General features: G+C 72.7%; 102 protein-coding genes (2 of these 102 running past the window's edge). 44 read left to right on the top strand and 58 right to left on the bottom strand.

What is annotated here, in order from left to right; genetic code table 11:
- Together ACPPVO_RS09770 and ACPPVO_RS09765 are read left to right on the top strand one after the other, a co-directional pair.
- Positions 1–461, top strand: partial view of an NADP-dependent oxidoreductase gene (locus ACPPVO_RS09770; RefSeq protein ID WP_426510897.1) — the 3' portion only. 553 nt of this gene lie to the left of the window's left edge; the window shows 461 of its 1,014 coding nt (coding positions 554–1,014); the start codon falls outside the window, past its left edge; it ends in the stop codon at positions 459–461.
- Positions 451–975 (top strand): DoxX family protein, encoded by a 525-nt coding sequence (locus ACPPVO_RS09765; protein ID WP_426510896.1) that lies wholly within the window; start codon positions 451–453, stop codon positions 973–975. The genes ACPPVO_RS09770 and ACPPVO_RS09765 overlap by 11 nt, the downstream gene beginning before the upstream one ends.
- Here the strand turns inward: ACPPVO_RS09765 and ACPPVO_RS09760 are convergent.
- Positions 945–2,387 carry a hypothetical protein gene (locus tag ACPPVO_RS09760; RefSeq protein ID WP_426510895.1) on the bottom strand — a complete coding sequence of 481 codons (1,443 nt, stop codon included), beginning with the start codon at positions 2,385–2,387 and terminating at the stop codon, positions 945–947. The genes ACPPVO_RS09765 and ACPPVO_RS09760 overlap by 31 nt on opposite strands.
- Before the next feature lie 72 nt (positions 2,388–2,459).
- Here ACPPVO_RS09760 and ACPPVO_RS09755 point away from each other — a divergent pair, with 72 nt between their 5' ends.
- From ACPPVO_RS09755 to ACPPVO_RS09735, 5 genes are all read left to right on the top strand, one after another.
- On the top strand, positions 2,460–3,020 hold the full coding sequence (locus tag ACPPVO_RS09755; protein WP_426510894.1) for a hypothetical protein: 561 nt from the start codon (positions 2,460–2,462) through the stop codon (positions 3,018–3,020).
- A gap of 124 nt (positions 3,021–3,144) precedes the next feature.
- On the top strand, positions 3,145–4,515 hold the full coding sequence (locus ACPPVO_RS09750) for a cytochrome ubiquinol oxidase subunit I (RefSeq protein WP_426510893.1): 1,371 nt from the start codon (positions 3,145–3,147) through the stop codon (positions 4,513–4,515).
- On the top strand, positions 4,515–5,546 hold the full coding sequence (locus ACPPVO_RS09745) for a cytochrome d ubiquinol oxidase subunit II (RefSeq protein WP_426510892.1): 1,032 nt from the start codon (positions 4,515–4,517) through the stop codon (positions 5,544–5,546). The genes ACPPVO_RS09750 and ACPPVO_RS09745 overlap by 1 nt, the downstream gene beginning before the upstream one ends.
- Before the next feature lie 42 nt (positions 5,547–5,588).
- A complete protein-coding gene (locus tag ACPPVO_RS09740) occupies positions 5,589–6,554 on the top strand; it encodes a hypothetical protein (protein WP_426510891.1) in 966 nt (321 codons plus the stop codon).
- Positions 6,555–6,560: 6 nt separating this feature from the next.
- A complete protein-coding gene (locus ACPPVO_RS09735; protein ID WP_426510890.1) occupies positions 6,561–7,718 on the top strand; it encodes an MFS transporter in 1,158 nt (385 codons plus the stop codon).
- Here the strand turns inward: ACPPVO_RS09735 and hrpA are convergent.
- Positions 7,688–11,545 (bottom strand): ATP-dependent RNA helicase HrpA, encoded by a 3,858-nt coding sequence (gene hrpA, locus ACPPVO_RS09730; protein WP_426510889.1) that lies wholly within the window; start codon positions 11,543–11,545, stop codon positions 7,688–7,690. The genes ACPPVO_RS09735 and hrpA overlap by 31 nt on opposite strands.
- A gap of 126 nt (positions 11,546–11,671) precedes the next feature.
- Here hrpA and ACPPVO_RS09725 point away from each other — a divergent pair, with 126 nt between their 5' ends.
- A complete protein-coding gene (locus ACPPVO_RS09725; protein WP_426510888.1) occupies positions 11,672–12,454 on the top strand; it encodes a pentapeptide repeat-containing protein in 783 nt (260 codons plus the stop codon).
- Positions 12,455–12,478: 24 nt separating this feature from the next.
- Here the strand turns inward: ACPPVO_RS09725 and ACPPVO_RS09720 are convergent, their stop codons facing one another.
- Entirely contained in the window at positions 12,479–12,883 is a 405-nt protein-coding gene (locus tag ACPPVO_RS09720; RefSeq protein WP_426510887.1) for a RidA family protein, read from the bottom strand.
- Between the two features lie 3 nt (positions 12,884–12,886).
- A complete protein-coding gene (locus ACPPVO_RS09715) occupies positions 12,887–13,303 on the bottom strand; it encodes an ester cyclase (RefSeq protein ID WP_426510886.1) in 417 nt (138 codons plus the stop codon).
- 49 nt (positions 13,304–13,352) lie between these two features.
- Here ACPPVO_RS09715 and mug point away from each other — a divergent pair, with 49 nt between their 5' ends.
- Both mug and ACPPVO_RS09705 read left to right on the top strand, forming a co-directional pair.
- A complete protein-coding gene (gene mug / locus ACPPVO_RS09710) occupies positions 13,353–13,934 on the top strand; it encodes a G/U mismatch-specific DNA glycosylase (RefSeq protein ID WP_426510885.1) in 582 nt (193 codons plus the stop codon).
- Positions 13,931–14,464 (top strand): SET domain-containing protein, encoded by a 534-nt coding sequence (locus ACPPVO_RS09705; RefSeq protein WP_426510884.1) that lies wholly within the window; start codon positions 13,931–13,933, stop codon positions 14,462–14,464. The genes mug and ACPPVO_RS09705 overlap by 4 nt, the downstream gene beginning before the upstream one ends.
- Here ACPPVO_RS09705 and ACPPVO_RS09700 read toward each other — a convergent pair.
- Genes ACPPVO_RS09700 through ACPPVO_RS09690 form a run of 3 tightly spaced genes read right to left on the bottom strand, consistent with a single transcriptional unit; the run spans position 14,437 to position 16,428 of the window.
- Positions 14,437–14,754 carry a hypothetical protein gene (locus ACPPVO_RS09700; RefSeq protein WP_426510883.1) on the bottom strand — a complete coding sequence of 106 codons (318 nt, stop codon included), beginning with the start codon at positions 14,752–14,754 and terminating at the stop codon, positions 14,437–14,439. The two genes, ACPPVO_RS09705 and ACPPVO_RS09700, sit on opposite strands and share 28 nt — an antisense overlap.
- Before the next feature lie 10 nt (positions 14,755–14,764).
- Positions 14,765–15,769: an S-adenosylmethionine:tRNA ribosyltransferase-isomerase gene (locus ACPPVO_RS09695; RefSeq protein ID WP_426510882.1), complete on the bottom strand. Its 1,005-nt coding sequence runs from the start codon at positions 15,767–15,769 to the stop codon at positions 14,765–14,767.
- A complete protein-coding gene (locus tag ACPPVO_RS09690) occupies positions 15,766–16,428 on the bottom strand; it encodes an SDR family oxidoreductase (protein WP_426510881.1) in 663 nt (220 codons plus the stop codon). Before ACPPVO_RS09690 ends, ACPPVO_RS09695 begins: the two co-directional genes overlap by 4 nt.
- Before the next feature lie 103 nt (positions 16,429–16,531).
- Between ACPPVO_RS09690 and ACPPVO_RS09685 the strand changes: the two genes are divergently transcribed.
- Positions 16,532–17,656 (top strand): GAF domain-containing protein, encoded by a 1,125-nt coding sequence (locus ACPPVO_RS09685; protein WP_426510880.1) that lies wholly within the window; start codon positions 16,532–16,534, stop codon positions 17,654–17,656.
- Positions 17,649–18,278 (top strand): response regulator, encoded by a 630-nt coding sequence (locus tag ACPPVO_RS09680; RefSeq protein ID WP_426510879.1) that lies wholly within the window; start codon positions 17,649–17,651, stop codon positions 18,276–18,278. The genes ACPPVO_RS09685 and ACPPVO_RS09680 overlap by 8 nt, the downstream gene beginning before the upstream one ends.
- Before the next feature lie 301 nt (positions 18,279–18,579).
- Here ACPPVO_RS09680 and ACPPVO_RS09675 read toward each other — a convergent pair whose 3' ends face one another.
- Positions 18,580–19,881 (bottom strand): aspartate aminotransferase family protein, encoded by a 1,302-nt coding sequence (locus ACPPVO_RS09675; RefSeq protein WP_426510878.1) that lies wholly within the window; start codon positions 19,879–19,881, stop codon positions 18,580–18,582.
- An 88-nt stretch (positions 19,882–19,969) separates the two neighbouring features.
- Between ACPPVO_RS09675 and ACPPVO_RS09670 the strand changes: the two genes are divergently transcribed.
- On the top strand, positions 19,970–20,911 hold the full coding sequence (locus ACPPVO_RS09670; protein WP_426510877.1) for a LysR family transcriptional regulator: 942 nt from the start codon (positions 19,970–19,972) through the stop codon (positions 20,909–20,911).
- Positions 20,912–21,026: 115 nt separating this feature from the next.
- Here the strand turns inward: ACPPVO_RS09670 and ACPPVO_RS09665 are convergent, their stop codons facing one another.
- From ACPPVO_RS09665 to ACPPVO_RS09655, 3 genes are all read right to left on the bottom strand, one after another.
- Complete coding sequence (locus ACPPVO_RS09665; protein ID WP_426510876.1) at positions 21,027–21,839, bottom strand: DUF1028 domain-containing protein; 813 nt, start codon at positions 21,837–21,839, stop codon at positions 21,027–21,029.
- Between the two features lie 939 nt (positions 21,840–22,778).
- Positions 22,779–23,339, bottom strand: a complete 561-nt coding sequence (locus ACPPVO_RS09660) for a hypothetical protein (RefSeq protein ID WP_426510875.1) — start codon at positions 23,337–23,339, stop codon at positions 22,779–22,781.
- The gene (locus tag ACPPVO_RS09655) at positions 23,336–24,061 is read right to left on the bottom strand and encodes a TetR/AcrR family transcriptional regulator (RefSeq protein ID WP_360391860.1); all 726 of its coding nucleotides are present in this window, start codon (positions 24,059–24,061) and stop codon (positions 23,336–23,338) included. Before ACPPVO_RS09655 ends, ACPPVO_RS09660 begins: the two co-directional genes overlap by 4 nt.
- Positions 24,062–24,110: 49 nt before the next feature.
- On the opposite strand from ACPPVO_RS09655, the gene ACPPVO_RS09650 reads away from it, so the two are divergent.
- Genes ACPPVO_RS09650 through ACPPVO_RS09635 form a run of 4 tightly spaced genes read left to right on the top strand, consistent with a single transcriptional unit; the run spans position 24,111 to position 26,731 of the window.
- Positions 24,111–25,556, top strand: a complete 1,446-nt coding sequence (locus ACPPVO_RS09650) for an MFS transporter (protein WP_426510874.1) — start codon at positions 24,111–24,113, stop codon at positions 25,554–25,556.
- Between the two features lie 48 nt (positions 25,557–25,604).
- On the top strand, positions 25,605–26,078 hold the full coding sequence (locus tag ACPPVO_RS09645) for a phage holin family protein (protein ID WP_426510873.1): 474 nt from the start codon (positions 25,605–25,607) through the stop codon (positions 26,076–26,078).
- Positions 26,075–26,464: a DUF3618 domain-containing protein gene (locus ACPPVO_RS09640; RefSeq protein ID WP_426510872.1), complete on the top strand. Its 390-nt coding sequence runs from the start codon at positions 26,075–26,077 to the stop codon at positions 26,462–26,464. The genes ACPPVO_RS09645 and ACPPVO_RS09640 overlap by 4 nt, the downstream gene beginning before the upstream one ends.
- Positions 26,465–26,731 (top strand): DUF4235 domain-containing protein, encoded by a 267-nt coding sequence (locus tag ACPPVO_RS09635; RefSeq protein ID WP_426510871.1) that lies wholly within the window; start codon positions 26,465–26,467, stop codon positions 26,729–26,731. It begins immediately after the preceding gene.
- Positions 26,732–26,802: 71 nt separating this feature from the next.
- Here ACPPVO_RS09635 and xylB read toward each other — a convergent pair whose 3' ends face one another.
- The 3 genes from xylB to ACPPVO_RS09620 all read right to left on the bottom strand — a co-directional run bounded on the left by xylB (position 26,803) and on the right by ACPPVO_RS09620 (position 30,649).
- A complete protein-coding gene (xylB, locus tag ACPPVO_RS09630; RefSeq protein WP_426510870.1) occupies positions 26,803–28,194 on the bottom strand; it encodes a xylulokinase in 1,392 nt (463 codons plus the stop codon).
- Positions 28,191–29,351, bottom strand: coding sequence for a xylose isomerase (gene xylA, locus ACPPVO_RS09625; RefSeq protein WP_426510869.1), 1,161 nt, complete (start codon positions 29,349–29,351; stop codon positions 28,191–28,193). The genes xylB and xylA overlap by 4 nt, the downstream gene beginning before the upstream one ends.
- 92 nt (positions 29,352–29,443) lie before the next feature.
- The gene (locus tag ACPPVO_RS09620; RefSeq protein ID WP_426510868.1) at positions 29,444–30,649 is read right to left on the bottom strand and encodes an ROK family protein; all 1,206 of its coding nucleotides are present in this window, start codon (positions 30,647–30,649) and stop codon (positions 29,444–29,446) included.
- Between the two features lie 99 nt (positions 30,650–30,748).
- Here ACPPVO_RS09620 and ACPPVO_RS09615 point away from each other — a divergent pair, with 99 nt between their 5' ends.
- Both ACPPVO_RS09615 and ACPPVO_RS09610 read left to right on the top strand, forming a co-directional pair.
- Complete coding sequence (locus ACPPVO_RS09615; protein WP_360391883.1) at positions 30,749–31,204, top strand: RrF2 family transcriptional regulator; 456 nt, start codon at positions 30,749–30,751, stop codon at positions 31,202–31,204.
- A gap of 184 nt (positions 31,205–31,388) precedes the next feature.
- Complete coding sequence (locus ACPPVO_RS09610) at positions 31,389–31,616, top strand: hypothetical protein (protein ID WP_426510867.1); 228 nt, start codon at positions 31,389–31,391, stop codon at positions 31,614–31,616.
- A 187-nt stretch (positions 31,617–31,803) separates the two neighbouring features.
- Here ACPPVO_RS09610 and ACPPVO_RS09605 read toward each other — a convergent pair whose 3' ends face one another.
- From ACPPVO_RS09605 to gltB, 11 genes are all read right to left on the bottom strand, one after another.
- Positions 31,804–32,313 (bottom strand): NADPH-dependent FMN reductase, encoded by a 510-nt coding sequence (locus ACPPVO_RS09605; protein WP_426510866.1) that lies wholly within the window; start codon positions 32,311–32,313, stop codon positions 31,804–31,806.
- 123 nt (positions 32,314–32,436) lie between these two features.
- Positions 32,437–32,892, bottom strand: coding sequence for an RrF2 family transcriptional regulator (locus ACPPVO_RS09600; protein ID WP_360391890.1), 456 nt, complete (start codon positions 32,890–32,892; stop codon positions 32,437–32,439).
- Between the two features lie 4 nt (positions 32,893–32,896).
- The gene (locus ACPPVO_RS09595; protein WP_426514591.1) at positions 32,897–33,766 is read right to left on the bottom strand and encodes an acyl-CoA thioesterase; all 870 of its coding nucleotides are present in this window, start codon (positions 33,764–33,766) and stop codon (positions 32,897–32,899) included.
- Positions 33,767–33,813: 47 nt separating this feature from the next.
- Complete coding sequence (gene pyk / locus ACPPVO_RS09590) at positions 33,814–35,235, bottom strand: pyruvate kinase (RefSeq protein ID WP_426510865.1); 1,422 nt, start codon at positions 35,233–35,235, stop codon at positions 33,814–33,816.
- Positions 35,236–35,355: 120 nt separating this feature from the next.
- Entirely contained in the window at positions 35,356–36,483 is a 1,128-nt protein-coding gene (locus tag ACPPVO_RS09585) for a mechanosensitive ion channel family protein (protein WP_426510864.1), read from the bottom strand.
- 78 nt (positions 36,484–36,561) lie between these two features.
- Positions 36,562–37,647, bottom strand: a complete 1,086-nt coding sequence (locus ACPPVO_RS09580) for a S8 family serine peptidase (RefSeq protein ID WP_426510863.1) — start codon at positions 37,645–37,647, stop codon at positions 36,562–36,564.
- Entirely contained in the window at positions 37,644–38,822 is a 1,179-nt protein-coding gene (locus tag ACPPVO_RS09575; protein ID WP_426510862.1) for a hypothetical protein, read from the bottom strand. The genes ACPPVO_RS09580 and ACPPVO_RS09575 overlap by 4 nt, the downstream gene beginning before the upstream one ends.
- Entirely contained in the window at positions 38,822–39,250 is a 429-nt protein-coding gene (locus ACPPVO_RS09570; protein ID WP_426510861.1) for a hypothetical protein, read from the bottom strand. The genes ACPPVO_RS09575 and ACPPVO_RS09570 overlap by 1 nt, the downstream gene beginning before the upstream one ends.
- A 66-nt stretch (positions 39,251–39,316) precedes the next feature.
- Positions 39,317–40,093 carry a neutral zinc metallopeptidase gene (locus ACPPVO_RS09565; RefSeq protein ID WP_426510860.1) on the bottom strand — a complete coding sequence of 259 codons (777 nt, stop codon included), beginning with the start codon at positions 40,091–40,093 and terminating at the stop codon, positions 39,317–39,319.
- A gap of 56 nt (positions 40,094–40,149) precedes the next feature.
- Positions 40,150–41,625, bottom strand: a complete 1,476-nt coding sequence (locus ACPPVO_RS09560) for a glutamate synthase subunit beta (RefSeq protein ID WP_426510859.1) — start codon at positions 41,623–41,625, stop codon at positions 40,150–40,152.
- Positions 41,618–46,159 carry a glutamate synthase large subunit gene (gltB, locus tag ACPPVO_RS09555; RefSeq protein WP_426510858.1) on the bottom strand — a complete coding sequence of 1,514 codons (4,542 nt, stop codon included), beginning with the start codon at positions 46,157–46,159 and terminating at the stop codon, positions 41,618–41,620. Before gltB ends, ACPPVO_RS09560 begins: the two co-directional genes overlap by 8 nt.
- A 433-nt stretch (positions 46,160–46,592) precedes the next feature.
- Between gltB and ACPPVO_RS09550 the strand changes: the two genes are divergently transcribed.
- The 3 genes from ACPPVO_RS09550 to ACPPVO_RS09540 all read left to right on the top strand — a co-directional run bounded on the left by ACPPVO_RS09550 (position 46,593) and on the right by ACPPVO_RS09540 (position 49,546).
- Complete coding sequence (locus ACPPVO_RS09550) at positions 46,593–47,849, top strand: Ig-like domain-containing protein (RefSeq protein ID WP_426510857.1); 1,257 nt, start codon at positions 46,593–46,595, stop codon at positions 47,847–47,849.
- A 98-nt stretch (positions 47,850–47,947) separates the two neighbouring features.
- Positions 47,948–48,697: a CPBP family intramembrane glutamic endopeptidase gene (locus ACPPVO_RS09545; RefSeq protein ID WP_426510856.1), complete on the top strand. Its 750-nt coding sequence runs from the start codon at positions 47,948–47,950 to the stop codon at positions 48,695–48,697.
- A 33-nt stretch (positions 48,698–48,730) separates the two neighbouring features.
- Positions 48,731–49,546, top strand: coding sequence for a hypothetical protein (locus ACPPVO_RS09540; protein WP_426510855.1), 816 nt, complete (start codon positions 48,731–48,733; stop codon positions 49,544–49,546).
- Positions 49,547–49,575: 29 nt separating this feature from the next.
- Here the strand turns inward: ACPPVO_RS09540 and ACPPVO_RS09535 are convergent, their stop codons facing one another.
- Positions 49,576–50,895: a hypothetical protein gene (locus tag ACPPVO_RS09535; protein ID WP_426510854.1), complete on the bottom strand. Its 1,320-nt coding sequence runs from the start codon at positions 50,893–50,895 to the stop codon at positions 49,576–49,578.
- Positions 50,896–51,003: 108 nt separating this feature from the next.
- Between ACPPVO_RS09535 and ACPPVO_RS09530 the strand changes: the two genes are divergently transcribed.
- Positions 51,004–51,342, top strand: a complete 339-nt coding sequence (locus tag ACPPVO_RS09530) for a PadR family transcriptional regulator (RefSeq protein WP_426510853.1) — start codon at positions 51,004–51,006, stop codon at positions 51,340–51,342.
- A gap of 11 nt (positions 51,343–51,353) precedes the next feature.
- On the opposite strand, the gene ACPPVO_RS09525 is transcribed toward ACPPVO_RS09530, so the two are convergent.
- The 7 genes from ACPPVO_RS09525 to ACPPVO_RS09495 all read right to left on the bottom strand — a co-directional run bounded on the left by ACPPVO_RS09525 (position 51,354) and on the right by ACPPVO_RS09495 (position 59,593).
- Positions 51,354–52,049, bottom strand: coding sequence for a permease prefix domain 1-containing protein (locus ACPPVO_RS09525; protein ID WP_426510852.1), 696 nt, complete (start codon positions 52,047–52,049; stop codon positions 51,354–51,356).
- Between the two features lie 164 nt (positions 52,050–52,213).
- A complete protein-coding gene (locus ACPPVO_RS09520) occupies positions 52,214–54,322 on the bottom strand; it encodes an ATP-binding cassette domain-containing protein (protein WP_426510851.1) in 2,109 nt (702 codons plus the stop codon).
- Positions 54,323–54,354: 32 nt separating this feature from the next.
- Entirely contained in the window at positions 54,355–55,947 is a 1,593-nt protein-coding gene (gene cydD, locus ACPPVO_RS09515; protein ID WP_426514590.1) for a thiol reductant ABC exporter subunit CydD, read from the bottom strand.
- Positions 55,948–56,005: 58 nt separating this feature from the next.
- Positions 56,006–56,950 (bottom strand): cytochrome d ubiquinol oxidase subunit II, encoded by a 945-nt coding sequence (locus ACPPVO_RS09510; RefSeq protein WP_426510850.1) that lies wholly within the window; start codon positions 56,948–56,950, stop codon positions 56,006–56,008.
- The gene (locus ACPPVO_RS09505; RefSeq protein ID WP_426510849.1) at positions 56,947–58,212 is read right to left on the bottom strand and encodes a cytochrome ubiquinol oxidase subunit I; all 1,266 of its coding nucleotides are present in this window, start codon (positions 58,210–58,212) and stop codon (positions 56,947–56,949) included. Before ACPPVO_RS09505 ends, ACPPVO_RS09510 begins: the two co-directional genes overlap by 4 nt.
- 89 nt (positions 58,213–58,301) lie before the next feature.
- Entirely contained in the window at positions 58,302–58,823 is a 522-nt protein-coding gene (locus ACPPVO_RS09500) for an ACT domain-containing protein (protein WP_426510848.1), read from the bottom strand.
- Positions 58,823–59,593, bottom strand: coding sequence for an amino acid-binding protein (locus tag ACPPVO_RS09495; RefSeq protein WP_426510847.1), 771 nt, complete (start codon positions 59,591–59,593; stop codon positions 58,823–58,825). Before ACPPVO_RS09495 ends, ACPPVO_RS09500 begins: the two co-directional genes overlap by 1 nt.
- Positions 59,594–59,803: 210 nt before the next feature.
- Here ACPPVO_RS09495 and ACPPVO_RS09490 point away from each other — a divergent pair, with 210 nt between their 5' ends.
- Both ACPPVO_RS09490 and ACPPVO_RS09485 read left to right on the top strand, forming a co-directional pair.
- The gene (locus tag ACPPVO_RS09490) at positions 59,804–60,826 is read left to right on the top strand and encodes a phosphotransferase family protein (RefSeq protein WP_426510846.1); all 1,023 of its coding nucleotides are present in this window, start codon (positions 59,804–59,806) and stop codon (positions 60,824–60,826) included.
- Positions 60,826–62,085 carry an acyl-CoA dehydrogenase family protein gene (locus ACPPVO_RS09485; RefSeq protein WP_426510845.1) on the top strand — a complete coding sequence of 420 codons (1,260 nt, stop codon included), beginning with the start codon at positions 60,826–60,828 and terminating at the stop codon, positions 62,083–62,085. The genes ACPPVO_RS09490 and ACPPVO_RS09485 overlap by 1 nt, the downstream gene beginning before the upstream one ends.
- A 70-nt stretch (positions 62,086–62,155) precedes the next feature.
- Here ACPPVO_RS09485 and ACPPVO_RS09480 read toward each other — a convergent pair whose 3' ends face one another.
- From ACPPVO_RS09480 to ACPPVO_RS09440, 9 genes are all read right to left on the bottom strand, one after another.
- Positions 62,156–62,638, bottom strand: coding sequence for a hypothetical protein (locus ACPPVO_RS09480; RefSeq protein ID WP_426510844.1), 483 nt, complete (start codon positions 62,636–62,638; stop codon positions 62,156–62,158).
- A gap of 58 nt (positions 62,639–62,696) precedes the next feature.
- Entirely contained in the window at positions 62,697–63,764 is a 1,068-nt protein-coding gene (locus ACPPVO_RS09475; protein WP_426514589.1) for a LacI family DNA-binding transcriptional regulator, read from the bottom strand.
- A 78-nt stretch (positions 63,765–63,842) separates the two neighbouring features.
- Positions 63,843–66,272: a GH36-type glycosyl hydrolase domain-containing protein gene (locus ACPPVO_RS09470; RefSeq protein WP_426510843.1), complete on the bottom strand. Its 2,430-nt coding sequence runs from the start codon at positions 66,270–66,272 to the stop codon at positions 63,843–63,845.
- A gap of 22 nt (positions 66,273–66,294) precedes the next feature.
- On the bottom strand, positions 66,295–67,332 hold the full coding sequence (locus ACPPVO_RS09465) for a LacI family DNA-binding transcriptional regulator (RefSeq protein WP_426510842.1): 1,038 nt from the start codon (positions 67,330–67,332) through the stop codon (positions 66,295–66,297).
- Position 67,333: 1 nt separating this feature from the next.
- Entirely contained in the window at positions 67,334–68,737 is a 1,404-nt protein-coding gene (locus tag ACPPVO_RS09460; RefSeq protein ID WP_426510841.1) for a GH1 family beta-glucosidase, read from the bottom strand.
- Positions 68,734–69,648 (bottom strand): carbohydrate ABC transporter permease, encoded by a 915-nt coding sequence (locus tag ACPPVO_RS09455; protein ID WP_426510840.1) that lies wholly within the window; start codon positions 69,646–69,648, stop codon positions 68,734–68,736. Before ACPPVO_RS09455 ends, ACPPVO_RS09460 begins: the two co-directional genes overlap by 4 nt.
- On the bottom strand, positions 69,645–70,622 hold the full coding sequence (locus ACPPVO_RS09450; RefSeq protein ID WP_426510839.1) for a carbohydrate ABC transporter permease: 978 nt from the start codon (positions 70,620–70,622) through the stop codon (positions 69,645–69,647). The genes ACPPVO_RS09455 and ACPPVO_RS09450 overlap by 4 nt, the downstream gene beginning before the upstream one ends.
- Positions 70,623–70,711: 89 nt before the next feature.
- Positions 70,712–72,025, bottom strand: coding sequence for an extracellular solute-binding protein (locus tag ACPPVO_RS09445; RefSeq protein ID WP_426510838.1), 1,314 nt, complete (start codon positions 72,023–72,025; stop codon positions 70,712–70,714).
- Between the two features lie 760 nt (positions 72,026–72,785).
- Positions 72,786–73,331, bottom strand: coding sequence for a plasmid pRiA4b ORF-3 family protein (locus ACPPVO_RS09440; RefSeq protein ID WP_426510837.1), 546 nt, complete (start codon positions 73,329–73,331; stop codon positions 72,786–72,788).
- A 135-nt stretch (positions 73,332–73,466) separates the two neighbouring features.
- Here ACPPVO_RS09440 and ACPPVO_RS09435 point away from each other — a divergent pair, with 135 nt between their 5' ends.
- From ACPPVO_RS09435 to ACPPVO_RS09400, 8 genes are all read left to right on the top strand, one after another.
- On the top strand, positions 73,467–74,177 hold the full coding sequence (locus tag ACPPVO_RS09435; RefSeq protein ID WP_426510836.1) for a pyrimidine reductase family protein: 711 nt from the start codon (positions 73,467–73,469) through the stop codon (positions 74,175–74,177).
- Positions 74,178–74,359: 182 nt separating this feature from the next.
- The gene (locus tag ACPPVO_RS09430; protein WP_426510835.1) at positions 74,360–76,135 is read left to right on the top strand and encodes an ATP-binding protein; all 1,776 of its coding nucleotides are present in this window, start codon (positions 74,360–74,362) and stop codon (positions 76,133–76,135) included.
- Positions 76,136–76,148: 13 nt separating this feature from the next.
- Positions 76,149–77,294, top strand: coding sequence for an exonuclease SbcCD subunit D (locus ACPPVO_RS09425; RefSeq protein WP_426510834.1), 1,146 nt, complete (start codon positions 76,149–76,151; stop codon positions 77,292–77,294).
- Positions 77,291–79,768, top strand: coding sequence for an AAA family ATPase (locus ACPPVO_RS09420; RefSeq protein WP_426510833.1), 2,478 nt, complete (start codon positions 77,291–77,293; stop codon positions 79,766–79,768). Before ACPPVO_RS09425 ends, ACPPVO_RS09420 begins: the two co-directional genes overlap by 4 nt.
- Positions 79,765–80,703, top strand: a complete 939-nt coding sequence (locus ACPPVO_RS09415) for a hypothetical protein (protein WP_426510832.1) — start codon at positions 79,765–79,767, stop codon at positions 80,701–80,703. The genes ACPPVO_RS09420 and ACPPVO_RS09415 overlap by 4 nt, the downstream gene beginning before the upstream one ends.
- Positions 80,700–81,587 carry a DNA-3-methyladenine glycosylase family protein gene (locus ACPPVO_RS09410; protein WP_426510831.1) on the top strand — a complete coding sequence of 296 codons (888 nt, stop codon included), beginning with the start codon at positions 80,700–80,702 and terminating at the stop codon, positions 81,585–81,587. The genes ACPPVO_RS09415 and ACPPVO_RS09410 overlap by 4 nt, the downstream gene beginning before the upstream one ends.
- A 66-nt stretch (positions 81,588–81,653) precedes the next feature.
- Complete coding sequence (locus ACPPVO_RS09405; RefSeq protein ID WP_426514588.1) at positions 81,654–82,739, top strand: ATP-dependent DNA ligase; 1,086 nt, start codon at positions 81,654–81,656, stop codon at positions 82,737–82,739.
- Positions 82,736–84,304, top strand: a complete 1,569-nt coding sequence (locus ACPPVO_RS09400) for an alpha/beta hydrolase (protein ID WP_426510830.1) — start codon at positions 82,736–82,738, stop codon at positions 84,302–84,304. The genes ACPPVO_RS09405 and ACPPVO_RS09400 overlap by 4 nt, the downstream gene beginning before the upstream one ends.
- 1,984 nt (positions 84,305–86,288) lie before the next feature.
- Here ACPPVO_RS09400 and ligD read toward each other — a convergent pair.
- Both ligD and ACPPVO_RS09390 read right to left on the bottom strand, forming a co-directional pair.
- Complete coding sequence (ligD, locus tag ACPPVO_RS09395; RefSeq protein WP_426510829.1) at positions 86,289–87,302, bottom strand: non-homologous end-joining DNA ligase; 1,014 nt, start codon at positions 87,300–87,302, stop codon at positions 86,289–86,291.
- Between the two features lie 296 nt (positions 87,303–87,598).
- Complete coding sequence (locus ACPPVO_RS09390; protein ID WP_426510828.1) at positions 87,599–88,276, bottom strand: hypothetical protein; 678 nt, start codon at positions 88,274–88,276, stop codon at positions 87,599–87,601.
- Positions 88,277–88,786: 510 nt separating this feature from the next.
- Here ACPPVO_RS09390 and msrB point away from each other — a divergent pair.
- Positions 88,787–89,197, top strand: coding sequence for a peptide-methionine (R)-S-oxide reductase MsrB (gene msrB / locus ACPPVO_RS09385; protein WP_426510827.1), 411 nt, complete (start codon positions 88,787–88,789; stop codon positions 89,195–89,197).
- 149 nt (positions 89,198–89,346) lie between these two features.
- On the opposite strand, the gene ACPPVO_RS09380 is transcribed toward msrB, so the two are convergent.
- The 8 genes from ACPPVO_RS09380 to ACPPVO_RS09345 all read right to left on the bottom strand — a co-directional run bounded on the left by ACPPVO_RS09380 (position 89,347) and on the right by ACPPVO_RS09345 (position 95,019).
- Positions 89,347–89,781, bottom strand: a complete 435-nt coding sequence (locus ACPPVO_RS09380) for a GNAT family N-acetyltransferase (protein WP_426510826.1) — start codon at positions 89,779–89,781, stop codon at positions 89,347–89,349.
- Positions 89,778–91,139: an FAD-dependent oxidoreductase gene (locus tag ACPPVO_RS09375; protein ID WP_426510825.1), complete on the bottom strand. Its 1,362-nt coding sequence runs from the start codon at positions 91,137–91,139 to the stop codon at positions 89,778–89,780. Before ACPPVO_RS09375 ends, ACPPVO_RS09380 begins: the two co-directional genes overlap by 4 nt.
- A complete protein-coding gene (locus tag ACPPVO_RS09370) occupies positions 91,136–91,603 on the bottom strand; it encodes a GNAT family N-acetyltransferase (protein WP_426510824.1) in 468 nt (155 codons plus the stop codon). Before ACPPVO_RS09370 ends, ACPPVO_RS09375 begins: the two co-directional genes overlap by 4 nt.
- Positions 91,604–91,608: 5 nt before the next feature.
- The gene (locus ACPPVO_RS09365) at positions 91,609–93,123 is read right to left on the bottom strand and encodes a deoxyguanosinetriphosphate triphosphohydrolase family protein (protein ID WP_426510823.1); all 1,515 of its coding nucleotides are present in this window, start codon (positions 93,121–93,123) and stop codon (positions 91,609–91,611) included.
- Between the two features lie 12 nt (positions 93,124–93,135).
- Complete coding sequence (locus tag ACPPVO_RS09360) at positions 93,136–93,294, bottom strand: hypothetical protein (RefSeq protein WP_426510822.1); 159 nt, start codon at positions 93,292–93,294, stop codon at positions 93,136–93,138.
- The gene (locus ACPPVO_RS09355; protein ID WP_426510821.1) at positions 93,243–93,992 is read right to left on the bottom strand and encodes a methyltransferase domain-containing protein; all 750 of its coding nucleotides are present in this window, start codon (positions 93,990–93,992) and stop codon (positions 93,243–93,245) included. The genes ACPPVO_RS09360 and ACPPVO_RS09355 overlap by 52 nt, the downstream gene beginning before the upstream one ends.
- A gap of 2 nt (positions 93,993–93,994) precedes the next feature.
- Entirely contained in the window at positions 93,995–94,156 is a 162-nt protein-coding gene (locus ACPPVO_RS09350; protein WP_426510820.1) for a hypothetical protein, read from the bottom strand.
- A 116-nt stretch (positions 94,157–94,272) separates the two neighbouring features.
- Positions 94,273–95,019, bottom strand: a complete 747-nt coding sequence (locus tag ACPPVO_RS09345) for a TetR/AcrR family transcriptional regulator C-terminal domain-containing protein (RefSeq protein ID WP_426510819.1) — start codon at positions 95,017–95,019, stop codon at positions 94,273–94,275.
- 35 nt (positions 95,020–95,054) lie between these two features.
- Here ACPPVO_RS09345 and ACPPVO_RS09340 point away from each other — a divergent pair, with 35 nt between their 5' ends.
- Genes ACPPVO_RS09340 through ACPPVO_RS09330 form a run of 3 tightly spaced genes read left to right on the top strand, consistent with a single transcriptional unit; the run spans position 95,055 to position 97,482 of the window.
- Positions 95,055–96,026 carry an ATP-binding cassette domain-containing protein gene (locus tag ACPPVO_RS09340; protein ID WP_426510818.1) on the top strand — a complete coding sequence of 324 codons (972 nt, stop codon included), beginning with the start codon at positions 95,055–95,057 and terminating at the stop codon, positions 96,024–96,026.
- Positions 96,019–96,780: an ABC transporter permease gene (locus ACPPVO_RS09335; protein WP_426510817.1), complete on the top strand. Its 762-nt coding sequence runs from the start codon at positions 96,019–96,021 to the stop codon at positions 96,778–96,780. Before ACPPVO_RS09340 ends, ACPPVO_RS09335 begins: the two co-directional genes overlap by 8 nt.
- A gap of 27 nt (positions 96,781–96,807) precedes the next feature.
- Positions 96,808–97,482, top strand: coding sequence for a hypothetical protein (locus tag ACPPVO_RS09330; protein ID WP_426510816.1), 675 nt, complete (start codon positions 96,808–96,810; stop codon positions 97,480–97,482).
- Here ACPPVO_RS09330 and ACPPVO_RS09325 read toward each other — a convergent pair.
- The 3 genes from ACPPVO_RS09325 to hemG form a co-directional block, all read right to left on the bottom strand.
- Entirely contained in the window at positions 97,472–100,681 is a 3,210-nt protein-coding gene (locus tag ACPPVO_RS09325) for a GH92 family glycosyl hydrolase (RefSeq protein WP_426510815.1), read from the bottom strand. The two genes, ACPPVO_RS09330 and ACPPVO_RS09325, sit on opposite strands and share 11 nt — an antisense overlap.
- Positions 100,682–100,765: 84 nt before the next feature.
- Positions 100,766–101,461: a hydrogen peroxide-dependent heme synthase gene (gene hemQ, locus ACPPVO_RS09320; protein WP_360387771.1), complete on the bottom strand. Its 696-nt coding sequence runs from the start codon at positions 101,459–101,461 to the stop codon at positions 100,766–100,768.
- 4 nt (positions 101,462–101,465) lie between these two features.
- Positions 101,466–102,785, bottom strand: a complete 1,320-nt coding sequence (hemG, locus tag ACPPVO_RS09315; protein ID WP_426510814.1) for a protoporphyrinogen oxidase — start codon at positions 102,783–102,785, stop codon at positions 101,466–101,468.
- A 22-nt stretch (positions 102,786–102,807) separates the two neighbouring features.
- On the opposite strand from hemG, the gene ACPPVO_RS09310 reads away from it, so the two are divergent.
- Together ACPPVO_RS09310 and ACPPVO_RS09305 are read left to right on the top strand one after the other, a co-directional pair.
- Positions 102,808–103,566 (top strand): SDR family NAD(P)-dependent oxidoreductase, encoded by a 759-nt coding sequence (locus ACPPVO_RS09310; protein WP_426510813.1) that lies wholly within the window; start codon positions 102,808–102,810, stop codon positions 103,564–103,566.
- Between the two features lie 117 nt (positions 103,567–103,683).
- Entirely contained in the window at positions 103,684–104,751 is a 1,068-nt protein-coding gene (locus ACPPVO_RS09305; protein WP_426510812.1) for a HEAT repeat domain-containing protein, read from the top strand.
- Here the strand turns inward: ACPPVO_RS09305 and hemE are convergent.
- Positions 104,745–105,761: a uroporphyrinogen decarboxylase gene (hemE, locus tag ACPPVO_RS09300; RefSeq protein WP_426510811.1), complete on the bottom strand. Its 1,017-nt coding sequence runs from the start codon at positions 105,759–105,761 to the stop codon at positions 104,745–104,747. The genes ACPPVO_RS09305 and hemE overlap by 7 nt on opposite strands.
- 69 nt (positions 105,762–105,830) lie before the next feature.
- On the opposite strand from hemE, the gene ACPPVO_RS09295 reads away from it, so the two are divergent.
- A complete protein-coding gene (locus ACPPVO_RS09295; protein WP_360387757.1) occupies positions 105,831–106,382 on the top strand; it encodes a DUF3000 domain-containing protein in 552 nt (183 codons plus the stop codon).
- Positions 106,383–106,423: 41 nt separating this feature from the next.
- Here ACPPVO_RS09295 and ACPPVO_RS09290 read toward each other — a convergent pair whose 3' ends face one another.
- Complete coding sequence (locus ACPPVO_RS09290) at positions 106,424–107,413, bottom strand: hypothetical protein (RefSeq protein ID WP_426510810.1); 990 nt, start codon at positions 107,411–107,413, stop codon at positions 106,424–106,426.
- A gap of 97 nt (positions 107,414–107,510) precedes the next feature.
- A complete protein-coding gene (locus ACPPVO_RS09285) occupies positions 107,511–108,590 on the bottom strand; it encodes a S1C family serine protease (protein WP_426510809.1) in 1,080 nt (359 codons plus the stop codon).
- 276 nt (positions 108,591–108,866) lie between these two features.
- Between ACPPVO_RS09285 and ACPPVO_RS09280 the strand changes: the two genes are divergently transcribed.
- From ACPPVO_RS09280 to ACPPVO_RS09265, 4 genes are all read left to right on the top strand, one after another.
- Positions 108,867–110,135 carry an HRDC domain-containing protein gene (locus tag ACPPVO_RS09280; protein ID WP_426510808.1) on the top strand — a complete coding sequence of 423 codons (1,269 nt, stop codon included), beginning with the start codon at positions 108,867–108,869 and terminating at the stop codon, positions 110,133–110,135.
- Between the two features lie 77 nt (positions 110,136–110,212).
- Positions 110,213–111,406 (top strand): thiolase family protein, encoded by a 1,194-nt coding sequence (locus ACPPVO_RS09275; RefSeq protein WP_360387746.1) that lies wholly within the window; start codon positions 110,213–110,215, stop codon positions 111,404–111,406.
- Positions 111,403–113,493: a 3-hydroxyacyl-CoA dehydrogenase NAD-binding domain-containing protein gene (locus ACPPVO_RS09270; RefSeq protein WP_426510807.1), complete on the top strand. Its 2,091-nt coding sequence runs from the start codon at positions 111,403–111,405 to the stop codon at positions 113,491–113,493. The genes ACPPVO_RS09275 and ACPPVO_RS09270 overlap by 4 nt, the downstream gene beginning before the upstream one ends.
- A 126-nt stretch (positions 113,494–113,619) precedes the next feature.
- Positions 113,620–114,299, top strand: partial view of a peptidoglycan DD-metalloendopeptidase family protein gene (locus ACPPVO_RS09265; protein ID WP_426510806.1) — the 5' portion only. 454 nt of this gene lie beyond the right edge of the window; only the first 680 of its 1,134 coding nucleotides appear in the window; the start codon lies at positions 113,620–113,622; the stop codon falls past the right edge of the window.

The raw sequence follows: 114,299 nt of genomic DNA, 5'->3' as shown, positions 1-114,299 counted from the left end.
TCCGGTACCTCACCGAGGAGCTCGGCTTCGACGCCGCCTTCAACTACCGCGACGGCGACATCCGCGGCCAGCTCAAGCGCCTCGCGCCCGACGGCATCGACGTGTACTTCGACAACGTCGGCGGCGAGCAGCTGGAGGAGGCGCTGTTCCGGATGAACCTGCACGGGCGGGTCGCGGTGTGCGGGGCGATCTCGCAGTACAACACCCCCGACGCCAAGGGCATCCGCAACCTGAGCCTGCTCATCAGCAAGCGCCTGACGCTGCAGGGCTTCCTGGTGCTCGACCACTGGTCGCGCCGCGAGGCCTTCACCCAGGAGATGATCGGCTGGCTGCGCGCGGACAAGGTCAAGGTCGCCGAGACGTTCGTGGACGGCATCGACCACGCCGTGGACGCGTTCCTGGGCATGCTCAAGGGCGACAACCTGGGCAAGATGGTCGTCCGCCTCAACGATGGCGCGTAACGCCGCGCTGTCGCTGGCCGCTCTGCTCGGCGCGGCCGGGGTGACGCATTTCGCGAAGCCCCGGCCGTACGACCGCATCGTCCCGCGCGCGCTGCCCGGGCCGGCGCGGGCGTACACCTACGTGAGCGGCGCGGCCGAGCTCGCCCTCGCGGCCGGGCTCCTGCACCCGCGCACCCGCCGCGCGGCCGGGCTGGCGGCGGCCGGGTTCTTCGTGGCCGTCCTCCCCGCCAACGTGAAGATGGCGATCGACTGGCGGCACGCATCCCCGGCCCGGCGGGCCGTCGCCTGGGGCCGCGTCCCACTCCAAGTTCCCCTGGTGTGGTGGGCGCTCAAGGCCGCTCAGGAGAGCGGCAGCATTCCCCTGGCGGGGCGGGCGCTCGCGGCCGCTCAGGAGAGCGGCAGCATTCCCCTGGTGTGGTGGGCGCTCAAGGCCGCTCACGAGAGCGGCAGCATTCCCCTGGCGGGGCGGGCGCTCGCGGCCGCTCAGGAGAGCGCGGGCCCGATCGGCAGGTGAAGCTGGAAGGCCACCTCCGTGTAGTGGATCGACGGGGGCGGCAGCTGCTGCAGCTGCCGCTCCAGCACCACCAGCAGCTCGCGCGGGGGCGCGATCGGCCGCGCCATGATGCGCACCGCCACCGGGCGGTTCGGGGCCAGGCGGAACTCCACCATCAGCTCCTCGGTGTGGTGGCGCACGCCCGCGAAGAGGCCCTCCACCACGCGCCGGGCCCGGTCGAGGAAGTCGCTGAGCTCGGCCGGGGTGGTCGCCTGCCGCAGCTGCTCCTCGCTGGTGAGCAGCACGATGCGGCCCGGCGGCCGCGGCGCCGCCGGCCCGGCGGCGGTCGCGTCCATCGTGGTCGCCGCCGGTACGCCGTTGAGCAGCGTCGGCGGCATCGCGTTCACCGCGTCCGGGCCGCCCGCGGCCGGCTCCGGGTCCGCCGCACCGTCGACGACCCGGAACGCGAGCGCGCGCACGGCCCCGCCGGGCAGGCCGATCTCGACCGGCCGGCCGGCCTCCACGGCCTGCAGCAGCCGGGCGTGCATGGCGCCGGTCAGCAGTACCGCGAAACCGTCCTCGACCTGACGCGCGGTCGGCGGCCGGGGCCCGTCCGCCGCGCCCCGGATGAGCAGCAGGAAGTTGCAGGCGAGCCGGGTGGCCCGCTCGCCGCCGGGGGCCACGATCGCGGCCGGGCCGGACTGCCCGGGCGCCCACACGTAGGTCTTCGGGGTGCCGGCCAGCCCCGGCAGGTACGCGCACACCTCCGGCGCCTCCCGCATCGCCTCGCGCAGCGCCGGCAGCTCCTCGGCCGCCACCGACAGCTCCAGCCGGTCGCCGTCGTGCACGACGTGCAGGAACGGCAGGTTGTACGCGGGCGCGCGGGACAGCATCGTGGCCGCGCGGAACTCGGCGTCGTCCAGCACCGGCGCGCGCCCGGGCCGGAACCACCACGGGTGCGGGTAGTACCGCTCCTGCGCGCCGAGCAGCGCGAGCACCCGCGCGTGGCCGAAGCGCTGCACCACCGCGGTCTCCCCGCCCAGCAGCGGCAGCGCGACCAGCGGGGGGCGCGCCGGGTCCACAGTGGACGGGAGGGCGGCCGGCGGGTCGGCGTAGACGAAGCCGGTGACCCGCTCGTCGACGTCGACGCCGGGGCGGCCGAAGACGCTCACGTCGCCGGCGTCGACCAGCCGGCCCTCGGCCGCGAAGCGGTGCACGGTGCGGGCCATGGTGAACGGGAACCCGGGCGCGGGCGCGCCGGTGCGCGTGACGGCGAAGACCATCTCGCGCTGGCCGTAGCGCGCGAGGCCGTCGGTCGTGTACAGCAACGCGGGCAGCATGCCGGAAGCCGTGCGGATGCCACCCTCGTCGATGGCGACCGACAGCTCGCCGGGGATGAGGATCTCCCGGCCAACGGGTAACGCGGAGCCCACGGGGCCGATCATGCCATCCGGGAGCAAGGCAACCCCATTTCCAAACCCCGGCGACAGGGTCACGATGAAGCCATGCGCGTAGGTGTGATGCGGATGACATCGGAGCCGCCGCCCGACTATGTCGCCTTCGTCACCCGTCACCTGGAGCCCCTGCGCCGGGACTCCTCCCGGGTCGTCGGCGGCGACGAGGACGCCGACCACCTCTACGTCGACGTCCTCACCGACGTGGCGACCCGCTGGCCGTGGCTGGAGCTGCAGCGCACCCGGCTCGGGCAGGCGGCCGCGGCCGAGCAGTTCCTGGACCGGACCTTCCACCGCCGCTCCGAGCGCTGGTTCAGTGCGGAGGACCACGACCCGGCGCATGACGACGAGCACCAGATCACGGTCACCCCCGAGCGTCCGGAACAACCGCAGACGCGCCGGGTGTACGTCAGCACCGCCGTCCGCCTCGCCCCGATCGTCGTGCCCAAGCGGCGCAGCAGCTTCATCGCGGGCCCGGTGTCGGAGGCGGCGATCGCCTGGTGGCACGCGTACGAGAACATCCGGCGGCGCCGGCTCGTCTACGCCGGGTTCGTCGTGCTGACCCTCCTGCTCGCGCTCGCGCAGTTCAGCGGGACCGCCGGCGAGGCCTAGGAGTAGGCACGGAACATGTAGGCATGCTACTCGTAAAAATCGTAAAAAGTTCCCGAACGTGTTCAACGCCGCTTTCACACGGACCGATGGGCATGGCCACCCCGCGCGGGGATAGAACGGGCTGGTGGAACCGTTGACCGTTCTCGCCGAGGCCGCGACACCCGGGGATTTCGCGGCCGCACGAACCCAGATGGCCCTCAGCCTGGGCTGGCACATCATCATCGCGAGCTTCGGCGTCGCCATGCCCGCGATCACCCTGTTCATGGAGTGGCGCGGGCACCGGACCGGGCTGGTCGAGTACCGGCTGCTGGCCCGGCGCTGGGCCCGCGCCATGGGCGTCCTCTTCGCCGTCGGCGCCGTCTCCGGCACGATCCTGAGCTTCGAGATGGGCCTGCTCTGGCCGGGCCTGATGGGCACCTACGGCCAGGTGATCGGCCTGCCGTTCACGCTGGAGGGCTTCGCGTTCTTCGTCGAGGCCATCTTCCTGGGCATCTACCTGTACGGCTGGGACCGGCTCCCGGCCAAGGTCCACATGTGGTCGGCCGTGCCGATCCTGCTGGCCGGCATCGTGGGCACCTTCTGCGTGGTCAGCGCCAACGCCTGGATGAACCAGCCCAAGGGCTTCGACCTCGTCGACGGCCGGATCACCGGCGTCGACCCGCTCGGCGCGATGTTCAACCGGGCCACCGGCCCGCAGTCGGTGCACATGCTCGTCGCCGCGTTCATGGTCACCGGCTTCTGCATGGCGTCGGTCTACGCGGTCGGCATGCTGCGCGGGCGCACCGACCGCTACCACCGGCTCGGCTTCCTGGTGCCGTTCACCGTGGCCGCGGTCATGGCCCCGGTCCAGGTCGGCGTGGGCGACTGGGCCGCGCACTACGTCGCCGACTACCAGCCGGCGAAGCTGGCCGCGATGGAGGGGCTGTTCCCCACCGAGCGCGGCGCCCCGCTGCACGTCGGCGGGGTCGTGATCGACGGCGAGCTGCGGTACGCCATCGAGATCCCGAACGCGCTGTCGCTGCTGGCCCACTGGGACCCGGACGCGGAGATCACCGGGCTGGACGCGGTACCCGCCGACCAGCGCCCGCCGGTCAACATCGTGCACTGGTCCTTCCAGCTCATGGTCGGCGCCGGCTTCGCGATGCTCGGCGTCGCCGCCCTGTTCGCGTTCGTCTGGCGCTTCCGCCGCGAGTGGTTGACCAACCGCTGGTTCCTGCGTGCGGCCGCGCTGTGCGGCCCGGCCGCCGTGCTCGCCCTCGAGGCCGGCTGGACCACCACCGAGACGGGCCGCCAGCCGTGGGTGGTCTACGGCATCCTGCGCACCCACGACGCCGTGAACACCGCGCCCGGGCTGCGCGTCGGTCTCATCGTGCTGACGATCGTGTACGCGCTGCTGACCGTCGCCACCGTGTACGTCCTGCGCCGCCTGGCGAGGGACCGACCGGCGCCCATCGCGCCGCAGGAGTCCGACGTCGAGACCTTCCCGGTGCCGTGATGCGGGCCGCCGACGCGCTCCTCGGCGTGCTCTTCGCCGCCGTCACCGCCTACGCCCTCTTCGGCGGCGCCGACTTCGGCGCCGGGTTCTGGGACCTCTTCGCCGGCGGCGCCCGCTCCGGCCGCCGCCAGCGCACGCTCATCGAGCACGCGATCGGGCCGGTGTGGGAGGCCAACCACGTCTGGCTCATCTTCGCCGTGGTGCTGCTGTGGACCGGCTTCCCGGCCGTCTTCGCGGGCGTGGCCGCGACGATGTACATCCCGCTCACGTGCGCCGCGCTGGGGATCATCGGCCGCGGCGCCGGGTTCGCGTTCCGCAAGACCAGCGACACGGTCGGCCGGCAGCGCGTCTTCGGCGCGCTGTTCGCGTTCTCCTCGGTCGTCACCCCGTTCTTCTTCGGCGCCGTGGCCGGGGGCATCGCCTCCGGGCGGGTGCCGCCCTGGACGGCCGGGCGCGGCGACCTGCTCACGTCCTGGTGGAACCCGACCTCGGTGGCGACCGGCGCGCTCGCGGTGGCGGTGTGCGCGTACCTGGCCGCAGTCTTCCTCTGCCTCGACGCCCAGCGGCACGACCCGGACCTCGTCCCGGCGATGCGCCGGCGGGCGCTGTGGGCCGGGGCCGGCACCGGGCTGCTGGCGGTCGCCGGGCTGCTCGCCGTGGAGGCCGACGCGGACTGGCTCGCCGACCGGCTGCTGCGCCCGGTGCCGGCCGCCCTGGTCGTGCTCTCGGCCCTGGCCGGGCTGGCCTCGATCGGGCTGCTGGCCGCCGGGCGCTACGTCGCCGTGCGGGTCACCGGCGGCCTCGCCGTGGCCGCCGTGCTGTGGGGCTGGGCGGCGGCGCAGCACCCGTACCTGCTCCCGCCGGCCACGACCGTCGCCGCCACCGCCGCGACGCCCGCCGTGACGCGCGCCACCCTGTGGGCCGTCCTCGGCGGTGTCGCCATCCTGACCCCGTCACTGTGGTGGCTGTTCCGCCTGTTTCAGACGCCTCTGCCCGATTCGTCCGACCGGTCGGCGGACGGCGATCGTTGACGAATCCTGCTAATGTCCGCCGAAGCTATGACTGATTCAAGGATGCGACGCTGGAGCGCGGCGGCCGGGGCCGTCGCGGCCTTCGGCGTCGGCCTGATCGCCTTCGCCGCGACGCCCGCGTGGGCCGCCGACCAGCTCGAGCTCAAGGTCGCCAACGCCAACGTCCAGGGCAAGGTCGGCGACAAGGTCCAGGTCGGCTTCACGATCAAGAACAACACCAAGCAGCCGATCACCGGCCTGACCGTGGTCGTGACGGCACCGGGCAACGCGGTGCTGGAGGCAGGCGACAACCCCGGCTGCGCCGTCGGCGGCGCCGGGCACGCGGCGACGTGCCGCTCCAACGGCACCCTGGCCGCCGGCAAGTCGGCCAACGGCGCGATCGCCCTGACCGTGAAGACCGCCGGGCAGGCGGCCGGCCGCATCGCGGTCGAGGGCGGCAACGCCGACAACTTCCAGCTGCGCGCCGTCGGGCCGACCCCCTCGGCGACCACGAAGTCGGCCAAGCCGACCAAGACCTCGAGCCTGTCGGCGAGCGAGACCCCGGGCCTCACCGAGGAGGGCAGCTTCGCCGTGCCGGAGGCCGGCAACGGCGTCGCCATCGCGACGACCGACGCGGGCACCAACAAGACCAGCGGCAGCGGCGGCGGCATGGGCCTGGGCCTGTGGGTCGGCATCATCGCGATCGTCGGCGCGCTCGGCCTCATCGGCAGCCTCTTCTACTTCCGGCGCAGGGACCGCAGCGAGCCCGACACGGGCATGCACCCGGTCGTCCCCGCGCCCCAGGGCTTCTACGGGGGGCCGGCCCCGACCACCTACGGGTCCCCGCCGCCGCCGGCCTACGGCGCTCCGCCGCCCCAGACCTACGGTCCGCCGGCCGCGCAGACCCAGATGATCAACCCGAACTTCGGCGGCGCCCCCGGCGGACCGACGCAGATCATCCAGCCGGACCCCAATGCGGGCCCCGGCGACGACCGGACCGTCACCTTCCGCCGGCCCGACGACCTCTAGCCCGTCTTGAACCGGGCCGCGCTGGGCACGGCCCTCGTCTTCACGGCCAGCGGCGCGGTCGTCGGCGGCTGGGTCTCGCGCATCCCCGCGGTCGTCGAACGGCTCGGCATCGGCCCGGGCGAGCTCGGCCGGGCCCTGCTCGCCCTCGGCCTCGGTTCGCTCGTCTCCATGCCCGTGACCGGGCACGCCTGCCGCCGCTTCGGCAGCCGCGCCTGGGTGGCCGGCACCGCGGTGGTCGCGGTCGCCGCGCTCGCCGCGGCCGGGCTCGCGGGCGGGCTGTGGACCCTCGCCGGGGCGCTGTTCGTGCTCGGGCTCGCGTACGGCTCCTGGGACGTGGCCATGAACGTGCAGGGCAGCTTCGTGGACCGCACGGCCGGGCGCGAGTGGATGCCGCGGTACCACGCCTGCTGGAGCCTCGGCTCGATCGGCGGGGCGGCCGCCGGCTCGCTCGCGGCCCGGGCCGGCCTCGGCGCCGCCCCGCACCTGGCGATCGCCGCGGTCGTATCGCTCGCGGTGACGTACGCCGGCCTGACCCTGTACCTCGACGAGCGCACCGCCGCCGCCCCGGCCGCCGCCGACGGGCGTGGGCGCGCCCCGATGAGCCGGGCGCTGCTGCTCATCGGGCTGATCACGCTGTGCGCGACGGTGGCCGAGGGGGCCGCGGGCGACTGGCTGGCGCTGTACCTCCACACCGGCCGGGGCCTCTCGCAGGCGTCGGCGGCGCTGGGGTACACCGTGTTCGCCACCGCGATGACCGCCGGCCGGTTCGCGGGCAGCACCGCCGTCGCCCGCCTCGGCCGCTCCGGCGCCGTGCGCCTGGGCGCACTGCTCGGCGTGGCCGGGATCGCCGCCACCGTGCTCGCCCCGGCCGCCGCGCCGGCCTACGCCGGGGCGCTGCTGTGGGGCCTGGGCGTGTGCCTGGTGTTCCCGGCCGCGGTCAGCGCCGCCGGGGAGACCGACCGGCCCGCGGAGGCGATCGCGCTCGTCACCAGCATCGGGTACGGCTCGATCCTGGTCGGCCCGCCGCTCATCGGCGCCCTCGCCGACGTGATCGGGCTCGGGCGGGCGCTGCTGGGCCTGGCCGGGCTGGTCGCGGTCGTCGCGGCCCTGGCCCCGGTGCTGCACCGCCGGGCTCAGGACGGCAGCGCGTCCATGGCCCGGTAGATGCGCACGTCGGAGACGGGGTAGGCGGTGCCGAGGGCCTGGGCGAAGAGCCCGACGCGCAGCTCCTCGATCATCCAGCGGATCTCGCGCAGCTGCGGCGTCATCGTCATCGTGGCCGCCAGCTGGTCGTACTCCCGCTGCACCTCCTGCACCGTGAGCATCCGGTCGCGGTCGCGGCCGGTGTCCGTCGGCACCTTCTCCAGGCGCCGCTCGATGCCGCGCAGATAGCGCTCCAGGTCCGGCAGGCGCTGCCAGCCGGTGTCGGTGACGAAGCCGCGGTACACCAGCCGCCCCAGCTGCGCGCGCATGTCGGTCAGGGCCGGCAGCAGCAGCGGGTTCTTCGTGCGGGCCAGGCGCTGCTCGACGTCGTAGGAGGCGGCGAGGATCTTGCGGACGCGGCCCACGATGTCGAGGGTCAGGTCGACGAGGTCGGCCCGCACCTTGTCGCGCAGCGCGGCGAACCCGGCCTCGTCCCACGCCGGGCCGCCCGCGTCGGTCATGAGCTGGTCGACCGCGCAGGCCGCGCAGTCCTCGAGCAGGTCGACGGCGTTGCGGTGCGGGTTGCGGCTCAGCGCCAGCTTCGCCTCGTTGGACAGCCGGCCCTGCACGAACCGGGCCGGCGGCGGGAGCGTGAGCTGCAGCAGGCGGCGGGTGCCGCGCCACATCTCGTACTGCTGGCGGGCCGGCAGGTCGAAGGCCTGGACCGAGACCGAGGCGCCGTCGTCGACCAGGGCCGGGTACACGGTGAGCGTGTGCCCGGCGACCGTGCGCGACAGGCTGCGCGGCAGGGTGCCGAACTCCCAGGTCGTGGCGCCCTCGCGGGTCACGTCCCCGGCCGCCTCGGCGACCGTCTCCTGCACCCTCGGGGCCAGGCGCTCCCGCAGTACCGTCAGATCCTTGCCCTCGCCGAGGACCTTGCCGGCGTCGTCGACGATCCGGAAGGTCATCTTCAGGTGCTCGGGCACCTTCGGCCAGTCCCACTCCGCCCGCGGCACCGAGACCCCGGTCATCCGCCGCAGCGCCAGCTCCAGCGCGTCGAGGAGGTCGCCGTCGCGGGGCGGCATCTCGGCGAGCGCGTCGCGGGCGGTGTCGGGGGCCGGGACGAAGTTGCGCCGGGTCGCCTTCGGCAGCGACTTGATGAGCGCCGTCACGAGGTCCTCGCGCAGGCCCGGCACCTGCCAGGCGAAGTCGCCGGGGCGGACCGAGCCGAGCAGCGGCAGTCCGATGTGGACCGTCACGCCGTCGGCCTCGGTGCCCGGCTCGAACTGGTACGTCAGCGCGAACCGGCGCCCGTCCTGCTCCCACGCGTCCGGGTACTGGGCCGCCTCGAGGGGTTCCGCGCCGGCGTTGACGAGCATCGCCGGGTCGAACGTGAGCAGGTCCGGGGACTCCCGCCGGGTCCGCTTCCACCAGCTGTCGAAGTGGCGGCCGGAGACCACCTCCTCGGGCAGCCGGCCGTCGTAGAACTCGAACAGCGTCTCGTCGTCGACGAGCAGGTCGCGCCGGCGGGCCCGGGCCTCGAGCTCCTCCACCTCGCCGAGCAGCCGGCGGTTCTCGGCGAAGAAGGCGTGGTGGGTCTCCCAGTCGCCCTCGACCAGCGCGTGGCGGATGAACAGCTCGCGGGACAGCGCCGGGTCGATGCGGCCGTAGTTGACCTTCCGGTTGGTGACGATCGGCACGCCGTACAGCGTCACCCGCTCCACCGCCATCACCGCGGCCTGCTTGCGCTCCCAGTGCGGCTCGCTGTACTGCCGCTTCACGAGGTGCTCGGCCAGCGGCTCGATCCACTCGGGCTCGATGCGGGCCACCACCCGGGCCCACAGCCGCGTGGTCTCCACGAGCTCGGCCGCCATCACCCAGCGCGGCGTCTTGCGGAACAGGGCCGAGCCCGGGTTCACCGCGAAGCGGGCGCCGCGCGCGCCGACGTACTCGTTCTTCTCCGCGTCCTTGAGCCCGATCTGCGACAGCAGGCCGGTCAGCAGGGAGACGTGGATCGGGAACGGCGCCGCGGGCTCCTCGTTCGGCGTCACGTCCATCGTCTTGAGCACCTGGCGCAGCTGGCTGTAGATGTCCTGCCACTCGCGCACGCGCAGGTAGTTGAGGTACTCGGCCCGGCACAGCTTGCGGAACTGGTTGCTGGACAGCTCCTGCTGCTTCTCCTGCAGGTAGTTCCACAGGTTCAGGTAGCCGGTGAAGTCCGAGTCCTTGTCGGCGAAGCGGGCGTGCGACTGCTGGGCCTGGGCCTGCTTGTCGGCCGGGCGCTCGCGCGGGTCCTGGATGGACAGGGCCGCGGTGATCACCATGACCTCGCGCACGCAGCCGTTCTTGTCGGCCTCCAGCACCATCCGGGCGAGCCGCGGGTCGACCGGCAGCTGGGAGAGCCGGCGCCCGAGCGCGGTCAGGGCCTGCTTGTGATCAAGCGCGCCGAGCTCCTCCAGGAGCTGCACCCCGGCGGTGACGTTGCGCCGGTCGGGCGGGTCGATGAACGGGAACGCGCCGAGGTCGCCGAGGCCGAGCGCGATCATCTGCAGGATGACCGACGCCAGGTTGGTGCGCAGGATCTCCGGGTCGGTGAACTCGGGCCGGGCGTTGAAGTCCTCTTCGCTGTACAGGCGGATGCAGATGCCGTCGGAGGTGCGCCCGCAGCGGCCCTTGCGCTGGTTGGCCGAGGCCTGGGAGACGGGCTCGATGGGCAGGCGCTGCACCTTCAGGCGGTGGCTGTACCGCGAGATGCGCGCCGTGCCGGGGTCCACGACGTACTTGATGCCGGGAACGGTGAGCGAGGTCTCGGCCACGTTCGTCGCCAGCACCACCCGGCGCCCGCTGTGCGCCTGGAACACCCGGTGCTGCTCGGCGAAGGAGAGCCGGGCGAACAGCGGCAGGATCTCGGTGCCGGGCAGGTCCAGCTTGGTCAGGGCGTCGGCCGTGTCGCGGATCTCGCGCTCGCCGCTGAGGAAGACGAGCACGTCGCCGGGCCCCTCGTCCTGCAGCTCCATGACGGCCAGGCAGATCGCGTCGAACTGGTCGGCGTCCTCCTCGTCCTCGATCGGCCGGTACCGGACCTCGACGGGGTAGGTGCGCCCCGAGACCTCGACGATCGGGGCGTCCCCGAAATGCCGGGAGAACCGCTCGGGATCGATCGTGGCCGACGTTATGATGATCTTGAGATCGGGGCGGCGGGGCAGGAGCTGTTTGAGGTACCCCAGGATGAAGTCGATGTTCAGGCTGCGCTCGTGGGCCTCGTCGATGATGAGCGTGTCGTACCGCCGCAGCAGCCGGTCCTGCTGGATCTCGGCGAGCAGGATGCCGTCGGTCATGACCTTGACCATGGTCTGCTCCGACGACTGGTCGGTGAAGCGCACCTTGAAGCCGACGGTCGCGCCCAGGTCGGTGTCGAGCTCCTCGGCGATGCGCTCGGCCACGGTCCGGGCCGCGATCCGCCGCGGCTGGGTGTGCCCGATCTGGCCGGTGACCCCGCGGCCGAGCTCGAGGCAGATCTTCGGCAGCTGGGTCGTCTTGCCCGACCCGGTCTCGCCGGCCACGATCACCACCTGGTGGTCGCGGATCGCGGCCAGGATCTCGTCCTTGCGCTGGCTGACCGGCAGCTGCTCCGGGTAGCTGATCGCGGGCAGCGCGGCGCGGCGGGCGGCGACCCGCTGCTCGGCGCGCTCGACGTCCGCCCTGATCGCCTCGGCGATGCCGTGCGCGTTCTTGGAGCGCTTGGCCCCGTCGAGACGGCGGCGCAGCCGATGCTGATCCTGGGGCATGAGCCCGGCGAGGCGAGCGCGCAGCTCGCCCAGGGCGGCCGGCTGGGGCGTTTCAGACATGACGCGCACAAGAATAGGCATGCGCCCGCGCGATTGCCCCGTGATTTTCACCCGCGCCCGGGTTTCCGATCGACACCCGGCGGCCCGCCGTGACGCACTGTCACTCCAGCCACTAACGTCACATCCATGGCCCTGCCCGCGGTCCCCTCCCAGCCGTCACCCTCCGGCGTGCGCCCCACCCCGCGCCACGCGGCCCAGGGCCGCACCTTCTCGGCCGGCACGTTCGCCACCGGCGCGTTCCCGACGGTCTCCGCGGCCCGCCCGGGCCCGGCCCGCCCCCGGCCGCCGCGCGCCCTCACGCTGGGCACGCTGGAGGAGGACGACCTGCGCGACGACGCCGCCTACCAGGCCATCGGCTTCTACGACCTGGCCCTGACCGGCCGCAGCGCGAAGTCGGCCGAGTTCGTGCAGTGCCGCTTCAACCGCGCCGACCTGACCGGCACCGCCCTGTCGGGCGCGATCCTCACCGACTGCCTGCTCGAACGCACCGCACTCGACCACGTGCACGCCGATCACGCCGTCCTGCACCGCGTCACGCTGCGCGACTGCGGCCTGGCCGACCTGCAGTGGCTGGGCGGGACCCTGCGCGACGTGACGGTGCGCGACTGCCGGGCCGAGCGCAGCGTCTTCCGCGACGCCCAGCTGCACTCCGTCTTCTTCACCTCGACCGACCTGACCGGCGCCGACTTCACCGACGCCGACCTGACCGGGGCCACGTTCAGCGGCTGCGACCTGACCGGCGCGACCTTCACGGGCGCGGCCGCGGCGGGCGCCCGCTTCGAGTCGTGCACCCTCGGGGGCGCGGCGGGCATCGAGGGCCTCGAGGGCGCCACGATGACCGGCGTCGACCCGGAGGAGCTGCTGGGCCTCTTCGCCGCGGCCCTGGGGATCACCCTGTCGGATGACTGACTGATTTTTGTCAGCCCGGTTTTGTCAGCCCGGCCAGCCCAGCTCGGACCCGCGGCGCGCGGTCACCTCGATCTCGATGCGCATCCGCGGGTCGGAGAGCCCGCAGACCTGCATGGTGGCCGCCGGCCGCACGTCGCCCATCCACCGCCGCAGCACCGGGAAGCAGAGCTCGAAGTCCGCGGCGTCGGGCAGCAGGTACCGCACCCGCACCACGTCGGCCGGGGAGGCCCCCGCTTCCTTCAGCGCCGCGTCGATGTTGCGCCAGCACTGCTCGGCCTGCTCGACCACGTCGTCCGAGATCGTCATGCGGGCGTAGTCGAACCCGGTCGTGCCGGACACGTGCACCCAGTCGCCGTCCACCACCGCGCGGGAGTACCCGATCTCCCGCTCGAACGTCGACCCACTCGAAATCAACCGCCGCTCGCTCATGCCTCAGACGCTAGAGGGCAGCTTCCCCAGCTGGCGCAGCAGGTCCACGTCGTCGCTCATCACCCAGATGTCGGTGATGAGCCCGTCGCGAACGGTCAGGATGTCGTTGACGCGGATGCGCAGCGGCCGCCCGGTCGCGGCGACCCGCCCGAACGGCGTGTCGTACGGCCCGACGTGCCGCACGTGCATGAAGAACCCGATCACGACCCGGTCCGCGGTCTCGACGCGGTGCACGATCTCGGTCCGCCGGTCGGCGAACGCCGCCTGCAGCGCCCGCGCGCGGGCCACGAGCCCCTCGGCGGACACGGGCACCCCCTTCACCGGCACGGGATCGGCGTAGTACCGCCGAAAATCGGCGACGGCGTCGGCCCGCTCGTCGACGGGCGAGTCCCACAGCGCCAGTACCGCATCCAGATCCATGCCTTTCACTGTGCCGGATCGGGCCCCGCGCCCTGGCATGCTTGTCCGCATGCCGTCGCCCGTGAACCGCCACGCACCCGCCCGCGTGCGCTTCACGCGCGACGAGCTCCTGGCCGCCGCGGACCGCCTGCTGCCCGACGTCATCGCCCCGGGCCTCGACGTCCTGCTGTGCGGCATCAACCCGGGCCTGTGGTCGGCGGCGAGCGGCCACCACTTCGCCCGCCCGGGCAACCGCTTCTGGCCGGCCCTGCACCGGTCCGGCTTCACGCCGCGGCAGCTGCGCCCGGACGAGCAGCACCTCCTGCCGGGCTGGGGCCTGGGCATCACGAACCTGGCCGCCCGCGCGACGGCCCGGGCGGACGAGCTGACCCGCGAGGAGCTGACCGCGGGCGGCGCGCTCCTGCGCGCGAAGGTGGCCGAGTACGCGCCGCGCTGGCTGGCCGTCCTGGGCGTGACCGCGTTCCGGGTCGCCTTCGGCACCCAGGCGGCGAAGGTCGGCCCGCAGGACTCGGACGCCCTGCTACCGACGCGGCTGTGGATCCTGCCGAACCCGAGCGGCCTGAACGCCCACTACCAGCTGCCGGCCCTGGCCGCCGAGTTCGCCCACCTCCGCGAGGCCGCGGGGCGATGACCGCGCTCCCGGAGGCTGACTGCTTCCTGCACCCCGATGCGGTCGCCGGGCCGTCGCCCATCGCGGGCCGGGGGCTCTTCGCCCGCGCGCCGATCGCGGCCGGCACGCTCGTGTCGCGGCTCGGCGGGCGGCTCGTCACGTGGGCGGAGCTGCGGCGGCTCATCGCCACGGCGACCGCGTACGTCGACACCATCACCGTCGGCGACGATGTGCACCTCGTGCTGCCGCCCGGGCGCCCCAACGGGCTCGGCAACCACGCGTGCGACCCCAACCTGTGGTGGGCCGGGCCGTACGCGCTCGTCGCCCGCAGGGACGTGACAGCCGGGGAGGAGCTCACCAACGACTACGCGACAAGCACGGCCGACCCCGGGTTCCGGATGCCGTGCGCGTGCGGCAGCCGCCTCTGCCGTGGCGTGGTCACCGGCGACGACTGGCGCCGTCCGGAGCTGCAGGCGCGCTACGGCGGGCACTGGGTCCCGGCGCTGCTGGCGAGGATCCGGGCTCAGGACAGCTCGGACGGCGGGTCGTAGCGGGCGACGCGCTCGGCCAGCAGGCGGCCGAAGACGCCGCTCGGGCGGCCGCAGTCGGCGCAGACGAAGTTGTCGTCCAGGCGCGGGCCGCCGCAGTGGTCGCAGGGGCCGCGGTCGCGCGGGTCGGCGTAGGAGCGCAGCGCCTCCGCGAGGGCCTTCGCGACCGGCGCGCGCAGGGTGATGACCTGCTCACCGACGCGCACCTCGGCCACCGCCGGGCCCGGGGCGGGGTCGTACACGTCGATGCGCTCGTTGAACTCCCGCAGGGCCCGTGCCACCAGATCGTCCACCCGCACGACCCTACGGCAGGAGGAGGTTCACGTCGCCGAACTCGTGCCACAGGTAGCCCTCGCGCACGGCCGCGTCGTACGCGGCGGCCAGCACCGGCGGCGCGGCCACCGCGGCCAGCAGGTCGAGGTGCGACGCGCGCGGCTCGTGGAAGCCGGTCAGCAGGCCGTCGACGACCGTGACGCCGCGGGACGGGGTGATGACGAGGTCCGTGTACCCCTCGCGCGCCACGACCCGCCCCGACGGCGCGACCGCGCTCTCCAGGGCCCGCACCGCCGTGGTGCCGACGGCGATGATGCGCGCGCCCGCCGCCCGGGCGTCGTTGACCAGGCGGGCCGAGGCGGGCGGGACGGAGTACCACTCCTCGTAGGGTCGCTCGTGCGCCTCCGGCGAGGCGACCCCGGTGTGCAGCAGCAGCGGCGCGAACTGCACGCCCCCGGCGACCAGGCGGGTCACGACCCGCTCGCTGAACGGCCGCGCGGCCGAGGGCATCTCGGCGCTGCCGGGCTCGCGGGCGAACACGGTCTGGTACGCCGACAGCGGCCACCGCCGCCGCACGTACGCGTAGCGGATCGGCTCGCCGTACCGGCGCAGGAACTCGGGGACCGGCACCGGCGTGCGCACGGTCGCGACCCACAGCCGCCCGCGCGTGTACGGCTCCTCCAGCGTGACGCTCGCCCCGCCGGGCAGCCGCAGCTCGCCGGGCGCGCCGGGGTGCGGGCGCCGGTCGGGGCCGCGCACCTCGACGGCCCAGCGTCCGTCGGGCAGTTTGGTGGAGAAGTGCAGGCTCAGCGGTACCCCCGAAACGCGCACGGCCGCCGCCAGCGTCCCGGACGTGTTGACGACCAGCACGTCCCCGGCGCGCAGCAGCCCGGGCAGCTCGGTGAACCGGTGGTGGGCGACGCCGGCCGGCGACGCGACGAGCAGCCGCACCTCGTCACGGGCCAGGCCGCGCGCCTCCGGGGGCTCGCGCGCCTCCAGCTCGGCCGGGAGCGCGAAGTCGAGCACGGCGGTCACAGCTTGACCCGGCCCGACTCGGGCCGCGCCGCGAGCAGCCGCAGGAACGCGGGCGTCACGGACTCCGGCGGCGGCCGGTCGCCGATGTCCTCGCCCGGGAACGCCTCCTGGTGCATCTGCGTGCGCAGGTCGCCGGGGTCGACCCACCACACGCGCAGCTTCGGCTCCTCGGCCGCCAGCACGTGGCTGAGCTGCTCGACGGCGGCCTTGGCCGCGCCGTACCCGCCCCAGCCCGGGTACGCGCCCGTGGCCGCGTCCGAGCTGATGTTCACCACCGCCCCGCCGTGATCGCGCAGCGCGGGCAGGGCGAGCTGGGTGAGGGCGAGCGGCGCGACCAGGTTGACCTCGAGCACGTCGCGCAGGGCGCTGTGCGGGTAGTCGGCCAGCGCCGGCTGCGGGCTCGGCCCGAGGATGCCCGCGTTGTTCACGAGCAGGTCGAGCCGGCCCGTCTCCAGCGCGGTCTCGACGAGCAGCGCCCGGTGCCAGGAGTCGGTGACGTCGCCGGGGATCGCCCTGATGTTCGGGTGGCCGCCCGGCTCCGCCGGTTCTAGGGTCCGCCCGTCGCCGATGACGGTCCAGCCGGCCCCGGCGAGCGCCTCGGCGAGCGCCTTGCCCAGGCCGCGGGAGACCCCGGTGACGATGGCGGTTCTGGTGTCCATGGCTTCGACGCTAGGAAGCGCACGGCCGCGTGCCATCGGGCGGCGGACGGGGGCGCGCCTAGGTCCATGGTCCTAGGACCCTGGCGTCGGTACCTTGGGGAGCGTGGCCGGATGCGATCGGGAAGAGCTGCGCGAGGTGAGCGCCGCGGTGCTGGCCGTCACCGCGCACCTCTCGGTGCGCGAGGTCCTGCAGACGATCGTCTCGGCCGCGCGACGGCTGCTCGACGCCGAGTACGCCGCGCTGGGCATCCCCGACGAGCTCGGTTCGTTCCGGGAGTTCCTGGCCGACGGCCTCAGCGACGAACAGTGGCGGCGCATCGGCCCGATCCCGCGCCAGCACGGCCTGCTGGGCGCGATGCTGCGCGACCCGAGCCCGGTCCGCTCGGCCGACATCCGCACGCACCCGCGCTTCGAGGGCTACCCCGCGGCCCACCCGGAGATGGTCGACTTCCTCGGCATGCCCATTGTGGACGGTGCCGAGATCCTCGGCGAGCTGTTCCTGGCCAACAAGCGCGGCGGCGCGTTCGACGCCGACGACGAGGAGCTGCTGAAGCTGCTCGCCGCGCACGCGGCCATCGCGATCGTCAACGCCCGCCTCTACGAGCGCGGCCGCGAACTGTCCATCGTGGAGGAACGGCAGCGGATCGCCCGCGAGCTGCACGACGCCGTCACCCAGAAGCTGTTCAGCCTCCGGCTCACCGTGGACGCCGCGGCCGCGCTGGTCGAGCGCGACCCGGCCCGCGCCGCCGCCGAGCTCGACGTGGTGCGCCGCCTGGCCGCGGAGGCCACCGCCGAGCTGAAGTCCATCGTGGTCGGCCTGAGCCCGGTCGACCTCGCCGGCGACGGTCTCGCCCCCGCCCTGCGCCGCCAGGCCGAGCTGCTCGACCGCGTCCACGCGGCCGAGGTCTCCTTCACCGCCGACGCGGTGCCGCGGTTGCCGACGGCGCGCGAGGAGGCGGCGTACCGCGTGGCCCAGGAGGCCCTGCACAACGCCCTGCGCCACGCCGCCGCCGCCCACGTGGCCGTGCACCTGCGCCGCGCGGGCCCGGGCGTGGTGCTGACCGTCGCCGACGACGGCCGCGGCTTCGACCCGCGCGGCGACCTGCCCCGCCCGCGGCTGGGCCTGGCCTCGATGCGCGAACGCGCCCGCGCGGCCGGCGGCCGCCTCCTGATCCGCTCCACGCCGGGCGGGGGCACGACGGTGACCATGGAGGTGCCGGGTGCCTGAGACCGTCCGGGTCCTCGTGGTCGACGACCATCCGGTGGTACGCCAGGGGCTGCGCACCTTCCTCGACGTGCAGGACGACATCGAGGTAGTGGGCGAGGCCTTCGACAGCAGGTCGTGCGTGGCGGAGGCGGCCCGCACCGACCCGGACGTGATCCTGCTGGACCTGCGCATGCCGGGCGGCGACGGCGTGTCGGCCCTGCACGAACTGGCCGCGGCCCGCACCCGAGCGCGGGTGCTGGTCATCACGAGCTTCACCGAGCCGTCCGCGGTCCTACCGGCCGTACGCGCGGGCGCGGCCGGCTACGTCTACAAGGACGTGGACCCGCCCGCCCTGGCCGCGGCGATCCGCGCCGTGCACGCCGGCCACGTCCTGCTCCACCCCGACGTGGCCCGCCTGCTGACCGAGGGCGCTCCGCCCCCGGATGCGGCCCACCTGACGGCGAGGGAGCGCGAGGTCCTGGCGGAGGTGGCCCGGGGCCGCTCGAACCGCGAGATCGCGCGCAACCTGGGCCTGGCCGAGAAGACGGTCAAGACGCACGTGAGCGCGATCCTGACCAAGCTGGGCGTACAGGACCGGACGCAGGCGGCCCTGTACGCAGTGCGCAACGAGCTGTTCTCCTAGCTGTATTCCTGGCTCGCTCCGCTCGCGTTGGGGGAGCTTCGCTCCACCCAAACCCCCTCAAAATCCGCGCCACCGCGCTCGAGCGACAAACAGGCGCGCCAGAACCTCAGCCGGGCACCCGATACGCCGTGCGCAACGATCTCTCGGCAAAGCTGCGCTCGATCGCAGACAGGCGCCGAAATCGCTCCTCAGGCCGGCTTTTGCGCGGTGCACAACGACCTCGGGCAGCGGCGGCGACGAAAAGTCGGGCGCTCCGCGCCGCGACTTTTCGGACTTATCGCCCGACGGGGTATCTGCCCGTTCAGCGGCTTTCGCCGAGGGCCTCGTCCAGGATGGCCAGGCCCCGGTCGATCTCCTCGTCGGTGCTCGTCAGCGGCGGCGCGATCCGGAACGTGCCGCCCATTCCCTTGAGCTGCACCACGTTCATGTGCAGGCCCAGCGCCAGGCACCGCCGCGTGACCTCGGCCCCCAGCTTGTCCGCGCCGGTCTTGGCCGCGCGGTCGGTCACGAGCTCGAGACCCTGCAGCAGCCCGCGCCCGCGTACGTCGCCGACCGCGTCGTGCCGGCCCTGCAGCTCGAGCAGGCCCCGCCGCAGCCGCTCCCCCAGTTCGGCCGCGCGCCGGTCGAGGCCGTCGCGCTCGATGATGTCGAGCACCGTGAGCCCGACCGCGGCGGGCAGCGGATCGCTGACGTGCGTGGTGTAGAACAGGAAGCCGCGCTCGTACGCCCTCTGCTCGATCTCCTCCGTGGTCACCACGGCCGCCAGGGGAAGGCCCGCACCGAGCGTCTTCGAGAGCGTGAGGAGGTCGGGCACGACGCCGTCGCGCTCGAACGCGTACCACATCCCGGTTCGCCCGAGGCCGGTCTGGGCCTCGTCGAGAATGAGCAGCATGCCCCGCTCACGGCACTTGGCCTGCAGCGCCGCGAGGTAGCCGGCGGGGGGCTCGATGACCCCGCCGGAGCTCAGGATCGGCTCGACGAGGCAGGCGGCGGGAGCCCCGGACGACTGCGCGTCGAAGAGCGCGAACGCGTGGTCGAGCTGGCGCCGCCAGTCCAGCGTGCCGTCGGGGAGGGTGAAGTCGGGGCGGTACGAGTCCGGCGCCGGGATCGCGAAGTTGCCCGGCGACGGCGGCCCGTAGCCACGGCGCCCGGCGCTGTAGGTGGCCCCGGCCGCCGCCTGGGTCATGCCGTGCCAGGAGCGGGCGAAGGAGACGATCTCGTACCCGCCGGTGACGAGCTTCGCCATGCGCACGGCCGCCTCGTTGGACTCGGCACCGGTCGTGAGCAGCAGTACCTTCGACAGCTCCGGCGCCTCCGCGCGCCGCAGCGACTCGGCCAGCCGGCGCGACAGGTCCACGACGGGCCGGGAGAGCATGCCGCTGAAGAGGTGGTCGAGCTCGCCGATCTGCCGCCGTACCGTCGCCACGATCTCGGGATGCGAGTGCCCCAGGATCGCGCTCATCTGCCCCGACGTGAAGTCGAGGATGCGCCGCCCGTCCTCGGTGAAGACGTGGCTGCCCTCGGCGCGCACGATGATCTCCGGGGTGAAGGCCCCGCCGTACCGCACGACATGCCGCTCGGCATCGCTCCAGAAGTCCGCCATGACCTGACGCTACGGCCCGCGCTATGTTCACTTCCAGCTCACAAATTCGTACAGCGTGTACACCTAAATCGAACGATCGGGGCGGACCTTGCTGGATCCGTGGCGCCTGAAGCTGCTCGGCGACCTGGCCGCGCTCGGCACCGTGCGCGCCGTGGCCCAGGCCGCCCATCTGAGCCCCTCGACCGTCTCCCAGCAGCTCGCGGTGCTGGAGCGGGAGGCCGGCGCCCGCCTGTTCGAGCGGGCCGGCCGCCGCCTGCGGCTCACGGACGCGGGCCAGACCCTGGCCCGGCACGCCCGCACGATCCTCGACCAGATGGAGACCGCGCGCGCCGAGCTCGCCGGCGACGCCTCCGCGCCGGCCGGCCGCGTGACGATCGGCGCGTTCACGAGCGCGGCGAACACGTTCGTCCTGGCCGCCATCCGCCGCCTGCGCGCCGAGACCCCGCGCCTGCGCATCGACATCCGGGAGCTCGACCCGACCGAGAGCGTGCCGGCCCTGCGCCGCGGCGCGTGCGACATCGCCGTGACCGCGGACCTGTTCGACGGCACCGCCCCGGTCGACGACGAGATCCGGCACACCCCGCTGGCGACCGACCCGGTGGTTCTCGTCACCGCTTCGGGCGCGGTCGCGGTCGCCGGCGCCGCCGCGGGCGCGGGACCGGTCGCCGGCGCCGCCGCGGGCGCGGGCGCGGGACCGGTGGATCTGGCCTCGTACGCCGGCGCTCTCTGGTCCGCGGAGCGCCCGGGCACGTGGACGCACGATCTCATCACGCGGGCGTGCCGGCGGGCGGGCTTCGAGCCGGACGTGACGGCGCTCTTCGCCTCGTACGGCCCGCTCCTGGCCCACGTCGAGGCCGGCCTCTCGGTGACGCTCCTGCCCGGGCTGGCCGTGGACCCGCGCTACGACGTGACCGCGCACCCTTTGCTTGAGCCGCTGGAGCGCCGCATCACCGCGGCCGTGCGAGCATCGGCGGCGAACCGCCCGGCGATCGCCACGACCCTGGCCGCCCTGCGCGCGGCGGCCGCGTGACCACGGCCCGGCGGCACGTCGATCGAGCCCACCACCCTGCGCGCGGCCGCCAGGTGACCACGGCCCGGCGGCACGTCGATCGAGGCCGCCACCCTGCGCGCGGTCGCCGGATGGCCTACGGCTTGGCGGCGCGCAGCTGCTCCAGCACCAGCGGGTCGATCGAGCCGGCCACCATGCGCTCCTCGAGGTTCTCGACCCCGGCCCAGGCGTCGAGGGAGTCGTACCCGAGCGCCGCCAGCCGCTCCCCGACCTCGACCGCGAGCGGGCCGTCCAGGGGTAGCAGGGTGGCGGGGTCGGGCTTACCGAAGTACAACTCCCAAAGGTCTATGAGCCCGCCCATCCGCCCGACCGGATCGGGGTCGTCGTCCACGCGGAGGTCGACCTCGGTATCGCTCATGCCCCCGTACCCGGCCCCGCGCCGCACGGTGAACAGCGCCGCACTCTGCCGCCCGCGACTGTCCCCACCGGCGGCGTCCCCGGCGACGAGCGCAGCATAGAGCCGGCGCGGCAGTGACAGCCCCGCCGAGCCGAGCCACGCGCGCTCCATCTCGGCCACGACCTCGGCCCCGGCGAGAATGTTCCCCTGGATCGCGTACCCGTCCCCGGCCACGCCCCCGGCCCACGAGAAGCACTCGTCCCCGGTGTAGGTCGCCCCGTCCCCGTCCGGCCCGACGACCCCGAGCTGCCGGTGCGCCCGCCCGGCGTCGGCGGCGGTGAGCCCGGCGATGACGTCTCCGGCGGCGGTACCGGTCCGCAGCAGCGCCAGCCCCTGCGCCCGGTACGCCAGGTTCGCGAACGCCTGCGTAGCAAGCCCCCCGACCCCGGCCTCGGCGGCGGGCACAGCGGCCCCGACGGCGAGGAACTTGCTGGCCACCGCGACCCCGAGGGACAGCCCGTCTTCGGAGCGCCCAACGATCGAGAACGTCATGCGCACACGGTACGGCAATCCTTCACTCCGGCAATATTGCCGGTTCGGCGGCAACGTTGGATAATGGCCGATTGAAGCTGGCGCTCGAAGATTTCGGCGACATGCACAATGCGCCGGCCGATGCCGGCTGCGGTTAGTTGTTCCGCACCTTGACGAGCCGGCGGGACCGCGCGATCGTGACGCCGGTGCGGGCCGGTTTTGCCATTTAGGGCCGGCCCGGTCGGCGCCGTCCATGCCGCGCCGCGGCCGGGGACCATCGTCATTGTCGGCAACGGCCCGCTCTACGGAGTGCTCATCCGGCAGGACGGGACTTCCGGGCCGCTCAACTCGCGGGACCGGCGGGACCGGACATTCGACCTGCTCAACCGACGAAACGGGGCCGCCCGGCGCAACGGCAGCCGCCCGCTGCTCGTAGTTGGCCTTCGCCTCCGCCGCCCGCCGCGCAAAGCTCGCATACCCAGCCGCCTCACTGCCATATTCCCGCCGAAGCTTCTCCGCATACCGCCGCCGAAGCCCCCAGTAACGACGCTCCTTGCATTCCCGCCGAAACGCATCTTGAGAAGGCGACCAATTCCGTGCCCGAGTCCGATCCCGCATGGAAGCCACTTGCGCCCGACTGAACAACGATATCTGCCCCACCACAAAACAATTATCCCAACCACCCCCGAACAACGCTGCCCCACTTCATATAGCGCACAAATCCGGGACCACCGAATGACGACCCGCACGAACCCGCCGGCAAACCACGGCCAAGAGGAATAACCGCACGCAACAACGAGCAGGGACCACGCTTACACGTTGCGGGAGCGCAAGCTCCCGCCACCATCGGCCGAGCGTCGTTTGGCAGCCCCAAAGTCCTGGTAAGCCGACATAAACCCCGTCAGGCGAAAAATCCGTTATGTCGCTGCGCGCCAGCGCCCGACATAACGGACGCAAACCTCAAGACCCCGAAGGCAACGATCCCGGCGGCTGCGACAAGCACACAAAAGGCCCCCGAACCCCAGCACTGAACCGCTCCGCCGCGCGTAAGGCCGTCTCGACCCGCCGCTGCGGGGCCATCCGCGACTGCGCCGTCGCGAACAGCGCGCCCAGCGCGATCTCGTCCCCCACGCCGACCGCCGCGTACCCGTCCGCCGCCTCGGCCACCTGGTAGTCGTCGTGCACGGTGAAGAGGCGGCCCTTCACGCCGACGAGGAAGGTGCCGCCCTCCTCCCGCTCGCTGTCGCGCCGCGCCCAGCCGCCCGCCTTGAGGCAGTCGCGCACCGCGTCGATGAAGCGGGTGGCCATGAAGCGCTCGATGTCGCCGACCGGCTTCGGGGGCTTGAGGGAGTACCGAATCAGCTGCCCCATGCGGAAAGACGTGGTGAACCCGAAGAGGTAGCCGTTGTTGTGGAACACCTTCGAGTCGGCGCGGACGGTCAGGCTCCAGCCCGACGCGCCCGCCGAGTCGCCGCCGATGTAGACGGTGCCCTGGTGGACCAGGCCGACGATCGCGGTCACCGGTCACCGTCCCCGGCGCCGGCGTAGCGGGCGAGGCCGTCCACCATGAGGTCGATCGCGAACTGGAAGCGCTCGTCGCCGCTGCCCTCGATCATCGTCGGGGCCAGCGCCACGAGGTTGGGGAACTCGTCGGCGGGGAGGGCCGCGAGGTAGTCGCGGACCTGGTGCAGGTACGGCTCCGCCTCGGCCTCGGTGCGCCGGCCCAGCTCGGCGTGGATGGACTGCTCGACGGCGTCGGCGATGATGATCATCGACATCTGGTCCATGGACCAGGCGCAGACGCGGTCCGGGATGCCGGCGCCGCGCAGGAGCGCCAGCAGGGCCTCGGTGTACCGCAGCGAGTTGGGGCCGGTCGGGATGTTCGCCCGCGCGACGCGCACGAGGTCGCGGTGCGAGCAGAAGACGTTGCGGCTGGCGAAGCAGGTGCGCCGCACCTCGGCCGTCCAGTCGGGGGCGTCCGCGCGCGGCAGCGGGATCTCGCCGACCACGCGGTCGAGGAGCTGCTCGAGGAGCTCGTCCTTGTTGGCGAAGTACGCGTACAGCGACGCCGCGCCCGTGCCCAGCTCCTGCGCCACCCGCCGCATGCTCAGCGCGTCGAGCCCGTCCCGGTCGACGAGGCGCAGTGCCGTGCTCAGCACCGCCTCCGCGCTCAGGGGCTGGCGGGCGGCCGGGGGCTTCTTCGGCGCCCGCCACGGTGGGGCGGGAATGGCGGCAGCTGGCACCCGCCAATCCTACTTGACACGAACGGTGTTCGTAAGTAGAACGGTGTTCGTGAGAAACGAACAGCGTTCCAACCCCTGGGTCGTCCTGGCCGTCGTGCTGGCGGCCGAGGTCATGGACCTTCTCGACGCGACGATCATCGCCATCGCCGGGCCGTCCATCCGCGCGGACCTGGGCGGCGGCACCGCCTTCCTGCAGTGGCTCGCGGCCGGGTACACCCTCGCCTTCGCCGTCGGCCTCGTCACCGGCGGCCGCCTCGGCGACATCTTCGGGCGCCGCCCCATGTTCCTGGCCGGCGCGGCCGGATTCACGCTCATGTCGCTGCTCTGCGCGGTCGCGCCCGGGCCGGCCTGGCTTGTCGCGTTCCGGGTGCTGCAGGGCCTCTGCGGCGCCGTGCTCATCCCGCAGGGGCTGGGCCTGATCAAGACCGCGTTCCCGGCCGAGAAGCTCGGCGCCGCGTTCGCCGCGTTCGGCCCGGTCATGGGGCTCTCCGCGGTCTGCGGCCCGATCCTGGCCGGCGTACTCGTCGACGCCGACCTGTTCGGCACCGGCTGGCGCATGATCTTCCTGATCAACCTGCCGGTCGGCCTCGCCGCGCTGGTCGGGGCCGCCCTCGTGCTCCCCCGCACGGGCGAGCGCGACCCGGGCCTGCGCCTGGACCTGCCCGGCACGGCGCTGCTCGGCGGCGCGCTGCTGCTGCTCGTCTTCCCGCTGGTCCAGGGGCGCGAGCTGGGCTGGCCGTGGTGGTGCTGGGCCGCGATGGCCGCCTCCGCGCCCGGCCTGTGGCTGTTCCGCCGCTACGAGCAGGGCCGCGTGCGGGCCGGGCGGAGCCCGCTGGTCGAGCCCTCCCTGCTGGCCAAGCAGCGCTTCAACGCCGGGCTCGTGGTCGGGCTGATCTTCTTCGCCGGGCTCATGGGGCTGTCGCTCATCATCAGCGTGTACCTGCAGATCGGCCTCGGCTTCAGCCCGCTGCGCGCCGGCCTCACCCAGGCCCCCTGGGCGTTCGGCACCGCCCTGGGCGCGGTCGCCGCCCACGGGCTGAGCGCGCGCCTCGGCGGGCGGAAGGTGCTCGTCGGCGGTACCGGCGTCGTCGCGCTCGGCGTCGCCGGGCTCCTCGTCACCCTCGCGGCCACCGGGGGCTCGGCGTCGCCCTGGCCGCTGCTGCCCGCGCTGCTGGTGCTCGGGACCGGGATGGGGGCCTCGATGGCGCCGTACTTCGACATCGTCCTGGCCGCCGTCGACGAGCACGAGGTCGGCTCGGCCTCCGGCACCCTGACCGCCGCCCAGCAGGTCGGCGGCGCGATCGGGGTCGCCGTGCTCGGCACCGCGTTCTTCTCCTGGGGCGGCCGCGGCTTCACCGGCTCGCTCGAGCGCGTGCTGTGGCTCGAGCTCGGGCTGCTCGCTCTGGCCGCCGCGCTGTGCTTCCTGCTGCCCGCAAGGGCACGGGAGGAGCCTGAAGAGGTGGATGAGGCGGCCGTGGCGACCGTTGCGGGTTAACCACCCCGAAGGCTGGGCATCAGGTTGGTACGGGCGAGAGGAGAAGCCATGACGTCCACCCTGGAGAACCGCCCGGCCGTGGCGCCGCGCGTGCAGAACCCGATCACGGGTACGACCACCCACACGGGCGATCGGTCCACGGCCGAGCTCGTGAAGCTCGCCGCCGAGCAGATCTCCACGCTGGTGCGCGACGAGTTGAAGCTGGCCCAGATCGAGCTCACCGCGAAGGGCAAGCGGGCCGGCCGCGGGTTCGGGATGTTCGGCGGGGCCGGGGTCATCGCGATGTACGGCGTCGGCGCCCTGCTGGCCGCGCTCATCATCGGCCTGGCCGCGGTGATGCCGGCCTGGCTGGCCGCGCTGATCGTCGGCGTGGCGCTGTTCATCGTCGCGGGCGTGCTCGCGCTGGTGGGCAAGGGCCAGGTGAAGCGGGCCGCGCCGGCGATGCCGGAGGAGACGGTCGCGGGCGTGAAGGCCGACATCGACACCATCACCAGCTCGGTGAAGCACGGGGGCCACAAATGACGGCGACCGAATCGCACAGTGCCAACGGGCACAGCCAGGCCGCCGACCCGGACGCACTGCGGGCCGAGATCGCCCGTACCCGCGCCGGGCTCGGCGAGACCGTTGAGGCCCTTGCGGCCCGGGCCGACGTGAAGACGCGGGCCCAGGAGGCGGTGCACTCCTCGGTCGAGACCGCGAAGCTGCGCATGCGCGAGGGCGTCGAGCAGATGGCGGTCAACGCCGCCTACGCGCGCCGCGAGCTGCGCACGCACCCGCGCCTGACGGTGCAGAACGGGATGCGCCGGATGCTCGACTCGGCGCGGGAGCGGCCGGCCCCGTGGGTCGTCGGCTCCGCCCTGCTGGTGCTGGCGGCGCTGGTCGGCTTCCGCAACCGGCGGGAGTACTGAATGAACAAGCTGCTGTACAAGCCGTTCAGCATCGCCTTCAGCGTGGCGGGCGGCATCGCGGCGGGGGTCGTGTTCAAGCAGATCTGGAAGCGCCTGTCCGGCGAGGAGGACGCGCCCGAGGCGACCTCGCGGGAGTACGGCTGGAGCGAGGTCCTGGCCGCCGCGGCGCTGCAGGGAGCGATCTTCGCCGTGGTGAAGGCCGCCATCGACCGGGGCGGGGCGGAGGGCGTGCGCCGGCTCACCGGCGACTGGCCCGACGACCACTGAGCGACCGCATCGACGCATACCAGCGCCGGGGATGAAACCCCGGCGCTGGCGCGCGTCCAAAGCCAGCGTGCCTAACGCAGGAGCGCCTGCGCCCGGTCGCGCACATCCGCGTACACCTTCCGGACCCCCTCGGCGGGACCGGCCGACACCTCGGCCGCGGACACCGGCCACGCCGGCGCCTCCGGTGTGCCGCGCAGGGCCCAGGCCGCCTGACGGGCCGCGCCGAGCGCGACGTACTCGGCCGGCTCCGGCACGCTGACCGGCACCCCGAGCAGGCCCGGCGCGATCGCCCGGACCGCCGGCGAGGCCGCGGCGCCGCCGATGAGCAGCACCCGCTCGACCGGCACGCCCAGCGCGCGGACCGCGTCGAGGCCGTCGGCGAGCCCGCACAGCATGCCCTCGTACGCGGCCCGGGCCAGGTTCGCCGGCCCGGCGTTGGCCCGCGTGAGCCCGTTGAGCAGCCCGCGCGCGTCGGGCAGGTTGGGCGTGCGCTCGCCGTCGAGGTACGGCAGCAGCGTCAGCCCGCCCGCCCCCGGCTCGGCCGACAGCGCGAGCTCGTCCAGTGTGGACAGTGCCACGCCGAGCAGGCCCGCCACCGCGGTGAGCACGCGGGCCGCGTTCAGCGTGGCGACGAGCGGCAGGTGCCGCCCGCTCGCGTCGGCGAACCCGGCCACCGTCCCGCTCGGATCGGCGACGGGCGCCGCGCTGACCCCGAACACGGTGCCGGAGGTGCCCAGCGAGACCACGAGGTCGCCCGGGCGCAGGCCCAGGCCGAGCCCGGCGGCCATGTTGTCGCCGGTGCCCGGGGCGAGCAGCGCCCCGCCCGCGGTCTCGCCGACGACCTCGGCCGGCCCGGCGACCCGGGGCAGCCGCAGGTCGCGGCCGAACGCGAGCCGGACCAGGTCCGGGCGGTACTCCCCCGTCGCCGGCGACCAGTACCCGGTCCCGGAGGCGTCGCCGCGGTCCGTCGTCTGCTCCCGGGAGCTCGCGTTCAGCCGATGCGTGATCCAGTCGTGCGGCAGCACCACCGACGCCGCGCGCGCCGCGACGTCGGGCTCGTGCTGGGCGACCCACCGCAGCTTGGTGACGGTGAAGCTGGCCACCGGCACCAGCCCGACGGCCTCGGCCCAGCCGGCCGCCCCGCCGGGCAGCTCGGCGATGAGGTCCGCGGCCGCGCCGGCGGAGCGGGTGTCGTTCCACAGCAGCGCGTCGCGCACCACCTCGCCGGCCTCGTCGAGCAGCACCATGCCGTGCTGCTGCCCGCCGACGCCGATCGCCGCGACCCCGTCCAGCAAACCGCCGGCGGTCGCCTCGCCGAACGCGGCCCACCAGTGCGCGGGCGCGACCTCGGTCCCGTCGGGGTGCCCGGCGCGGCCCTCCCGCACGACCGCGCCGGTGTCCGCGTCGCAGACCAGCACCTTCGTCGACTGGGTGGAGGTGTCCACCCCGGCGACGAGTGTCATGAACGAACTCCGAGGAGGTGCTCCATCGCGAGCTGGTCGAGCACCTCGAACGCGCCACCGCGCGCGGCCAGCTTGTCGACGTCGAACTCCTCGGCGCGCAGCGAGGCGATGGTCTCGCCCTCGGCCAGGGTCGGCTGCGACAGCTCGTCGACGCGCGCCGCCGCCAGGGCCGCGGCCACGTCCGGGTCGGCGCGGAAGGAGCGGACCCGCTCGCGCAGGATCAGGTAGTTGCGCATGCAGGCGCGCGCGGTCTCCCAGACGCCGTCGTAGTCCTCGGTGCGCGGGGGCTTGTAGTCGAAGTGCCGGAAGCCGGTGTACCCGCCGGTCTCCAGCACGTCCACCGTCCAGAACGCGCCGCGCAGGTTGCCCGCCCCGAAGCGCAGGTCCTGGTCGAACCGGGGCCCGTGCTGGCCGTTGAGGTCGATGTGGAACAGCTTGCCGTGCCACAGCGCCTGCGCGATGCCGTGCGCGAAGTTCAGCCCGGCCATCTCCTCGTGGCCCACCTCGGGGTTGAGGCCCACACGGTCGGGCTCGTCGAGGGCCGCGATGAGCGCGAGGGCGTGCCCGATGGTGGGCAGGAGGATGTCGCCACGGGGCTCGTTGGGCTTGGGCTCGAGGGCGAAGCGGATGTCGTACCCCTGCTCGCGCACGTACTGGCAGAGCAGGTTGAGGCCCTCGCGGTACCGGTCCAGCGCCGCCGCAACGTCCTTGGCCCCGCCGGACTCGGCGCCCTCGCGGCCGCCCCAGAGCACGTAGGTCTCGGCGCCCAGCTCGGCGGCGAGGTCGATGTTGCGCAGCACCTTCTTGATGGCGAAGCGCCGCACCGCACGGTCGTTCGACGTGAAGCCGCCGTCCTTGAAGATCGGGTGGCTGAACAGGTTGGTGGTGACCATCTCCACCCGGACGCCGGTCTCGCTCAGCGCGTCCTTGAAGCGCCCGATGAGCTTGTCGCGGGTCGCGTCGTCGCTGCCGAACGGGAACAGGTCGTCGTCGTGGAACGTGACCGCGGCGGCGCCGAGGTCCGAGAGGCGGTGCACGGCCTCCACGGAGTCCAGCGGGGCGCGGGTCGGTCCGCCGAAGACGTCCTGGGCCTGCCAGCCGACGGTCCACAGGCCGAAGCTGAACTTGTCTTCGCGCGTGGGCTGGAAATCAGTCATGAGGTACCTCATCGCGGGGTGTGTTGGCGGGTTGCAGGCCACACGTTACGCCGCGGGCGGAGGTTTGTTCAAGATAAGAACTAACCTCCTTTTCAAGCGCGGAAGACGACCCGGTAGTACGTCTCCGAGTGCTGCAGGGCCAGCAGTACCGCGCCCCTGACCTCCGCGTCCGGGCCCAGCTTGGAGGCCCTGATCTCCACCCCGCGCAGGGCCGGGGCGAGCGTGTGCCGGGCCGCGGCCGCGCGCAGCGGATCGAGCAGCAGGTCGCCGATGGCCGCGAGGCCGCCCCCCACAACGACGAGCGCCGGGTTGTACGCGTTGATGAGCCACGACGCCGCCAGCCCGAGGTGCTCGCCGACCTCCTCGATGACCCCCCGGGCCACCGCGTCGCCGTTGTGCGCGGCCGCGGTCACCTCGCGGGCGTCGAGCCCGTCCAGCCCGGCCCGCTGCGCCGCGCGCACGATCGCCGGCCCCGACGCGAGCGTCTCCAGGCAGCCGATCTTGCCGCAGTTGCAGGGCTCGGCGTTGCCCGGCACCGCGTTGTGCCCGATCTCGCCCGCGGTGCCGCCGACCCCGTGGAAGACCCGGCCGTCGGACAGTATGCCGGCGGAAAGACCGGTCCCGGTGTACAGCAGCGCAAGGTCGCCCACCCGCTCCCCCGCACCCTCCAGGTTCTCGGCCACGGCGGCGGCCTGCCCGGCGTTGTGCACGTAGACGGGGGCGTCGTGCAGCGCGGCCGCGAGCAGGTCGCGCACCGGCACGTCGCGCCAGCCGAGGTTGGGGGCGAGCAGGCACACGCCGGCGTGGAAGTCCGTCAGCCCCGGCAGCACGGCCCCGACCGCGGCGATCTTCGCGCCCTTCAGGCCGGCCCCGGCGATGGCGTCCAGGGCCTCCGCGGCGACCTGCCGCAGGACCTCGGCCGGGGCCGTCCCCAGGCCGGGGGTGGCCAGCTCGCTCCGCACGATCTCCTCGCCGGTGGCGTCGCCGATCGCGATGGTGGTGCGCCGGGCCCCGATGTGTACCCCGACGACGAGCAGCGACCGCGCGTTGAACTCGAGCAGGATCGGTGGCCGCCCGCCACTGACCGCGGTCGAGCCCGGCCCGATCTCGCGCACCAGGCCCTCGGCGATGAGCTCGTCGACGATCGCCGAGACCGTGGGCTTGGCCAGCGTCGTGGAGCGCGCGATGCTGGCCCGGGAGACCGGACCGCCCTCCTTGACCAGGGCGAGCACGAGCGAGCGGTTGACCTCGCGCATGACGTTGTGGTCGGCGCCCCGCCGCGGCTCATCTGATCGCATAATCCGACAACGCTACCCCGGCGATCACGCGGGAACGGGCACCCTACATTGGTACCGGACAACCTATGCCACCAGCCCGGCCGGAAAGGCAGGCTTTCGATGCACATCTCGGCGCGCGGAGATTATGCGGTTCGCGCCTCCCTCGGGCTCGCTTCGGCGTACCCGGCGGTGGTCTCGGCCGCCGGACTGGCCGACGAGCAGGAAATGCCGCGCAAGTTCCTCGAGGCGGTCCTCGGCGACCTGCGGCGCGCGGGCCTGGTCCGCGGCCAGCGTGGCGTCGACGGCGGCTACGTGCTCACCCGCCAGCCCTCGGAGATCATGGTCGGCGACGTGCTGCGCGCGGTCGACGGCCCGCTCGCCGAGGTGCGCGGCGTACGCCCGGAGGAGGCGATGTACTCCGGCACGGCCGAACACCTGCAGCAGCTCTGGGTCGCCGTGCGCGCCGCGGTGCGCAACGTGCTCGACGAGGTGAGCCTGGCCGACGTGGTGCGCGGCCGCATGCCGGCGCACGTGCGCCGCCTGACCACTCCCCCGGCGGCCTGGCAGCCTCGTTAGCTCGCTCCGCTCGCGGCGGTACGCTCCACCCACACCCTCAAGATCCGCACCGGCGCGCCCGGGCGACGAACAGGCCGCACCGACGAGGCCGGCCGCCGGGTCCTGCACGGCCGTCCTGAAACGGCCCCGGTCATTTCGTGGCTTTCCCGGATCTTGCCGCGCCGCGGGTCCTACGCTCGGAATCATGTCGACAAAAACGCACGACCCCTACCTGCAGGCGGCCGAGGGCTTCCTGCACAGCATCCGCGCCGAGCTGGACATGGCCGACGACCTCGAGATGGACCGGACGCTACGGGTCACGCAGACGTACGCGCTGCTGAGCATCGCCCGCTCGCTCAACGAGCTCGCCGAGCGCGGCGCCCCCGAGGAGGCGGGCTCGCTGCTGACCGCCGCGGCGGCCTTGAACAACTGACGCGCGGGGGCGCGCCCTTCGCCGCGACGGCGCCGAACAACTGACGCGCGAGTCGCGACGGCGCTGCACGACTGACGCGCGCGAGTCGCGACGGCGCTGCACGACTGACGCGCGAGTCGCGACGGCGCTGCACGACTGACGCGCGCGAGTCGCGACGGCGCTGCACGACTGACGCGCGGGCGCGCGGTCAGCTCGCCTCGGTCGCGACGGTGCTGAACCCGGCGGCGATGGAGTCGACGTAGGCGGCCGCCGCGGCGCCCGCGTTGGCCAGGTCGCCCTCGATCACGGCCAGGCCCGGCTCGACCGGCACCGCCCCCAGCTCGCCGAGCAGCTCCCGCAGGTTGCGCTGGGCCGCGTCCGCCTGCGGCTGCACCCCGGCGGTGACCACGGTGACGGCCGCGATGTCCTGGAGCCCGCCGGTCGGCAGCTGGTCGAGCAGCACCTTGAGCACGCCCGTGTAACTTCCCTTGTACGTCGGCGTGGCCACCACGAGCACGCTGGCCCTCCGCAGCGCCGCCACCGCGTCGGCGACGGCCCCGTCGCCGGGCTGGAGCAGCCGGACCCCGAGGTCCCCGACGTCGACGGTGCGCGGCGTCGCCAGCCCGAGCCGCGCGGCCAGCGCCCCGCCGACCTCCTCGGCCAGGTGCAGCGTCCGCGAGTGGGGGCGGGGGTTTCCGGAAACCACGACGATCGTCACGCCGCCGATCCTATCTACTATTTTTCCGATAGGAAATAGCGGGTGCGGTAGCACCGCCCCCGGACGCCGGGATTTCTGGCGGGAGCGACGGTCCGCAGCTGACGCGGACCCGAGCAAAAATCATCAGACCCAGGCGCGCGGATCGGCGACGAGGTCCCGGACGCGCTCGGGCAGTTCGCCCGTCACCACGTCCTCGATCGTCACCGTCTCGAGGATCAGCCGCTCGTTGGCGCGCAGCGCGATCCACACGTCCTGCAGGGCCTGCGCCGCGCCGTGGTAGCCGAGCTCCTCCGGGCGCTGGCCGCGCACGTTGGCGAGGGGGCCGTCGATGACCCGGATGATCTCGGCCAGGGAGATCTCGGCGGCCGGGCGGGCCAGCCGGTAGCCACCCTCGGGGCCGCGCTGGGCGACCACGACGCCGCCGCGGCGCAGCTGCAGCAGGATGCTCTCCAGAAACTTCGGTGGGATCTGCTGCGCCGACGCCAGACGGTCGGCCGTCACCAGCTTGGCGTCGGCCGAAGTCGCCGCCAGCTCCGCCACCGCGCGCAGCGCGTAGTCCACTCGGGCCGAAAGCCGCATAACCTCATCCTCCCACGCGGCGCAACAGGCCCTCCTGCACGGCCGTGGCGATGTGCCGGCCGTCCAGGGTGAACATGCGCCCGGTGGCCAGGCCGCGGGCCCCCGACGCGGACGGGCTCACGCAGTCGTAGAGGAACCACTCGTCGGCGCGGAAGGGCCGGTGGAACCACATCGCGTGGTCCAGGCTCGCGCCGACGAAGCCGCCGGGGCCCCACACGGCGCCGTGGGCCGACAGGACCGAGTCGAGCAGCGTCAGGTCCGAGGCGAAGGTGAGCACGCAGGTGTGCAGGACCGGGTCGTCGGGCAGCTTGCCGGCCAGGCGCATCCACACGCGCTGGCGGGGCTCGGCGGGGCGGTCGCCCGCGGGGACCCAGCCGGGCTCGCCCACGTAGCGCACGTCGATGGGGCGGGGCACGACCGCCCAGATGCCGGCGCGCTCCTCGTACTTCGCCAGCCGCTCCGCCATCGTCGGGACCTCGTCCGGCGGCGGGACGTCGGCGGGGGCGGGCTCGGCGTGGTCCAGGCCCTCCTCCGGGTGGTGGAAGGAGGCGGACATGAAGAAGATCACCTTGCCGTGCTGCTCCGCGACCGACCGGCGCACCGAGAAGGAGCGCCCGTCGCGGATGTTTTCCACGGTATACGTGATCGGGGCGCTCGGATCCCCCGGCCGCACGAAGTACCCGTGCAGCGAGTGCACCTGCCGCTCCCGGTCCACGGTGCGCCCGGCGGCGACGAGGGCCTGCCCGGCCACCTGGCCTCCGAATACACGCTGGGGGCCGTCCGGCGGGCTGCTGCCCAGGAACCGGTCGTCCCCCAGTGCCTCGAGATCCAGGAGGCGGACGAGCCCGTCCACCGCGTCCTGCCCGCTCACCAGTTCGGTCACACGGACAATTTACGCATCAACGGGCCCGCCCGGTCCGTTCAGACCTGTGAGAGTGCTCCCAGCTGGTGAACGCGGAGCGTGTTCGTCGAGCCCGGGGTGCCGGGCGGGGAGCCGGCGACGATCACCACGTCGTCGCCGGGCGAGAGCCACGGCAGGCCGACGAGGGCCAGGTCGACCTGCTTGAACATCTCGTCCGTGTGCTCCACGAACGGCACGTCGAAGGTCTGCACGCCCCAGCTGAGGGTGAGCTGGTTACGCACCGTGGGCTCCGGGGTGAAGGCCAGCAGCGGCAGCTCGCAGTGCAGGCGGGCCAGGCGGCGCACGGTGTCGCCGGTCTGGGAGAACGCGACGAGCGCCTTCGCGCCGATGTTGCGGGCGATGTTGGAGGCGGCCGAGGTCAGCGCGCCGCCGCGGGTGCGGGGGTCGTGCTGCAGGCGGGGCACGGTGAGCGCGCCGCCCTCGGTGGTCGCGACGATGCGGGCCATCGTGGAGACCGTCAGGATGGGGTACTTCCCGACGCTGGTCTCGCCCGACAGCATGACGGCGTCGGCTCCGTCGAGGACCGCGTTGGCCACGTCGGATGCCTCCGCGCGGGTCGGCCGCGCGTTCTCGATCATCGAGTCGAGCATCTGGGTCGCGACGATGACCGGCTTGGCCTGCTCGCGGCAGAGCTGCACCGCGCGCTTCTGCACCAGCGGCACCTGCTCCAGGGGCATCTCCACGCCGAGGTCACCGCGGGCGACCATGACGCCGTCGAACGCGTTGACGATGGCCTCGAGCGCGGCGACCGCCTCGGGCTTCTCGACCTTGGCGATGACCGGGCGGCGGATGCCCTCCTCCGCCATGATCTCGTGGACGAGCTTGATGTCGTCCGGCGAGCGCACGAAGGACAGCGCGATCCAGTCCGCGCCGAGGCGCAGCGCGAAGCGCAGGTCCTCGGCGTCCTTCTCCGACAGCGCGGGCACGCTCACGGCCACGTTCGGCAGCGAGACGCCCTTGTTGTTGGAGACCATGCCGCCCTCGGTGACGAGGACGGTGATGTCGTTGCCTTCGACGGCGGTCACCTCGACGGCGACCTTGCCGTCGTCGATGAGCAGCCGGTCGCCGGCCTTGACTTCCTGCGGGAGCTTCTTGTACGTGCACGAGACCCGCTCGGCGGTGCCGACGACCTCGTCACTGGTGATGACGGCCGTGAACCCGGCCGCCCATTCGTGCGGTCCGTCCGCGAAGCGGCCGAGACGGATCTTCGGACCCTGAAGGTCCGCGAGGATGCCCACGGGGCGGCCGGCGCCGGCGGCGGCCTCCCGAACAAGGTTGTACACCGAGGCGTGGTCCTCGTGGCTACCGTGGCTGAAGTTGAGCCGCGCGACGTCCATACCGGCGTCGACAAGGCCACGGAGCCGCTCGGCCGACGAAGTGGCCGGGCCGAGCGTACAGACGATTTTGGCGCGTCGAGTCACACCGTTGAGGCTAGCTCCTCCTTCACGGGGCGTATCCGCTGCCCCGGCCCGGCGCCATCAGTTGAGACGCCGTCCACCCGCGCGTTCCCTGCTCCTGGCCCCCCGTCCACCCTTTCGGGGCTACTGCTCCCGCCCCGTGAACGCCTCCGCGCGGGCCCGCCCGTCGACGCTGTGGCTGAACACACGGGAGTCACCGTCCGTGGTGAGCGTCTGCCCGGTGAGCGTCGCGTGGATCGGCATCGCGGAGGTCATCTCGGTACGGAACCTCGGCAGCGCGGTCGGATGCGTGTCGCGCAGCCAGGTCACGAGGTGCTCGCGCACGAAACAGCGCAGGTCCCACAGCTTGGGCGCGTCGACGGCGCTCACGAGCGCACGCAGCTGCATGGCCGTGCCCGTGGCCTCGACGACCTGCAGTACCGACACCCGCCCGTCCCACAGGTCCGTGGACTCCAGGGCGCGCCGGAGCTCCTCACGCATCTCCGGTACCGGCAGCCACCAGTCGACATCGAACAACACCGCCCCCAGCAGAGCCGAGTCCGTCCGGGTCCAGTTCTCGAAGGGCTTCTCGGTGAAGTACGACGTCGGCAGGATGAGCCGCCGGTCGTCCCACACGTGCACGACCACGTACGACAGCGTGATCTCCTGAACCCGCCCCCATTCGTTCTCGACGATGATGACGTCGCCGAGCCGCACCGCGTCGGAGAACGCGAGCTGCAGCCCCGCGAACAGGTTGCGCAGCACGCTCTGCGCCGCCAGACCGGCGATGATGCCCGCGAACCCGGCACTGGCCAGCACCGACGTGCCGACGAGCCGCGCCTGGGGAAACGTCATGAGCATCACGGCGCCCGCGAGTACCGCCACCACGGCAACCGTCACGCGCCGGATGAGGATCACCTGCGTGTGCACGCGCCGCGCCGTACGGTTGTCGGGCACATCGGTGCGGAACCGCGCCAGCGCCGCGTCCTCGGCCACCACGAGCAGCGACGCGAGGAGCCACGCGGCGGCCCCGATCACGACCAGCTGATCGACGTGCAGAAAAGCGTGCCGCCAAGAGACCTCATTGGCCGTGGCGCGCACCGCGAAGTACACCGCACACAGCACGACGACCCACTGCGTAGGCCGATACGCACGCTGAGCAAGCTCCGTGAGCAACGAGGGCTGCCCCCCGACGCGCAGAATCAGCCTGTGCACAATCTGCACCAACAGCAGCGCGAGCAGCGCAGCGGCGAGCGCAATCCCGAGCGGCATGAGCGTGTCATAGACGGTATCCCGCATTCTGCGCGCCTTACCCGCGAAGGGTGATCGCCACACCAAAGCGAGAGGTGACTAACGCCGCGCCACAGCCCGCCGCCCGATCACGAAGACGCCGATCAACACGACGACAACGCCGACCCCCAGCCCAAACCCCCACTTCACACCCGCACCAGCCGATCGGGCCGGCGCGGACGACACCGCCGCGGAGGGCGGAACCGGCGCAACGTCGGCAGTGAGCGCGGCGACGGGATTCACAATGCCGAACCCGTACTCCTCATCGCGGCCGGGCTTCCCCTTGTCGGTAGCGGTAGCCGTGATGCGATGAACCACTTCGGCCCCCGAGAGACTCGGATACTTGGCCCGAACCAGCGCAACGACCCCGGCAACAATCGCGGTGGCGTCGCTCGTGCCCATCGATACGGTGTAGTCACCGGACAGCCCGGTCGAGATGATTTCGACAGCCGGCGCCGTGACCTGGATCTCCGGGCCCGCCACGGACATGGACGCGTGCTCCCCGTTGCGATCCGTGCCGCCGACGGCGAGGACGCCCGGCAGCTTGGCGGGGAAGGCGACAGTGGTCTGCCGGGGCGTGTTCCCCACGGCGGCGACGACAACGACGTCCGCCTTCAACGCGCGCTCGACGGCCTCTCGCACCTGCCCGTTCTCGCTGGTACCGCCGGCTACGCAGATGACCTTCGCGCCGTTGGCCACCGCCCAGTCGATGCCCTCGGCCAGAAACCCGGGCACGCCGAGCCCGTCATCGCCGCGCAGCGTCTGCAGCGGCAGGATCATCGCCTTCGGCGCGACGCCGAGCACACCACCGCCGTTCGGAAGCCCGCGCCCGGCGATGAGGCCGGCCACCGCCGTCCCGTGGCCGAACGAGTCGCTCCGCCCGTCCGAGGAGTTTCCCTCACCGAAGCCCTTCCCCGGGAGCACGGCCCCGGTGAGTTCCGTGTGCCTGGCATCGACCCCGGTGTCCATCACCGCAACGATCACGCCGTCGCCCTGGCTCAGCCGGTGGGCCTCCGCCAGACCGAGCGCGGCGACGTGCCACTCCCGTTCACGCACGTTGTCCGCGAATGCCGGTCGAGCGGTCGTCACCAGCATCAGCATCGCCGCCGCCGCGCAGACGGCCGCACGACGAACCGAGCCGGTCAACGGTCGATTCCGAGGACGCCCGGACCGGGATCGTGGGGCCGTTCGCGCGGAGCGTCGATCACGGGGCTGACGCCCTCTTCGACCGACCACAGCTCGTCGTCGTTGCCCCGCTTGGTTCGCCGGCGCTCGGCGTACTGCTCGTAGGAACGATCGCGGTAACCGCCCCCGGCCCCGCCGTTCGAGCTTCTCGCCGGCTCGCCCTGCGCGGACGTCGTGGGTCGTCCGGATGTCCGGCTACGCGGTGCCACCGGCGAGTACCCGGATCTCACGCCGCCGCCGACCGCCGGGCCGGCAGAAGTCTGTTCCCGCGGGCTGCCGGCCGGGCGGGTTCCGCCGATCACACCCCCGGGAACCATGCCGGTTGCCTGGGTCGGGCGCGAGCGATCGACCGCAGGGCTGCCACCTCCGATCACACCCGTCGGACGGCCCACCGTGGGAGGTACGGAGGTTCCGGCCGGTGGCACGGATCGGCTCGGCGCTCCCCCGGTCAGCACCAATCCGCCTCCCTCGGTCACCCACCCGGGGCTGTTTCCGACCGCGGCCGGGGAAGGAGACGGCGGATCGAATCGCGGCGCCGGCAAGAGTGCCGAAACGGCGCTCCCGCCTGAGGCCGGGCGACCGGACAACGACGCGTTGCCGCCGGAGCCGCTGTCCAGCGTGACGACCTCCGTCGACTCGCCGAAACGTGCGGCCGCCGGAATATCGGTGCTGATGTTGCCGCCCGCGCCCGTTATCTTGGCGTCGGCCCGCATCAGCACCTCGCGCGCCTGCTGATCGAGATGGGCCTGTTGCGCGCCGGCTATCGGCAGTCCCCGTCCTGGATTGGGCCCGGAGTAGGCCGCCAGCATCGGTTCGAGCTGGCGCCTCGCGTCCCGGATGGCCGCGAACGCCTCGTCGACGCCCACGCCGATGCGGCTGACGGCGGCCGCGGTGGCCGTCATGGTGTCGATCATTCCGTTGAGCTTGTCGACGAACGCCGCCCCGGCCTCGCTTCGATCCGGGGGCCAGCCCTCGACCAGGCGATCACGGTGCGCCCGCAGCAGGTCACGCTGCTGCTCGAGCGCGGTCCGCACCCGATTCAGGGTCCTGACGTGCACGAATCCTGTCTCGGGATCTTCGTCCTTCAGAATCTTCCACAGGTCCGGCAGCGTGTACTTCCGGTAGGTCTCGGCCATCAGATCGGCCTGCCCGTCTTCGGGTCGATGGCGTCGCTTTCGGCCGCCATTACCGCCCGCGCGTCGCCGACGGCGACATTGACCTGATCCACTGCCAGTGAATCGGCCGACTCGTAGGACTCCGCGATCTGATGCGCGGCCTGCGCCATCACCGCTCCGTTGAAGAGCAGGACCTCCATCAGCTCGAACAGCTCCGTGAGCCGGGCGTGATAGGTCGCCGCCGTCTGCTGGACGTCCTTGTTCACCGCCCTGGTCCCGAACACCGGCGTCTCGGAGAAGAGGTGCAAGGTCTGCACCTTCTCCGAGGACAGGTGCACGTCCAGATCGTGCTGGAAGTCCGTCCCGAAGGTGTGTACCGCCCCCGGGTCGACCTCGAAGCCCCGTTGCTCACCCACCGCGCCCTCCCCGCCACGATGCGCATCCAGCACCGTGACGTTAGCCGAGCCGCCCGACCCCCGGCGACCCCGAAGCCGCGATCCCGAAAAACGCGCAAATCAGGGAAAGAACGGCCACGTCGGCGTCGTCGCGCCCGGCAGTGGGTTGGTCCAGCCCGGGAAGGGGTTGCGCGTGCCGGGGAACGGATTCGCGGAAGGGGTCGGGGCGGGAAACGCCGGGGTGGAGGGGGACGACGAAACGGAGCCGGCCGAGGCCGCCGGCATGTCGCACGAGTCCACGCCGTGGTCGTAGCCGCCGAAGAACGAGGACTGGCGCTGCTCCGGCGAGCCGTGCGCCCCCTCCTGGAACCACGGCTCGTCCGGTGGGTCGCCGACCGAGATGAGGGCCGCCTTGAGCTCGTCCACGTCCCCGGGGTCGAGGTTGAGGTCGCCGGTGCGGATGGAGTCGCCGATCATGGCGCCCGCGAAGCAGTCCGCCTGGAGTTCCTGGTAGATCGTGTACTGGTACTGGATGCCCAGGCGCTGCTGGATGCCGTGGCCGTACTCGTGGCCCAGGAGGTAGAAGACGAACGCGTCGCCCATGTCGTTGTACACCTGCTCCGACCAGTTCCGGTCGTAGGCGATGAAGTCGCCGATCGGGCAGTACGCCGCGTTGTGCGCCGGGATCGGCTGTGTGCCGCAGGAGACCTGGCCGTCCACGACGTACGGGATGATCTTCGTGATCGGGTGGAGGCCGACGATCTTCGCGCCCCAGTAGTGCTCGGCCACGCGGATGGCGATGTTGAGGTCGGAGGCGAAGCTGCCGTCGGCGGCGGCCGTGCGGGCCGGGAACCAGCACAGGAAGGCCTGTGCCAGGACGAGTAAGGGGCGCTTCATGGCCGAGGGGGTACCCGGGAGCGGACCCCCGAAGAGGCCCGCTCCCGTTTAGCACCTCAGGCCGATAGGGCCACCGCTGACGGCGCGACCGGCGAGGGCAGCGCGCCGTCGCCGCCGAGGTACGCGTGGATCGACGCGGCGGCCGCGCGGCCCTCCGCGATCGCCCACACGATCAGCGATGCCCCGCGGTGCATGTCGCCCGCGACGAAGACGCCCGGCGCCGGGCTCTGCCACGTCTCGTCGGTGTCGATGCCGCCGCGGCGGTTGCGGGTCAGGCCGAGGCTGGCCAGCAGCGGCCCTTCCTCGGTGCCCTCGAAGCCGATCGCGAGCAGCACGAGGTCCGCGCGGTACTCCCGCTCGGTCCCCTCCACCACGCGCACCTGCCGGCGTCCGTCCACCCGGGTCACCTGTACCTCGGCGATGCGCACCGCGGTCAGGTTGCCCTCGGCGTCGCCCTCGAAGGAGGTCACGGCGACCGCGAAGGCGCGCTCGCCGCCCTCCTCGTGGGCCGGGTAGTTGCGCAGGATCCACGGCCAGGTCGGCCACGGGTCGCGGGACTCGTCGCGCTCCGCCGGCGGGGTCGGGTACTGGTCGAGCTGCAGCACCGAGGCCGCCCCCTGCCGGTGCGCGACGCCCAGGCAGTCGGCCGCGGTGTCGCCGCCGCCGATGATGATGACGTGCTTGCCCTTGGCCGTGATCGCGGGCGCGGGCTGCTTGCCGGCCACGACGCGGTTCGACTCGACGAGGTGCTCCATCGCCAGATGGATGCCGCGCAGCGTCCGGCCGGGCGTTTCGACGACGTCCCGGCCGGTGAGGGCGCCACAGGCCAGCAGCAGCGCGTCGTGCGAGGCCCGGAGCTCCTCCACGGAGACCGTGACGCCCACGTTGACCCCGGTGCGGAACTCCACGCCCTCGGCCCGGAGCTGCTCGAGGCGGCGGTCGATGTGCTCCTTCTCGAGCTTGAAGTCCGGGATGCCGTACCGCAGCAGCCCGCCCAGGGCGTCGTCGCGCTCGTAGACCACGACGTCGTGCCCGGCGCGCGCCAGCTGCTGGGCGGCGGCCAGCCCGGCCGGCCCGGAGCCGACGACGCCGACGCTCTTGCCCGAGCGCTCGGGCGCGGGGCGCGCGGTCACCCGGCCGGCCGCGACGGCGCGGTTGATGATCTCGACCTCGACCTGCTTGATCGTGACCGCCTGGCCGCCGGCGATGGACAGCACGCAGGCCGCCTCGCACGGGGCCGGGCACAGCCGCCCGGTGAACTCCGGGAAGTTGTTCGTCGCGTGCAGGGACTCGATCGCGAAGTCCCAGTCGCCGCTGCGGACCAGGTCGTTCCAGTCCGGGATGCGGTTGCCCAGCGGGCAGCCGTCGTGGCAGAAGGGGATGCCGCAGTCCATGCAGCGGCTGGCCTGCTCCCGGATCAGCTCGTCGCCGGCGGACGGGTACACCTCCCGCCAGTCCTGCAGCCGCACGGGCACCGGCCGGCGGGCCGGCAGCCGTCGCTCGTAGCGCAGGAAACCGTTCGGGTCAGGCACGTGCCACCTCCATGACAGCCGCATCCACATCGCGGCCGGCAGCCTCGGCGGCCCGCATCGCCTCCATCGCACGCTCGTAGTCGCGCGGCATGATCTCGGTGAACTGCGCCACCGCGGTGTCCCAGTCGGCCAGCAGCCGCTCGGCGACCGCGGAGCCGGTCTCGGCGTGGTGCTCGGCGACGTACGCCCGCAGCCGCTCGGGGTCGCTGACCGGCCGCAGGTCGACCAGCTCCGCGTTGACCAGGTCCCGCTCGAGGTTCCACACGTACCCCACGCCGCCGGACATGCCCGCGGCGAAGTTGCGGCCCGTGGTGCCGAGCACGACGACGGTACCGCCGGTCATGTACTCGCACCCGTGGTCGCCCACGCCCTCGACGACCGCGAGGGCGCCGGAGTTGCGCACGGCGAAGCGCTCGCCGGCCCGGCCGCGCATGAAGAGCTTGCCCCCGGTCGCGCCGTACAGCACCGTGTTGCCGCCGATCGTCTGCTCCTCGGCGACGAACGGCGCCCGCTCGTCCGGGCGCACGATCAGCCGGCCGCCGGACAGGCCCTTGCCGACGTAGTCGTTCGCCTCGCCCACCAGGCGCAGCGTGACCCCGCGGGGCACGAAGGCGCCGAAGGACTGTCCGGCCACGCCCCGCAGCGTGATCTGCACGGTGTCGTCGGGCAGGCCGGCCCCGCCGACCCGCCGCACGACCTCGCCGCCGAGCATCGCGCCGACCGAGCGGTGCTCGTTGCGCACCGCGACCTCGAGCCGGATCGTCTCGCCGGCGTCCAGCGCCGGGGACACCGCCGCGATGAGCTGGTTGTCCAGCGCCCGCTCGAGCCGGTGGTCCTGCTTGGTGGTCTGGCGCCGGGCCGCGTCGTCGGCCAGCGGCGGCACGTGCAGCAGCGGGGTCAGGTCGAGCCCGCCGGCCTTCCAGTGGTCGACCGCCGGGCGCACGTCGAGCAGCTCGGTGTGGCCGATCGCCTCGTCGAGGGTGCGGAAGCCGAGCTCGGCGAGGTAACCCCGCACCTCCTCGGCCAGGAACAGGAAGAAGTTCTCGACGAACTCCGGGGTGCCGGTGTACCGCTTGCGCAGCGCCGGGTTCTGCGTGGCGATCCCGACCGGGCAGGTGTCGAGATGGCAGACGCGCATCATGATGCAGCCGGAGACGATGAGCGGCGAGGTCGCGAAGCCGAACTCCTCGGCGCCGAGCAGGGCCGCGACCACCACGTCGCGGCCGGTCTTGAGCTGCCCGTCGACCTGCACGCTGACCCGGTCCCGCAGCCCTGACAGCAGCAGGGTCTGCTGCGTCTCGGCCAGGCCCAGCTCCCACGGCGTGCCGGCGTGCTTGAGGGAGTTCAGCGGCGACGCACCGGTACCACCGTCATGGCCGGAGATCAGGATGACGTCGGCCTTGGTCTTGGCCACGCCCGCCGCGACGGTGCCGACGCCGACCTCGGACACGAGCTTGACGTGCACGCGCGCCGACGGGTTGACGTTCTTGAGGTCGAAGACCAGCTGGGCCAGGTCCTCGATGGAGTAGATGTCGTGGTGCGGCGGCGGCGAGATCAGCCCGACGCCGGGGGTGGCGTGGCGGGTCTTGGCGATCCAGGGCCACACCTTGTTGCCCGGCAGCTGCCCGCCCTCGCCCGGCTTGGCCCCCTGCGCCATCTTGATCTGCAGGTCGTCGGCGTTGACCAGATACTCGGTGGTGACGCCGAAGCGCCCGCTGGCGATCTGCTTGACGGCCGAGCGCCGGCGCGGGTCGTGCAGCCGGTCCGCGTCCTCGCCGCCCTCGCCGGTGTTGGACCGGCCGCCGATCCGGTTCATGGCGATCGCGAGCGTCTCGTGCGCCTCGGCCGAGATGGAGCCGTACGACATGGCGCCCGTGGCGAAGCGCTTGACGATCTCCGCGACCGGCTCCACCTCCTCGATCGGCACCGCCGGGCGCACGCCCGTGCGCAGCTCGAAGAGCCCGCGCAGCGATCCCGCCTGGCCCGCCAGCTCGTCGACCTTCGCGGTGTACCGCTGGAAGACGTCGTACTGCCGCGAACGCGTCGCGTGCTGCAGGAGGAAGACCGTCTCGGGGTTGAACAGGTGCAGCTCGCCCTCGCGGCGCCACTGGTACTCGCCGCCGACCTCGAGCCGCCGGTGCGCCCGCTCGGCCTCGTTGGCCGGGTAGGCCCGGGAGTGCCGGGCGGAGATCTCCGCGTGCACCTCGGCCAGGCCGATGCCGCCGATCTTGCTCGGGGTACCGGTGAAGTAGCGCGCCACGAAGCGCGGGTCGAGCCCGACGGCCTCGAAGACCTGGGCGCCGCAGTACGACGAGACGGTCGAGATGCCCATCTTGGACATGATCTTCAGGACGCCCTTGCCGAGCGCCTTGACGTAGTTGTGGATCGCCTTGTCCGGGTCGACGCCGGGCAGCGCGCCGGTGTTGATGAGGTCCTCGACGCTCTCGAAGGCGAGGTACGGGTTGACCGCGGAGGCGCCGAAGCCGGACAGCAGCGCGACGTGGTGCACCTCGCGGCAGTCGCCGGACTCGACCACCAGCGACACCTGGGTGCGTGTCTGCTCGCGGACCAGGTGCTGGTGCACCGCGGCGGTGAGCAGCAGCGACGGGATCGGGGCCAGGTCGACGGTGGAGTCGCGGTCGGAGAGCACCAGGATGCGCACGCCGTCCTCGATGGCCTCCGAGACGCCGCGCATGATCTCGACCAGCCGGCGCTTGATCCCGGTGGCGCCGTCGCGCACCGGGTAGAGGCCGGACACCCGCACGGCCTTGAAGCCGGGCAGGTCGCCGTCGTCGTCGATGTGCAGGATCCTGGCCAGGTCGTCGTTGTCGATGACCGGGTACGGCAGCGCGATCTGCCGGCACGAGGCCGGCCCCGGCCGCAGCAGGTTGCCCTCGGGGCCGATGGTGGCCGCGACGCTGGTGACGAGCTCCTCGCGGATGGCGTCCAGCGGCGGGTTGGTGACCTGCGCGAAGAGCTGGGTGAAGTAGTCGTACATCAGCCGCGGCCGGGTCGACAGGACCGCGACCGGGGTGTCGGTGCCCATCGAGCCCAGCGGCTCGGCGCCGACCCGGGCCATGGGGCCGATGAGGATCTTGAGCTCCTCCTCGGTGTACCCGAACGTCTGCTGCCGCCGCTGCACGGAGTCGTGCGTGTACACGACGTGCTCGCGCTCCGGCAGCTGGTCGAGGTCCATCAGCCCGGCGTGCAGCCACTCCTCGTACGGCTCGGCCGTGGCCAGCTCGGCCTTGACCTCGTCGTCGGTGCGGATGCGGCCCGCGGCCGTGTCGACCAGCAGCATCTTGCCGGGGGCCGAGCGACCCTTGGCCACCACGGTGGCCGGGTCGATGTCGAGCACGCCGGCCTCGCTGGCCAGCACCACCAGGCCGTCGCTGGTCTGCCACCAGCGGCCCGGGCGCAGGCCGTTACGGTCGAGCACGGCGCCGACGACGGTGCCGTCGGTGAACGCGACCGAGGCGGGGCCGTCCCACGGCTCCATGAGGCACGCGTGGAAGCGGTAGAAGGCCCGGCGCAGCGGGTCCATCCGCGGGTCGTTCTCCCACGCCTCGGGGATCATCATCAGCACCGCGTGGGGCAGGCTCCGCCCGGCCAGGTGCAGCAGTTCGAGGACCTCGTCGAAGTTCGCCGAGTCGGACGCCTCCGGCGTGCAGATCGGGAACAGCCGGCGGATGTTGCCCGGCAGGTTCTCGCTGGCCAGCAGCGCCTCGCGGGCGGCCATCCAGTTGCGGTTGCCGCGGATCGTGTTGATCTCGCCGTTGTGGGCGATGATGCGGTACGGGTGCGACAGCTCCCAGGACGGGAACGTGTTCGTCGAGAAGCGCGAGTGCACGAGGGCGATCGCCGAGGCCACACGCTCGTCGGACAGGTCGGGGAAGAAGGACACGACCTGGTCCGGGGTGAGCATGCCCTTGTACGTGATCGTGCGGGACGACAGCGACGGCAGGTACAGGTGGATGCCGCGCTCCCGGGTCTCCCGCTCGGTCTGCTTGCGCACGCAGTAGACGACCCGGTCCAGGTCGAGGCCGCCGAGCACGGTGCCGGGCGCGCCGAGCTTCTCGGCGCTCACGAACACCTGGCGGATGCGGGGCATGGCGGTCAGCGCGGTGGCGCCGAGGTCGGCCGGGTCGACCGGCACGTCGCGCCAGCCGAGCACCTGGGCGCCCTCGACCAGCGCGTACTTCTCCAGCACCCGCTGGGCGCGCGCGGCCGCCTGGTCGTCGATGGGAAGGAAGGCGAGGCCTGTCGCGTACTGCCCGGCGGGGGGCAGTTCGAACGGCAGGACCTCGCGCAGGAACGCATCCGGGATCTGGATCATGATGCCCGCGCCGTCGCCCGTGTTGGGCTCGGCTCCGCGGGCGCCACGGTGGTCCATCCGGCGCAGCGCGGAGAGTCCCTTGAACACGACGTCGTGGGACCTACGGCCGTGGATATCGGCGACGAAGGCGACCCCGCAGGCGTCGTGCTCGAAGGACGGGTCATACAGACCCTGCTGCTGCGGTCCGGGGAAAACCATCGGGCCTCCTGACGTCATCGAGTGCGAATCGGGACAACGTCGGCCCTGGGGAGCGGTCTTGCCAGTGTACGCGAAGAGCGGGCGCAAGTTGCATGATCGGTACTCGAGTCCGTACCACATGCCGAGCGCGCCCGCCGCGTATGTTGCCAGACAACGTACCGTGCGTGCGGGCCTGAACCTACCGCGTGAGATCGTGACAAATCCCACGGGCGGCCAGGTCGGACCGCCGTTACAAAACTGTCACGCAACCTCGGACAGTCCGGAAGACGTCGAAAGAGCGGATGGCTCTCGTCATCCGTTACTTCCTACGATGATGCACGGCAAGATCGCTCGCCACCACAGGGTTCCCGCAAGTTTGAACCGGTGGCACTAACACGGGATACATCGGTTCGACAACCGGTGCATGCTCTAGCCCAACGAAGGAGGTGTGGACATGGGAGTCTCCGCACGCGCACTGGCCACGATCGCCGCTCTAACCAGCGTTGTCGTTCTCGCTGCGGGCTGCAGCAACGACGACTCGGTCAAGCCGAAATGGACCGGCGCCGACAGCAGTGCCGGCGGCCCCTCGGCTTCCGCGTCCGCCGCCGAGCTGCCCAAGGCGGCCTTCGCCGCCCCCAACGACGGAGCGAACGACGTCTCCACCGCGACCGACCTGTCCCTGCAGGCCGAACCGGGCGCCAACGCCCAGGTGACGCTGACGGACGCGTCGGGGGCCGCGGTGGCGGGCGGGCTCAGCTCCGACGGGAAGGCGTGGGTCCCCGGCACGCAGCTCAAGTACGGCACGCAGTACACCGCGACCGTGACCTCGGCCGGCGACACCGCCGGTAAGAAGGTCTCGTTCACGACCATGGCCAAGCCCGGCAAGACGGTGAACGTCTCGACCGCGGTTTCCGACAACAAGACGTACGGCGTGGGCATGCCCATCGTCGTGCGGTTCGGCTCCAGCGTTCCGCAGGACATGCGGGCGGCGGTGGAGAAGCGGCTGATCGTCACGACCACGCCGCCGCAGGTCGGCACCTGGTACTGGTTCAGCGGCGGCGAGGTCCACTACCGCCCGAAGGAGTACTGGCAGTCCGGCACGAAGATCAACGTCCGGCTCGCCGTCGGCGGCCTCCAGCTGACGAAGAACGGCTGGGGCAGCAAGGACGTCACGAGCACGTTCAACATCGGTGACAAGATCGTCATGACCACCGACGACAAGACCCACCAGATGACGGTGGAGCAGAACGGCACGGTCGTCAAGACGGTCCCGGTCAGCCTCGGCAAGGCCAAGACCCCCAGCTCCAGCGGGAACATGGTGGTCATGGACAAGAACCAGTCCGAGCTGTTCGTCGGCACCGACCCGTCCGACCCGTACCGCGAGACGGTGTACTGGACGCAGCGCATCACCAGTGGCGGCGAGTACATCCACGCCGCGGACTGGTCGGAGGGCGACCAGGGCAAGCGCAACGTCTCGCACGGCTGCACCAACGTCTCGGTGAACAACGCGAAGTACCTGTACAACCTGACCAAGATCGGCGACGTCGTGATCGTGAAGAACACGACCCGCAAGCTCGCCTGGGGCAACGGCTGGACCGACTGGGACAAGTCCTGGGACGAGTTCGTCAAGGGCAGCGCGCTCCCGCCGCCGGCCGACACGACCGCTTCGCCCTCGGCGAACCCCTCGGTCTCGGCCTCGGCGTCCGCTTAAAGGGAACAGCAACAAGGGCAGCTCCAAACTTTTGAAGGGGCCGCCGCCGAGTCCGCGAGGGCTGGCGGCGGCCCCTTCGCTGCCGGATGATGAGCGCCGTGGCCCGCTGGATCGATCCGCACTTCGGACCCGCCGGCGCGGCCGTCCTGGCCCTGCTCGCGGTCTGGTTCGTGGTGCGCATCGCCCGCTCGCCCGGCACCGTGGCCCGCCGCCGGGCCGAGATCGAGTCACGGCCCGACGGCCGGGTCCGTTTCCATCGGCGGTACATCCTGAGCTGGTGGCTGCTGGCCGCGGTGGCCCTGCTCCCGCTCCTGACCGGCCCGGGCGTGCACCCGGACGACTACGGCCTGCGGTGGCCCGGCGCGGGCGGGGCGGCCCTCGCGGCCGGCCTCTTCGCCCTCTTCATCGGCGTCGTCTGGGCCCGCGACCGGTTCCTGCGCCGCCGCCTCCCGGCCGCCCCGCCCCAGGTCGCGTTCCTGCTCCCCCGCACCGGCGTCGAGCGGCTGTGGGGCGTGGGCACCGCGTTCACGGCGGGCATCTGCGAGGAGCTGGTCTTCCGCGGCGCGTTCCTGGCCGGCGCGGTCGGCGGGCTGCACCTGAACCTGTGGGTCGCCACCGCGCTGGTGAGCCTGTTCTTCGGGCTCGGCCACCTCTACCAGGGTGTGGTCGGGGTCGCCGGTACCGCGGTCTTCGGCACGTGCGCGACGGTGCTGTACGTCCTCACCGGCAGCCTGCTCGTGCCGATCCTCGTGCACGCCGCCGTCGACCTCGGCCCCTTCGCGCTGAGCCGCTACAAGCCACCGGCCCCGGCCGACGCACCAACTGTCGGCTCGGCGTCCCCGCGATGATCCGGGGCATCGACGGGCGCTAGCCTCTCGCGCATGGCACTGGTCCGACGCACCGTCGTCCTCGGCTCCTCCAGCAACCGGGTCGTGGCCGCCGCCACGGTCGCACCGCAGAACCTGGCCGTTCCCCCGGCCGCCGCGCCGCCGGCGAACCCGGCCGACCAGGACGTCACCCAGCGCATCCCGGCGCAGCCCACGGCGGGCAGCGCGCCCGGCGAGGTGGCCGGCGCCGCGGTCACGGTCGGCCCCGACACGCCGCCGCCCGCGCCCGGCAACGAGGCCGCGGCCGTGACGACCGAGCCGGCCAGCATCGGCTCCCTGATCGCCGCGTTCCTGCTCGTCGCGGCCGGCGGGGCCGGGTCCTGGGCGCTGTACCACTTCGGCGTCAACGCCGACGAGATCCACCTGCCGGACGCGACAGCCCTGTTCGGCGTGCTGTTCGCGTTCGCCACCGCGGTCGAGCGCGTGCTCGAGCCGTTCGCCCGGTTCATGCCCGGCCAGCACGCCAAGGGCGACCTGGAGAAGGCGGTGGCGAACATGGCGAACAAGTACCACGACGCCACCCTCGACGACCTCATCCAGGTCGCGCACGCCAAGTCCATGGTGGACCGGGGCCGCGCCAACCGGGGCCTGATCTCGTGGGGCATCGCGGTCGCCCTGGCGACCGTCGCCTCCTCGTCCGGCGGCCTGTACCTGCTGCACTCCATCGCCGGCGACGGCTGGCAGGGCATCCCGGTGTGGATCGACGCCATCATCACGGGCGTGGTCGTCGGCAGCGGCACGAAGCCCCTGCACGACGTCATCAGCAAGGTGCAGAAGAACAAGGAGAAGTCCGAGGACGCTGCCGCGTAACCCTGGGGGAGCTCCGCTCCACCCGGCGGCTACAGGATCAGCAGCCCGTCGGTCTGGCCGCGGCCGGCCAGGCCGGCGAGGGCGGACCCGGCTTCGAGGTGCGGCAGGTAGGGCAGGTCCGGTGGCTGGGAGCGCAGGACCTGGGTCGCGTGGTGGGCCGGAACGATGCCGGCCGGGTACGCGCGGACGCAGCGCGGGTCGAGCAGCGAGTGCCGGGTCGCGAACGCGGCCACCGCCTCCCACTCGGCCAGCGGCGCGGTGGTCGGCAGCGTCACGCCGGGCGGCTCCGGCAGCACGTCGACGGCGGTGAACGGCTCGCTGCCGGCCAGCCACCACGAGACCGCGCGGACCGCGGAGCGCAGCGGATGCTCGCACCAGTACGGCACCAGTCCGGCCCGCACCACGTGCCACGGGTCGAACAGCCGCCCGCACTCCACGACGAGGCGGTTGCCCGTGCGGTTCCCGGACCGCAGCCACTCGCGGTACAGGTCGGCGACCGCGCCGCTGAGGACGTCGGGGTGCCGGTAGAGCACCTGACGTACCGGATGCCCGTGCGCGGCCGCGAACCGCCGCAGGTCCTCGACCAGCCCGCGGTCGACGCTGCGCTCGCCGTCGCTGTCCGCGGGCCGCTCCCCGAGCACGGCGGCGTCGCGGCGGTCGTGGTAGTCGTCGGGCAGCAGGCCCGAGGCGCGGCTGCCGAGCTGGAAGGCGTACCCGGCCGGGCCCGCCACGGTCGCCCACCGGCCCACGTCGCGGGTCACGATGATCGGCGCCCCCGGGCGCAGCCGCTCGGCGATCCAGTCGCGGTAGGCGGCGGGGAGCCGCTGCCAGCGCACCACCGAGTACGCGGCCGCCGACGCCGACCACCCCCGCCACACCGGGTCGTAGACCTGCCGCACCGCGACGTCCGGATTCGCGGCGAGGATCGCCCGGGCGCCGAGCTCGCCCGCCTCGGCCGCGGCCGTGTTGTCGGCGGCGGTACTGCCGATGCCCTGCTCCCGCACGGCGACGTCGGGCGTCGCCAGCTCGAAGCCCGCGGGCAGCCACGGCACCCCGAGCGCGGCCGCCAGGTGCAGCGCGGCGCCGTGGGGCGAGCCGATGACGAGCCCGTGGTACTGCCCGGCCGGCAGTTGCCCGGTGAGCCACCGGGCCACGGCTCCGGCGTCGACGACCGCGCCCGCGGCCCGGCCCGCCGCGCTCCCGCTGCTCCAGCGCGGCGCGGCCACCACGGGCCGGGGCACACCCCGCCGGTAGGCCAGGACCCGCCCAGATGCCATCGCCAGCGCGATCCCCAGCCCGGTCGGCCACTGCAGATCGACATCCCGCGCGGTTTCGGCCCGCCGCCTCATGCCGCCGCTCCCCCCAGAAACGTTTTCGTGCACGCGTCCTGCCCAGGGCCCGCGACCCTAAACCCCTGCCATGGCGCGGCGGGACCCCGACCCGTAGACTCACTACACATGAAGGCGGACGCGCTACGCGGGCATCTCGACGCACTCCTGCTCGCGGTGCTCGACGGCGAACCCCGCCACGGGTACGCGATCATCGAGGCCCTCCAGGAGCGCAGCGGCGGCTCGCTGAGCCTGCCGACCGGCACCGTGTACCCGGCCCTGCGCCGCCTCGAGCGCGCCGGCTACGTGGAGAGCGCCTGGTCCACGGTCGGCGGCCGCGAGCGCCGCACCTACCGCCTGACCAACGCCGGCCGCAAGGTGCTGTCCGAGGAGCGCTCGGCCTGGGCAGAGTTCACCTCGACGATCGGCGCGGTCCTCATGCCCCCGCCGGCCCCCTCGGCCTCCTAGGGGCCCTTGTCCTAAGCCGCGGCGCGGGCGTGCACCGCGAACTGCACGCAGCGCACGGAGAGCAGGCCCGCGTAGGCGAACGCGCCGAGGTTGACGGCCATCCCGAAGATCACCGGCGGCCAGGTCGCCGCGGCCGGCCACTGATAGAGACTCAGCCCGAACACGGCCGCGCCGAGCAGCGCGTGCAGGCCGAGGAAGGTCACCGCGGCGACGCCGACGACGCGGGTGTACCGCACCCCGTCGCGCAGATACCGGCTGCCCCACGAGAAGCCGAGCACCACCAGCGCGGCGACCCCGGCGGCCACGAACGACGTGTACTTGAAGTGGTCGACGAGAATCCAGTACAGGTGGGTGGCGTGTTCATCGACGCCCCAGGGGCTGTCCCACCACATGAGCGGGGCCAGGACGTTCACCAGCGGGAGGGCCAGCGCGATCCAGGTCGCGGTGCGGCGCCCCTGCTGAGCGGCGAGCTCGGCCTGGTAGGCCGGGGCGACCGCGCGCAGCGAACCGAACTCGGCGACCGCGCGCCGCTCGGCCTCCAGCTCCGACAGCCCCGAATCGGCATGGGCCGCCGCGGCGTCCTCGAGACTGTGCCGCGCCTCGGTGATCATCTCGGCGCGCGTGCGCCCCGGGCCGCGCAGGACGGAGGCGAGGCCGTCGACGTAGGCGTCGATCGGGCCGGCTGCGGGCTGCGGCACCGTCTCCACGCGCTCCAGAATTGCACAGCGCACCGCCGCAAGGCCAGAAGGCCCGGCCCGGCCGGGACCATCGTCACGCGCTGGCGCGCCCCTCCGCGGCCGTCACCACGTCATCACGCCGTCGCTGGCGTGGGGGCGGCCCGGCGTCGGATCACCACCACCGTGCACTCACGTCACGCGACGACGCGGCCGTCCGCGACCGTCACCACGTCGTCGAAGGCGGCCAGGTCGGCCCGGCGGTGCGTGACCACCACGACCGTGCGCTCCCCGGCCGCGTGCAGCGCCGTGGCGAGCACCGCGTCGGCCGCGGCCGGGTCGAGGCCCTCGGTCGGCTCGTCGAGCAGCAGTACCGGCGGCGGGTCGACCAGGGCCCGGGCCAGCAGCAGCCGCTGCCGCTGCCCACCGGAGAGCCGCCCGCCGTCCTCGCCGACGACGTCGTCGAGGCGGTCGCCGTACTCCCCCAGCCCGGCCGCGACGAGCGCGCCCCGCAGGTGCGAGTCACCGAACCCGGGCCGCCCGAGCGTCAGGTTCTCCCGCACCGTGGCGTGGAACACATGCGCGTCGGCGAACACACCCCCGGCGACCTGCCAGGGCTCGACCCCGTCCGGCCGGCCTTCGACGAACCCGTCGCGCAGCGCCACCGCGCCCGCGATCGCGGACAGCAGCGTCGACTTCCCGGCCCCGCTGGGCCCGACGACGGCGACCCGCCGCCCGGCCGGCAGCGTGAGGTCCACATCGGACAGTGCGTCGCGCGTACCGTTCGGGTAGCGCACCGACACGCCCCGCAGCCGCACCGACACCGGCCCGCGATGCGCCCGCCGCTCGACGACGACCGGCTCGGCGACGCCACCGGCGAACTCCCGCAGCACGCCGCGCACCCCGGCCCGGCCCCCGGCGGCTCCGACCGGCGGCACCACGGCACCGCCGGCCCGCGCTCGCGCGTCGATCCCGCTCACGGCCGCCCCGTCCCGCGACGCGACGGCACCATCAGCGAACTCCCGCACCCCGCCCGCGGGCGCCCCGTCCCACGACGCGACGGCACCGTCAGCGAACTCCCGCACCCCGCCCCCGGGCGCTCCGTCGCGCGGCGCCACGGCACCATCAGCGAACTCCCGCGCGTCGATCCCGCCCGCGGGCGCCCCGTCCCGCGGCACGACGGCACCGTCAGCGAACTCCCGCACCCCGCCCGCGGGCGCCCCGTCCCGCGGCGCGACGGCAGCGCCGGTGAACTCCCGGCGCCCGGTCGCGCCGGACGGCGACACGACGGCGGTGAGCTCGCGCACCCGGCGCAGCGCGCCGCGCACCTCGGTCTGGCGCGCGGCCGCCGCGGCGAGCGGCACGACCACCTCGCCGACGCTCAGCGCGACCAGCGCGAGCACCGGCGTGGCGGACCCGGACACGAGGGCTGCGATGGCCAGGGCGCTTGCCGCCGGTACCGCTGCCGCCGCTCCGGAGACCACGGCCCCGGCCGCCGCGGTGCGGGCCTCCAGCCGGGCCAGGCGCCGGCCCCGCGCGGTCGCGGTGGCGAGGGCGGCCGGCATGGCGCCGAACGCGAGCAGCTCTGCGGAGCCGTGGGCGATGTCCACAGTGGACTCGGTGACGTCGCCGCGCGCGGACGCGAGGGCCGCGCCCGGGCGGGAGAGGGCGGCGCCGAGCAGCGGCAGGAGGAGGCCGCCGACCACGAGGGCGGCGGTGAGCACGAGGGCGGCCGGGGGCGAGGCGGTCAGGAACGCGGCGACGGCGACCGCGCCCACCAGGGCCGCGGTCGCGGCCGGCAGGACGGCCCGCAGCAGCAGGTCCTGCACCGCGTCCACATCGGACACCACGCGGCTGAGCGCGTCGCCGCGCGCGGGCGTGGCGGGCCGGGACGCGAGCGCCGCGAACGCGCGGGCGCGCAGGGCGGCGAGCACGCGGAGTACGACGTCGTGGCCGGCCAGGCGCTCGGCGTACCGGATCCCGCCCTTGAGCAGGGCGAACGCGCGCACCGCGGCGATGGCGACGGCGAGCGCGGCGAGCGGCGGCCGGTCGGCCGCGCGGACGATCATCCAGGTCGCGGTGCCCACGAGCCCGATGTCGGCGGCCTCGGTGAGCACGCCCAGCAGCCCGGCGAAGGCGAGACGCAGCACCACCGCCAGCGGACCGTCGAACGCGCGACGCAGCACCACCGCCAGCGGACCGTCGAACGCGCGACGCAGCACCACCGCCAGCGGGCCACCGAAGGCGCGACGCAGCGCGACCGCCAGCGGGCCACCGGAGGCGCGACGCGGCGCAACCGACGTCACGGGACCGCCATCGGGGCGCGAGCCAAGCTGTGTCACGCGGCCACCACCGGGTGGCGCGCCTCGGTGAGCCGTCCGTCGACCGTCACCGTGCGCGTGGCGATCGACAACAGCGCCGGCCGGTGGGCCACCAGCAGCGCCGTGCGCCCCGCCGCCAGCCGGGCCGCCGAGGCGACCACCGCCGCCTCGCTCGCCGCGTCCAGGCGCGCGGTCGGCTCGTCGAAGAGCAGCAGCGTCGCGTCCCGGCGCAGCCAGGCCCGGGCCATCGCGAGGCGCTGCCGCTGGCCGCTGGACAGGCCGTGCGCGGCCAGGTCGGTGTCGTAGCCGTCGGGCAGCTCCCGCACGAACCCGTCCGCCTCGGCGGCGCGCGCGGACGCGACCACCTCGGCGAGCGTCGCGTGTTCCGAGCCGAGGCGGATGTTGTCGGCGACGGTGCCGGCGAAGAGGTGCGGCCGCTGCGGCATCCAGGCGAGCCGGGCCCGCCAGGCGGCCAGGTCGAGGGTGGCGAGGTCGGCGCCGCCGACGAGCACGCGGCCCGCGGTCGGCGCGGTGAACCCGAGCACGAGCGACAGCAGTGTGGACTTGCCGCCGCCGCTGGGGCCGACGAGGGCGACGCGGTCGCCGGGGTCGACGGTCAGGCTCGCGTCGCGCAGGGCCACGACGTCGCCGTAGCGCACCTCCACGTGCTCCAGGACCAGGGCGGCGTCCGCCGGGGGCAGCCGGGCCTCCGTCCTCGCCGGTGGAGCGTCCTGCAGTACCGCATGAACCTCCGCCGACGCCGCCAGCCCCTCCTGGCTGGCGTGGAACCTGGTGCCCAGTGCGCGCAGCGGCAGGTAGGCCTCGGGCGCGAGCAGCAGCACCGCGAGCGCGGCCCCGAGCGTGAGGCGCCCGTCGAGCAGGCGCAGGCCGACGGGCACGGCGACCAGGGCGACCGAGACGGTCGCGACGAGCTCCAGCACCAGGGCCGACAGGAACGCCAGGCGCAGCGTGCGCATCGTGGCGCGGCGGTAGCCTTCCGCGTTCTCCCGCACCCGCGCGACGTACGCCGCCTCGCGCCCGAACGCGCGCAGCGTCGCCAGGCCCCGCACGGTGTCGAGGAAGTGCCCGCCGAGCCGGCTGAGCTGCTGCCACTGGCGCTGGGTGCGGGCCCCGGTGGACTTGCCCACGAGGATGCCGAAGACCGGGATGAGCGGCAGGGTGAGGGCGACCACGACCGCCGAGGTGAAGTCGGTGAACGCCAGCCAGCCGAGGGTGGCCAGCGGCACGAACGCGGCCAGGAAGACCTGCGGCAGATAGCCGGTGAGGTACCCGTCGAGGCCGTCGACGCCGCGGCCGGCCAGGGTCGCCAGCTCCCCCGCGCGCTGACCGGCGAGCCAGCCGGGCCCGCGCCGGGCGGCCGCGTCGAGCAGCCGCTCGCGCAGGTGGGCCTTGACGTCGGCCGCGGCCCGCCCGGCGATCGCGGTCAGCGCCGCGGCGTGCAGGCCACGCAGGAGTACGGTCGCGGCCCCCACGACGAGCGCGGTGCGGTCGAGCCGCCCGTCGACGGCCGCGGCGAGCAGGGTCGCGAGGCTTACCGCCTGCGCGACCACGAGCACCGCGGCCAGCAGCGCCGAGCCCGCCAGCACCATCGCGTAGCGCCGGACCGGGCCCAGCCGCAGGAGTCTTCTGTCCACGAGTCGCGCCGCCCTACCAGTACCGAGCCGTCCGGCGCCGGAACAGCCACCAGCAGGCGGCCTGAACGGCGACGAGCACCGGGAGCAGCGGGGCCGCGCCGAGTGCGAGCAGCCGCAGCGTGTCAGCGCCGGCGGCCGCGCCGTCGACGGTCACCGTCGCGCCCGGGTCCAGCGTGGACGCTAGCACGGCCGGGAACAGCGCCGACGCGGCCGCGACGGCGGGTAGGGCGCACGCCACAGCGGTGGCCGCGAACACCGCGCCCGGGCGCCGCAGCCGGCCGGCCCCGACCACCGCCGCGACGCAGGCGATAGCGAGCACGGTGCCGGCGACCGGGTTACGGACGCCGGCGGGGGCCTCGATCCACCAGCCGGCGAGGGCCAGGGCCGCGACCGCGCCGGCGACGAGGCCGCGCGGGCGCCGGGCGCCGAGCTTCCAGTGCAGGTACGCGCCCCCGTGCGCCAGCACCAGCAGCACGTTTGCCGCGGCCGTCAGCCAGACCACCGGGTCGGCGAAGGGCGCGAGGCCGTGCACGTGGCCGTCGGCGGTGATCGGCACGCCGTGCAGCAGCACGCCGAACAGCAGCCCCCAGGCGGCGGCGAGGGTCAGCCCGGCCGCGGCGATGAGCGCGTCGAAGCCGCCCCGGCGCCGGCCCCGGCTGCGCAGCTGGACGCCGGCGTTGAGCGCGAGCAGGCCGAGCACGGCCGCGACCACGGCCGGGTAGGCGGCGGTGAACAGCTCGCCCTCCAGCCGCGGGAACGCGGCGATGAGCACCCCGGCGGCGCCGACCGCCCAGACCTCGTTGCCGAGGAACATCGGGCCGATCGCGTTGAGGGCGGCACGGCGCTCGCCGTCGCCGCGCATGGTGGGCAGCAGCATCGCGACGCCCTGGTCGAGCCCGCCGAGGACGAAGTAGGCGGCGAACAGCGCGCCGAGGATGCAGTACCAGAGGGTGCTCATGCGGCCGCCCCCAGCCGCTCGGCCGCGACGGGCTCGGGCTCGGGCTCGAATCCGAACGCGTCGTCGGGTCTGCTCGCCGCGGCCCGGGCCATCAGCCACCAGTCGACGAGGACCAGCGCGAGCACGAGCGCGGTGAAGCCGAACGTCGACCAGCGCAGCGCGCCCGCGCCCATCGGCGACACGGCGTCGGCGGTGCGCAGCAGGCCGTACACGGCCCAGGGCTGCCGCCCCTCCTCCCGCACGAACCAGCCCAGGAGCGCGGTGAGCATCGGCACCGGGATGAGCGCGGTGAGCAGCCAGGACATCGGCCGGGCCCAGCGGCGGCGGATGAGCACGTCGCGGAACGTCAGCACCTGGGCGATGAGCAGCAACAGGAACAGCAGGTTGGCGATCTGGATCATCATGCCGAGGGAGGCGCCGACGTTGTCGCTGACCATGTAGCTGCCGGGGCCGAAGCGCTGCACCATCTCGGCCTGGCGCTCGAGCGCGGTGTGGCCGCCGGCCATCTTCATCGGCTGGTTGTCGCCGATCCAGCCGAACTGGGCGTACCCGAAGCCGATGGTGAGGAAGGTCCCGATGAGCCCGACCCGGATGCCCAGGCGCAGCGAACGGCGGAACAGTTCGAAGTCGTCGGTCTTCGCGCGGCGCAGCCGCCACGCCGAGACGCCGGCCACCAGCACGCCGCCGGCGACCATCGTCGCGGCGACCGCGTGCGCGAGGGCGAACCACAGGGCGCTGTTGGTGAGCAGGGCCCCGAAGTCGGTCAGGCGGGCGGTGCCGTGCTCGTCCAGCGCGTACCCGACCGGATGCTGCAGGAACGCGTTGCTCACCAGCACCCAGAACGCCGAGAGCAGGGCGGTTGCGGCGGTAACCCAGATCAGCGCGAGGTGCAGCCGCTTGCCGAGCCGCCCCCAGCCGAAGATCCACATGCCGAGCAGCGTCGACTCGAGCACGAAGGCGATGAGCGTCTCCAGGGCGAGCGGCGCGCCGAACACGTCGCCGGTCAGCCGGGACAGCCCGCTCCAGTTGAGCCCGATCTCGAACTCCATGACGAGCCCGGTGGCGATGCCGACCGCGTAGTTGATCGCGTACAGCTGGCCCCAGAAGCGGGCCATCCGGCCGTACACCTCCTGGCCCGTGATCGTGTAGCGCGTCTGCATGACGGCGACGAGCACCACGAGCCCGAGCGTGACCATTACGAACGTGAAGTGCAGCGAGGCCGTGAGCCCGAACTGGGTTCTGGCGTACTCGAGCGCGCTCATGCGTCGTCCCCCGACATGTACCCAAGCAACATGTCGGCAGACTACACGTAGACGCGCGCCGGTAGGAGTGGCCCTTTCTCAGCCTCCGCTCAGGCCGCCGTGTGGCGGGTCGCGACGCCGACCAGCTCGACCAGGGCCTGGGCCCGGGCGTACTCGGCGGGCGTGAACACCGGCTCGGCGCGGCGGACGTAGAGCGTGCCGCCGGCCGGGTCGCTCAGCTGCATCCCGGTGGCCGTGAAGCCGCCGGAACCGGAGGACCGCCAGGAGATGTCGCAGTCGCCCAGCAGCGCGGCCAGGGCCTCCTCCAGCCCGGCGCGGCCGTCGAGGACCTTGGTGGCCAGCGCGAGGACCCGCGTCGGCTCGTCGATCAGCCCGCGCACGTCGGCCGGGGCGATCCACGGGTCCCGCCCGCGGCCGCGCTGCACCGCGTCGGCCAGGTCGGCCCGGGTGAGCTCGTCGGGCGCCTCGACCAGGAAGTCGTCCACGGCGCCGGACTCGGTGGTGTGCACCTGCACGGAGAGGATGTTGACCTTGCGAAGGGCCAGGCTTGCCGTCAGTACCGACAAGAAGCCCGGACGGTCGTCGACCGTCGCCCGGATGCGCCAGAGCATCAGGCGGCCCAGGTTTTTGTGCCGGCGGGAGCGGGGGCTCCGGTAACGGAGCGCCCCGCCTCACCCGGTTCCGCCAAACCGGGCCCCGCCAGCTTTTCCCCCAGCACAGATGCGGTTGCACCGACCAGCTGCGCCAGCCGTTCCACCTCAGAACCGTGGAACGGTGGTGCTCCCGCGTCGCCGTCCGCCCCGCCGCGGCCGACAACAAGGACCAGACCACCGCGCTGGAAAGGCGCGACAGCGAGATGAACGCCGTCAGCTGCACTCAACGCACGGGGCCGGAGTGGTGCGATGTCCACCTGTGGGGGGACATCCGGAGCTCGCCAGCTCGCGCTGACCACCGACGAGCCGGACCAGGCCTGAGTGCGCGCGCCGCCGCCCGCCCAGTCCGATCCGACCAGGATCGCCACCGCCCAGTCCGCGCCGAACAGTGCGGGCGTCGCGTCCACGACCGTCGCGAGGCCGTGATCCGGGTTCGCCGCCACCTGTCCGATCAGCGCGACCTCGCGGCCGCTGCTCGGCTCCGACAACTCGGTGCCGCGCCACACACCGTCCACGCGAACGCCTGGGATCGCCGCGAGGCCGGTGAGTACGCGATCGACCGGGGCCGAAGCCGGCCATACCACGGTGAAGTCGTCCACCGCACGGCCGCTGACGCGTTCCAGTACAACGACCGAAACGATGTCCGCGCCGACCACACCCAGCGTCCGGGCAACCTGCCCGAGTGAGCCGGGACGGTCGGGCAGCGCAACCCGCAGCCTGAGCAGCATGTGAGTCGACCTCCCGTTCGTCCTTGGCTTGAGGTGCACGCCGCCTTTGGTGTACGCCTTGCTCTCCGGTACTGCCAACAGGTTGCCGAGATCGAGTTTCCACGCCGTTTCGCCGCGGTGTCGGCGCCGGAACGTTTCCGAGGGCCCCGAGACCGACAAATCGGACCGGGCGGCTTGACAGAGAACGTGTCTCAACCATGGACTGATCGGATGACCACCCCGCCCGGTCTCGACCTGCCCCGCCTGCGGACCTACCTGGAGGCGAAGGCCCCCGGCCTGGTCGGCGCGCCGCTCACCGCCGAGCTCGTGGCCGGCGGCCGGTCCAACCTGACGTACGTCCTCAACGAGGTCTTCGTCCTGCGCCGCCCGCCGCTGGGCCACGTGCTGGCCACCGCGCACGACATGGCCCGCGAGTTCCGGGTCATCTCCGCGCTCGGCCCCACCGCCGTGCCCGTGCCCGAGGCCCTGCTGCTGTGCGAGGACGACTCGGTGCTCGGCGCTCCGTTCTACCTCATGGCCCGGGTCCCCGGGGCCGTGCTGCGCCACCGCGAGCAGACCGACCCGCTCGGCCCGGACAACCGCCGCAAGGTCGCCTTCGCGATGATGGACACCCTGGCCGAGCTGCACCTCGTCGACCCGGCCGAGGTCGGGCTGGCGGAGTTCGGGCGGCCCGAGGGCTTCCTGGAGCGCCAGGTCCGCCGCTGGAGCAAGCAGCTGGAGCACTCCCGCAGCCGCGACCTGCCCGCGGCCGACGCCCTGCGCGAGCGGCTCGCCGCCACCATCCCCGCCAGCCCGCGGCCCGCCATCGTGCACGGCGACTACCGGCTCGACAACCTCATCGTCGACCCCGACACCCTGCACGTCGCCGCGGTCCTGGACTGGGAGATGGCGACGATCGGCGACCCGCAGACGGATCTGGGGCTGCTGCTGGCGTACTGGAACGTGCTGGACCGCATCAAGACCGGCCGGAACCCGATCGCGGACGGCCTCGGCGCCGCGGCCGGGTTCCCCAGCGGCGACGAGCTGCTCGAACGCTACGCGGGGCGCGCCCCGCTCAGCGACGACCTGCACTGGTATGTCGGCCTGGCCTGCTACAAGCTGGCCGTCGTGCTCGAGGGAATCCACTACCGGTACACGCACGGCCAGACCGTCGGGGCCGGCTTCGACGAGATCGGCGATCTGGTTCCGCCCCTGCTCGAAGAGGGCATCGCAGCGATCAACGGAGAGAGCTGATGGACTTCGGATTCGACCAACGCACGGCCGAGCTGCACGAGAAGCTCACGGACTTCATGGACGAGGAGGTGTACCCCGCGGAGCCCGTCCTGGAGCGGCAGATGGCCGAGGCCGCCGACCCGTGGGCCCGCCCGCCCGTCATCGAGGACCTCAAGCGGTCCGCCCGCGAGCGCGACCTGTGGAACCTGTTCCTGCCCGACAATGACTCCGGCGCGAAGCTCGATCCAGGGGTGGGTGGTCGGGGCGGCAGCAGGGCCGGCGCGGGGCTGACGAACCTGCAGTACGCGCCGCTGGCCGAGATCACCGGCCGCAGCCCCAACCTGGCCCCGGAGGCCGTCAACTGCGCCGCCCCCGACACCGGCAACATGGAGGTGCTCGCCCAGTTCGGCTCGCCCGAGCAGCGCGACCGCTGGCTCAAGCCGCTGCTGGAGGGCCAGATCCGCTCCGCCTTCTGCATGACCGAGCCCGACGTCGCCTCGTCCGACGCCACCAACATCGCCACGCGGATCGAGCGCGACGGCGACGGCTACGTGATCAACGGCCGCAAGTGGTGGTCGTCGGGCGCGATGAACCCGAACTGCCACCTCTTCATCGTCATGGGCAAGACCGACCCGGAGGCCGAGCGGCACCGCCAGCAGAGCATGGTGTGTGTACCGCGGGACGCCCCCGGCATCACCGTCAAGCGCGGCATGCACGTCTTCGGGTACACCGACGCCGCCCACGGCGGGCACGCCGAGGTCGTCTTCGACAACGTGCGCGTCCCGGCCGACGCCCTCATCGCCGGCGAGGGCCTGGGCTTCGCGATCGCCCAGGCCCGCCTCGGCCCGGGCCGCATCCACCACTGCATGCGGCTCATCGGCATGGCCGAGCGGGCCCTCGAGCTGCTCTGCGGCCGGGTCAGCCAGCGGGTCGCCTTCGGTCGCCCGCTCGCCGAGCAGGGCGTGATCCAGGAGTGGATCGCCGAGTCGCGGGTCCGCATCGAGCAGGCCCGCCTGCTGGTGCTCAAGACCGCGTGGCTGATGGACACCGTGGGCAACAAGGGCGCCCACACCGAGATCCAGTCGATCAAGATCGCGGTGCCGTCGATGGCCGAGTGGGTCATCGACAAGGCCATCCAGGCCTACGGCGCCGCGGGCGTGAGCCAGGACACCCCACTGGCCGCCCTGTGGTCGAGCGCCCGCACGCTGCGCCTCGCCGACGGCCCCGACGAGGTCCACCGCGCGTCGCTGGCCCGGCGCGAGCTGCGCAAGTACAGCTGAAACAACGGGAAGGCCGGCGCCCCGCACGGCGCCGGCCTTACATTTCCCTGGGATGTCTCGGGGGATCGGATCAGGGCGTCGGGGGTACCACCGGCTGGCCCGGCACGACCGGAACGACCGGCTCGTAGGGGGCCGGGGCTTCCGCCGTGCTCGAAAGCTCGTCGGGGTCGTCCAGGGAGAGCCGGTCGCTCGCGGCCTGGATCGCCTTCGGCGCCGAGGCCGCCACCGCCCAGCCCAGCGCCACGCCGCCCAGCGCCGCCACCGCGATCCAGCCCCACGGGGTGCGCGAACGGCGGCCGGACAGCGCGTCGAGGGCCAGGTTGGCCCGCTTCCACGCCTCGGTCGAGACCGAGTTCACACGATCCGACGCCGTGCTGTACCGGTCCGAGGCCTCGCCGGCCAGGTCGCCGGCCCGGTCCTTGAAGTCGTACGCGCGGTCCTTCACGGTGCCGCCGAACGAGCGTGCGTTGTCAAGGGCCGAGACCAGGTGGTCCCAGGCCTCCTCGGCCACGCTCTCGGCGCGCCGCTTCCGCTTCTTCCACTCACTGCTCATCGAAAATCGCCACCTCCTCCGATGTTCCTGCTGCCCGGAACGCAAGAAGTGCAAACGCTCAGGCGGAGGCGCGGCGGACCAGGTGCGTCTCGACCATCACGGAGGAGGACGCGGCGCCGCCGATCCGCGCGATGAGCAGCCGCGCCATCTCCCGGCCCATCGCCTCGACCGGCTGGTGCACGGTGGTCAGCGGCGGGTCGGTCTGGCGGGCGATCGCCACGTCGTCGAAGCCGACCAGGGCCACGTCGTCGGGGACGCGCTTGCCCATGGTCCGCAGCGCGCGCAGGGCGCCGACCGCCATGAGGTCGGAGGCGGCGAAGACGGCGTCGATCTCCGGGTCGCCGTCGAGCAGCTCGCGGACCGCCCGCTCGCCGCTGGCCTCGGAGAAGTCGCCGTACGCGATGAGCTTCTCCTCCACCGCAATGCCCGCCCGCTCCAGGGCCTCGCGGTAGCCGGTCAGCCGCGACACGCCCACGGCCATGTCCTGCGGGCCGGCGATCGCGGCTACGCGCTTGCGCTGGCGGTCGAGCAGGTGGCCGACGGCGATGCGGGCGCCGCCCTCGTTGTCGGCGTCCACGTAGGAGAGCTGCGACAGCTGGGCGGTGAAGTTGAGCTGCTCGTCGTCGGCGAGCATCTGGGCCGGCCGGCCGCCGAGCACGACCGGCAGGCCCCGGCGCTCCAGCAGCAGCGGCAGCGGGTCGGCGTCGTGCAGGGAGAGCAGCATCACGCCGTCGACGTGCTGGTTGGTCAGGTGGTGCTCGACGCGCTCCCGCTCGGCCGGGGACTGGGCCATCGCCAGCCAGAGCTGCAGCTGGGTGTCGGCCAGGGCCGAGCTGATGCCGCGGACGATGCCGGCGAAGAAGGGCTCGCCGAAGACGCGCTCCTCCGACTCCGACACGACGAGCGCGACGGAGTCCGTGCGCTGGGTGACGAGCGCGCGGGCGGCTCGGTTGGGCACGTACCCCAGCTCGTCGATCGCCTTCTGCACCGCGGCGCGGGCCTCGGGGCTCACCTGGGGCGAGCCGTTGACCACACGCGAGACGGTGCCACGGCCGACACCGGCGCGCGAGGCGACCTCATCGAGCGTGGGCCGGCCGGCGGAGCGCGGGCGGCCCGGGGACGGGATGTTCACGCCTCATTGTGCGCACATGCCGTCACCGGGCCACCCGGCGGCCCGACGTTTCTTCAGCAGGGCCTATTTTTTTCAGAGGATCGTCAAGTTCACCTCAACGACCGAGCCTTCGGGGGCCAGCGGGAGGACGCCGTCGGGGTCGAACGACGCCCCGTCGACGGTCAGCGCGCGGGCGTCGCCGCGCCGCACGGTGATGTTGTACGTCGCCCCGCGGAACCGGCGGACCGCGGTGAACCCGGGCCATTCCCCCGGAATCACCGGCGCCACCCGCAGACCGGTCAGCTCGGGGCGAATGCCGAGAATCCACTGCGTGATGGCCGCGTAGTTGTACGCCGCCGTGCCGGTCAGCCAGGAGTTCTTCGCCTCGCCGTGGGTCGGCGCGTCGCGGCCGGCGATCATCTGCGCGTACACGTACGGCTCGCACCGGTGCACCTCGCTGATCGCCTCCCGGGCCGAGGGCAGGATGCGCTGGTAGTAGTCGAACGCCGCGTCGCCGTTGCCCACGATCGCCTCGGCGATCATGATCCACGGGTTGGTGTGGCAGAAGATGCCGGCGTTCTCCTTGTACCCGGGCGGGTAGGACGAGATCTCGCCGAGCTCCAGCCGGTAGGAGCTGTACGCCGGCTGCTGCAGGACCACGCCGTGCGGGGTGGCCAGCCGCTCCCGCACGCTGGCCAGGGCCGTGACGGCGGTGCCGTCCTCGACGCCGACGCCGCCCATGATGCACATGCCCTGCGGCTCGATGAAGATCTGCCCCTCGTCGTTGGAGGCCGAGCCGATGACGTTGCCGTGGAAGTCGTACGCCCGGCGGAACCAGGCCCCGTCCCAGCCGTGCTCGGCGATCGTGCCGGCCATCTTCTCGGCCGCGTCGAGGTACTCCTGGGCCGGCTTGCCCACGCACTCGGCGATCCCGGCGAGCTCCTTGGCCGCCAGCACGAACTGCCCGGCGATGAACACCGACTCGGCCACCCCGCCGGTGGCGTTCTCGGTGGTCTGGAACGGCTCGCCCGGGGTGTCGGAGAAGCAGTTGAGGTTGAGGCAGTCGTTCCAGTCGGCCCGCCCGATCAGCGGCAGGCCGTGCGGGCCCAGGCGCTCCAGGGTGTACCGCAGGGAGCGCTGCAGGTGCTCGTAGAGCGGGGCCTCGCTCCCCGGCTCGTTGTCGAACGGCACCGGCGCGTCGAGGATCGACAGGTCACCGGACTCCTTGATGTAGGCCGCGACGCCGAGGATGAGCCACAGCGGGTCGTCGTTGAAGCCCGAGCCGATGTCGTTGTTCCCGCGCTTGGTCAGCGGCTGGTACTGGTGGTACGCCCCGCCGCTGGCCAGCTGGGTCGCGGCGATGTCGAGGATCCGCTCGCGGGCCCGCTCCGGGATCATGTGCACGAAGCCGAGCAGGTCCTGGTTGGAGTCGCGGAAGCCCATGCCGCGGCCGATCCCGGACTCGTAGAACGAGGTCGAGCGGCTCATGTTGAAGGTGACCATGTTCTGGTACGCGTTCCAGATGTTGACCATCCGGTTCGTGTCCCCGTCCGGGGTCTCCACCTGCAGGCCGCCGAGCAGCCGGTCCCAGTTCTCGCGCAGCGCGGCGAAGCCGGCGTCGACCGTCTCCTGCTGCAGCCAGCGCTCGATCACCGGGCGGACCATGTGCTTGTTGATGGTCTGCGAGCCGGGCGGGTCGAACTTGGCGTCCTTCGGGTTCTCCCAGTAGCCGAGCACGAAGCCGATCTCCCGGGTCTCCCCCGGCTCCAGCGTGACGCGCACGTGGTGCGAGCCGTGCGGCTGCCAGCCGTGCGCGACGGAGTCCGAGGAGCTGCCCCGCTCGACGGCGATCGGGCGGTCCCAGGACCGGTACGGGCCGAGGAACGCCTCGCGGGCGGTGTCGAAGCCGGTCAGCGGCTCGGAGCAGGCGAAGTACGCGAAGTGGTCGCGGCGCTCGCGGTACTCGGTCTTGTGGTAGATGACCCCGTCGACGACCTCGACCTGGCCGGTGTTGAAGTTGCGCTGGAAGTTCGTCGCGTCGTCCTGGGCGTCCCAGAGGCAGAACTCGACCGAGGAGAACAGCGAGAGCTCGGCGGGGACGTCGCGGTCGTTGGTCAGCCGCGCCCGCCAGACCTCCAGCGTCTCGCCGAGCGGCACGAAGTACGACACCTGGGCCTTGATGCCCCGGTAAGCGGACGAGATCCGGGTGTAGGACATCCCGTGCCGGCACTCGTACTCGTCCAGCTCCGTCTGCGTCGGCTGCCACGTCGGCGACCAGAAGTCGCCGTTCGCCGCGTCGCGCAGGTAGAGGTAGCGGCCGCCGAAGTCGAAGGGGGCGTTGTTGTACCGGTAGCGGGTGAGGCGGCGCAGCCGGGCGTCGCGGTAGAACGAGTAGCCGCCGGCGGTGTTGGAGATGATGCCGAAGTACGCTTCGGTGCCCAGGTAGTTGATCCAGGGCAGCGGGGTGTCGGGCCGGTCGATCACGTACTCGCGACGGTCGTCGTCGAAGTGGCCGTAGCGCACGGGGTGCCTCCTGCGGGTGGTCTTAGGCCGACTCGCGCACCACGAGGTGCGTGTCCAGCACAGTCGAGTGGGCCGGCCCGCCGGCGATGCGGGCCAGCAGGAGCCTGGCCATCTCGCGACCCATGCCCTCCACCGACTGGTGCACGGTGGTGAGCGGCGGCAGGGTCTGCCGGGCCACGGCGGAGTCCTCGAAGCCGACCACGGCGACGTCCGCCGGAACGGCCCGGCCCTGCTCGCGCAGGGCTCGGATGGCCCCGGCGGCCATCAGGTCGGAGGCGGCGAAGACGGCGTCGAGCCCCGGGTTGAGATGCAGCAGGCGGTTCATCGCTTCGGCGCCGCTCGCCTCGCTGAAGTCGCCGTAAGCGACGAGACGGTCGTCGAACGGGTGGGACGCGCCGCGCAGCGCCTCGCGGTAGCCACGCAGCCGGGCCTTGCCGACCCCCATGTCCTGCGGGCCGGCGATCGCCGCGACGCAGCGGCGGCCCAGGTGGAGCAGGTGCTCGACGGCCAGCCGGGCCCCGCCCTCGTTGTCGTTGTCGACGAACGAGACGGTGTGCCCGTTGGCCTGGCCGTCGTTGGTGCCCGTCTCGAGCATGTGCGCGGTGCGCCCGCCCAGGACGGTCGGCAGCCCACGCCCGGCCAGCAGGCCGGGCAGCGGGTCGTCGTCGTGCAGCGACAGCAGCAGGACGCCGTCGACGTGCTGGTCGTTGAGGTGACGCTCGACCAGCACGCGTTCGGCGACCGACTGCGCCATCGCGAGCCACAGCTGCATCTGGGTGTCGGCCAGGTGCGAGCTGACGCCGCGGACTATTCCGGCGAAGAACGGCTCGCCGAAGACCCGCTCCTCGGACTCCGAGACGACGAGCGCCACGGAGTCGGTGCGGCGGGTCACGAGCGCGCGGGCGGCCCGGTTGGGCACGTACCCGAGCGCGTCGATCGCCTTCTGCACCGCCGCCCGCGCCTCCGGGCTCACCTGGGGCGAGCCGTTGATGACGCGGGAAACGGTGCCGCGCCCGACACCGGCCAGGGCAGCGACCTCGTCAAGTGTCGGGCGGTGCACGCTACTCGGCCAGGCCGTTGCGCTTGATGACCTCGCGGTACCGGTGCCCGCTGGTCTTCAGGGTGCGCGCCTGGGTCTCGTAGTCGATGCCCACCAGGCCGAAGCGCTTGGTGTAGCCCCACGACCACTCGAAGTTGTCCAGCAGCGACCAGGCGAAGTACCCCATGAGCGGGGCGCCCTGCTCGATCGCGGCCAGGCCGGCGCGGAAGTGCGCGTCGAAGTAGGCGGCGCGCTCGGTGTCGTCGATGTCCCCGGCGTCGTTGCGGGTGTCGACGTACGCCGCCCCGTTCTCGGTGATGTACAGCGGGACGGCGGGGTACTCCTGGGCGACCCGCACCAGGGTCTCGGTGAGCCCGGGCGCGTCGACCTCCCAGTCCATGTCGGTCACGGGCACGCCGGGCCGCTTGTGGAAGCGCACGTGCTCGCTGCCGGGCCAGGACGTGGAGGCCCGCCAGTAGGGCTCCGCGGGCACGTCCGGGTCGGGCGCGCCCACCACGTGCCGGCTGTAGTAGTTGATGCCGAGCAGGTCCAGCGGCGCGGAGATGACCTCCAGGTCGCCGTCCTGGACGAAGCCGAAGTCGCTGACCCCGGCCAGGTCCTGCCGCACGTCCTCCGGGTAGGCCCCCCGCAGTACCGGATCCAGGAAGATGCGGTTGGCCAGGCCGTCGATGCGCCGCACGGCGTCGTGGTCGCCCGGGGACTCCGGGTCGGCCGGCGAGATCGCGTAGAGGTTCAGCGTGATGCCGAGCTGAGCCTGCGGGTCGTTGGCGCGGATCGCCTGGACCGCCTGGCCGTGGCCGAGCAGCAGGTGGTGCGTCGCGGCCAGCGCGTCCGGGGCGTGCTTGCGGCCCGGGGCGTGCACGCCGGAGGCGTAGCCCAGGAACGCCGAGCACCACGGCTCGTTGAGCGTGGTCCAGTTCCGGACCCGGTCGCCGAGCGCGCCGTGCATCAGCGCGGCGTACTCGGCGAACCGGGCGGCGGTGTCGCGCGCCGGCCAGCCGCCGGCGTCCTCGAGCTCCTGCGGGAGGTCCCAGTGGTACAGGGTGACCCAGGGGGTGATCCCGTGCTCCAGCAGCTCGTCCACGAGCCGCCGGTAGAAGTCGAGGCCTTTCTCGTTGATCGACCCGCGGCCGCCCGGCTGCACGCGGGGCCACGCGATGGAGAACCGATAGGAGCCGAGCCCCAGGTCGGCCATCAGCGCGACATCCTCGCGGTAGCGGTGATAGTGGTCGCACGCCACGTCGCCGGTGTCGCCGCCCTTCGTGCGCCCGGGGGTGTGGCTGAACGTGTCCCAGATCGAGGGCGTGCGGCCGTCTTCGGCCACCGCCCCTTCGATCTGGTACGACGCGGTCGCCGCCCCCCAGAGGAATCCGGGTGGGAACGTCAGCGGGTCGATACTGGTCACGCCTTGACCGAACCTTCCATGATGCCGCCGATGATCTGGCGGCCGAATGCGATGAACACGATGAGCAGCGGCACGATCGCCAGGGCTGTCCCGGTAAAGACTTGCACGTAGTCCGTCTTGTAGTAACCGGTGGCCAGAATGTTCAGCGAGACCTGGACGGTCGGCGTATCACCGTTGAGCACCACGTAGGGCCACAGGAAGTCGTTCCACGTCTCCATGAACGTCAGCAGGCCGAGGACGGCCGCGGCCGGGCGCAGCGCCGGGAGCACGACGCTCCAGTAGGTGCGCCACGTCGAGGCCCCGTCCATCCGCGCCGCCTCGATCAGCTCGTCGCTGATCGCGGACTCCGCGTACTGCCGGATCATGAAAACGCCGAAGCCCTTGACCAGGAAGGGCACGATTACCGCCTGCAGCGTGTTGGTCCAGTCGAACTTCACCATCAGCAGGTACAGCGGAATGATGTTGACCTGCGTCGGGATCATCATCGTCAGGATGATGATGAGCAGCAGCGCGTTCTTGCCGCGGAACTTGAGCTTGGCGAACGCGAAGCCGGCCAGGGTCGAGAAGAACACTACCGACAGCGTGACGCAGCTGGCCACGATGGCCGAGTTGATCAAGCCGTAGACGAAGTTGGCGTCGGTGTTCTCCAGCACCCGCTGGGCGTTGTCGAAGAAGTTCGGGCCCGGGGTGAGCGGCGGCGGGATGTCCGTCACCGCGCTGTTGTCCCGCGAGGCCACGATGAACGACCACACGATCGGGAAGATCGACAGCACGATCGTGAGGATCAGGGCCAGGTACGTCAGCGGGCTGGCCTCCCACAGGGACGCCGAGGCGCTGCGGACGCGGCGGGACCGCTTGGGGGCCGGGGCCGGAGTGGTCCGGCTGGGCCGGGCGGGGGTCATGGTGCTCATTGCGTCTGCCCCCTAACCGAGCGTCGCACCAGCAGGAAGTTGATCAGGGCGAAGACGAGGATGATCATGAAGAGCAGCCAGGAGATCGCGGAGCCCCGGCCCACGTTGAAGTTGTTCGTGAACGTGGTCTCGTAGATGTACATCGCGACCGTCTGGAACTCGTTGAGCGATCCGCCCTGGATCCGGCCGTAGTTGAACAGCAGCGGCTCGGTGAACAGCTGCATGCCGCCGATCGTCGAGATGATCACCGTGAACAGGATCGTCGGCTGGATGAGCGGCACGGTGATCCGCCAGAAGCGTCGGAAGGCCGAGGCCCCGTCGAGGGAGGCCGACTCGTACAGCTCCTTCGGGACGGCCTGCATCGCGGCGAGGTAGATCAGGGCGTTGTACCCCGTCCAGCGCCAGTCGACCATGAAGGCGATCGCCGTCCACGAGGACCAGCGGTGGTTGCGCCACTCGACCGGGTGGAAGCCGACGCTCTGGATCAGCCAGTTCGCCAGGCCGTAGCGGTCGGCGAAGATCAGGCCGAAGACGATGCCGACGGCGGCCACGGAGGTGATGTTCGGGATGAGCACGCCCATGCGGATCGGAGTGCGGGCGCGCATCTTCTTGTTCAGCCAGCTCGCGATCATCAGCGCCAGGATCAGCTGCGGCACGGTGGCGACGATGAACAGGCCGAACGTGTTGCCGATGACCTTCCAGAAGTGCTCGTCAGAGAGCACCTTGGTGTAGTTCTCGAAGCCGACGAAGCCCTGGTCGCCGCCGGTGAGCGTGTTCTTGCGCAGCGACAGGATCGCGGTGTAGACGAGTGGGTACGCGCCGAAGACCGCGAAGAGCAGGAAGAACGGCGCGACGAACAGGTACGGCGAGTACCTGATGTCCAGCTTGCCGAAGCGCGATGAGCGCCGCCGCGGCGGCGTCACCGGGTCCCTCCGCCCGTGGCGAGGCCCGGCGACCTCGACATTGGTGGTCATGGTTGGTGGTCCTTCTTCCGTAGCCGGTCGCTGGCGAGCGGAGGTGGCGAGTTGCCGCCACCTCCGCCCGGTGTCGATCGGGGAACCGATCAGCCTTCGGCCAGCGCCTTGCTGTCCTTGATGGCCTTGTCCCAGCCCGCCTGAGCGCTCAGCTTGCCCTGCTCAGCGGCCTGCATGGCCGGCTCGAAGGCGTTCTCCCAGAGGGCCTGGTGCTTCGGGCCCAGGTAGATCGGCTTGAGCGTCTTCGCGGCGTCGACGTAGATCTTGCCGACCGGCGCGTTGTTGAAGTAGTCGTTCGTCGCGCCCGTGATCTGCGGGTCCGACAGGGCCGACTGCGACGACGGGAGCGGGCCCGCCTCCTTGAAGGCGTCGATGCCGCCCTGCTTGCCGGTCAGGAACTTGATGAGCTCGAACGCGGCCTTCTTGTTCTTGCTCTGCTCCGGGATGGCCAGGTACGAGCCGCCCCAGTTGCCGCCGCCGCCGGGGATGGAGGCGATGTCCCACTTGTTCTTGCCGGCGTCGCCGGCGCGCTCCTTGATGACACCCGTGTACCACGGCGGGCACGGCACGGTGGCGAACGCGGCGTTCTTGAACGCAGCGTCCCAGTCCGCGGCCCAGCGCTGCAGCTTCGCGGTCAGGCCCTTGGAGGCCATGTCGAGACCGAGGTTGTACGCGGTCTTGACCACCGGGTTGGTGTCGCCGATGTACTTGTCGCTCTTGTCGTAGAACCAGGTCTCGCTGTTCTGCATGATGTACGGCTGCATGATCGACGTAGCCGAGTCGATCCACGCCGCGCCGGTGTTCTTCGACTTGAAGGTCTCACCCTGCTTGATGTAGTCCGCCCACGTCGGCCAGAGCTTGCTCACGGCGTCGCGGTCGGTCGGCAGGCCGGCCTTCTGGAACAGGTCGGTGCGGTAGCACATGGCCAGCGGGCCGACGTCGGTGCCGAGACCGACGAGCTTCTTGCCGTCCGCGGTGAAGGCGTTCTTCCACTTGAACGGCAGGTACTCGCTCTCCAGCGACTGCGCGCCGAGGTCGAGCAGGTTGGCGAAGGGCTTGTTGTCCTTCAGGTACTGCAGGAGCATGCCCTCTTCGAGCATGACCACGTCACTCGCGCCGCTGCCCGCGGAGAGCTGCTGGGCCAGCTTCGGCACGAAGTCCTTGGTCTGTCCCTCGTTCTTGACGTCCACCTTGATGTTCGGGTTCGCGGCCTCGAAGTCCTTGACCGCCTGGGTGAACCCGGGCGTGCCGAAGTAGGACAGCGAGATCGTGACCGGGCCGCCGGAGCTGCCGTCGGATCCAGCATCGTCCTTCTTGGCACTGCAGGCGCCGATGCCGAGGGCGAGCCCGACGGTCAGCGCGGCCGCGGCGACGGATCGCATGCGGCGCGAGGTGAAGCTCATCCTGACCCCTCTCTCAGGTCGTGATGGGTGTGGGTGGTGTGTGGGGTGTTGATGCGTACGGCGACGGGCATGCAAAATCCCCGCCGGCGCGGTAAGGCGGACATGCGAGTTGATGTCTCCCACGGCCGCGGGGTGTGTCACCGGCCACAGCCGCGGGAGCGCTCCCATGAGACTGGACCGCGAACGGCAGCGTGTCAATGGGGCAATGGGAGCGTTCCCATTTCGTTACCGCAAGATTTCTAAGGGAGCATTTCGCCGGATTGGCGGCTTTTCTAGGGCCAGAAAAGCTCTACCGTGGGTTACTGGCGCCGGTTAGGGCCCTATGTGAACTGAAAGTTACTTGTTTGGAACCCAGGAGAGCTGGGACCCCCCACCGATCCGCCCAAACTGCCGCGCCGCGAGGGCACCGTCGCGGAGGCGGGGGCGCGGCACGAAGGGGCACGGCACGAAGGCCCCGCGCGGAGGCACGGCGCGGCGGCGCGGACACCCGGCACGAAGCCACGCGGAGGCGCCGGCACTGCACGGCGCGAAAGCACGCGCGGAGGCGCGGAGGCGCGGCACAGGCGCGGAGACGTGACAGCACGCGCGGAGGCGCGGTGCGAAGTCGCGTCCGGAGGGCGATGCGGTGGTGCGGCCGTGAAGGCTTTAAGTCGAACGAGCCCGGCCCCTTCGCCCTGGACGGCGACCCATGTGTGGGAGGGGGTTTGGGTGGAGCGGAGCTCCCCCAATGGGGAGCGACCGAAGGAAGCGCGAAAAACAGCTACGTCATGCGCCGCAGCAGGGTGGTTGCCCGCGCCGGGTCGAAGTCGGCCGGGTCGAACTCGCGGTCCAGCCACGTTCGCATCGCCTCGTGGTCGGCGTGGTTCGGGTCCGCGTACGCGGCCAGGAAGTCGTGGTAGCCGCCCGGTCCCCCGACGTCGTCCGGCGGGCAGGCGCGCTCCCCGCCCGTGCACATCGGGTACCGGATGCCCAGGTCGGCCCGGACCACGTCCTCGACCGCGACGTCGTGCTCCCACCAGTCGCCGAAGTCGTACGTGTACCGCAGCCGCTCTCCTTTGCCCGCCACCTCGTCCAGCCGGTGATCGAGCTCGTCGCGGACCTCGAGCAGACCGTCGGGGTCGGGCACTCCGTACTGCACCCCGTCGACGTCGAACACGTGCAGATGCCGGTCGCCCCAGCCCATCGCCAGCTGGATGACACGGTGCACGCGGTCCAGCGTGAAGCCGCCGGGCACGAGCACGCGCCGCCAGACGGGCGGTTCGACGGCGTCCAGCGCGATACGCAGCTGATAGATCATGCGAGCCATGGTCCAGCCATTGTGGGGTGCGCCCCACCCGCGGCGCAGCCCTACGATCCGATCTCCCACGTCCGAACGAAGCACGCACCTCCCGAACGAAGCACGTCCGAACAGAAGACCGAAGGGCCGCAGTAAAGTCGGCCGGTGCAGCAGCTCTGGCCCGTCCCCGTCGCCGAACCCGACCTGGTCGACCTCTATCGAACCCCGCCGGGGCCCTGGCTGCGGATGAACTTCGTGTCCAGCCTCGACGGCGCCGGGCACGTCGACGGGCGCAGCGCCCCGCTGTCCGGGCCGGCCGACAAGCGCGTCTTCGGCGTCCTGCGCATGCTCTGCGACGCGCTCGTGGTGGGCGCCGGCACCGTCCGCGAGGAGGGGTACCACGCGCTGCGCCTCGACGCCGACCGCCGGGCCTGGCGGCGGGCGAACGGCCTGCGGGAGTACCCCACCCTCGTCATCGTGTCCGGGCGGCTCGATCTGGACCCGGCGCAGGATGCCCTGGCCGCAGCGCCGGTCCGCCCGATCGTGCTCACCCGGGCCGGCAACGACCCCGGGCGGCTGGCCGGCGTGGCCGAGATCATCACCGTGGGTGAGGACGAGGTGGATCTCGCGGCGGGGCTGGCCGCGCTGCGCGGGCGCGGGCTCGACCACGTGCTCAGCGAGGGCGGTCCGCGCCTGTTCGGCTCGCTCACCGCGGCCGGGCTCGTCGACGAGCTGTGCCTGACCGTCTCGCCGCTGCTGGCCGGCCCGGGCGCGGGCCGGATCACCGCGGGCCACCCGGCCGGCACCCCGCAACACCTCACTCTCCGTCACATCCTGCTCGACGACGAGTTGCTGTTCCTCCGGCACGCTCGTTAACCACAGGACCGTCCACAGGCCTGTGGACAAGGCGGTGCAAGCCTGTGGACAAAGGGGAGTTCGTCCGGGTTTGTCCAGATGAATAGGACACTCATCCATCCACCGTGGCGTGGTGCCTTCGCCCTGATGGCCGGCGTGGGGCACGATGCACAGGCGAACACTTGTACTGGGGGTCGAACCGCATGGAGGACGAGTCCGCCGCCGCTTCGAGCGGCCCGGTCGTCGGGCGCGTGCTCGGCACCGCCGACGCCACGCCGCTGACGTTCTGGGTCGCCGTCGAGGACGGCGCCTACCTCCAGCTCGACGACGTCGTGGTGACGCAGCGTGACCTTCCCCAACACGACCCCGTGACCATCGCCGGCGTGGTGACCGCGGTCCGGGCCCGCCACGAGGGCGTCGTCTTCGACTCCGACGTGTTCCTGGTCGCCGACGGCACGCTGCCGGCCACCATCCAGGAGGCCGCCGAGATCACCACGACCCGGGTCGACCCCGAGGTGTACGTCCCCCCGACCCCGGGCGCGCTCGTCCACCGGGCGCAGGGCGACGCGCGGGCCGGGGCGCTCTACTTCGACCGGATGGACCGCACCATCCCGATGGGCTTCGGCCGCGACGGCGCCGCGATGTTCCTCAACGCCGACTTCCTCGACGGCAGCCGCGGCGCCCACGTCTCCATCTCCGGCATCTCCGGCGTGGCCACCAAGACGAGCTTCGCGACCTTCCTGCTGTACTCGGTCTTCCGCTCCGGCGTGCTCGGCGGCGCCGGCGAGACCGCGAACACCCGCGCGCTCATCTTCAACGTCAAGGGCGAGGACCTGCTCTTCCTCGACCACCCCAACAGCCGGCTCAACCAGGCCACCGAGGACGCCTACGCGCGCCTCGGGCTGGTCGCCGGGCCGTTCCCCGACGTGCGGGTCTACGCCCCGCCGCGGGCCGGCGACTCCTCCGGCACCCCGGACGTGAGCAGCCGCCTGTCCGGCGTCGACGCCTTCTACTGGACGCTGACGGAGTTCTGCGCCGACCGGTTGCTGCCGTACGTGTTCGCCGACGCCGATGACGAGCGGCAGCAGTACACCATGGTCGTGCACTCCGTCACCGCGCACCTGGCGCGCGTGGCGCAGCCGGCCGAGGGCGGGGTCGCGGTCGACGGCACGCGCCTGAACTCGTACGCCGACCTCGTCGACTATCTCGTCGACCAGCTCAACGACGACGCGACCCGCGGGCAGTGGGCCGGCAACGCGATCGGCCTCGGCACCGTCAACGCGTTCGCGCGCCGGCTCATCGGCAGCAAGAAGGACCTGTCCCGGCTCATCCGCGGCGACCTCGCCCAGCGCAAGCCGCACCAGATCAACACCGCCGAGTCGGCCCAGGTGACAGTCGTCGACCTGCACAACCTGCCCGACCGGGCGCAGCGCTTCGTCGTCGGCGTCACGCTGCGCACCGAGTTCGAGCGCAAGGAGAAGGCCGGCACGGCCAAGCCACTGCTGTTCGTGGTGCTCGACGAGCTGAACAAGTACGCGCCGCGGGAGGGCACCAGCCCGATCAAGGAGGTGCTGCTCGACATCGCCGAGCGCGGCCGCTCCCTCGGCGTCGTGCTCATCGGCGCGCAGCAGACCGCCAGCGAGGTGGAGCGGCGGATCGTGGCCAACTCGGCGATCCGGGTCGTCGGGCGGCTCGACCCGGCCGAGGCGTCGCGGCCGGAGTACGGCTTCCTCCCGCCCGCCCAGCGCCAGCGCGCCCTGCTGGCCAAGCCCGGCACCATGTTCGTGTCGCAGCCGGAGATCCCGGTGCCGCTGTGCATCGAGTTCCCGTTCCCCTCGTGGGCGACGCGGCCCGCGGAGGCCGGCCCCCCGCCCGCCGCGACGCTGCGCTCGATCGCCCAGGCCGCGGGGGCGGACCCGTTCGCGGTCGTGGCCCGGGTCGGCGCCGGCGGCATCAGCGACGACGAGATTCCTTTCTAGGAAGGGAAAACTTTTGCGGGTACTGCACACCTCCGATTGGCATGTCGGCAAGGTCCTCAAGGGACAGTCGCGATCGGCCGACCACATCGCGGCGATCAACGGGCTCGTCGACGTGGCGAAGGCCGAGCAGCCCGACCTGATCGTCGTGGCCGGCGACCTCTACGACACGGCGAGCCCCACCGCCGAGTCCACGAAGATCGTCACCCGCGGCCTCTCGGCGCTGCGCAAGACCGGCGCCGACGTGGTCGTCATCGGCGGCAACCACGACAACGGCAAGGCGCTCGACGCGCTGCGCCCGTGGGCCGACGCGGCCGGGATCACCATCCGCGGCGCGATCGGCCGGCCCGAGGAGCACCTCATCCCGGGCACGACCCGCGACGGCGAGCAGTGGCGGCTGGTCGCCCTGCCGTTCCTCTCCCAGCGCTACGCGGTGCGGGCCAGCGAGATGTTCGACCTCACCGCGGCCGAGATCACCCAGTCCTACGCGCACTACATCGGCGACCTCATCAACCACCTCGCGAAGGGCTTCGCCGCCGACACGGTGAACCTGCTGACCGCCCACCTGACCGTCATCGGCGCCACGATGGGCGGCGGCGAGCGGGAGGCCCACTCGATCATGGGGTACGCGGTCCCGGCCACCGTCTTCCCCTCCTCCCTGCACTACGCGGCGCTCGGGCACCTGCACCGCGCCCAGTCGGTCGCCGGCCCCTGCCCGATCCGCTACAGCGGCAGCCCGCTGCCGATCGACTTCGGCGAGGAGGAGAACCTCGTCTCCGTCGCCGTCGTCGACGTCACCGCGGGCACCGCGGCGCGGGTGCGGGAGGTGCCCCTCCCCGTCGTGACGCCCCTGCGCACCGTGCGGGGAACCCTCGCTCAGTTGTCCACACTGGACACCGGTGACGCCTGGCTGCGGGTGTACGTCCAGGAGTCGCCCCGCGCCGGCCTGCGCGAGGAGGTGCAGGACCTGCTGCCCAAGGCCCTCGAGGTGCGCATCGACCCGAAGCTGCTGCCGGGTCCGGGCGCCGGGCCGGGCGAGGCGCCGCGCGCGGGCCGCTCCGCGGGCGAGCTCTTCGCCGACTACCTCGACCAGCGCGGGCACGCCGACGAGGCGACCGTGGCCCTGTTCCACCGGCTGCACGACGAGGTGATGCACTCATGAGGCCCGTGCGCCTGGATCTCGACGGCTTCACCGTGTTCCGCGAGCCCACCACCGTCGACTTCACCGACACGGACTTCTTCGCGCTGGTCGGGCCGACCGGCTCGGGCAAGTCGACGGTGCTCGACGCCGTCTGTTTCGCGTTGTACGGCACCGTGCCCCGCTGGGGCGACCGGCGCGCGATCGCCAACGCCCTGGCCCCCTCGGCCGCGGAGGCGCGGGTGCGGCTCATCTTCGAGTCGGCCGGGAAGCGGTACGTCCTCACGCGCGTCGTCCGCCGCGACGCCAAGGGCGCGGTGACCACCAAGCACGCCGGTCTGGAGATGCTCGCCCCCGGGCTCGACCTGGCCAAGCTGGAGTTCGGGCTCGAGCAGGACGACATCGCCGAGGTCCTCGCCGGCACCCCGGGCGAGGTCGACACCGCCGTGCTGACCGTCGTCGGGCTGCCGTACGAGCAGTTCACCAAGTGCGTGGTGCTGCCCCAGGGCGACTTCGCCGCATTCCTGCACGCCAAGCCGGCCGAGCGGCAGAAGATCCTGGTCAACCTGCTGGGGCTGGAGGTGTACGGCAAGATCCGCGAGCGGGCCCAGGCCGAGGCCACCACCGCCGAGGCCCGGCTCAAGGTGCTCGACGACCAGCTGCACGCCCTCGCCGACATCGACGACGCCGCCCTGGCCGCCGCCTCGGCGCGGGTCGAGGCGCTGGGCCGGGTCACCGCCGCCGTGGACGCCATCGTGCCCCGGCTGGCCGACGCCGACCGGCTCGCCGGCCAGGCCGCCACCGCGCTGGCCGCCCTCGACGCGGAGATCGGCCGGCTCGCCGCGGTGACGATACCGCCGGATGCCGCCGGCCTCGCCGCCTCCGCCGCCACCGCGCGCGCCGCGGTCGCCGGGGCGATGGATGCCGCCCGGGCCGCCGAGGAGCGCGAGGAGAAGCTGCGCGGCGAGCTGCAGTCGGCCGGGGACGCGACGGCCCTGCGCCGCCTGCTCGACCACCACGCGGCGCGGGCGCGCCTCGTCGCCGAGTCCGGCTCCGTCCGCGCGACCCTGGCCGGCGCGGAGGCCGAGCACCGCAAGGCCGCCGCGGCGCTGGAGTCCGCCCGGGCGGACGCGCGTTCGGCCCTGGCCGAGCTCGAGGCCGCCCGCGAGGCCTACCAGGCCGCCGTCGCCGCCGACCGCGCGGTCGCCCTGCGCCCGCACCTGCGGGTCGGCGACGCCTGCCCGGTGTGCACCCAGACGGTCCACGAGCTGCCGACCGTCCCGCACGAGCCCGCCGTCGCCGCCGCGGAGGCCGCCGGCAAGCGCGCGCGGAAGCGCAGCGAGGCCGCCGACAAGGCGGTCGAGGAGCGGGACCGCTCGGCGCGCGACCTCGACCGGGCGCTCGCCACCGCGCGGGCCCACGCCCAGCAGCTCGAGCGGCGGCTGGCCGAGCTCGACGCCGAGCTGGAGGGCGCGCCCGCGCCCGAGGCGCTGCAGCGCGACCTCGACGGCATCGCCGCGCTCACCCGCCGCCTGGAGCAGGCCGGCGCCGAGGTCCGCAAGGCCCGCGAGGCCCAGCGCGGCGCCGCCCGGCAGGCCGACACCGCCGAGGAACGGCTGCGCAGCGCCTGGCGCGCCTTCGACGGGGCCCGCGACGGGCTCGCGTCCTTCGGGCCGCCGCCGGCCAACCGCGACGACCTCGCCGACGCCTGGGCGACCCTGCACGGCTGGGCGACCGGCGAGGCGGGCCGCCGCCGGGCCGGGCGCCCGGCGGCCCAGGACGAGGTGAGCGCGGCCCAGCGGGGCGTCGCCGGCATCCGCGACGAGCTCGCCGCGCGGTTCACCGAGGCCGGGCTGCCCGCGCCGGGCGGCGACCCGGCCCGCGACGCCGCGGTCGCGCTGGAGCGCGCGGACGCGGCCCGGCGCCGGATCGAGGAGCGGCGCGCGGACGCCGCGCGGATGCGCGAGCAGCGCGACGAGATGGGCCGCGAGGCGCAGATCGCCAAGGCCCTCGCCCAGCACCTGCGGGCGGACCGGTTCGAACGCTGGCTGCTCGCCGAGGCGCTCGACTCACTCGTCGAGGGGGCGTCGCGCACGCTGCGCGAGCTGTCCTCCGGGCAGTACGACCTCGGGCACGAGAAGGGCGAGTTCTTCGTCGTGGACCACCACGACGCGGGCCTGCGCCGGGCCGTGCGCACGCTGTCCGGCGGGGAGACGTTCCAGGCCTCGCTCGCCCTGGCGCTGGCCCTGTCCGAACAGCTCGCGGGGCTCTCGGCGGCGTCGGCGAGCCTCGAGTCGATCGTGCTCGACGAGGGCTTCGGGACCCTGGACACCGCGACGCTCGACACGGTCGCGGTGACGCTGGAGAACCTGGCGGCGCGCGGCGACCGGATGGTCGGCGTCGTCACCCACGTGGGCGCGCTGGCCGAGCGGATCCCGGTGCGCTTCGAGGTGCGCCGCGACGCGCGCACGGCCCGGATCGAGCGGGTGGGCCTGTGAAGCTGTTCGTCGACGCCTGGGACCCCGGCTACGGCCAGTCGTTCGAGGCCGGCGAGTCGGGCCCGCAGGCGCCGAGCACGGCGCAGGTCGAGCCCGGCGTGGAGCTGCCCGCGGACGCGTGGCGGCCGGTCGACCCGCCGCCCGGGCTGGCGCCGCCGGCCACGGTGCTCATCGTCGACGGGGTGCAGCGCATCGACGCGCGGGTCTGGATCACCGACGACGAGGGCGCCACGCACCCGGGCATCGCCGCCTCCTACGCCGCCGGGGTCGTCCGCTGCGAGCTGGACCGGGGCGCCGCGCAGATCGCCACCGCGCGCATCGAGCGGGGGCTTTTCACGCCCGCCGAGAACGTTCCGGCGGTCGTCGCAGGCAACATCCGGTACCCCTCCCGGCGCATTTCCCGCGGTGAGCCGAAGGACCTCGCGCTGGGCGTGCAGCGGCACATGCGGGCGCTGGAGGTGGGCGTCTCCGGCGAGGAGCGCGCCGACGGCGACCTGCTCATCGTCGACGGGCCGCTGCAGGAGCGGGCGCACCTGCCGCAGGCGCTGGGGTACATCAAGACGCACCGGGTCGAGTACCTGCCGGCCGAACTGACCGCCGTCGTCACCGCGCTGCGGGGCGGGCAGCGCACGCCGGTGTTCCTGCTGGGCACCTCGTGGAACCGGTTCGCGTGGTACCTGCGGCTGCCCGGGCCCGCGGGCGCGCCCTGGTCCGGCATCGTGCGGGCGGAGTGCTCGGCCGATCTGACGTACGCGGACGCCGTGGCCCTGGCGCACCTGTCGGCGGTCACGCTGCCGCGGTTCGCCTCGCAGGCGTACAAGGACCCGCGGGCGCCGCAGAACCTGGTGCCGATCGCCGGGCTGGAGCGTAAGCTGCGCGCCATGCTCGGCGACGCCCGGTTGCTGCACCGCGCCCTCTCGCGGGCCGCGGCGTGAAGGTCCCACCGCGCTACGACCTGGCCGGCACCTTCCGCGGCCTGGCCGTCGTGCAGGGCGACATCACCCTGGCCATCGGCCACCGGGAGTCCTGGTTCGCGACCCGTACCCCCTCCGGTCCCGGGACGATCGCCTATCTGCTCCAGGGCGATGATCTTGTTTTCGAGGCGTTCGGCCCCGGCGCTTCCTGGCTGCTGGAGCGCGCGGACGCGATCGCCGGGCTGCGCGACGACGTCACCGGCTTCGCCGAACTGGCCCGCGCCCACCCGCTCGTGCACCGGCTCAGCCGCGAGCACGCCGGGCTGCGCATGGGCGCGACCGGGCGGGTCTTCCACCACCTGCTGCCGGCGATCCTCGGGCAGAAGGTCAGCGGCAAGGAGGCGCACGACGGCTACGTCCGCATCGTGCGCAAGTTCTCCGAGCCCGCGCCCGGCCCGCGCGCCGGGCTCTACCTGCCCCCGGAGCCCGAGATCCTCGCGGCCACGCCGTACTGGGCGTACCACCCGCTCGGGGTGGAGCAGAAGCGGGCCGACACGCTGCGCCGGGCCGCGGCCCAGGCGGCCGCGCTGGAGCGGTGCGCGGACGCGGCGAGCTGCACGGCGCGGCTGGTGAGCATCGCCGGGATCGGGCCGTGGACGGCGGCCGAGGTGACCCGGGCCGCGTACGGGGACGCCGACGTCGTGTCGGTCGGCGACTACAACATCAAGAACAGCGTGGCGTTCGCGCTGACCGGGGCCGCGCGGGGCACCGACGAGCACATGCTGGAGCTGCTCGCCCCGTTCGCGCCCCACCGCGGCCGGGTGTGCGGCCTCATCGCCCGGGCGGGAATCGGCGCCCCGCGGTTCGGCCATCGGATGCCGATCAGGTCCTTCGCTCGGTTCTGAAACTTGTCGTACCCGTGTGGTTGACTTGGCCTCGTGGAGCTGCCTGTCCTACCGCCAGTCGAGCCGATGCTCGCCAAGAGCATTCCCAGCCTGCCCAGCGCGCCCGGCATGAGCTATGAGCCGAAGTGGGACGGGTTCCGTTGCATCGTGTTCCGCGACGGCGACGAGGTCGAGCTGGCCAGCCGTGGGGGCAAGACCCTGACTCGGTACTTCCCCGAGGTGGTCGAGCAGGTCCGCGACCAGCTGCCGCCCCGCTGCGTGGTCGACGGCGAGATCATCGTCATCCGCCGCGGCTCGGGCGAGCCGAAGCTCGACTTCGAGCTGCTGGGCCAGCGCATCCACCCCGCCGCCTCCCGGGTGAAGCTGCTCGCCGAGCAGACGCCGGCCTCGTTCGTCGCCTTCGACCTGCTCGCGCTGGGTGACGAGGCGCTGGTCGAGCAGGGGTATTCCGTGCGCCGCGCCCGCCTCGCCGAGGCCCTGGGCGACGTCAAGCCCCCGATGCACGTGACCCCGGTGACGACCGACATCGCGGTGGCCCAGGACTGGTTCGAGCGCTTCGAGGGCGCCGGCCTCGACGGCGTCATCGCCAAGCCGGCCGACGGGTTCTACGAGCCGGGCAAGCGCACGATGTTCAAGATCAAACACTCCCGCACGGCGGACGCCGTCGTGGCCGGGTTCCGCTGGCACAAGGACGGGCCGATCGTGGGATCGCTGCTGCTGGGGCTCTACGACGACGACGGGCGCCTGCACCACGTCGGGGTCGCCGCCTCCTTCACCCGCGAACGCCGGGCGGAGCTCGTCGAGGAGCTCGCGCAATACCGCGAGAACGTCGTCGACCACCCGTGGAACTGGGCCGGCCAGGCCCCGGGCAGCGCTGCGCAGAGCCTCGAGTCGGTCCCGGCCGGCGACGCCGCGACGCGCCTCCCGGGCGGGGTGAGCCGCTGGACGGGCAAGAAGGACCTGTCGTTCGTGCCGCTGCGCCCGGAGCTCGTGGTCGAGGTCGGCTACGACGCCATGGAGGGCGACCGCTTCCGCCACACCGCCCAGTTCAAGCGCTGGCGGCCCGACCGCGACCCCGGCTCCTGCACCTACGAGCAGCTGGAGCGCCCCATCCGCTTCGACGTCGAGTCCGTCCTGGCGGGCCGTCCGTGACGCGCCTTCGCCGGTTCCTGCCGTTCCTGCTGGTGGCCGCGCTCGCCGCGGGGTGCACGTCGGGCACGCAGTTCACCACCCCGACCTCGGGCCGCCCGCTCGCCAAGCCGTCGACCGGCGCGTCGGGCGGCGGCGCCGCGAACAAGTCCGGCGGCCTCGACATCCCGGCCGCGGACTGGAAGGCGTGCCCGGACGCCTACAAGGGGGTGTTCCCGACCCCGCCGCAGAACGTGGAGTTCACCTGCGCGACCGTGAAGGTGCCGCGGGACTGGAACAACCCGAAGGACTCGGGGACGTACGACATCGCCATGGTCCGCGGCCGCTCCACCTCCCAGCGCGACCGGGTCGGCTCGCTGTTCATCAACCCGGGCGGCCCCGGCGGGTCCGGTTACGACTACGGGGTCTACCGCTCGGTGTATCTGCCGGCCGAGATCGTGCGCCGCTTCGACATCATCGGCTTCGACCCGCGCGGCGTCGGACGCTCCTCGCCGGTCAAGTGCTTCTCCGACGCCGACCTCGACCAGAACTTCGGCATCGACCCCGACCCGGTCAGCGACGAGGGCTACCAGACCACGGTCAGCCTGACCCGCAAGCTGGCGCAGAGCTGCGGCGACAAGCTCGGCGACCAGCTGCCGCTGTTCTCCACCGAGCAGACCGCCCGCGACCTCGACGCGCTGCGGGCCTCCGTCGGCGAGGCGCAGCTGACCTACCTCGGGTACAGCTACGGGACGCTGCTCGGCGCGGTCTACGCCCAGCTGTTCCCGAAGAACGTCCGCGCCTTCGTCCTCGACGGCGCCGTCGACCCGACCCTGTCGATGCAGCAGGCCGCGGAGAAGCAGGCGGCCGGCTTCGAACTGGCCTTCACGAACTTCAGCAAGTGGTGCGCGAGCAACGCGCCGTCGTGCCCGATCGGCCCCGACGCGCGCGCAGTGGTCATGAAGGCCATCGCCGACGCGCGCGCCAACCCCGCCCAGGGCGCCGGCGGCCGCAAGGCGACGTCGGGCTGGGTCTTCACCGCGGTCGTATCGTCGCTGTACAGCGAGTCGTCCTGGCGCCTGCTCGCCCAGGCCATGGACGACCTGCGCAACGGCAAGCCGGCCAAGATGTTCCAGCTCGCCGACGCCTACGCCGAGCGCGGCCCGGACGGCCACTACTCGAACATGTTCGACGCCAACTCCGCCATCAACTGCGCCGACTCCGACAACACCCCGACGGTCGAGCAGGACCGCACCCTGCAGGGCCAGTGGCGCCAGAAGTACCCGCTGTTCGGCGGCCCCCTGGCCCTGAACCTGATCTGCGCCCAGTGGCCGGGCAAGCGCGACCCCTACCCAACGGGCGCAGCAACGGGCTCAGCCCCCATCGTGGTAATCGGCACCCTGGGCGACCCGGCCACCCCGTACGAGCAGGCCCCGGCCTTGGCCAAAATGCTGGGCGTAGGCACTCTGGTCACCTGGAAGGGCGAGGGCCACACCGCCTACCCCCAGACGGGCTGCATAATCGACGCCGTAAACCGCTACTTCATCGACCTAAAGGTCCCCCCAACCGGCACAACCTGCGAAAAGTAGCACCAGCGCAAACCCAGGAACCCACCCACCGCCCGGCCGCCCCACCGCGCTGCCGCCGCGCGGCCGCCCCCGCCGCGCGGCCACCGCCAGGCCGCCCCCACCGCGCGGCCGCCCACCCCACCGCGCGGCCACACGGTGCCCGACCCACCGCGCGCGGCAGACCCACCGCTCGCCCGCCCCACCCACCGCGCACTGCGCACCGCCCGGCCGCACGGCGCCCACCCCACCGCTCGCCCCACCCACCCGCCCGCTGCACACCGCCCGGCCACACGGCGCCCGACCCACCGCGCGGCTGACCCACCGCTCGCTCGCCCACCCACCGCCCGGCCACACGGTGCCCGACCCACCGCTCGCCCGCCCCACCCACCGCCCGCTGCACACCGTCCGGCCACACGGTGCCCGACCCACCGCTCGCCCGCCCCACCCGCCGCTCGCTGCACACCACTCGGCTTCTGGCCGCCGGGCGACCCCGACCTCTGACCTCCACCGCCAGGGCCGGACAAAGCACTCCGCAGCGCACCGGTCTCGCCGCCGACCTCCGCAACGCCAACGCACCGCCCAACCGACGCGACCAGCACCCCGCGGCAGAACCGCACTGCGCCGAGCGTGCAGTATTGCTCCGCGCAAGACGTAGCCATGACGCGCGCCCCCGAGGCACGAACCGAGGCGTGGGCGCTTTCCGTAGAACGCCTTCTTAATTCGGCTGCCGAGGATTTGAGACCGGCGGCCCGTTGGCGTAGTAGTCGACTGGCGCCAATTTTCGTGGGCCTCGACGGACTTGACAATCCATCTGCCGACGCGGGCCATGATCGTAAATTCCGCGTCTTGGCGAACCGACATGCCGACCCGATCGTGATGGCAGTTCAGCGCGGGGTGAATGCGCATCGCCGGGCCGTTCGTCGCTGTCCATACTTTGCTCTGGCGCGGGATCGCCGTCATTGTCGATGATGCCGTGCTCCATGGGGTGTCGACCCGCCGGAACAAGAGGTCCGACCTGCTCAACCGACGGGACCGGACACCCTTCCAGCCCAGCCGAAGGGACCGGACACCCTTCCAACTCAGTCGACGGAACCGGCAGGACTGCTGGGCATTCGGGCTGCCCAACTGGCGGAACCGGCGGGACCGCACACGCGGCCCTTACAACTGGCGCAACTGGCGAGACCGACCGTTCGACCTGCTCAACCGACGAAACCGACCCGCCTGACGCAACGGCAGCCGCAGCCCGCTGCTCGTAGCCCGCCTTCGCCTCCGCCGCCCGCCGCGCAAAGCTCGCATACCCCGCCACCTCACTGCCATATTCCCGCCGAAGCTTCTCCGCATACCGCCGCTTCAACCCCCAGTAGCGACGCTCCGCATGCTCCCGCCGAAACGCATCTTGAGAAGGCGACCAATTCCGCGCCCGAGTCCGATCCCGCATAGCAGCCACTTGCGCCCGAGTAAACAACGATATCTGCCCCACCACTCATCGATTATCCCAACCCACCCCCGAAACCCGCCGCCCCACTTCATATGGCGCACAAATCCGGAACCACCGAATGATGACCCGCACGGACCCGCCGGCAAAACGCGGCCTAGAGGAATAACCGTGCGCAACAACGAGCAGGGACCACGCTTACACGTTGCGGGAGCGCAAGCTCCCGCCGCCATCGGCCGAGCGTCGTTTGTCAGCCCCAAAGTCCAAGTAACCCCGCGCTCGTGGCCACAGCGGACTAGCACGCCACCACCGCACCCGGGCCGATCGACGCCCCTGCATCAGGCGGCCCGTGCTCCCGGTCACGCCCCAGCCACGGCGCGGAGACGCCGTGACTCCGGTCGAGGCCTGCTGCGAGGACATCGGTCGAAGCCCAGCCCGAGGCCGCCGCAGCTCCGGGTCGCGACCCGGCCCGAGGCCGCCCTGGTCGAAGCTGGATGCGAAGCGCCGTAGCTCCCGATCAAAGCCCGACCCGAGAGCGCCGCCGCCACAAAAAGCGCCAACGGCGACCGGTCAGGACTCCTGTTTGCGCGCCCGGCTGGGCTGGACCCGCATGGGCTCGCCCTCCATTTTCGGGTACTCCGGCGGGTACGGCATATCGCCCTCCCCGTTCGTCGCGTCCCGCGCGGACCAGTCGAGCAGCTCGGAAATGTCGTGGGCCACGTCGTCGATGCCGGCGTGCGGGTCGCCGATCTCGGCGATGCGGGCCGGTACCGTGCGCAGGTCGAAGTCGTCCGGCTCGACCGAACCGAGCTCGTCCCAGCGCAGCGGTGTGGAGGCGGTCGCGCGGGGGTTGGCGCGCAGGGAGTACGCGCAGGCGATCGTGCGGTCGCGGGCCATCTGGTTGAAGTCGATGAACACGCGCTCGCCGCGTTCCTCCTTCCACCACTTGGTGGTCGCCTGGTCGGGTGCGCGGCGTTCGACCTCGCGGGCCAGGGCGATCACCGCTCGGCGGGCCTCGACGAAGGTCCATTGGGGCTTGATCCGGACGTACACGTGCAGGCCGCGGCCGCCGGAGGTCTTCGGCCAGCCCGTGAAACCGAGCTCGTCGAGCACGGTCTTGAGCACGCCCGCGACCTCGGCCGCGTTGCGGAAGTCGGTGCCGGGCTGGGGGTCGAGGTCGATGCGCAGCTCGTCGGGGTGGTCCACGTGCGCCTTCCGCACCGGCCAGGGGTGGAACACGATGGTGCCCATCTGGGCCGCCCACGCGACGTGCGCGAGGTCGGCCGGGCAGAGCTCGTCGGCCTTGCGCCCGCTGGGGAAAGCGATCTGCGCTTTTTCAATCCACGGTGGTACCCCACGAGTCGGCACCCGCTTCTGGAAGAACGCCTCTCCGTCGATCCCGTCGGGGAAGCGCTGCAGCGTGGTGGGCCTCTCCCCCAGGGCGCGCATGATCCCGTCACCGACGGCAAGGTAGTACTCGAACACGTCCCGCTTGGTGAACCCCCGCTCCGGAAACACCACCCGATCCGGACTCGTGAGCCGCACAGGCCGCCCCGCGACCTCGACCTCCAGCGCATCGGCCATGCCAAGGACCTTACGCCGCACCCGCCCCGCGCGCGGCCACCAAGCCGCGCCCACCCCACCCGCGCCGCAGAGCCCAACCCGACCACGCGGCCGAGCCCAACCCCGACCGCACCGCCACGCCCGGCCAGACTCAGCCGCCTCGTCCGCCCCGACTCAAACGACACCGGCCCCCGACAATGACCCCGACGCCCGTGACAGTCCACATTCGCCGCCGTCGCGTCCACCGCGCCGGCACGATCGTCACCACCTCGGGTGCGCGGCGGACGCCATCGCCCGCCGCGCGCCCGGGCCGCAGATCAGCGCACGCGGCGGGACGGCTGCCGCCGCGGCCGGCGTCCCGAAACGCTCTGCAGGTCCTCGTCGTCGGCGGCGCGCCGGCGGTTACGCGGCCCAGGCACCCGTGTCGAGCCGGTCTCGTCGTCGGGATCGCCGCCGAGCCGCGTCAGGTACAGCACCCCGGCGCCCCCGATGATGAAGGCGAACCCGATCGTGGTCATCATCGACGACGACGGTCCCGTGGCCGGAAGGGCGCCGAGCGAGGTCGGGCCCGGGCCCCCGGCGGCCGTACCGGTGACGCCGCCAGTGCCGGCGCCGCTCCCGCTGTTCGGGCTGACCCCCGTGCCGGACCCACCGCTGCCGGTGACCGGTCCGCCGTTGCTCTGTCCGCTGCCGGCCGGGCCGCCGTTACCGTGCCCCGCGCCGTTGCCCGAGCCACCGTTACCGTGCCCGGCGCCGTTGCCCCAGCCGCCGTTACCCGACCCGCCGTGGTGCGAGTGCCCGCCTCCGTAGCCGTTGTCCGAACCGTTCGCGGAGCCGTGGGTCGGGGTGTCGCTCCTCCAGGTGCGGGAGTTGCCGCCCGCGCCGTAGCCGGAGTGCGAGCTCGCGCCCGCGCCATGGCCAGAGCCAGCGCCGTAGCCGGAACCCGCGCCCGCACCCCAGTCGTGGCCAGAGTTCGCGCCCGCGCCGTAGCCCAAGTGCGAACCCGCGCCCGCGCCGTTGCCAGAGCCAGGGCCGTAGCCGGAAGCCGCGCCCGCGCCGTGGCCGTAGCCCGAGTGGGAGTTGGCGCCCGCGCCGTGGCCAGAGCCCGCGCCGTAGCCCGCGTCCGCGCCTGCGCCGTGCCAGGACGTGTTCGTCGCCGTTGGGGGGGCTGTTTGTGGCCCGGGAAGGAGGTCTCCGCGTCCAGCAGCTGCAGGGCGCCCGCCGCAACGTCGGTGGTGCGCAGGTCCTGCGGGCCCGCCGCGGCGGCGTGGGCCGCGGTCGCAAGAGGGGTCACGCCCGCGGCGCCCACCGCGCCCAGCGCGACGGCCTTGTACAGCAGCCTCATCGTCGTACCATCCCCCAAGCCGATCGCCGGTTACACCACAAAAGTCCGAATCGTGGCTTTCGTGGGGCCAACGAGCCAGGTCCAGGGATGATTCGGCGTACCGGCATAAAGTTCGCAGCCCGTAATGGTCGGTGCGGGAGGTCCGGCCTACCTTTGAGGCATGACTGAGCCACTCGTCACCCTGCCCACGAGCGACACCGAATGGCGCGCCCGGCTCACCCCGGACGAGTTCCGCGTGCTGCGGCTCGCCGGCACCGAGGCGCCGTTCAGCGGGGAGTACGTGAACACGAAGACCGAGGGCACGTACCACTGCCGGGCCTGCGGCGCGCAACTGTTCGACAGCGACACCAAGTTCGACTCGCACTGCGGCTGGCCGAGCTTCGACGACGCCATCCCCGGCACCGTCAAGGAGATCGAGGACAGCAGCCACGGCATGGTGCGCACCGAGATCCGGTGTGCCCGCTGCGACTCGCACCTGGGCCACGTTTTCCGAGGTGAGCGCATGACGGAGAAGAACACGCGGCACTGCGTGAACTCCCTGTCGATCAAGCTGGAACCGAAGTCAAGCTAAGGCGCCGAAGTCAAGCTAGGACGCCGAGGCCGGTCTAGGACGCCGAAGTCAAGCTAGGACGCCGAGGCCGGTCTAGGACGCCGAAGTCAAGCTAGGACGCCGAGGCCGGTCTAGGACGCCGAAGGCAAGCTAGGACGCCGAAGGCCGGGCTAGGACGCCGCAGGGCGACGCATCGGCACATGCTCGATGCCGTCGTCGTCGTAAGCCGGCCCGGTCACCACGAAGCCGAATCGCGAATAGAGCCCGGTCGCAACGGTCTGGGCGTCGAGCACCGCCGCGCGGCCCGGGCCGATCTGGTCCAGGGCCGCCGCGAGCAGCTTGCCGGCCAGGCCCTGACCCCGCGCGGCGGGCGCGGTGACCACCCGGCCGATGCGGGCCGAGCCGTCCGGCTCCGCGAGCACCCGCAGATACGCCGCGATCGAACCGTCCGGGGCCTCCAGCCACAGATGCAGCGTCCCCGGCTCCGTGTCCCGCCCGTCCAGCTCCGGATACGGGCAGTGCTGCTCCACCACGAAGACGTCGCAGCGCAGCTTGAGGATCCGGTACAGGTCGACGGTCGACAGGTCGGCGAACGAAGAGATCACGAGAAGGAATCTAGCGCCTCCGCCGCCTTCCGCGCGGCGATCAGCACCGGGTCCCACACCGGCGCGAACGGCGGCGCGTAGGACAGGTCCAGCGAGGTCATCTCCTCGACGGTCATCCCGTTCCAGAGTGCCACCGCGAGCGCGTCGATCCGCTTGGCCGCGCCCTCCTCGCCGACGATCTGGGCGCCGAGCAGCCGGCCCGACGTACGTTCGGCGATGATCTTGGTTTTGATCCTGCGTGCGCCCGGGAAGTAGCCCGCGCGGGTCGTCGACTCGGTGACCACGCTGAACGCGGCGAAGCCGGCGTCCGTGGCCTCCGCCGTGGACAGCCCGGTGCGGGCCACCTCCGTGTTGCAGAGCTTCGATACGGCGGTACCGACGACGCCCGGGAACGTCGCGTAACCGCCCCCGATGTTGATCCCCACGGCCCGGCCCTGCTTGTTGGCGTGCGTGCCGAGCGCGATCGCCACCGGCCGCTGCGAGACCCGGTGGAACGTCTCGACGCAGTCCCCGGCCGCCCAGACCCCGTCCGCCGAGGTCCGCATCCGGCGGTCGGTGCGGATGCCCCCGGTCGCGCCGATCTCGATGCCCGCGGACCGGGCGAGGTCGCTGTTCGGGCGGGTACCGAGGCCGAGGATCACCAGATCGGCCGGGATCTCGCCGGCGTCGGTGTGCACCGCGGTGACCCGGCCCGCCCGGCTCGCGAAGCCCTCGAGCCGCTCGCCGAGGCGCAGCGTCACGCCCTCGGCCCGCAGCGCGTCGGCGACGAGCCCGCCCATGTCGGGGTCGAGGGTGCGCATCGGCTGGTCGGCCGCGTCGACCAGCACGACCTCGAGCCCGTGCCGCAGCATCGCCTCGGCCATCTCCAGGCCGATGTACCCGCCGCCGACCACCACCGCGCGCCGCGGCGAGTGGCGGTCGAGGTACCCGAGCAGCCGAATCCCGTCCTCGAGCGTCTGCACCCCGTGGATGCCGGCGGAGTCCGCGCCGGGCACGTCGGGCCGCGCGGGCACGCCCCCGGTGGCGATCACGAGCTGGTCGAAGGGCTCGCGATATTCGGACGAATCCGACCTGACACTAACAAAGCGCTGGTCAACATCGATCGAGGTGACGAACGACGACAAGCGCACGTCGATCTCCAGCCGGGCGAACTCCGCCGGATGCCGCGCCACCAGAGCGTCCGGGAAAGCGACGTCCCCGGCCACGAGGTAGGGGATGCCACAGGCCGAGTACGACACGTGCTGCCCGCGCTCGAAGGCCACGATCTGCAGGTCCGAGGCCGGCCGCCGCCGCCGCGCCTGCGACGCCGCGCTCATCCCGCCCGCGTCCCCGCCGATGACGACCAGCCGCGTCGTCACGCCAGGTCCTTCGCCATCGAGAGCGACTTGATCTCGTACCCGAGCGACTCGTACAGCTGCCGCGCCCCCGGGTTGTGCCCGAACACGTTGAGCCCGAGCGCCCCGATCCCGCGCGAGCGCAGCACGTCCTCGGCGGCGAGCATGAGCGCCCGCCCGTGGCCGCGGCGGCGGAAGGGCTCGTCGACCTGCACGTCGTACACCCACGCCTGCGCGCGCTCGCCGGTCGGCAGGCCCAGCCAGATGTACCCCACCACCACCCCGGCCTCGTCGACCCCGCTGAACAGCAGCTGCCCCGGGCTGGACGCGCCTTCGGGCAGGAGCCGCTCCAGCAGCGCCGCGACGTTGGCGTGCACGGTCTCGGGCGTGTCGCGGCCGGAGCGCAGCTCGTCCTCCTCATATTCCCGCTGGAGCACGGGGAGCCGGGCGTCGAGCTCGTCCTGGGTCATCGGTCGCAGTCGAAGCATGAGATTCACAATACGAAGGCGTCCGTCCACAGCTGCCGCGAACGGCCCGACAGCGCGTCCAGCAGCCCCACCGCCTGCCCGTCCGTGAGCGCGGCCACGAAGTCCACGATCGCCCGGCCGCGCGCCATGGCGACCACGTCGAGGCGCTCCAGGCCGTAGTCGGAGGGCGAGAGCGCGGCGGTCTCGGCCTCGGCCAGCTCGACCAGGTCGTGCAGCCGCCGCGGCAGCCGCGCCTCCTCCCCCGGGTCGGTCAGCCACGCGTGCAGCGCCTCCACCAGGCTGGACAGCAGCCGCGCCTGCCCGCGCTGGTGCAGGGCCAGGTCGGGCCGCTCGAGCACGAACCGGTGGTGGATGAACTTGAGCACCTGCACCTCGTGCCACTGCGCGGGCGCGAGCAGGATGTGCCCGGAGCGCACCGGCGGGTCGGGCCGCACGTGGACGGCGTCGATGAGCCGGCGCGTCCAGCGGGCCGAGAACCGGGCCACCGCCTGCTCGGCGTCGATGGAGCCGTCGAAGGGCGCGGCGAGCAGCCCGTCGGCGAGCTCGGTGCGCACGTGGGCGACGGCGGCCGCAAACGCCTCGTCGTTGCAGATCCAGTCGTCCTTCTCCCGCAGCCGGCGGCGCAGCGCCTCCACCGAGCGGCCCGGGCGGCGGCCGGTGGCGCGCAGCTGCACGTCGCCGAGGGCGCGCAGGTCGTCGGCGTCGCGCAGCCAGGCGACGAGCTCGGCCGCGACGGCGCCCTGCTGGAGCACGCCGACGCGGTGGAAGTCCTCGAGGTCGTGGATGGCGTAGGCGATGTCGTCGGCGGTGTCCATGACGGACGCCTCGGCCGTCTGCTGCCAGTCGGCGAGGCGGCCGGCGAACGGGGCGCGGGCCTGGCGGACGTCGGCGAGCTCGGTGACGTACGCACCGAACTTGCCCGATCCGACCGCGGGGTCGCCGCCGGCGCCGCGCGGCGTCGGGTTCATGTGCATCGGGTGCGGGTCCGGGTACGTGCGCCGGGTCCACGGGTATTTCAGCAGCGCCGCGCGCACCGCCGCGGTGAGGTCCAGCCCGATCGCCGCGCCGCGCACCTGGGTGCTGGTGACGATGCGGTACGACTGGGCGTTGCCCTCGAACCCGTCGGGCAGCCCGAGCCGCTCCCGGGCGAGCCGGTCCAGGACGTGCTCGCCGAGGTGCCCGAACGGCGGGTGGCCGAGGTCGTGGGCGAGCGCGGCCGCCTCGACGACGTCGGGGTCGCACCCGCCGAGCTTGTCCAGCAGCGCCTGCGCCTCCACCGAGGAGCCGAGCTGCTCGACGATGCCGCGGGCGACGCTTGCCACCTTGAGGCTGTGCGTGAGCCGGTTGTGCACCAGCAGCCCGGAGCCGCCGGGGCTGATGACCTGGGTGACGCCGGCGAGGCGGGCGAAGAACGGCGAGGCGACGATCCGGTCGCGGTCGACCCGGTATGGGCTGGAGGTGAGATCGCCGGGAGCCATCACGGCCCCGCCGAACAGTCGTCGCGCGCGCAGATCTTCCATGTTGCAGTTCTATCAAGCGGCCTTGCGGACCTCGATCACGAACCCGCTCGCCGCCGCAGATGCCATCGGACGGTGTACCAGCAGCAGGTCGAGCAGTTTCAGCGGGGACAGCACCCAGGTCAGCGGCAGGATCGCCCGGTACAGGCGGCGGCTGCCGAACGACAGCAGCATGCCAGCCACTCCTGCAGCACCCACAGCATGCCGGACGTGGGCCCGGCCCCGACTTTGACCGACAGCACCTCGAACGCGCCGAACTGTTCGCGCAGGCCGACCTCGGTGTACCGCTGGAAGTCGTACGGCGAGGCGTGGAACGGCTGCATGAACGGCACGAACACGAGCATCCGGCCGCCCGGGCGCAGCACGCGGTGCATCTCGGCGATGTGCACGGCCGGGTCCGGCACGTGCTCGAGCACGGCGATGCTGACCCCGCCGGCCAGGCTGTCGTCGGCCAGCGGCAGGCGGCGCAGGTCGGTGACGATGTCGACGTTGCCGTACGAGCCGCCGTCCATGCAGACGACCCGCTCGTCGCGGCGGTGGGTGCCGCAGCCGAAGCCGGCGACGAGCTCCCGGTCGAGGTCGAAGCTGCGCAGGAACGGGTTCACGAGCCCGGGCCGGTCCTGGACCGGGGAGAGCACCTTGATCGCGGCCGGGTACAGCTTGTGGAACCGGGTCTTGACCAGCTCCTTGATGCGGTTGAGGGCGTCGGCCCTGAGCTCGGACTCGCCGAACCCGCCGAAGTCCAGCTGGTCGCCGCGCCGGGTGCCGACGGGGCCGCAGATCGTGCAGACCAGCGAGAAGTCCAGCGAGCCGTGGCACCGGGGGCAGGCGAGCGCGGAAGCGAGGCGGGTCCCCACGAACGTCGAAGTCACGATCACCCCAGCTGGTAGATGGCGATGCGCCCGGCCCGGAAGCGGAACTGGGCGTAGTCCTGGATCCAGGTGGACGGCAGCAGCAGGTAGCCCTCGTCGGCCATGAGCCACTTGACGTGGTACTGGTCGCGCAGCTTGCCGACCGAGGCCGCCGTTGCTGTCACCCGCCGCGCTCCGCTCTTGAGTCTTCACCGCGCTGCCCGCAAGGCCCGAGATGCCTGTCGCAACGTATGCAACGTCCGACGGGCGGGTGAGGGAGCGGGGAAAACCACCCGAAAGGCTATTTTCGGGTGCTCATCAGCGCCTCGAGGCCGTCCAGGAACCGCTCGACGCCGAACTCGAAGTCGTCGTCGGGCCGGGACTGCGAGGTCTCGAGGATCCGCGACCGCAGCAGCTCGCCGACGGCGGGGAAGCGCACCGGGTCGGCCAGCAGGTGCAGCAGCCGGCCGTACTCGTACATCGCCTGCTCGGTCGTGCCGCCCTGGGACTTGGCCGCCGCGTCGATGTCGGCGGTGGTCAGTGCCCAGTTCCGGGCGATGCCGCTGACCATCATGATCGTGGAGAGCCGCTCGTCGTGGCGCAGGTTCGTGTCCCGCATGACCGCCAGCCCGTGGTTCATCCAGGCGATCTGGTTGGGCGTGATCGGCGGGGTGTTGATCGGCACCCGCAGCATCCACGGCTGGCTGCGCAGCAGGCCGAGGTAGCTGTCGGCGAACCCGCGCAGGCCGGCCCGCCAGCCCAGCCCGGGCTCCGGCTCCGGGGGCAGGCCCATGGCCGCGTCGACCATGAGGTCGAGCAGCTCGTGCTTGGCCGAGACGTACCGGTACAGCGACATCGTCGCGGCGCCGAGCTCGCTCGCGACCCGGCTCATCGAGACCGCGCCGAGGCCCTCGGCCGCGGCGACCTTCACCCCCGCGGCGACGATCCGGTCGAGGGTCAGCCCGGGCTTCGGCCCCTTGCCCGGGCGCTCACGCAGACCCCAGGCCAGCGCCAGCGAGTTGGGTATGCCGTTTTCCTGTTCGCTCATTGACTCGACATTCTACTTCTGCGTATAACGTACGCATGGAACGTACGTCATACGCAGAAGAGCGTACCGCATACGCAATCGAGGCGACCGGCCTCACGAAGTCCTACGGCAAGGTCGGCGTCCTCACCGGCGTCGACCTGCGGGTGCCCGCCGGCACGGTGTTCTGCCTGCTCGGGCCGAACGGCGCCGGCAAGACCACCACGGTGCGCATCCTCGCCACGCTGACCCGCCCCGACGGGGGCAGTGCCCGGGTGGCCGGCCACGACGTGGTCCGCGACCGCGCGCGGGTGCGCCGCGCGATAAGCCTCACCGGGCAGTACGCCGCGGTCGACGAGCTGCAGACCGGGGCGGAGAACCTGCGCATGATGGGCCGGCTCTCGGGCCTGTCCCGGCGCGACGCGCGCGTCCGCGCGGACGAGCTGCTCGCGCGCTTCGACCTGACCGCGGCCGCACACCGGCGGGCCGGGCGGTACTCGGGCGGCATGCGCCGCCGCCTCGACCTCGCCGCCGGCCTGGCCGGCCCGGCCGAGGTCATCTTCCTGGACGAGCCGACCACCGGCCTCGACCTGACCAGCCGCCAGGCCATGTGGGAGGTGGTGGACGGGCTCGTCGGTGCGGGCCGCACGGTCTTCCTGACCACGCAGCACCTCGAGGAGGCCGACCGCCTCGCGGCCCGCATCGCCGTCGTCGACCACGGCCGGGTGGTCGCCGAGGGCAGCCCGGCCGAGCTCAAGCGCCGCTTCGGCGACCAGCGCCTCGACCTTGACCTGGCCGACCGCGCGCGCTACGACGCGGCCACGGCCCGCCTCGGCGCCCGCGTCGTCCAGCGCGACGACGCGCGGCTGACCCTCGGCGTCACCACCGACGGCAGCGCCGCGCACGTGCGCTCGGTGCTCGACGAGATCGACCCGGCGGGCTCGGGGGTGCGCCGGTTCTCCCTGCACAGCGCCACGCTCGACGACGTCTTCCTGTCCCTCACGTCCCGCAAGGAGTACGCCGGTGTCTAGCACCGCGATCACGCAGTGGACCGTGCTCGGCGGGCGCTGCCTGCGCCTCGGCCGGCGCAACGTCGAGGCCCTGATCATGTCCATCGCCCTGCCGGTCATGCTCATGGTCGTCTTCGTCTACCTCTTCGGCGGAGCAATCCGGACCGGCACCGAGTACGTCACCTACGTCGTGCCCGGCGTCATGCTGCTGTGCGTGTCGTTCGGCTCGGCGATGACCGCCGTCTCGGTCGCCAACGACCTGCAGGGCGGGATCGTCGACCGGCTGCGCTCGCTCGACGTCGGCGGCGCCGCGGTGCTCTCCGGCCACGTCGTGGCCAGCCTGGCCCGCAACGTCGTGTCCAGCGCCCTGGTGCTCGGGGTCGCCTTCGCCCTCGGCTTCCGGCCACACGCCGACCTCGGGCAGTGGCTGGCCGCGCTGGGCATCCTGCTGCTGACCATCGCCGCGGTCTCGTGGCTGTCGGCCTGCATGGGCCTGCTGGCCGGCTCGCCGGAGAGCGCGAGCGGCTACACGTTCGGCATCACGTTCCTGCCGTACGCCAGCAGCGCCTTCGTCCCGATCGGCACGATGCCGTCGTGGCTGCGCGGCTTCGCGGGCAACCAGCCGGTCACCCCGATCACCGAGAGCCTGCGCGGGCTGCTGCTCGACCAGCCGGTCGGAGACGCGCCGTGGCGCGCGGTGGCCTGGTGCGTGGGCATCATGCTCGTCGCGATGGCCGGTGCGGCCCTGCTGTTCCGCGGTAAAACACGGACATAGCACGATAAATCTATATACCGTGCCCCAATGCGAAGCCTCCTCGCCGTCGCCATGCTCGCCGGTCTGCGCAACCCCGTGCCGACCCCGGACGACAACGGGCACGCGCAGGCCGGAGGGCACCAGGAGGTCTCCGCGGCGGTACCGGGGCCGCAGTACACGGTCAAGGGCATCGACGTGTCCAGCCACGACCACAGCGTCTACCCGGCGATCGACTGGGCCGGGCAGGCCGCGCAGGGCGCCAGCTTCGCGCACGTCAAGCCGACCGAGAGCGGCAACTACGTCAAACTGCGCGGCGAGCCGGTGACGTTCCGCAGCCCGCTCTACGGCACCACCGAGATCTACGCGCGCGGCACGGGCAACCACCTCGTCCAGCGCTACTACTCGGACTCCTCGTGGTCGGCCAGGAACGACCTCGGCGGCCCGGTCGACGGCGACCCCGCCGTGTTCTACAACCCGCAGTACCGCTCGACCGAGATCTACGCGACCGGCGCCGGCTCCCTGCGGTACACCCTCGTGATGCCCGGCGGCGGATGGACGCCGTGGACGGGCATCGGGGGCGCCCTCGACACGGACCCCGTCGTGCTGCTCAACCCGTGGACCGGCAACACCGAGATCTACGCCGTGTCCAACGGCAACCTCGTCACCCAGCTCTGGCTGCGCGGGCTCTCGGTGTGGTCGGGCTGGTCGAACATCATGCAATGAGCTGCCACTCGGCGAGCTGGGTCTCGGCGGCGCCGTGGTTGGCCGTGATCTGGAGCCGGTACCGCGAATAGGAGGCGCCGCCGCTGACCACGAACGCCCGCGTCTCGCGGCGGTCGCCGAAGTCCACGTCGCTGCGGGAGTCCACCGTCGTCCAGGTCACCCCGTCGTCGGAGCCCTGCAGGGTCCAGCTCCTCGGGTCCCGGGCCGGGAAGTCGTCCGCGCTCGTCAGCGTGTACTGCCGCACCGCCGCCGCCCCGGTGAGCTGGTCGGTGAGGGTGGCCGTGGCCGCGAACGTGAGCCACTTCGTCAGCGAGGTGTCGTCGGTGAGCTTGTCCCGGGCCTCGCCGGCGCCGTTCTCGCCGCTGACGGTCAGCGTGCCGCCCGTGGCCCGGTCGGTGAGGCGCGCGGGCGCGGCGGCGCCGGAGGTCAGCGACGGCGGGATGTCGGCCGCGCCGGTCCCCCACGACGACGACGGGCTCGGGCCCATCGTGAAGGTCAGGGTGCCGCCGGCCGTCAGGTCCGCGTGGGTGAGGTAGTTGCGGGTGTACGGCACGCCGTTGAGCGTGGCGCTCTGGATGTACCGGTTGGTGTCGCTGACCCCGGGAGCGTTCACCGTGAGGGTCCGGCCGCTCTCCAGCGTGATCGTCGCCCTGGGCAGCAGCGGCGCGCCGATGGTGTAGTCGGTGCTGCCCATCCGGGCCGGGTAGAAGCCGAGCGCGCTGAAGACGTACCACGCCGACATCTCGCCGTTGTCCTCGTCGCCGAGGTAGCCGTTGCCGGTGCCGGCCCCGGAGTCGTAGAGCCGGGTGAGCACGGTGCGCACCTGGTTCTGGGTCTTCGCGGGGGTACCGGCGTAGTTGTACATGTAGAGCATGTGGTGGATGGGCTCGTTGGCGTGCGCGTACTGCCCCATGTCGCCGTCGTAGGCCTCGCGCATCTCGTGGATGACCCCGCCGTAGCAGCCGGTGAGGTAGTCGCGCGGCGCGGCGAGCACCGCGTCGATCTTCGCCGCCAGCTGCGCCCGGCCGCCGTAGAGGTTGGCCAGGCCCTGCGGGTCCTGCGGGGCGCCCGTCGCGTAGTGCCAGGGCGCGCCCTCGGTGAACTCGCAGCCCCACAGGTTCGCCCGGAAGTCGGCGTCGCCGGTACGCCAGGCGCCGTTGCTCTGCTTCCCCCGGAACATGCCCACGCTGGGCGAGTACAGGTTCACGTAGTCCAGCGCCCGGTTGCGGAAGTACGCCGCGTCCTCGCCCTTGCCCAGGGCCGTGGCCAGCTGGAAGATGCCGAAGTCGTTGTTGGCGTCCTCGAGCGTCCACGACGCGGACTCGTTGCGCACGTCGGTGGGCACGTAGCCCTTGAACGTGGAGACCTCGATGCCCTGGCGGCCGTTCGGGTCCCAGCTCGAGTAGACCATCGCGTTCTTCACCATCGAGGCGTACGCCGCGTTGTAGTCGAAGTTCCGCACGCCCTTGACGTAGGCGTCGGCGAAGGCCAGGTCCTGGTTGGAGCCGACCATCGCCCCGACGTTGCCGGGCCCCGACCAGCGCGGGGTCCAGCCGCTCTCCTTGTAGGCGTTGACGAACCCGTCGAGCATCTGGCCGGTGCGGGTGGGGGCCAGCAGCGTCATGAGCGGCCACTCGGCCCGCGAGGTGTCCCAGAAGCCGTTGTTGACGTACATCTGCCCGTCGTGGAGCTGGTTGTCGTACGGGCTGAAGTGCCGGCGCACCCCGCCCACCATCTCGGCGCGGTTGTTCGGGTACATGTTCGCCCGGTACAGGTTCGAGTAGAACGTCACCAGCTGCGCGTTCGTCGCGCCCTCGAGCCGCACCCGGCCGAGCACCGCGTCCCACTGCGCCCGCGCCTCGGCCTTCACCGTGTCGAGCGTCTTCGCCCCGACCTCCTGGCCCAGGTTCGCCGCGGCCTGGGCGACGCTGATCCACGAGGTGCCGATGCGCAGGGTCACGGCCTGGTTCGCGGTCGTGGCGAAGCGGACCCAGCCGGTGCCCCCGGTGCCCGACGCGGCGATCGCGGTGTCGACGGTGGCGGAGAAGTACAGCTTCTGGCCGCGGTGGTCGGCGTACCCGGAGATGGTCCGCGCGGCGGTGTCGACGGCGAACGAGCCGCCGGCGCTGTCGATGACGTCGAACAGGATCGTCGAGTCGGACGCGGCCGGGAAGGTGAAGCGCATGACCCCGGCGTGGTCGGTCGGGGCCATCTCGGCGGTGATGCCGTACGTGTCCAGCCGCGTCGAGTAGTAGTGCGCCCGCGCGATCTCGTTGGCGTGGCTGAACGTGGACTTGCGCGCGTCCGGGCTCGTCTTGACGCCGCCGGTCATCGGCATCACCTGGAGCTGGCCGTAGTCGCCGATCCACGGGCTGGGCTCGTGGCTGACGGCGAAGCCCTGCACCGTTGCCGCGTTCCACTGGTACAGCCAGTTGTCGCTGTTGCCGTTCGTCACCGGCGTCCAGAAGTTGAACCCGTTGGGCACGGTGGCGCCCGGGAAGGTGTTGCCGTGCGAGTAGCCCGGGTCGGAGTTGGAGCCGCGGCGGGTGTCCACGTAGTCGGCCAGGGTGCCGGCGGTGATGCTCAGGTCGTCGAGGTACCCCCGGAACGTCCCGGTGCCGTCGGGCTTGTCGTAGCCGATGAGGATGCGGTCGATCGTCCGGCCGGCCGCCGCGGCGCCGATGTCCGAGGTCACGAAGTTCCAGGTGTCGAAGGACAGGACCGAGCCGCTGCCCTGGTACTGCGGGTGCAGCCGGACGCCGTGCTGGTCGACGGCCCCGGAGTCGCGCAGGTAGGTGCCGTCGGTGAACGCGAGGTCCACGGCCACGTCGAGGTTGCCGCCGCTCTGCGGGAACACCCAGTACGACAGCGTGGTGCCGGCCCCGACCGCGATGTCCACGTCGAACACGCGGTTGTAGGAGTAGCTCGTCGTCGCGTTGTTGTCGGAGCCGGAGTACATCAGCGCGTTCGCGCCGGTGTGCGCCGTCTCCGTGCGCGTGCCGCTCTCCATCCCCGCCAGGCCGCAGCAGTACCCGCCGACGCCCGAGCTGCGCTCGACGCTGTCCGACCACGTGGGCTGCGGGTCGCCGGCCTCGAACGAGGTCGAGAAGTCGCCGGGGGCGGCCGCCGCGGGGGTGTTGATCGCTGTCAGCAGGCCCGCGGCGAGCACCGCGGCCGCGAACCACCGGAGTCCGGACATGCGCAACCTGCCGTTTCGTCAGCCCTGGGCTTTCACGAACGTCTATGAGCAGGTTCGGACCTTGGAACGGGTTATGTCAATATTTTATGGAAGGTTTGCTACGAGATCCGCGATGTCGCGGCGGCGGCCCGTGTAGAACGGGACCTCCTCGCGCACGTGGCGGCGGGCCCGCGACGCGCGCAGCTCGCGCATGAGGTCGACGATCCGGTGCAGCTCGTCGGCCTCGAAGGCGAGCATCCACTCGTAGTCGCCGAGGGCGAAGCTGGCCACGGTGTTGGCCCGCACGTCGGGGTAGCCGCGGGCCTGCTTGCCGTGCTCGGCGAGCATCGCGCGGCGCTCCTCGTCCGGCAGCAGGTACCACTCGTAGGAGCGGACGAAGGGGTACACGCACAGCCACTCGCGGGCGTGCTCGTCGGCGAGGAACGCCGGAATGTGGCTCTTGTTGAACTCGGCCGGGCGGTGCAGGGCCATCTGCGACCACACCGGGGCCAGGCGGCGGCCCAGGTCGGTGCGGCGGAACCCGGAGTACGCCTCCTGGAGGGCCTCGGCGCTGGGCGCGTGCCACCAGATCATCAGGTCGGCGTCGGCGCGCAGGCCGGCCACGTCGTAGGTGCCGCGGACCGTCACGTCCTTGGCGGCGAGGTCCGTGAGGAACGCCGAGACCCCGGCGGCGTCGCGGTGCTGGTCGCCGTAGGGCGTGGCCAGCCGGAAGACGGACCACATGGTGTACCGAATGGTGTCGTTGAGCTCCTTGATGCGTGCGGCGTTCGGGTTCGTCATGGCCTCAGTCTCCCAGCTTGGCGAGGACGGACTCCGCGGCGGCCCGTCCGGACGTGATGCACGCCGGGATCCCGACGCCGTCGTAGGCCGCGCCCGCCACCGCGATCGCGGGCTGCCCGTCGAGCCCGGCGCGCAGGGCCGCGACCCGGTCGCGATGGCCCGGCGCGTACTGCGGCAGGGCGCCGCCCCAGCGGTACACCCCCCGGTCCAGCGGCTCGGGCAGCGCGTCGACGCCGATGAGCCGCGCGACCTCGGCCCGCACCACGTCGACCAGCGCGTCGTCGGTGCGCTGCAGCTGCGCCTCGTCGCCGTACCGGCCGACGGACGCGCGCAGCACCGTGAGCCCGGGCCGGCGCAGGTGCGGCCACTTGCGGTCGAAGAACGTGACCGCCTTCACCGCGAGGCCCTCGGTCGCCGGCACCAGGAAGCCCGACAGCTCGGGCAGCTTGGTGGCGGGCAGCGCCAGGGCGACGAGGGCGATCGAGGCGTAGTCGAGCTCGAGCGGGTTGTCCTGGTCGAGCAGGCGCGCCGCGGACGCGGCCGGGACGGCGAGCACCACCGCGTCGGCCGCCTCGACGCGCTTGTCCTTGCCCACGCGGACGTCGAGCTGCCAGCCCGGGCCGCCGCGCCGCATCGACTGGACGGTCGCGTTCGTGCGCACGTCCGGGAGGGTCCGCACGATGGCGTCGACGAACCGGCTCATGCCGCCCTCGACCGCGCCGAACACGGGCGCGCCCGGCTCCCGGCGGCCCGCCCCGGCCGCCTCGGCCAGGGCCCCGGTCAACGTGGCGTGGTTCTCGGCCGCCGCGGCCAGGGCCGGCAGCGCCATGCGCAGCGAGAGCCGGTCGGCGCGGCCGGCGTACACCCCGCCGAGCAGCGGATCGACGTAGTGGTCGACGACGTCGTCCCCGCGCCGCGGCCGCACGAGCGCGCCGACGGTCACGTCCTCGCCCGGCTGCAGCAGCCGCGGCCCCGGCGGCTCCTCGGGGCCCTGCAGCGGGATGCCCATCAGCGTGCCGGCCGGCAGGTCCTGCAGCGCCCCGCCGATCGCGACCGCGGCCTTCGCCCCGCCCGGGTGCACGATCGCGTCGCCGAGCCCGACCTCGCGGGCCAGCTGCACGGCCGCGCTGGGCCCGCCGACCAGGAACGACTCGGCCCCGCGCTCCACCGGGTGCCCGGCGAGCGCGCCGGTCGACAGCTTCCCGCCGGGCCGCTCGCGCTGGTCCAGCAGGACGACGTCCAGGTCCGGCCGCAGGGTGTGCAGCCGGTGCGCCGCGGCGAGCCCGGCGATGCCCCCACCGACGACCACGACGCGCTTTGTCATACCCGGAGTCTATTGTCGCCGCATGGGTGACCAACGGGTGGCAGTGATCACGGGGGCGGCGCAGGGCATCGGCCGCCGGACCGCTGAGGTCCTGGCCGGGGAGGGCTATCTCCTGGCCGTCATCGACCGGCAGCCGGTCGCCGGCTTCGACGCGCTCTCCTTCGTCGGCGACGTCGCCGACGAAGACGACGTGGAGCGGTTCGCGACCGAGGTCGAGGCGCGCTACGGCCGCGCCGACGTGCTGGTCAACAACGCGGGCATCGCGTCGATCGCGCCCGCGGAGGAGACGACGCCGGCCCAGTGGCGCCAGGTCATCGACGTGAACCTGACCGGCCCGTTCCTGCTGTGCCGGGCCTTCGGCCGGCGCATGCTCGTGCGCGGCACCGGCTCGATCGTGAACATCGCCTCGGTGGCCGGCCTCCTGGGCGTGGCCGACCGGGTCGCGTACAACGCCAGCAAGCACGGCCTGATCGGGCTGACCAGGACGCTCGCGGTGGAGTGGGGCGGGCGGGGCGTGCGCGTGAACGCCGTCTGCCCGGGCTGGGTCAAGACCGAGATGGACGACGAGTCCCAGGCCACGGGCGCCTACATCGACACCGACATCACCGAGCACGTCCCGATGGCCCGCTTCGCCCAGCCCGACGACATCGCCCGAGCCGTCGCTTTCCTCGCGGATCCGGACAAGAGCGGATTTGTCAACGGGGCCGCCCTGTCGGTGGACGGCGGCTGGGCCGCGGACGGCTCCTGGCCCTCGCTGCGGCTGTCGAGCCGCGGGCGCTGATCGGCTCCCCATCTGCGTCGATATGTCAGCGAGTAGGGTGATCGTCCTCCCCGTGTTGTCCTTCTGAGGGGCGAACCCCTCTGGAAGATCTCCGCCAAGGCGCGCACACTCTCGGAGATGAGCGACCTCGCGTCCTCCCGACCCGTGCCGGATGAGCCGCCGGACCCGCGCCCCGGTGGCCCGGCCGACGTGTCCGGGCTGTTCCCCAGCTCGGCGGAGCTCTTCGTCCCCGCGGCGCGGGAGCCCTCGGACCTGGACGAGCTGGCGCCCCTGGCCGAGATGATCGCCGACCTGGCCGACCTGCGGGGCCCCGGCGGCTTCGAGGGCCCGCTCCCCGGCACGGAGGACGCCGAGCCGACCGCCGGCAGCATCGCGAGCCTGCTGGCCTCGCCCGCCACGTCCCCGGCCGAGCTCGCCGACGCGGTCGCCTGGTGCTACGACGACACCGCGCTGCCCCTGCTGCTCCCGCTGGCCCGCCACCCCGACCCGGGCGTACGGCGGGCCGTGGCCCAGGCCCTGCCGAGCGTGCTGGGCGAGGCGCCGCCGGACGACACCGTCCACGCCCTGATCCTGCTCAGCGCCGACCGCGACGCCGACGTGCGGGACTGGGCCTGCTTCGCGCTCGGCACCCAGCTGTCCGAAGTGGACTCGGCGACCGTGCGCGACGCGCTGGCCGCACGCCTGGACGACCCGCACGACGACACGCGCTGCGAGGCGCTGCTGGGCCTGGCCCGCCGCCGCGACGCGCGGGTGCTGCCGGTGCTGCACGAGCGGCTGGCGCGCGACAACGTGTACTCGCTCGAGATCGACGCCGCCGGCGCGCTCGGGCACGCCTCGCTGCACACCCTCGTGCGCGGGCACCTGTCCGGCTGGGACGACGACGTGGTCGCCCGGGTCTGCGCGGCGCTGCGCCTCACCGACCCCGACGGCGTGGGCGACGACCTGCTCGACGGGCTGGCCGAGTGGTTCCGGGCCGGCGCACCGCACGCGACGGACGAGGACCGCTACTGGTGGGCGGTCACGCTGCAGCTGCTCGAGCACGCCGAGTACCGCGCCCCCGAGATCGCCGAGCAGGTGCACTACCGCCTGCAGTCCGCGGAGCCGGCCACCGCGCTCATGCTCGGCTCGCGGCTGTCGCAGCTGGCCGGCGACCACGGCTGGCCGCGCTGGAGGCCCGGCTACTGACCGCCGTGCACCAGCTCGACCAGGCGCGTCAGCATGTCGGGATCGGTCTCGGGCAGCACGCCGTGGCCGAGGTTGAAGATGTGGCCGGGGGCCTTCGCGCCCTCCGCCAGCACGCGGCGCGTCTCCGCCGCCACGACCTCCCACGGGGCCAGCAGCGTGCACGGGTCGAGGTTGCCCTGCAGCGCCTTGCCCGGGACCCGGCCCGCGGCCACGTCCAGCGGCGTGCGCCAGTCGACGCCGACCACGTCCGCGCCCGCCTCCGCCATGGCCGGGAGCAGCTCACCGGTACCGACGCCGAAGTGGATCCGCGGACAACCGTCGAGCCCGTCGAGCACCGCCCGCGAGTGCGGGAGCACGAACCGGCGGTAGTCCGCCTCGGACAGCGCCCCGGCCCACGAGTCGAACAGCTGGACGGCGTCCACCCCCGCCTCGATCTGCACCTGCAGGAACGTCCGGGTGATCTCGGCCAGGCGCGAGCACAGGGCGTGCCAGACGTCGGGGGCGCCGTACATCAGCGCCTTGGTCTTCGCGTGGTGCCGCGACGGCCCGCCCTCGACGAGGTAGCTGGCCAGCGTGAACGGCGCCCCGGCGAAGCCGATGAGGGCCGTGGACCCCAGCTCGGCCAGCAGCAGCCGGATCGACTCGGCCACGAAGGAGACGCCGGACGCCTCCAGCGGGCGGATCGCGGCGACGTCGGCCATCGTGCGCACGGGGGCGGCCACCACCGGGCCCGTGCCGGGCACGATGTCCAGGTCGATGCCGGCGGCCTGCAGCGGCACGACGATGTCGCTGTACAGGACGGCCGCGTCGACCTTGTGCCGGCGCACCGGCTGCAGCGTGATCTCGCAGACGAGGTCGGGGCGGCGGCAGGACTCGAGCATGCCGATGCCGGCCCGCAGCTCGCGATATTCGGGCAGGGAACGGCCCGCCTGGCGCATGAACCAGACCGGGACATGGGGCACGGACTCGCCCCGCGCGGCGCGCAACAACAGCTTCGTCATCGGGTCCATCGTTTCACTCACTGTGCACGGGCGGCGCGGCGGCACCCCTTGCGCGCGTTTCGGTCTTAGTCTTCCGTTATGGCGCCATCGACCGCGACTCCCCCCACGTTCACCCGGGCGGTGGAGGATTTGCGCGCCGTGACCACCAGGCCGGAGATCAGCCTCGAGGAGGTCCCGGCGCCGCAGCGGCTGGCTCCCTTCGCCCACGCCATCAGCGGCACCGTGCTCCGCCACGGCGACGAGGTGGCCACCGGCCGGCTGATCCTCCTGCACGACCCGGCCGGCCACGATGCCTGGGACGGCACGATGCGCCTGGTGACGTACGTGACCGCCGAGCTCGAGGCCGAGCTGGCCACCGACCCGATGCTGCCCGGCGTCGGGTGGAGCTGGCTGGTGGACGCGCTCGACGGGCACGCCGCGGCCTACACGGCGATCGGCGGCACGGTCACGCAGACCATGTCGACGCGCTTCGGCGACCTGGCGGGTCCACCGGCCGCCGCCGACCTGGAGATCCGGGCCTCGTGGACGCCCACGACGGAGGACATGCAGGCCCACGTGCACGCGTGGTGCGCGCTGCTCGCCTCGACGGCCGGCCTGCCGCCGCCGGGCGTGACCGCTCTGCACACATGACAGAGCGCCCCTTTCCTCCGGAAAGGGGCGCTTTTGCCGAATTAAATCCCGAGGATGACCTGCGCCTCGTTGCAGGGCTTGTCCATCTCGTTGATCTTGTTCTGGGTCGTGGTCTTGTCGCCGGCGGCCGAGGCGTCGAGGGCCTCCAGCAGCAGCTTCAGGCACTGGCCGATGACGTCGCGCTGGCGCTTGGCCTCGGTGCTGTCGGCCTGGGTGCCGCGCAGGTCCTGCTGCGACTTGCTCAGCTCGTCGGCCTTGGCCTGCAGGTCCTTCTTGGTCTGCTCGAAGTCCTTGTTGGTCTGGTCGAGCGAGGCCTGGCGCTGGTTCGACGTCGCCTCGGACCGCTGGAGCTTGTTCGACTTGTCGACGTACAGGCCGACGAACACGCCGGCGGCGATGACCGCGAGGGCCAGCAGGCTCGCCAGCAGCGGCACCGCGATGCCGCGCTTCTTCGCCGGCGGCCCGACCGGCGGGTAGCCGATCGGCTGACCGGGGAAGCCGCTGGTGGGCGGGCTGGAGACCGGGCCGTAGGCGACCGGCGGGCCGGACATCGGCGGGCCCGACATGGGCGGCGCGGACATCGGCGGGGCCGGCTGCTGCATCGGCGCGGTCGGCGGGGCCGAGACCGACGGGTCCAGGCTGTAGGACGACTCGCCGCCGTACATCGGCAGCTGGGACGTGCCCTGGTCGTGGGTCGGCTGCGGCTGCGGCGGCACGGGCTGGCCGTACTGCTGCGGCTGCTCGCCGTACGCCGGGCCGGGCTGGCCGTACTGCTGCGGCTGCTCGCCGTACGCCGGGCCGGGCTGGCCGTACTGCGGCGGCTGCTCACCGTAGGACGGGCCCGGCTGGCCGTACTGCTGCGGCGGCGGCTGCTGCGGCTGCTCACCGTAGGGCGACACCGGCGCCGCCGCGGGGTAGCCGCTGACCGGGGCCTGCTGGGGCGGCGGCGGGTACGCGCCGGGCGCCGCGTTCTGGTCGGGGTAGGCGTATCCGTCGTTCGGGTTCCCCTGGGGGTTGCCGGGGTATGTCATGTTCTCTTCCTCCTGGTGGCCCTGCCGGGCAGCGCCCCGGCGGGAGTCGTACGACCGGCGCTTCCGGGGGCGTCGGCGGTGGTGCGTTCGCGTCTGCTCAGCAGACGGACGGGACGGTGTCGCAGACCACGGAGATCGGAATGGCCAGGCCGATGCCCTCGGCCTGCTGGGCCTTCAGCGTTGCGACGCCCACCACCTCCTTCTTGGCGTTGAACACGGGGCCGCCCGAGTTGCCGGGGTTGATGGCCGCGTCGAACTGCATCAGCGCCTCGCCGTTGAGGGTGCGGAACGCGCTGACGACGCCCGTGGTGACGGTGTCCTCGAGCCCCATCGGCGAGCCGATGACGAGGACCGGGTCGCCGACCTTCGGCACCGCGGCGGCGGGTGCGAGCTTGGCGAACTCCTCGTCGGTGTGCAGCACGGCGAGGTCCTTGTCCGGGTGGACCTCGACGATCTTGCCGGGGAAGCGCTGGTCGGTGCGCTCCAGGTTGACGTCCTTCTCGCCCTTTTCGTAGGCGTCGGCGACAACGTGGTAGTTGGTGATCAGGTTGGTGCCGCCGCCCGCTGGGGCCTTGCCCAGCGCGAAGCCGGTACCGATGGCGTACTTGGTGGTGACCCGGAAGACGCTGGGGCGCACGGACTCGGCCACCGCGGCCGCGTCGAGGCTGCCGCCGGTCTTCTGCTCGAGCTTGTCGGCGCGGTCCTCGATCGCCTTGAACCGGGAGGCGTCACCGGTCGCGGCGGCCTTCACGGCGGCGTCGGTCTGGTCGACCTTGTGCTGGAGGTTGACGATGAACGCCGCCTCGACGCCGGCGACGACCAGCAGCAGCACGGCGAGGGCCAGCGCGACGGCGGCCAGGGGGCTGCGGCGCTGGACCGGCGGGGCCGGGGGCGCGCTGTGCGGCGGGGCCGGGGGCGCGCTGTGCGGCGGGGCGCTGTGCGGCGGCGGGCCCGCGGAGACCGGCCACGAGCTGGTCGGCTGGGGCGGGATGCTCACCGGCGGGGCGGCGACCGGCGGCGGGATGGAGTGCGTGGGGATCGACCCGGTCTGGGTGATCCGAGGGGGAAGTGGACCGAGTCGTTCCGAGTCGTCGCCGGCCGCGTGCCGCGGACGGTCGTCGTACCCTTCGGAACTGCCGGAAGCCACCGGGTTGGAGGGGTCATACCCGGCCGTCATGCTTCTCGTATCCTTCCTGTCACGGTTCCACCCGTTCTGCCGGAAAGCGCAGGGCTTCCGGCGACACCGCGGTCGGCCCTCAATCTAGACGCCGGGCACAAGTGCCGCGACCTCCGACGCAGCGTCTGTACATAACCGGACCGCCTGCGCACGCGAACCGTACCGGCAACAATGGGGACCTGTCCGTCCCGTTCACCGTGTCCCAACACACTCAAGAACGCCGACGCGCCGGACCGGCTGCACACAGGGACCTATGCCGCAACGTACGGTTGTCGCGTGACCGACGAACCCCCCGCGCGGCGTCGGGACGAGGAATCAGACAGTCCGGACAACCCGGACCACAAGACCGAACCCGTCCTGCTGACCGCCCCCCGAGACGGGACCCCCGAGCCGATAACCGATCGGGCCGAGCTGGCGCGCGCCGTCGAACGCTTCGCCCAGGGCACCGGCCCGGTGGCCGTGGACGCCGAGCGCGCCTCCGGCTACCGGTACACGCACCGCGCCTACCTGGTGCAGCTGCGGCGGGCCGGCTCCGGAACGGTGCTCATCGACCCGCTGCCCTTCGGCCAGCTGCCGGAGCTCGACGAGGTGATCTCTCCGACCGAGTGGATCCTGCACGCCGCCAGCCAAGACCTGCCGTGCCTGACCGAGCTCGGCCTGCGCCCGACCCGGCTGTTCGACACCGAGCTGGCCGCCCGGCTGTGCGGGTTCGAGCGGGTCGGGCTGGCCGCGCTGACCGAGCTGCTGCTGGGGTACACCCTGGAGAAGCACCACTCGGCCGCCGACTGGTCCACGCGCCCGCTGCCGGCGTCCTGGCTGACGTACGCCGCCCTCGACGTCGAGCTGCTGCTCCAGCTGCGCGACACCCTCTCCGAGGAGCTGGCCAAGCAGGGCAAGACCGAGTGGGCCGCGCAGGAGTTCGCCGCGCTTGTCGCCTCGGCCGGCGACCCGCCCCGCGTGCGCGCCGACCCCTGGCGGCGCACCTCGGGCATCCACCGGGTCCGTGGCGCCCGCGCCCTGGCCCGCGTCCGCGCCCTCTGGACGGCCCGCGACGAGATCGCCCAGCGCCGCGACGCGAGCCCCGGCCGGGTGCTCGCCGACGCCGCCATCATCGCCGCGGCCGAGGCCGACCCGAAGGACGAGCGCTCGCTGCTGACCCTCGCCGGGTTCGGCGGGCGATCGGTGCGCCGGCTGGCCCCGACCTGGCTGACCGCGCTCTCCGACGCCCGCGCACTGTCGGACAAGGAGCTGCCGACCACGCCGGCCTCGGAGGGCCCGCCCCCGCCGCACCGCTGGGCCGAGCGCGACCCGGTCGCGGCGGCCCGGCTGGCGCGGTGCCGGGAGCTGGTGACCGGGCTCGCGGCGGCGAACCAGCTGCCCCCCGAGAACCTCATAACCCCGGATTCGGTACGCCGGCTGGCCTGGTCACCCCCGGAGGAGCTCACGGAGGAGGCGGTGGCCGCGGTGCTCGCCGGCTACGGCGCGCGCCCGTGGCAGGTCGGTCTCGTCTCCCCCGGGCTGACGGAGGCGCTCCGTCCGGTCTGAACGGTGAAAGGGTTCACAGCCCCCGGTGACCTACTGGCGAGTAACATTGCCCGTACTTAGTCGCTAGGAGGACACCCGTGCCCCGTGCTGTCCGCGACGTCGTCTTCGTCGACGGCGTGCGCACCCCGTTCGGCAAGGCCGGTGGGATGTATGCCAACACTCGCGCCGATGACCTGGTCATCCGCTGCATCCGCGAGCTGCTGCGGCGCAACCCGCAGCTGCCCCCGGAGCGGGTCGACGAGGTGGCCATCGCGGCCACCACGCAGATCGGCGACCAGGGCCTGACCATCGGCCGGACCGCCGCCCTGCTCGCCGGCCTGCCCAAGACCGTGCCCGGCTACGCCATCGACCGCATGTGCGCGGGGGCCCTGACCGCGGTGACCACCGTGGCCGGCGGCATCGCGTTCGGCGCCTACGACGTGGCCATCGCCGGCGGCGTCGAGCACATGGGCCGCCACCCGATGGGCGAGGGCGTCGACCCCAACCCGCGCATCATCGCCGAGAAGCTCGTCGACCCGTCCGCGCTGGTGATGGGCTCCACCGCGGAGAACCTGCACGACCGCCTGCCCGGCGTCACCAAGGAGCGGGCCGACCGGTTCGGCTACGCCTCGCAGGTGAAGACCGCCGCCGCCTACGCCGCCGGCAAGCTGCAGCCCGACCTGGTCAGCATCGCCACCCGCGACCCGGAGACCGGCTGGGGCCTGGCCACCGTCGACGAGGCGCCGCGCGACACCAGCCTGGAGAAGCTCGCCACCCTCAAAACGCCGTTCCGCCCGCACGGCCGGGTCACCGCGGGCAACGCGGCCGGCCTGAACGACGGCGCCACCGCGTCGATCATCGCGGCCGAGGAGGTGGCCCGCGAGCTCGGGCTGCCGGTCGGGATGCGGCTGGTGTCCTACGGCTTCGTCGGCGTCGAGCCCGAGGTCATGGGCTACGGCCCGGTGCCGGCCACCGAGAAGGCGCTGCGCCTGGCCGGCCTGAGCATCGGGGACATCGGGCTGTTCGAGCTCAACGAGGCGTTCGCCGTGCAGGTGCTCGCCTTCCTCGACCACTTCGGCATCGCCGACGACGACCCGCGGGTCAACCCCTGGGGCGGCGCGATCGCGGTCGGCCACCCGCTCGCCTCCTCGGGCGTGCGGCTCATGACGCAGCTGTCGCGGCAGTTCGCCGAGCGGCCCGACGTGCGCTACGGCCTCACAGCCATGTGCGTGGGCATCGGCATGGGCGCGTCGGTCATCTGGGAGAACCCGAACTGGGAGGGCGGCAAGTGATCGTCGGCAACTCGGCTCAGGAAGCACTGACGAACCCGAACGAGGTCGTGACCAAGGCGCTGCTGCGCTTCGTGACACTGCCTTCGCGTGAGCGCGCCGCGGTCATCACGCTCGACAACGGCTTCGACCACACCAAGCCGAACTCGTTCGGCCCGGGCGGCCTGGCCAGCCTCGAGGCCGCGATCGACGAGGCCGTCGCGGCGGCGCCGAAGTTCATCGCGCTGACCGGCAAGCCCTACATCTTCTGCGTCGGCGCCGACATCACCGGCATGCCGCTGCTGTCCGAGCGGGCGCAGGCGGTGGAGCTGGGCCGGTACGGCCACCGGGTCTTCAAGAAGTTCAAGGACTCGCCGGTACCCACCTTCGCCTTCATCAACGGCGCGGCGATGGGCGGCGGCCTCGAGGTCGCGCTGCACTGCCACTACCGGACCGTCTCGTCCGGCGCCGCGGCCCTCGCCCTGCCCGAGGTCGCGATCGGCCTCGTGCCCGGCTGGGGCGGTACGCAGCTGCTGCCGAACCTCATCGGCATCGCGCCGGCGGCGCAGGTGATCCTGCAGAACCCGCTGACCCAGAAGCAGCTCAAGCCGGCCCAGGCGCACGAGTTCGGCATCGCCGACGCGATCTTCGAGCCGGCCGACTACCTCGAGCGGTCCCTGGAGTGGGCCGAGGGTGTGGTCGACGGCACGGTCACGGTGACCCGCCCGGAGATCGACCGGGACATGTGGGACGGCGTGCTGTACTTCGCCAAGCATCAGCTCGACGAGCGCCTCCACGGGGCCGTGAACTCGGCCAACCGCGCGCTCGAGCTCCTGGCGGCGGCCAAGTCCGCCACCTTCGAGGAGGGCACCGCGCTCGAGGACGAGGCGCTCGCCGACCTGATCATGGGCGACCAGGCGCGGGCCAGCCTCTACGCCTTCGACCTGGTGCAGCGGCGCGCGAAGCGGCCCGCGGGCGCCCCGGACCGGAACCTGGCCCGGGACGTCAACAAGGTCGGCATCGTGGGCGCGGGCCTGATGGCCTCCCAGCTGGCGCTGCTGTTCGTGCGGCGGCTCGAGGTGCCCGTCGTGCTCACCGACCTCGACCAGGAGCGCGTCGACAAGGGCGTCGGGTACGTCCACGCCGAGCTCGACAAGCTGGTGGGCAAGAAGCGGCTGGACCCGGGCAAGGCCGCGAAGTACAAGGGACTCATCGGCGGCTCGGTCGACAAGGCCGCGTTCGCCGACGCGGATCTGGTGCTGGAGGCGGTCTTCGAGGACCTCAAGGTCAAGAAGCAGGTGTGGGCCGAGGTCGAGGCGATCGTCCGCGACGACTGCGTCCTGGCCACCAACACCTCCTCGCTGTCGGTCACCGAGCAGGCCGCGGACCTCGCCCACCCGGAGCGGGTCGTCGGGCTGCACTTCTTCAACCCGGTCGCGATGATGCCGCTGCTGGAGATCGTGCGCGCCGGCCAGACCGACGACGCGACCCTGGCGACCGCGTTCGCCGTCGGCAAGGCGCTGAAGAAGTCGTCGGTACTCGTGAAGGACGCCCCGGCGTTCGTGGTCAACCGGCTGCTGACCCGCTTCCTCGGCGTGGTCACCGCCGCGGTCGACCGCGGCACCCCGATCGACGTCGCCGACTCCGCGCTCGACCCGCTCGGCCTGCCGATGCGCCCGATGGCGCTGCTCACCATGGTCGGCCCGGCCGTCGCGCACCACGTGGCGGAGACGCTGCACCACTCGTTCCCGGACCGCTTCGGCGTCTCGGCGAACCTCGCCAAGGTCGTCGGGGCCGGCAAGCGCGGCTTCACCGACGCCGAGGGCAACCCCGACCCCGAGGTGCTCGCCCTGCTCGAGGTCGGCGACTCGCCGTCGACCGCCGAGCAGTTGCGGGCCGAGGCGACCGAGGCGCTGGCCCGCGAGATCCGGCTCATGCTCGACGAGGGCGTCGTCGCCGACGCGCGCGACATCGACCTGTGCATGATCCTGGGCGCGGGCTGGCCGTTCCACCTGGGCGGCGTCACGCCGTACCTGGACCGGGAGGGCATCTCCACCCGCGTCACGGGCGCGCGGTTCCTGCCGGACGGCGCGGCAAACGTACCGCAGTAAGGTTTTCCCCCACCAAAGAGTGAATATCACCTGATATTCCATCCCGGACCCCGCCGGCGCCTAGCGTTGGCGGGGTTCGCGGTCCCCCCGGCCGAGTACGGAACCATCTCGTCCCGGGGGAGCACCATGCGCAAAACGATCTTCGTCGTGGCCGGCGTCCTGGCTTTTGCGGTGGTACCCCCATCAGCCGCCCAGGCCGCGAGCACCGCGACGGTCGTCTCGCCCAAACGCCCGCTGAACGTCCGCGCGGGCGCGGCGGTCTGGACCCGCTCGCTGCGCACGCTGCCCGACGGCGCCGAGGTGGCGATCGAGTGCCAGGTCAAGGGCCAGCTCATAGACCAGGGCCCGGTACGCGTCACCGACCAGTGGGACCGCCTCACCGACGGCTCGTTCATCAGCGACGCGTGGGTCAGCCGCCCGCCCGCCGCCCCGCCGCCGTGCTCCCCGCTGCAGCAGACCGCGGCCCCGGCGGCGGCCGCGAGCGCCCCGACGACGGCGGGCACCGTGGCCTCGGGCACGATCGCCCTGAAGACCCGCGGCGGCCCGGCCCGCAGTGCCGTCCTCTACAGCGGCCTGCCCAACGGCACCGCGCTGAACATCGCCTGCCAGACCCCGGGCGAGCCGATCACCGGCACCATGCGGGCCACGGCCATGTGGGACCGCCTCGACTCCGGCGCGTACGTCTCCGACGCCTACGTCAACCGCGCCGCCACCCCGCCGTCGTGCACCGCGCCCGCGGCCGCCCCATCCGCCGCCGCCCCGGCCCCCGCAGCCGCGGCCCAGACCCAGGGCGTGCCCGAGGCCGG

Origin of the sequence: Dactylosporangium sp. McL0621, from assembly GCF_049995355.1 — a bacterium.
Lineage (GTDB): Bacteria > Actinomycetota > Actinomycetes > Mycobacteriales > Micromonosporaceae > Dactylosporangium.
This window is presented reverse-complemented; position numbering and strand designations above follow the sequence as displayed.

Bases quoted from the DNA above. Each gene is read 5' to 3' on its own strand.
- mug (WP_426510885.1), top strand. From the start codon at position 13,353: ATGCCGTCGCCCGTGAACCGCCACGCACCCGCCCGCGTGCGCTTCACG.
- ACPPVO_RS09360 (WP_426510822.1), bottom strand. From the start codon at position 93,294: ATGCTGCTGTCGTTCGGCAGCCGCCGCCTGTACCGGGCGATCCTGCCG.
- ACPPVO_RS09540 (WP_426510855.1), top strand. From the start codon at position 48,731: ATGGCACTGGTCCGACGCACCGTCGTCCTCGGCTCCTCCAGCAACCGG.
- ACPPVO_RS09505 (WP_426510849.1), bottom strand. From the start codon at position 58,212: ATGAGCGCGCTCGAGTACGCCAGAACCCAGTTCGGGCTCACGGCCTCG.
- ACPPVO_RS09405 (WP_426514588.1), top strand. From the start codon at position 81,654: ATGCTCGCCAAGAGCATTCCCAGCCTGCCCAGCGCGCCCGGCATGAGC.
- ACPPVO_RS09755 (WP_426510894.1), top strand. From the start codon at position 2,460: ATGCGCGTAGGTGTGATGCGGATGACATCGGAGCCGCCGCCCGACTAT.
- ACPPVO_RS09325 (WP_426510815.1), bottom strand. From the start codon at position 100,681: ATGTCCGGACTCCGGTGGTTCGCGGCCGCGGTGCTCGCCGCGGGCCTG.
- ACPPVO_RS09455 (WP_426510840.1), bottom strand. From the start codon at position 69,648: ATGAGCACCATGACCCCCGCCCGGCCCAGCCGGACCACTCCGGCCCCG.
- ACPPVO_RS09305 (WP_426510812.1), top strand. From the start codon at position 103,684: ATGAGCGACCTCGCGTCCTCCCGACCCGTGCCGGATGAGCCGCCGGAC.
- ACPPVO_RS09440 (WP_426510837.1), bottom strand. From the start codon at position 73,331: ATGGCTCGCATGATCTATCAGCTGCGTATCGCGCTGGACGCCGTCGAA.
- ACPPVO_RS09485 (WP_426510845.1), top strand. From the start codon at position 60,826: ATGGACTTCGGATTCGACCAACGCACGGCCGAGCTGCACGAGAAGCTC.
- ACPPVO_RS09635 (WP_426510871.1), top strand. From the start codon at position 26,465: ATGAACAAGCTGCTGTACAAGCCGTTCAGCATCGCCTTCAGCGTGGCG.
- ACPPVO_RS09345 (WP_426510819.1), bottom strand. From the start codon at position 95,019: ATGAGCGAACAGGAAAACGGCATACCCAACTCGCTGGCGCTGGCCTGG.
- ACPPVO_RS09615 (WP_360391883.1), top strand. From the start codon at position 30,749: ATGCACATCTCGGCGCGCGGAGATTATGCGGTTCGCGCCTCCCTCGGG.
- ACPPVO_RS09715 (WP_426510886.1), bottom strand. From the start codon at position 13,303: ATGGATCTGGATGCGGTACTGGCGCTGTGGGACTCGCCCGTCGACGAG.
- ligD (WP_426510829.1), bottom strand. From the start codon at position 87,302: ATGGCCGATGCGCTGGAGGTCGAGGTCGCGGGGCGGCCTGTGCGGCTC.
- gltB (WP_426510858.1), bottom strand. From the start codon at position 46,159: ATGGTTTTCCCCGGACCGCAGCAGCAGGGTCTGTATGACCCGTCCTTC.
- ACPPVO_RS09535 (WP_426510854.1), bottom strand. From the start codon at position 50,895: ATGAGGCGGCGGGCCGAAACCGCGCGGGATGTCGATCTGCAGTGGCCG.
- ACPPVO_RS09740 (WP_426510891.1), top strand. From the start codon at position 5,589: ATGCGACGCTGGAGCGCGGCGGCCGGGGCCGTCGCGGCCTTCGGCGTC.
- ACPPVO_RS09370 (WP_426510824.1), bottom strand. From the start codon at position 91,603: ATGCTTCGACTGCGACCGATGACCCAGGACGAGCTCGACGCCCGGCTC.
- ACPPVO_RS09495 (WP_426510847.1), bottom strand. From the start codon at position 59,593: ATGCTGCTCAGGCTGCGGGTTGCGCTGCCCGACCGTCCCGGCTCACTC.
- ACPPVO_RS09575 (WP_426510862.1), bottom strand. From the start codon at position 38,822: ATGGCCGAGACCTACCGGAAGTACACGCTGCCGGACCTGTGGAAGATT.
- ACPPVO_RS09530 (WP_426510853.1), top strand. From the start codon at position 51,004: ATGAAGGCGGACGCGCTACGCGGGCATCTCGACGCACTCCTGCTCGCG.
- ACPPVO_RS09365 (WP_426510823.1), bottom strand. From the start codon at position 93,123: ATGGAAGATCTGCGCGCGCGACGACTGTTCGGCGGGGCCGTGATGGCT.
- ACPPVO_RS09430 (WP_426510835.1), top strand. From the start codon at position 74,360: ATGGAGGACGAGTCCGCCGCCGCTTCGAGCGGCCCGGTCGTCGGGCGC.
- msrB (WP_426510827.1), top strand. From the start codon at position 88,787: ATGACTGAGCCACTCGTCACCCTGCCCACGAGCGACACCGAATGGCGC.
- xylB (WP_426510870.1), bottom strand. From the start codon at position 28,194: ATGACACTCGTCGCCGGGGTGGACACCTCCACCCAGTCGACGAAGGTG.
- hemQ (WP_360387771.1), bottom strand. From the start codon at position 101,461: ATGACGAACCCGAACGCCGCACGCATCAAGGAGCTCAACGACACCATT.
- ACPPVO_RS09705 (WP_426510884.1), top strand. From the start codon at position 13,931: ATGACCGCGCTCCCGGAGGCTGACTGCTTCCTGCACCCCGATGCGGTC.
- ACPPVO_RS09640 (WP_426510872.1), top strand. From the start codon at position 26,075: ATGACGGCGACCGAATCGCACAGTGCCAACGGGCACAGCCAGGCCGCC.
- ACPPVO_RS09550 (WP_426510857.1), top strand. From the start codon at position 46,593: ATGGGAGTCTCCGCACGCGCACTGGCCACGATCGCCGCTCTAACCAGC.
- ACPPVO_RS09690 (WP_426510881.1), bottom strand. From the start codon at position 16,428: ATGGACACCAGAACCGCCATCGTCACCGGGGTCTCCCGCGGCCTGGGC.
- cydD (WP_426514590.1), bottom strand. From the start codon at position 55,947: ATGGTGCTGGCGGGCTCGGCGCTGCTGGCCGCGGTGCTCGTGGTCGCG.
- ACPPVO_RS09445 (WP_426510838.1), bottom strand. From the start codon at position 72,025: ATGAGCTTCACCTCGCGCCGCATGCGATCCGTCGCCGCGGCCGCGCTG.
- ACPPVO_RS09725 (WP_426510888.1), top strand. From the start codon at position 11,672: ATGGCCCTGCCCGCGGTCCCCTCCCAGCCGTCACCCTCCGGCGTGCGC.
- ACPPVO_RS09420 (WP_426510833.1), top strand. From the start codon at position 77,291: ATGAGGCCCGTGCGCCTGGATCTCGACGGCTTCACCGTGTTCCGCGAG.
- ACPPVO_RS09620 (WP_426510868.1), bottom strand. From the start codon at position 30,649: ATGCGATCAGATGAGCCGCGGCGGGGCGCCGACCACAACGTCATGCGC.
- ACPPVO_RS09295 (WP_360387757.1), top strand. From the start codon at position 105,831: ATGGCGCCATCGACCGCGACTCCCCCCACGTTCACCCGGGCGGTGGAG.
- ACPPVO_RS09490 (WP_426510846.1), top strand. From the start codon at position 59,804: ATGACCACCCCGCCCGGTCTCGACCTGCCCCGCCTGCGGACCTACCTG.
- ACPPVO_RS09665 (WP_426510876.1), bottom strand. From the start codon at position 21,839: ATGACGTTCTCGATCGTTGGGCGCTCCGAAGACGGGCTGTCCCTCGGG.
- ACPPVO_RS09610 (WP_426510867.1), top strand. From the start codon at position 31,389: ATGTCGACAAAAACGCACGACCCCTACCTGCAGGCGGCCGAGGGCTTC.
- ACPPVO_RS09330 (WP_426510816.1), top strand. From the start codon at position 96,808: ATGCGAAGCCTCCTCGCCGTCGCCATGCTCGCCGGTCTGCGCAACCCC.
- ACPPVO_RS09745 (WP_426510892.1), top strand. From the start codon at position 4,515: ATGCGGGCCGCCGACGCGCTCCTCGGCGTGCTCTTCGCCGCCGTCACC.
- ACPPVO_RS09565 (WP_426510860.1), bottom strand. From the start codon at position 40,093: ATGAAGCGCCCCTTACTCGTCCTGGCACAGGCCTTCCTGTGCTGGTTC.
- ACPPVO_RS09290 (WP_426510810.1), bottom strand. From the start codon at position 107,413: ATGACATACCCCGGCAACCCCCAGGGGAACCCGAACGACGGATACGCC.
- xylA (WP_426510869.1), bottom strand. From the start codon at position 29,351: ATGACTGATTTCCAGCCCACGCGCGAAGACAAGTTCAGCTTCGGCCTG.
- ACPPVO_RS09480 (WP_426510844.1), bottom strand. From the start codon at position 62,638: ATGAGCAGTGAGTGGAAGAAGCGGAAGCGGCGCGCCGAGAGCGTGGCC.
- ACPPVO_RS09500 (WP_426510848.1), bottom strand. From the start codon at position 58,823: ATGCTCTGGCGCATCCGGGCGACGGTCGACGACCGTCCGGGCTTCTTG.
- ACPPVO_RS09510 (WP_426510850.1), bottom strand. From the start codon at position 56,950: ATGAGCACCCTCTGGTACTGCATCCTCGGCGCGCTGTTCGCCGCCTAC.
- ACPPVO_RS09720 (WP_426510887.1), bottom strand. From the start codon at position 12,883: ATGAGCGAGCGGCGGTTGATTTCGAGTGGGTCGACGTTCGAGCGGGAG.
- ACPPVO_RS09340 (WP_426510818.1), top strand. From the start codon at position 95,055: ATGGAACGTACGTCATACGCAGAAGAGCGTACCGCATACGCAATCGAG.
- ACPPVO_RS09645 (WP_426510873.1), top strand. From the start codon at position 25,605: ATGACGTCCACCCTGGAGAACCGCCCGGCCGTGGCGCCGCGCGTGCAG.
- hemG (WP_426510814.1), bottom strand. From the start codon at position 102,785: ATGACAAAGCGCGTCGTGGTCGTCGGTGGGGGCATCGCCGGGCTCGCC.
- hemE (WP_426510811.1), bottom strand. From the start codon at position 105,761: ATGGACCCGATGACGAAGCTGTTGTTGCGCGCCGCGCGGGGCGAGTCC.
- ACPPVO_RS09765 (WP_426510896.1), top strand. From the start codon at position 451: ATGGCGCGTAACGCCGCGCTGTCGCTGGCCGCTCTGCTCGGCGCGGCC.
- ACPPVO_RS09585 (WP_426510864.1), bottom strand. From the start codon at position 36,483: ATGCCGCTCGGGATTGCGCTCGCCGCTGCGCTGCTCGCGCTGCTGTTG.
- ACPPVO_RS09600 (WP_360391890.1), bottom strand. From the start codon at position 32,892: ATGCGGCTTTCGGCCCGAGTGGACTACGCGCTGCGCGCGGTGGCGGAG.
- ACPPVO_RS09450 (WP_426510839.1), bottom strand. From the start codon at position 70,622: ATGACCACCAATGTCGAGGTCGCCGGGCCTCGCCACGGGCGGAGGGAC.
- ACPPVO_RS09675 (WP_426510878.1), bottom strand. From the start codon at position 19,881: ATGGCGGACTTCTGGAGCGATGCCGAGCGGCATGTCGTGCGGTACGGC.
- ACPPVO_RS09285 (WP_426510809.1), bottom strand. From the start codon at position 108,590: ATGACGGCCGGGTATGACCCCTCCAACCCGGTGGCTTCCGGCAGTTCC.
- ACPPVO_RS09310 (WP_426510813.1), top strand. From the start codon at position 102,808: ATGGGTGACCAACGGGTGGCAGTGATCACGGGGGCGGCGCAGGGCATC.
- hrpA (WP_426510889.1), bottom strand. From the start codon at position 11,545: ATGTCTGAAACGCCCCAGCCGGCCGCCCTGGGCGAGCTGCGCGCTCGC.